The 115,343-nt window shown below is 39.7% G+C and carries 95 protein-coding genes and 3 riboswitches (2 of these 98 running past the window's edge); of the genes, 66 read left to right on the plus strand and 29 right to left on the minus strand.

The features are described 5' to 3' along the window. Positions 1–968, minus strand: the 5' portion of a protein-coding gene (locus tag CR194_RS15745; protein WP_110610781.1) for an iron-containing alcohol dehydrogenase. 205 nt of this gene lie to the left of the window's left edge; the window shows 968 of its 1,173 coding nt (coding positions 1–968); its start codon is at positions 966–968; its stop codon lies beyond the left edge, outside the window. A 145-nt stretch (positions 969–1,113) separates the two neighbouring features. On the opposite strand from CR194_RS15745, the gene CR194_RS15750 reads away from it, so the two are divergent. Further along, on the plus strand, positions 1,114–1,479 hold the full coding sequence (locus CR194_RS15750; RefSeq protein ID WP_110610783.1) for a winged helix-turn-helix transcriptional regulator: 366 nt from the start codon (positions 1,114–1,116) through the stop codon (positions 1,477–1,479). Between the two features lie 128 nt (positions 1,480–1,607). Here CR194_RS15750 and CR194_RS15755 read toward each other — a convergent pair whose 3' ends face one another. Continuing rightward, positions 1,608–2,354, minus strand: coding sequence for a VCBS repeat-containing protein (locus CR194_RS15755; RefSeq protein WP_110610785.1), 747 nt, complete (start codon positions 2,352–2,354; stop codon positions 1,608–1,610). Between the two features lie 240 nt (positions 2,355–2,594). Here CR194_RS15755 and CR194_RS15760 point away from each other — a divergent pair, with 240 nt between their 5' ends. Further along, complete coding sequence (locus CR194_RS15760; protein WP_110610787.1) at positions 2,595–3,959, plus strand: MATE family efflux transporter; 1,365 nt, start codon at positions 2,595–2,597, stop codon at positions 3,957–3,959. A 262-nt stretch (positions 3,960–4,221) separates the two neighbouring features. Here CR194_RS15760 and CR194_RS15765 read toward each other — a convergent pair whose 3' ends face one another. Next, the gene (locus CR194_RS15765; RefSeq protein WP_110610789.1) at positions 4,222–4,794 is read right to left on the minus strand and encodes a GNAT family N-acetyltransferase; all 573 of its coding nucleotides are present in this window, start codon (positions 4,792–4,794) and stop codon (positions 4,222–4,224) included. A 340-nt stretch (positions 4,795–5,134) separates the two neighbouring features. Here CR194_RS15765 and cyoE point away from each other — a divergent pair, with 340 nt between their 5' ends. From cyoE to CR194_RS15810, 10 genes are all read left to right on the plus strand, one after another. Beyond that, positions 5,135–6,079, plus strand: coding sequence for a heme o synthase (gene cyoE / locus CR194_RS15770; protein ID WP_110610791.1), 945 nt, complete (start codon positions 5,135–5,137; stop codon positions 6,077–6,079). 393 nt (positions 6,080–6,472) lie between these two features. Next, positions 6,473–6,619, plus strand: a complete 147-nt coding sequence (locus CR194_RS20325; RefSeq protein WP_158282295.1) for a hypothetical protein — start codon at positions 6,473–6,475, stop codon at positions 6,617–6,619. Between the two features lie 14 nt (positions 6,620–6,633). After that, positions 6,634–7,101, plus strand: a complete 468-nt coding sequence (locus tag CR194_RS15780; RefSeq protein WP_110610795.1) for a cytochrome c oxidase subunit II — start codon at positions 6,634–6,636, stop codon at positions 7,099–7,101. Between the two features lie 13 nt (positions 7,102–7,114). Further along, entirely contained in the window at positions 7,115–8,794 is a 1,680-nt protein-coding gene (locus tag CR194_RS15785) for a cbb3-type cytochrome c oxidase subunit I (protein ID WP_110610797.1), read from the plus strand. Positions 8,795–8,876: 82 nt separating this feature from the next. Then, positions 8,877–9,509 carry an SCO family protein gene (locus tag CR194_RS15790; protein ID WP_110610798.1) on the plus strand — a complete coding sequence of 211 codons (633 nt, stop codon included), beginning with the start codon at positions 8,877–8,879 and terminating at the stop codon, positions 9,507–9,509. Positions 9,510–9,512: 3 nt separating this feature from the next. Continuing rightward, a complete protein-coding gene (locus CR194_RS15795; RefSeq protein ID WP_110610800.1) occupies positions 9,513–10,082 on the plus strand; it encodes a hypothetical protein in 570 nt (189 codons plus the stop codon). A gap of 447 nt (positions 10,083–10,529) precedes the next feature. Next, positions 10,530–18,749, plus strand: a complete 8,220-nt coding sequence (locus CR194_RS15800) for a GH36-type glycosyl hydrolase domain-containing protein (protein WP_110610802.1) — start codon at positions 10,530–10,532, stop codon at positions 18,747–18,749. A 78-nt stretch (positions 18,750–18,827) separates the two neighbouring features. Then, the gene (locus CR194_RS20440; RefSeq protein ID WP_199228189.1) at positions 18,828–18,983 is read left to right on the plus strand and encodes a hypothetical protein; all 156 of its coding nucleotides are present in this window, start codon (positions 18,828–18,830) and stop codon (positions 18,981–18,983) included. A gap of 366 nt (positions 18,984–19,349) precedes the next feature. Beyond that, positions 19,350–19,499 carry a YrzI family small protein gene (locus CR194_RS15805; RefSeq protein WP_110610805.1) on the plus strand — a complete coding sequence of 50 codons (150 nt, stop codon included), beginning with the start codon at positions 19,350–19,352 and terminating at the stop codon, positions 19,497–19,499. Between the two features lie 569 nt (positions 19,500–20,068). Next, positions 20,069–21,148: a fatty acid desaturase family protein gene (locus CR194_RS15810; protein ID WP_110610807.1), complete on the plus strand. Its 1,080-nt coding sequence runs from the start codon at positions 20,069–20,071 to the stop codon at positions 21,146–21,148. A gap of 140 nt (positions 21,149–21,288) precedes the next feature. Here CR194_RS15810 and CR194_RS15815 read toward each other — a convergent pair whose 3' ends face one another. Then, positions 21,289–21,750: a DUF1499 domain-containing protein gene (locus CR194_RS15815; protein WP_233254396.1), complete on the minus strand. Its 462-nt coding sequence runs from the start codon at positions 21,748–21,750 to the stop codon at positions 21,289–21,291. A gap of 234 nt (positions 21,751–21,984) precedes the next feature. Here CR194_RS15815 and CR194_RS15820 point away from each other — a divergent pair, with 234 nt between their 5' ends. Together CR194_RS15820 and ppdK are read left to right on the plus strand one after the other, a co-directional pair. Then, positions 21,985–22,800, plus strand: a complete 816-nt coding sequence (locus CR194_RS15820; RefSeq protein ID WP_110610809.1) for a pyruvate, water dikinase regulatory protein — start codon at positions 21,985–21,987, stop codon at positions 22,798–22,800. A gap of 2 nt (positions 22,801–22,802) precedes the next feature. Then, complete coding sequence (gene ppdK / locus CR194_RS15825) at positions 22,803–25,457, plus strand: pyruvate, phosphate dikinase (protein ID WP_110610811.1); 2,655 nt, start codon at positions 22,803–22,805, stop codon at positions 25,455–25,457. A gap of 294 nt (positions 25,458–25,751) precedes the next feature. Here the strand turns inward: ppdK and CR194_RS15830 are convergent, their stop codons facing one another. Beyond that, entirely contained in the window at positions 25,752–25,979 is a 228-nt protein-coding gene (locus CR194_RS15830; RefSeq protein ID WP_110610813.1) for a hypothetical protein, read from the minus strand. 160 nt (positions 25,980–26,139) lie between these two features. On the opposite strand from CR194_RS15830, the gene CR194_RS15835 reads away from it, so the two are divergent. The 5 genes from CR194_RS15835 to CR194_RS15855 all read left to right on the plus strand — a co-directional run bounded on the left by CR194_RS15835 (position 26,140) and on the right by CR194_RS15855 (position 31,801). Next, positions 26,140–26,550 carry a hypothetical protein gene (locus tag CR194_RS15835; RefSeq protein WP_110610815.1) on the plus strand — a complete coding sequence of 137 codons (411 nt, stop codon included), beginning with the start codon at positions 26,140–26,142 and terminating at the stop codon, positions 26,548–26,550. Positions 26,551–26,699: 149 nt separating this feature from the next. Continuing rightward, positions 26,700–28,298, plus strand: a complete 1,599-nt coding sequence (locus CR194_RS15840; RefSeq protein WP_233254397.1) for an aspartate:alanine exchanger family transporter — start codon at positions 26,700–26,702, stop codon at positions 28,296–28,298. An 81-nt stretch (positions 28,299–28,379) separates the two neighbouring features. Further along, entirely contained in the window at positions 28,380–29,345 is a 966-nt protein-coding gene (locus CR194_RS15845; RefSeq protein ID WP_110610817.1) for a calcium/sodium antiporter, read from the plus strand. A 199-nt stretch (positions 29,346–29,544) separates the two neighbouring features. Further along, positions 29,545–31,239 (plus strand): methyl-accepting chemotaxis protein, encoded by a 1,695-nt coding sequence (locus tag CR194_RS15850; protein ID WP_110610819.1) that lies wholly within the window; start codon positions 29,545–29,547, stop codon positions 31,237–31,239. A gap of 109 nt (positions 31,240–31,348) precedes the next feature. Beyond that, on the plus strand, positions 31,349–31,801 hold the full coding sequence (locus tag CR194_RS15855; RefSeq protein ID WP_110610821.1) for a GNAT family N-acetyltransferase: 453 nt from the start codon (positions 31,349–31,351) through the stop codon (positions 31,799–31,801). Between the two features lie 187 nt (positions 31,802–31,988). On the opposite strand, the gene CR194_RS15860 is transcribed toward CR194_RS15855, so the two are convergent. The 5 genes from CR194_RS15860 to CR194_RS15880 all read right to left on the minus strand — a co-directional run bounded on the left by CR194_RS15860 (position 31,989) and on the right by CR194_RS15880 (position 36,851). Then, positions 31,989–32,720: an ABC transporter permease gene (locus CR194_RS15860; protein ID WP_110610822.1), complete on the minus strand. Its 732-nt coding sequence runs from the start codon at positions 32,718–32,720 to the stop codon at positions 31,989–31,991. 1 nt (position 32,721) lies between these two features. Beyond that, complete coding sequence (locus tag CR194_RS15865; protein WP_110610824.1) at positions 32,722–33,450, minus strand: ABC transporter permease; 729 nt, start codon at positions 33,448–33,450, stop codon at positions 32,722–32,724. Further along, the gene (locus CR194_RS15870; RefSeq protein WP_110610826.1) at positions 33,443–34,297 is read right to left on the minus strand and encodes an ABC transporter ATP-binding protein; all 855 of its coding nucleotides are present in this window, start codon (positions 34,295–34,297) and stop codon (positions 33,443–33,445) included. The genes CR194_RS15865 and CR194_RS15870 overlap by 8 nt, the downstream gene beginning before the upstream one ends. A gap of 2 nt (positions 34,298–34,299) precedes the next feature. After that, positions 34,300–34,926 carry a TetR/AcrR family transcriptional regulator gene (locus CR194_RS15875; RefSeq protein WP_110610828.1) on the minus strand — a complete coding sequence of 209 codons (627 nt, stop codon included), beginning with the start codon at positions 34,924–34,926 and terminating at the stop codon, positions 34,300–34,302. Positions 34,927–35,180: 254 nt separating this feature from the next. Beyond that, positions 35,181–36,851 carry a glycoside hydrolase family 13 protein gene (locus CR194_RS15880; RefSeq protein ID WP_110610830.1) on the minus strand — a complete coding sequence of 557 codons (1,671 nt, stop codon included), beginning with the start codon at positions 36,849–36,851 and terminating at the stop codon, positions 35,181–35,183. A 261-nt stretch (positions 36,852–37,112) separates the two neighbouring features. Continuing rightward, a riboswitch (cobalamin riboswitch) is annotated at positions 37,113–37,307 on the plus strand. 199 nt (positions 37,308–37,506) lie between these two features. Here CR194_RS15880 and CR194_RS15885 point away from each other — a divergent pair. The 13 genes from CR194_RS15885 to CR194_RS15945 all read left to right on the plus strand — a co-directional run bounded on the left by CR194_RS15885 (position 37,507) and on the right by CR194_RS15945 (position 50,377). Then, on the plus strand, positions 37,507–38,052 hold the full coding sequence (locus CR194_RS15885) for a cob(I)yrinic acid a,c-diamide adenosyltransferase (RefSeq protein WP_110610832.1): 546 nt from the start codon (positions 37,507–37,509) through the stop codon (positions 38,050–38,052). Between the two features lie 27 nt (positions 38,053–38,079). Then, entirely contained in the window at positions 38,080–39,450 is a 1,371-nt protein-coding gene (locus tag CR194_RS15890) for a cobyrinate a,c-diamide synthase (protein ID WP_110610834.1), read from the plus strand. After that, positions 39,447–40,970 (plus strand): cobyric acid synthase, encoded by a 1,524-nt coding sequence (locus CR194_RS15895; RefSeq protein ID WP_110610836.1) that lies wholly within the window; start codon positions 39,447–39,449, stop codon positions 40,968–40,970. The genes CR194_RS15890 and CR194_RS15895 overlap by 4 nt, the downstream gene beginning before the upstream one ends. A 16-nt stretch (positions 40,971–40,986) precedes the next feature. Next, positions 40,987–42,051, plus strand: a complete 1,065-nt coding sequence (cobT, locus tag CR194_RS15900) for a nicotinate-nucleotide--dimethylbenzimidazole phosphoribosyltransferase (protein WP_408640764.1) — start codon at positions 40,987–40,989, stop codon at positions 42,049–42,051. Between the two features lie 53 nt (positions 42,052–42,104). Then, positions 42,105–42,312: riboswitch (cobalamin riboswitch) on the plus strand. 183 nt (positions 42,313–42,495) lie between these two features. Continuing rightward, the gene (locus CR194_RS15905; RefSeq protein WP_233254398.1) at positions 42,496–43,530 is read left to right on the plus strand and encodes an ABC transporter substrate-binding protein; all 1,035 of its coding nucleotides are present in this window, start codon (positions 42,496–42,498) and stop codon (positions 43,528–43,530) included. Beyond that, positions 43,496–44,566, plus strand: a complete 1,071-nt coding sequence (locus tag CR194_RS15910) for a FecCD family ABC transporter permease (RefSeq protein WP_110610838.1) — start codon at positions 43,496–43,498, stop codon at positions 44,564–44,566. Before CR194_RS15905 ends, CR194_RS15910 begins: the two co-directional genes overlap by 35 nt. Beyond that, positions 44,563–46,035, plus strand: a complete 1,473-nt coding sequence (locus tag CR194_RS15915) for an adenosylcobinamide amidohydrolase (RefSeq protein ID WP_110610840.1) — start codon at positions 44,563–44,565, stop codon at positions 46,033–46,035. The genes CR194_RS15910 and CR194_RS15915 overlap by 4 nt, the downstream gene beginning before the upstream one ends. Further along, positions 46,035–47,000, plus strand: a complete 966-nt coding sequence (gene cbiB, locus CR194_RS15920) for an adenosylcobinamide-phosphate synthase CbiB (RefSeq protein WP_110610842.1) — start codon at positions 46,035–46,037, stop codon at positions 46,998–47,000. The genes CR194_RS15915 and cbiB overlap by 1 nt, the downstream gene beginning before the upstream one ends. A gap of 18 nt (positions 47,001–47,018) precedes the next feature. Beyond that, a complete protein-coding gene (gene cobD, locus CR194_RS15925; RefSeq protein WP_110610844.1) occupies positions 47,019–48,104 on the plus strand; it encodes a threonine-phosphate decarboxylase CobD in 1,086 nt (361 codons plus the stop codon). Continuing rightward, entirely contained in the window at positions 48,101–48,652 is a 552-nt protein-coding gene (locus tag CR194_RS15930; RefSeq protein ID WP_110610846.1) for a bifunctional adenosylcobinamide kinase/adenosylcobinamide-phosphate guanylyltransferase, read from the plus strand. Before cobD ends, CR194_RS15930 begins: the two co-directional genes overlap by 4 nt. Continuing rightward, a complete protein-coding gene (gene cobS / locus CR194_RS15935; protein WP_110610848.1) occupies positions 48,649–49,413 on the plus strand; it encodes an adenosylcobinamide-GDP ribazoletransferase in 765 nt (254 codons plus the stop codon). Before CR194_RS15930 ends, cobS begins: the two co-directional genes overlap by 4 nt. Continuing rightward, the gene (locus CR194_RS15940; RefSeq protein WP_110610850.1) at positions 49,365–49,997 is read left to right on the plus strand and encodes a histidine phosphatase family protein; all 633 of its coding nucleotides are present in this window, start codon (positions 49,365–49,367) and stop codon (positions 49,995–49,997) included. The genes cobS and CR194_RS15940 overlap by 49 nt, the downstream gene beginning before the upstream one ends. Then, on the plus strand, positions 49,949–50,377 hold the full coding sequence (locus CR194_RS15945; protein ID WP_110610852.1) for a bifunctional adenosylcobinamide kinase/adenosylcobinamide-phosphate guanylyltransferase: 429 nt from the start codon (positions 49,949–49,951) through the stop codon (positions 50,375–50,377). Before CR194_RS15940 ends, CR194_RS15945 begins: the two co-directional genes overlap by 49 nt. Positions 50,378–50,652: 275 nt before the next feature. On the opposite strand, the gene CR194_RS15950 is transcribed toward CR194_RS15945, so the two are convergent. Next, a complete protein-coding gene (locus tag CR194_RS15950; protein ID WP_158282296.1) occupies positions 50,653–51,573 on the minus strand; it encodes a nuclease-related domain-containing protein in 921 nt (306 codons plus the stop codon). Between the two features lie 332 nt (positions 51,574–51,905). Between CR194_RS15950 and CR194_RS15955 the strand changes: the two genes are divergently transcribed. The 6 genes from CR194_RS15955 to ade all read left to right on the plus strand — a co-directional run bounded on the left by CR194_RS15955 (position 51,906) and on the right by ade (position 61,495). Then, complete coding sequence (locus tag CR194_RS15955; protein WP_110610855.1) at positions 51,906–53,024, plus strand: CdaR family transcriptional regulator; 1,119 nt, start codon at positions 51,906–51,908, stop codon at positions 53,022–53,024. A 118-nt stretch (positions 53,025–53,142) separates the two neighbouring features. Then, a complete protein-coding gene (locus tag CR194_RS15960) occupies positions 53,143–54,408 on the plus strand; it encodes a GntP family permease (protein ID WP_110610857.1) in 1,266 nt (421 codons plus the stop codon). 25 nt (positions 54,409–54,433) lie between these two features. Beyond that, on the plus strand, positions 54,434–55,576 hold the full coding sequence (locus CR194_RS15965) for a glycerate kinase family protein (protein ID WP_110610859.1): 1,143 nt from the start codon (positions 54,434–54,436) through the stop codon (positions 55,574–55,576). A 409-nt stretch (positions 55,577–55,985) separates the two neighbouring features. Beyond that, entirely contained in the window at positions 55,986–57,728 is a 1,743-nt protein-coding gene (locus CR194_RS15970) for an ABC transporter ATP-binding protein (protein ID WP_110611124.1), read from the plus strand. Further along, positions 57,709–59,544, plus strand: a complete 1,836-nt coding sequence (locus CR194_RS15975; RefSeq protein ID WP_110610861.1) for an ABC transporter ATP-binding protein — start codon at positions 57,709–57,711, stop codon at positions 59,542–59,544. The genes CR194_RS15970 and CR194_RS15975 overlap by 20 nt, the downstream gene beginning before the upstream one ends. A gap of 226 nt (positions 59,545–59,770) precedes the next feature. Then, the gene (gene ade, locus CR194_RS15980; RefSeq protein WP_110610863.1) at positions 59,771–61,495 is read left to right on the plus strand and encodes an adenine deaminase; all 1,725 of its coding nucleotides are present in this window, start codon (positions 59,771–59,773) and stop codon (positions 61,493–61,495) included. Between the two features lie 147 nt (positions 61,496–61,642). Here the strand turns inward: ade and CR194_RS15985 are convergent, their stop codons facing one another. The 4 genes from CR194_RS15985 to thiM form a co-directional block, all read right to left on the minus strand. After that, positions 61,643–62,941: a helix-turn-helix domain-containing protein gene (locus tag CR194_RS15985; protein WP_110610865.1), complete on the minus strand. Its 1,299-nt coding sequence runs from the start codon at positions 62,939–62,941 to the stop codon at positions 61,643–61,645. Positions 62,942–63,068: 127 nt separating this feature from the next. Further along, the gene (gene thiE / locus CR194_RS15990; RefSeq protein WP_110610867.1) at positions 63,069–63,728 is read right to left on the minus strand and encodes a thiamine phosphate synthase; all 660 of its coding nucleotides are present in this window, start codon (positions 63,726–63,728) and stop codon (positions 63,069–63,071) included. Next, complete coding sequence (gene thiD, locus CR194_RS15995) at positions 63,725–64,555, minus strand: bifunctional hydroxymethylpyrimidine kinase/phosphomethylpyrimidine kinase (protein ID WP_110610868.1); 831 nt, start codon at positions 64,553–64,555, stop codon at positions 63,725–63,727. The genes thiE and thiD overlap by 4 nt, the downstream gene beginning before the upstream one ends. 16 nt (positions 64,556–64,571) lie before the next feature. Beyond that, positions 64,572–65,378 carry a hydroxyethylthiazole kinase gene (gene thiM, locus CR194_RS16000; RefSeq protein WP_110610870.1) on the minus strand — a complete coding sequence of 269 codons (807 nt, stop codon included), beginning with the start codon at positions 65,376–65,378 and terminating at the stop codon, positions 64,572–64,574. Positions 65,379–65,592: 214 nt separating this feature from the next. Further along, positions 65,593–65,694, minus strand: a riboswitch (TPP riboswitch). Between the two features lie 83 nt (positions 65,695–65,777). Between thiM and CR194_RS16005 the strand changes: the two genes are divergently transcribed. Together CR194_RS16005 and CR194_RS16010 are read left to right on the plus strand one after the other, a co-directional pair. After that, positions 65,778–66,875: a nitric oxide synthase oxygenase gene (locus tag CR194_RS16005; RefSeq protein ID WP_110610872.1), complete on the plus strand. Its 1,098-nt coding sequence runs from the start codon at positions 65,778–65,780 to the stop codon at positions 66,873–66,875. Positions 66,876–67,037: 162 nt separating this feature from the next. After that, the gene (locus CR194_RS16010) at positions 67,038–68,348 is read left to right on the plus strand and encodes an anaerobic C4-dicarboxylate transporter family protein (RefSeq protein WP_110610874.1); all 1,311 of its coding nucleotides are present in this window, start codon (positions 67,038–67,040) and stop codon (positions 68,346–68,348) included. Positions 68,349–68,517: 169 nt separating this feature from the next. On the opposite strand, the gene recQ is transcribed toward CR194_RS16010, so the two are convergent. Then, complete coding sequence (gene recQ / locus CR194_RS16015; RefSeq protein ID WP_110610875.1) at positions 68,518–70,677, minus strand: DNA helicase RecQ; 2,160 nt, start codon at positions 70,675–70,677, stop codon at positions 68,518–68,520. A 250-nt stretch (positions 70,678–70,927) separates the two neighbouring features. Between recQ and CR194_RS16020 the strand changes: the two genes are divergently transcribed. The 3 genes from CR194_RS16020 (at position 70,928) to CR194_RS16030 (ending at position 73,685) form a co-directional block, all read left to right on the plus strand. Further along, the gene (locus tag CR194_RS16020; RefSeq protein ID WP_110610877.1) at positions 70,928–71,542 is read left to right on the plus strand and encodes an alpha/beta hydrolase; all 615 of its coding nucleotides are present in this window, start codon (positions 70,928–70,930) and stop codon (positions 71,540–71,542) included. Between the two features lie 9 nt (positions 71,543–71,551). Further along, the gene (locus tag CR194_RS16025) at positions 71,552–72,157 is read left to right on the plus strand and encodes a flavin reductase family protein (protein WP_110610879.1); all 606 of its coding nucleotides are present in this window, start codon (positions 71,552–71,554) and stop codon (positions 72,155–72,157) included. A 202-nt stretch (positions 72,158–72,359) separates the two neighbouring features. Beyond that, a complete protein-coding gene (locus tag CR194_RS16030; protein ID WP_110610881.1) occupies positions 72,360–73,685 on the plus strand; it encodes a GGDEF domain-containing protein in 1,326 nt (441 codons plus the stop codon). A gap of 96 nt (positions 73,686–73,781) precedes the next feature. Here the strand turns inward: CR194_RS16030 and CR194_RS16035 are convergent, their stop codons facing one another. Beyond that, the gene (locus CR194_RS16035; protein WP_110610883.1) at positions 73,782–75,338 is read right to left on the minus strand and encodes an ABC-F family ATP-binding cassette domain-containing protein; all 1,557 of its coding nucleotides are present in this window, start codon (positions 75,336–75,338) and stop codon (positions 73,782–73,784) included. Between the two features lie 122 nt (positions 75,339–75,460). Between CR194_RS16035 and CR194_RS16040 the strand changes: the two genes are divergently transcribed. Next, positions 75,461–76,588 (plus strand): DEAD/DEAH box helicase, encoded by a 1,128-nt coding sequence (locus CR194_RS16040; RefSeq protein WP_110610885.1) that lies wholly within the window; start codon positions 75,461–75,463, stop codon positions 76,586–76,588. Positions 76,589–76,632: 44 nt separating this feature from the next. On the opposite strand, the gene CR194_RS16045 is transcribed toward CR194_RS16040, so the two are convergent. Then, on the minus strand, positions 76,633–77,877 hold the full coding sequence (locus CR194_RS16045) for a TraB/GumN family protein (protein ID WP_110610887.1): 1,245 nt from the start codon (positions 77,875–77,877) through the stop codon (positions 76,633–76,635). Positions 77,878–78,094: 217 nt separating this feature from the next. Between CR194_RS16045 and CR194_RS16050 the strand changes: the two genes are divergently transcribed. Beyond that, positions 78,095–81,052 carry a DEAD/DEAH box helicase gene (locus CR194_RS16050; RefSeq protein WP_158282297.1) on the plus strand — a complete coding sequence of 986 codons (2,958 nt, stop codon included), beginning with the start codon at positions 78,095–78,097 and terminating at the stop codon, positions 81,050–81,052. A 325-nt stretch (positions 81,053–81,377) separates the two neighbouring features. Next, positions 81,378–82,880, plus strand: a complete 1,503-nt coding sequence (locus CR194_RS16055) for a DEAD/DEAH box helicase (RefSeq protein ID WP_110610890.1) — start codon at positions 81,378–81,380, stop codon at positions 82,878–82,880. Between the two features lie 454 nt (positions 82,881–83,334). On the opposite strand, the gene CR194_RS16060 is transcribed toward CR194_RS16055, so the two are convergent. Next, the gene (locus CR194_RS16060) at positions 83,335–85,026 is read right to left on the minus strand and encodes a hypothetical protein (protein WP_110610892.1); all 1,692 of its coding nucleotides are present in this window, start codon (positions 85,024–85,026) and stop codon (positions 83,335–83,337) included. Positions 85,027–85,210: 184 nt separating this feature from the next. Here CR194_RS16060 and CR194_RS16065 point away from each other — a divergent pair, with 184 nt between their 5' ends. Further along, positions 85,211–87,121: an ABC-F family ATP-binding cassette domain-containing protein gene (locus CR194_RS16065; protein WP_110610894.1), complete on the plus strand. Its 1,911-nt coding sequence runs from the start codon at positions 85,211–85,213 to the stop codon at positions 87,119–87,121. 210 nt (positions 87,122–87,331) lie between these two features. Here CR194_RS16065 and kynU read toward each other — a convergent pair whose 3' ends face one another. Next, positions 87,332–88,609, minus strand: coding sequence for a kynureninase (gene kynU / locus CR194_RS16070; RefSeq protein ID WP_110610896.1), 1,278 nt, complete (start codon positions 88,607–88,609; stop codon positions 87,332–87,334). A 233-nt stretch (positions 88,610–88,842) separates the two neighbouring features. Between kynU and CR194_RS16075 the strand changes: the two genes are divergently transcribed. Both CR194_RS16075 and CR194_RS20445 read left to right on the plus strand, forming a co-directional pair. Beyond that, on the plus strand, positions 88,843–89,613 hold the full coding sequence (locus tag CR194_RS16075) for a TspO/MBR family protein (RefSeq protein WP_110610898.1): 771 nt from the start codon (positions 88,843–88,845) through the stop codon (positions 89,611–89,613). Between the two features lie 65 nt (positions 89,614–89,678). After that, complete coding sequence (locus CR194_RS20445) at positions 89,679–89,834, plus strand: hypothetical protein (RefSeq protein WP_199228190.1); 156 nt, start codon at positions 89,679–89,681, stop codon at positions 89,832–89,834. Positions 89,835–90,029: 195 nt separating this feature from the next. Here the strand turns inward: CR194_RS20445 and ytvI are convergent, their stop codons facing one another. Continuing rightward, on the minus strand, positions 90,030–91,181 hold the full coding sequence (gene ytvI / locus CR194_RS16080) for a sporulation integral membrane protein YtvI (protein ID WP_110610900.1): 1,152 nt from the start codon (positions 91,179–91,181) through the stop codon (positions 90,030–90,032). Positions 91,182–91,304: 123 nt separating this feature from the next. Continuing rightward, positions 91,305–92,444: a glycosyltransferase gene (locus CR194_RS16085; protein ID WP_110610902.1), complete on the minus strand. Its 1,140-nt coding sequence runs from the start codon at positions 92,442–92,444 to the stop codon at positions 91,305–91,307. A gap of 157 nt (positions 92,445–92,601) precedes the next feature. On the opposite strand from CR194_RS16085, the gene CR194_RS16090 reads away from it, so the two are divergent. The 9 genes from CR194_RS16090 to CR194_RS16130 all read left to right on the plus strand — a co-directional run bounded on the left by CR194_RS16090 (position 92,602) and on the right by CR194_RS16130 (position 99,582). Continuing rightward, entirely contained in the window at positions 92,602–93,492 is an 891-nt protein-coding gene (locus tag CR194_RS16090; RefSeq protein WP_110610904.1) for a diacylglycerol/lipid kinase family protein, read from the plus strand. A gap of 131 nt (positions 93,493–93,623) precedes the next feature. Beyond that, positions 93,624–93,935: a thioredoxin family protein gene (locus CR194_RS16095; RefSeq protein ID WP_110610906.1), complete on the plus strand. Its 312-nt coding sequence runs from the start codon at positions 93,624–93,626 to the stop codon at positions 93,933–93,935. Positions 93,936–94,056: 121 nt separating this feature from the next. Further along, positions 94,057–94,194, plus strand: a complete 138-nt coding sequence (locus tag CR194_RS16100; RefSeq protein ID WP_110610908.1) for a lmo0937 family membrane protein — start codon at positions 94,057–94,059, stop codon at positions 94,192–94,194. 243 nt (positions 94,195–94,437) lie between these two features. Continuing rightward, positions 94,438–95,007: a sulfurtransferase TusA family protein gene (locus CR194_RS16105; protein WP_110610910.1), complete on the plus strand. Its 570-nt coding sequence runs from the start codon at positions 94,438–94,440 to the stop codon at positions 95,005–95,007. Between the two features lie 118 nt (positions 95,008–95,125). After that, positions 95,126–96,256 carry an MBL fold metallo-hydrolase gene (locus tag CR194_RS16110; RefSeq protein ID WP_110610912.1) on the plus strand — a complete coding sequence of 377 codons (1,131 nt, stop codon included), beginning with the start codon at positions 95,126–95,128 and terminating at the stop codon, positions 96,254–96,256. 93 nt (positions 96,257–96,349) lie between these two features. Further along, positions 96,350–96,577: a sulfurtransferase TusA family protein gene (locus CR194_RS16115; protein WP_110610914.1), complete on the plus strand. Its 228-nt coding sequence runs from the start codon at positions 96,350–96,352 to the stop codon at positions 96,575–96,577. A 163-nt stretch (positions 96,578–96,740) separates the two neighbouring features. Then, the gene (locus CR194_RS16120; protein ID WP_110610916.1) at positions 96,741–98,405 is read left to right on the plus strand and encodes a SulP family inorganic anion transporter; all 1,665 of its coding nucleotides are present in this window, start codon (positions 96,741–96,743) and stop codon (positions 98,403–98,405) included. 10 nt (positions 98,406–98,415) lie between these two features. Beyond that, complete coding sequence (locus tag CR194_RS16125) at positions 98,416–98,970, plus strand: carbonic anhydrase (protein WP_233254399.1); 555 nt, start codon at positions 98,416–98,418, stop codon at positions 98,968–98,970. Positions 98,971–99,015: 45 nt separating this feature from the next. Next, entirely contained in the window at positions 99,016–99,582 is a 567-nt protein-coding gene (locus CR194_RS16130) for a class I SAM-dependent methyltransferase (RefSeq protein WP_110610918.1), read from the plus strand. A 77-nt stretch (positions 99,583–99,659) separates the two neighbouring features. Here CR194_RS16130 and mreBH read toward each other — a convergent pair whose 3' ends face one another. Continuing rightward, positions 99,660–100,670: a rod-share determining protein MreBH gene (gene mreBH / locus CR194_RS16135; protein ID WP_110610920.1), complete on the minus strand. Its 1,011-nt coding sequence runs from the start codon at positions 100,668–100,670 to the stop codon at positions 99,660–99,662. A 245-nt stretch (positions 100,671–100,915) separates the two neighbouring features. Here mreBH and CR194_RS16140 point away from each other — a divergent pair, with 245 nt between their 5' ends. The 3 genes from CR194_RS16140 (at position 100,916) to CR194_RS16150 (ending at position 103,448) form a co-directional block, all read left to right on the plus strand. Next, positions 100,916–102,088, plus strand: coding sequence for an acyl-CoA dehydrogenase family protein (locus tag CR194_RS16140; RefSeq protein WP_110611128.1), 1,173 nt, complete (start codon positions 100,916–100,918; stop codon positions 102,086–102,088). A 108-nt stretch (positions 102,089–102,196) separates the two neighbouring features. Beyond that, positions 102,197–102,838 carry an MOSC domain-containing protein gene (locus CR194_RS16145; protein WP_110610922.1) on the plus strand — a complete coding sequence of 214 codons (642 nt, stop codon included), beginning with the start codon at positions 102,197–102,199 and terminating at the stop codon, positions 102,836–102,838. 283 nt (positions 102,839–103,121) lie between these two features. Further along, positions 103,122–103,448, plus strand: coding sequence for a nucleoside triphosphate pyrophosphohydrolase (locus CR194_RS16150; protein ID WP_110610924.1), 327 nt, complete (start codon positions 103,122–103,124; stop codon positions 103,446–103,448). A 70-nt stretch (positions 103,449–103,518) separates the two neighbouring features. Here the strand turns inward: CR194_RS16150 and CR194_RS16155 are convergent, their stop codons facing one another. Together CR194_RS16155 and CR194_RS16160 are read right to left on the minus strand one after the other, a co-directional pair. Next, the gene (locus CR194_RS16155; protein ID WP_158282298.1) at positions 103,519–104,475 is read right to left on the minus strand and encodes a sensor domain-containing diguanylate cyclase; all 957 of its coding nucleotides are present in this window, start codon (positions 104,473–104,475) and stop codon (positions 103,519–103,521) included. Between the two features lie 162 nt (positions 104,476–104,637). Then, the gene (locus CR194_RS16160) at positions 104,638–105,204 is read right to left on the minus strand and encodes a small multi-drug export protein (RefSeq protein ID WP_199228191.1); all 567 of its coding nucleotides are present in this window, start codon (positions 105,202–105,204) and stop codon (positions 104,638–104,640) included. 272 nt (positions 105,205–105,476) lie between these two features. Here CR194_RS16160 and CR194_RS16165 point away from each other — a divergent pair, with 272 nt between their 5' ends. After that, positions 105,477–106,850, plus strand: coding sequence for an aldehyde dehydrogenase (locus CR194_RS16165; protein WP_110610930.1), 1,374 nt, complete (start codon positions 105,477–105,479; stop codon positions 106,848–106,850). A 192-nt stretch (positions 106,851–107,042) separates the two neighbouring features. Here the strand turns inward: CR194_RS16165 and CR194_RS16170 are convergent, their stop codons facing one another. Both CR194_RS16170 and CR194_RS16175 read right to left on the minus strand, forming a co-directional pair. Next, positions 107,043–108,251 carry a GNAT family N-acetyltransferase gene (locus CR194_RS16170; RefSeq protein ID WP_110610932.1) on the minus strand — a complete coding sequence of 403 codons (1,209 nt, stop codon included), beginning with the start codon at positions 108,249–108,251 and terminating at the stop codon, positions 107,043–107,045. After that, positions 108,251–109,684, minus strand: a complete 1,434-nt coding sequence (locus CR194_RS16175) for a cryptochrome/photolyase family protein (RefSeq protein WP_110610934.1) — start codon at positions 109,682–109,684, stop codon at positions 108,251–108,253. The genes CR194_RS16170 and CR194_RS16175 overlap by 1 nt, the downstream gene beginning before the upstream one ends. Positions 109,685–109,907: 223 nt before the next feature. Here CR194_RS16175 and CR194_RS16180 point away from each other — a divergent pair, with 223 nt between their 5' ends. Continuing rightward, positions 109,908–110,156: a hypothetical protein gene (locus CR194_RS16180; protein WP_110610935.1), complete on the plus strand. Its 249-nt coding sequence runs from the start codon at positions 109,908–109,910 to the stop codon at positions 110,154–110,156. 426 nt (positions 110,157–110,582) lie between these two features. Continuing rightward, positions 110,583–111,917: a lysine N(6)-hydroxylase/L-ornithine N(5)-oxygenase family protein gene (locus tag CR194_RS16185; protein ID WP_110610937.1), complete on the plus strand. Its 1,335-nt coding sequence runs from the start codon at positions 110,583–110,585 to the stop codon at positions 111,915–111,917. Between the two features lie 101 nt (positions 111,918–112,018). Here CR194_RS16185 and CR194_RS16190 read toward each other — a convergent pair whose 3' ends face one another. Together CR194_RS16190 and CR194_RS16195 are read right to left on the minus strand one after the other, a co-directional pair. After that, entirely contained in the window at positions 112,019–112,528 is a 510-nt protein-coding gene (locus CR194_RS16190; RefSeq protein WP_110610939.1) for a DoxX family protein, read from the minus strand. Positions 112,529–112,891: 363 nt separating this feature from the next. Then, the gene (locus tag CR194_RS16195) at positions 112,892–113,164 is read right to left on the minus strand and encodes an acylphosphatase (protein WP_110610941.1); all 273 of its coding nucleotides are present in this window, start codon (positions 113,162–113,164) and stop codon (positions 112,892–112,894) included. Between the two features lie 351 nt (positions 113,165–113,515). Here CR194_RS16195 and tatA point away from each other — a divergent pair, with 351 nt between their 5' ends. Then, positions 113,516–113,719: a twin-arginine translocase TatA/TatE family subunit gene (gene tatA, locus CR194_RS16200; RefSeq protein ID WP_110610943.1), complete on the plus strand. Its 204-nt coding sequence runs from the start codon at positions 113,516–113,518 to the stop codon at positions 113,717–113,719. Between the two features lie 41 nt (positions 113,720–113,760). Continuing rightward, on the plus strand, positions 113,761–115,343 hold the 5' portion of the coding sequence (locus CR194_RS16205; protein WP_110611130.1) for a molybdopterin-dependent oxidoreductase. Its footprint extends 976 nt past the window's final position; only the first 1,583 of its 2,559 coding nucleotides appear in the window; its start codon is at positions 113,761–113,763; its stop codon lies beyond the right edge, outside the window.

The raw sequence follows: 115,343 nt of genomic DNA on the forward strand, positions 1-115,343 counted from the left end.
TGGTAGATATACTCAACAAGTGCATCTGTCAATTCCGCATCTGTTTCCCCTTCAAGTTTGAGGCGACGAGCGAGATCAGCAAAGCGATCTTCAACGACCGCTCGGTTGAATTGAATGACATATGGCAAGTAAATGGCATTGGCATAACCGTGTGGAATGTCAAAGGTCGGACCGCTCTTATGGGCCAGACTATGAACGTTTCCAAGTACAGCATTCGCAAATGCCATGCCAGCCATTGCTTGAATGCTATGCATTTGCTTAGCAGCTTCTTGATCGCCTTGATAAGAAGCAAGCAAGTTGTCTTTAATAACTTCGGCACTGCCAATGGCAAGAATATTTGTGTATACGGTACGTGGCTTCGCAACGTAAGATTCGATCGTGTGTGTAAATGCATCCATACCAGTGTAAGCTGCGATGTGTTTAGGCAAATTTTCGATCATGATAGGATCGATAATCGCAATATCTGGTGTTAGCTCAAAATCAGCTAACGGGTATTTAATATTCGTTTTTTCATCAGCTACCACGGAAAGATTGGAAACTTCAGACCCACTTCCACTTGTGGTAGGGATACCAGCAAACTTCGCTTTTGTGCGAAGGCGTGGAAGTTCAAAGGGCTTCGTTGCATCCTCAAAAGACAGATCTGGGTGTTCATAAAAGAGCCAGATGGCTTTAGCCGCATCCATAGCAGAACCACCACCAATACCGATAATCCAATCAGGCTGGAACGATTCCAGATCCTTTGCACCTTTTTTAACCATTTCAGAAGTGGGCTCGGTATTGTACCCTTCCAACACCTCTGTTTCTATATTGGCAGCAGCCAAATGTTCCTGAATGCGAGTAAGGTTTCCGTTTCTTTTAACAGAACCTCCGCCAATGATAAGGGCGGCTTTTTTTCCTTCAAATGACCGAAGCACTTCAAGAGCATTCTCTTCGAAATATATATCACGTGGGATCGTAAAACGACTCATATTGTAAATCCTCCTTTAAAATCTGATAATCTGTTTCAGTTTCAATTCTAAATGTAGTAGTTGTATAATGATAGTACGCACTTTTAAAGCACGTAGTATCATAGAGGATACTATACAAAAGATCTACACGTAGGAGGATTACAAAATGACTCGAGAATCAGAGCAAAAATTTAACTGCGAAAAGGAACTCACATTATCTCTAATCGGAGGTAAATGGAAAATGATCATCCTATGGCATTTAGGCAAAGAAGGCACTAAACGATTTGGTGAATTAAAAAGGATGCTACCTAACATAACGCAAAAAATGCTCACTAAGCAGCTACGAGAATTGGAAGAAGACAAACTCATTCACAGAGAAGTCTATCCGGTCGTACCCCCAAAAGTGGAATACTCACTGACCGAGCATGGTGAAACGTTAATCCCAATATTGGAATCCATGTACCAATGGGGCCGAAAATATATGGATACCGTTGGAAAAGAGAAAGACAATGTTCAGTATTCGATTTTGTAGTTCATTCGTATGTTGTTCCCTTTAATGGTTTCAGTTGTTTTTTTACATTAGTCTTCAATTAGTTGAGAAACCCCCACTTATACTTGTTGAAAAGTGGGGGTACTTCAAAGTATGAAATTATTTAGCAATTATGGTGTGGCAGAGCTATCTCCACCAAAAATCCCGACGGTCTGAAAAAACGGCATAAACTGACGCCCGTCCCACTCTAACGACATCTGTACATACCCGAGACCATCGGCATTATACCTGCCAGCGATGCGTCGAGCGGCATATAAACCATAGACTCCGTCCCTCTGGAAGTCGACGGGGTATAAGTCTCCTAACGGATTAACCCAGCCTTCAATCGACTCTTTCAGTCTGCCATCAGGTTCATAGATTTCGGCGAGATATTCTTCTCCTTTATACGTAATGTCTATCGTATAAGTTTTTGAATCGCTACCGACAACTTTTACTTGAAAGTGATCTTTATAAGTCACGGTATACGTATAGTGCTCATTAAATGTTTCGTGATTAAATATAAGTACCGGACGATGGTTGATAAAAGCGTACATATCATAAAACGCGTAGCCACCGCTGCCACCGGATGAGGTACTTATGAGGATGTCATCGACATGATTCCCTGTAAAATCACCTAAAAAAATCGTTGGATTATACCCTGAAGCTTCTTTAGGGATTACCCTATAATAGAGGTGCGTCTGACCATCTTGAATGAAGACAGTGATATGGTCGACGAAGGGGCTTTCTGTCCCATAAGGTTTTTCTCCTACTAAGAAGACTGTATCGATGACTCCATCACCAGTGACATCTCCATATTTTGTATCAAGGACATAAATTTGTGGCGGTGCCCCTTGTCCAGCAAAGCGGAAATCATTCATGGAATCATCCCTCTCATGACCTGTTTATACACCATATGCCTAAATGGAAGAATTATTTACTTGCAGTTTAGTGCGCAGTATCAGCCTTCTTTTTGATAGAATGGTATGATGGGATGAGTTAGTCAAAATAATAGTTTTGTTAAATAGTCTTTCTATACCGATTTAATTCAACGGAGTGAGACAGCTCTCCATTTAACCCAATGACATAAAAAATTAATAATGAAACTATAGGTGAAAACGATGAAACATGTAGAAACAAGAAGAGAAAAACTGAAATTATTTTTGATGATATTATGGCCGATCATGGTGACACAGGTCAGTTTATTTGCTATGAGCTTAGTGGACACGATCATGTCCGGAAGAGTCGGAACGGATGATTTAGCCGGTGTAGCCATTGGATCCAGTTTGTGGTTGCCTGTATTTACAGGAATCAACGGCATTTTATTAGCGGTAACGACGATCGTGGCTCAGTTAGTGGGAAGTGGGAAGCGGGAAAGTATAGCGGAATCGGTGACGCAGGCTATGTACTTGTCGATGGCTCTTGCTGTCGTTGTATTGATTAGTGGATCTTTCTTATTGGAGCCAATATTGACGTTGATGAATTTAACTGATGCTGTCACGCATATTTCACATCATTATTTAATCGGATTATCGATTGGGATCATCCCGTTGTTTTTAGCCAGTGTGCTGCGGAATTTCTTCGACGGTCAAGGCTTTACCCGAATCACGATGATTATCACTGTTCTAGCCGTTCCGTTCAATGTTCTGTTAAACTACGGATTTATTTTTGGGAACTTTGGTCTACCTGCACTTGGTGGAGTAGGCGCAGGCTATGCTACGGCAGTCACTTTTTGGATCATCTTAGTATTAAGTATATGGATGACCTTTAAAATTAACGTCATCAGGCATTATCAAATTTTTGTGAAATGGTTCAAGCCTTCATGGAAAATGTGGAAAGAGCAGCTTTCGATTGGGGTCCCTATCGGTCTTTCTATTTTCTTTGAGTCGAGCATTTTTTCTGTGGTGACATTGTTGATGGGGATAATGTTTACGACGGTAACAATTGCGGCACATCAGATCGCTCTGAGTTTCACTTCATTGATCTTCATGATCCCGCTCAGTATTTCCATGGCGTTAACGATCGTCGTCGGGTTCTCAGTTGGGGGCGGAAAGATTGAGGCAGCTAAACAGTACGGTCGTTTAGGCGTGTGGGGTGGAATTGGAATTTTAGCTGTGGGAGCCGTATTTCTCTACTTTTTCAGAGAGCAAATCGCTTACCTTTACACGAATGACCGGGAAGTGGTTATCATGGCGGGACATTTCTTTATCATTGCCATCGTATATCAGTTGTCAGACGCGGCTCAATCAGGACTTCAAGGGGTGTTAAGAGGTTATAAAGATGTAAAAGTTCCGTTTATCACGGCGTTTATTTCTTACTGGATTATTGGGATTCCTGCCGGATATTCACTTGCGGCGTTCACTAGATTAGGGCCCTTTGGTCTGTGGGTGGGAATTACGCTAGGATTGACGTGTGCGGCGATCGGTTTTTATGTGAGACTTCAAATCGTTCAGCGCCGAGCTGAAATGCAACTTCAAAAGACTTAATATACCTGAAAAGCTGAAGAGAATATTTGCTTCGGCTTTATACATGTTTGCGGATAACAGATATGTTGGGAGAATTAGTTGCACGGAATAAAAGTGAAGTTGCATCATATACATCCGAATTAGTTCATATAGAAACGAAGTTAATTTGTATACAGTTGGAGTTGCATTGTATAGCTGAACTATTCGTTCGTATAACAATATTCGACGAGTTTCGCAACCAACTGTACTTGTAGCGTTATTCTTCTTGAGATGCCCCCTCGATTCATTTTTCCGCTATCTTAGCATACACACACGTATCCCGAAGCTCCTTACCATCGACGGACCGATCATCATTTTTAAGGACCCCTTCTAATGGAAAACCCAGTCTCTCGGGGACTGCTCTGCTTTTCATGTTTTTCGCATCGCAGCGTATTTCCAAACGCTTCCCATTCAATTCAGAGAAGGCAAACTTCGATAATCCTTCAACCGCTTCGGTGATGTAACCTTCTCCTGTGAAGCGAGTGTCAACCCAATATCCTATCTCAAACTTCGGAACGTCCCAATCAATGCGGTGGAGTCCCGTGCAGCCTACTAAAGTTAATGTTTTTTTATGAAAAATATGCAGTCGTAAATCTTCTCGTTTGAGAAATTTCAGGTGAGCTTCGCGTACATTTATTTCAGTATCTTCGACTGTTGGTTCCTGCTGGGCATAGGCAAAGGGAAGCCACTGCTTCAACTCATTTATTGAAGCTTTTAATGCCTCATTGACAGCGGGTCCGTCGCCTGGCTTTGGTAGTCTAATGAGTAAATGATCTGTTTCAAATTCATTAGGGAAGTCTCTTAAAATAGGATTCATCATTATCGATCCTTTCGCTTCATATTTTAAAAGAATGGGTAAGAAGTTAATCCATATTATAGAGCATTTCCCGGTCTGTGCAAGCTCGTTTAATCATTATTTCATTTATCCACTGCAATATATTTTTCATGTGACAAGCCACCATTAGTCTCTTTTATCTACGAAAGTATGATCGAAAAGTTTTGTAAACTAGTTAACTGTGACTAAAATGTGAACAATAAGTGGTAAATGGATATCATCTCCTAACCATAAAAGAGCATATTTTCACGAAAAGCCACAAATATATGATAAATTATAATTGCTTTATATTTATTTGGAGTTTTATTAGGGGGAAGTTAACATGATTGCTGAACAAGTTCCTTCATCTACAAAAGCAAGGAACGGGATTTCTTTAGATGGTCAAAAGAATACGAGCTTATTTTCTGATATAAAGGCACTTTTCAAGTTGATTGTATTAGTAGCAAATGTGCTACCGGTGTTTACCGGATTTTGGTTAGCCTTGTACTTTTCCAACTTGTCCATCGCGGACCACTGGGGTGTGTTCGCATTGACGATAGCAGGAAGTACCTTGGTTATGGGCGGGGCCCTCGTGATGAATAATTGGTACGACGTGGATATTGATCGCTTGATGGCCCGAACGCAAAAGCGTCCCACTGTGACGGGGACAATGTCTCTTAAACTAGTATTAACAATAGGGATTTCCGTTTCTGCCATCGGCTTTGTTTTACTCCTGTTCACAACGATGGAAGCGGCTATCTACGGGTTTATTGGCTGGTTTACCTATGTTGTCCTTTATACGATGTGGTCGAAACGAAGATACGCGATGAATACACTGATTGGTAGTGTATCCGGCGCAGTGACTCCTTTAATTGGCTGGTCAGCCATTGATTCGGCAGTTCATATTGTTCCAATTATGTTGTTTGTGCTCATCTTTATTTGGCAAATGCCGCACACTTTTGCTATTGCTATGAGAAAGTGTGATGAATACCGTTTAGCTAAAGTAGCTATGCTTCCAGTTGTGCGTGGGTTCAAGGTAACTAAGCAGCAAATGGTGGTTTTTATTGCACTGCTGTTGCCGCTACCCTTCTTTTTAACTGCATCTCTAGGGATGACGTTTATGATCGTCGCAACCATACTCAACGTCGCGTGGCTTGCTATGAGTATTTACGGATTTTATACAAAAAATGATATGGCTTGGTCTCGAATCATGTTTTTGTATTCAGTAAATTATTTAACCATTCTATTTGTCATGATGGTCGTTATCACCTTACCGATTTTTCATTAGTCTAGGTTGGCTATAGGTAATCTTAGATACTTGCTCCAAAGGTTTGCATTCTGATTGCAAACCTTTGGAGCTTTTTTTGTGGTCGATTTTTGAAGAGATGAGGCAGGGAGCGAGGTTGGAGACGAACAGAGAGGAAAAACGATATATTGGTCTCCAAACACCAAGATTGAAAACAACCGAATACGATCTCCACCCATCTAATTGAGAATTTGTATAACGTATCCTCCTGCTTCCCGACTTCAGAATATCGCCCGACATGAACTGACAAAGCGAACAAAACCCACAAAATAAACTATTTTGCCCAATTTTAACTTTAAGTGATATAGCTCACCTCATCGATTCTCATTCTCAATTACTCTAGAAGTAACAAGAACATAAGGAGGTTGATTTTCCATGGAGGAAAGAAAAGTTAACCAGGAAGAAGAAGTCATTGAAGAGCGAGGTGCCCAAATAGGTACATGGGTTTCCTTAGGCATTGTTGGAGCGGTTATTTTTAGTACCTTCATTTTAATGTTTGCCATTTATTTAACGAGAGTTTAAGGGGGGAGTCAGAGATGAAAATGCATCTTGATGAAAAGATATGGTTAATCATTAGTTTTGGGATGATTATGGGATTTATGTTTTTCACAGGTTATCAGACGTTTGTATTAGGAATGGGACCGCCTAGTGAGATGGAAACAATTGATCCGCAAAGGGTGGATGAAACAGCGCCATTCGATGAGCCAGGTGTTTATCAGATTGGTGAGAATGAATATGAAGTGGTCATGACGCTGGAGATTTTCAGTTTTAATCCTGGGGAAATTGAAATACCGGCAGGATCCACGGTTCATTTCACGATGACGTCTAAAGATGTTACACACGGAGTCCAAGTGGCTGGAACGAACATGAATGCCATGGTTATGCCAGGACATGTTCAAAGGATTACGCAAACGTTCCGCGAGCCTGGTGAATATTTAATGTTATGTAACGAATATTGCGGGACTGGTCATCAATTCATGGCGACCACGATTACGGTGAAATAAGGGGGGGATCGCAATGGAAACAGCAAGGAACATTTCATTTACAGAAAAAGCAAATAAGGTACTGGGCATCAGTCCTAAAGATGCGATTATTTCCAAATCTTATTTACTTGTTGCTTTTGCTGCTTTACTTATTGGAGGAGTATTAGGTTTACTGCAAGGATTAAATCGAGCGGGACTGTTCAATTTGCCCACATGGTTTAATTACTACCAAGTATTAACGGCTCACGGCTTACTGTTAGTCCTAGTCTTAACAGCTTTCTTTACGATTGGTTATTTCTACGCCGTTCTCTCACACAATTTAGGAGGGCTGTTACCTAAAGTAAGAAAGATGGCATGGATTGGTTTTGGAATGAAAATTTTCGGTTTCGTATTAGCAGTTATTCCGATTCTTTTAAATCAAGCGACCGTCATGTACACCTTTTACCCGCCAATGGCTGCATCACCTATTTTCTATATAGGGCTCGTATTCATCGTGTTAGGTGTATGGATGTGTGCGTTTGGGTGCTTTACTCAAGTGGCAAACTGGCGGAAAAATAACAAAGGACAGCACGTTCCGATCCTTTCTTATTTCGCAACCGGTGTATTCGTACTTTTGTTTTTCGGCAGTATACCGGTCGCAATCGAAGTGTTTATGATTATTCCTTGGGCGCTAGGATGGGTGGAAACCATTAATGTACTGGTCGCTCGAACACTGTTTTGGGCATTCGGACACACACTTGTTAATATTTGGTATTTAACAGCGGTATCCGCATGGTATGTTGTGGTACCGAAGCTTATCGGTGGTAGAAGATTTAGCGACATGTTAACTCGCGTCGTTATTATCATGCTCGTTGTCCTCAACATTCCTGGTGGTTTTCATCACCAGATTATTGATCCAGGGATTGCAGAATCAGTGAAATTCCTTCATGTGTTTATGAGTTTAGCGATTGGCTTCCCATCATTAATGACTGCGTATGCAATGTTCTCCGTATTTGAAAAAACAGCTAGAAAAAAAGGCGGAAAAGGAGTCTTCAGTTGGTTTAATAAATTACCATGGGGCGATGTGCGATTTTTAGCGCCAATGATTGCAATGATTGCCTTTATTCCAGGCGGTGCAGGCGGTATTGTTCAGAGCACGAACCAGTTAAATCAGGTGGTTCATAATACGATGTGGGTAGTTGGACATTTCCATTTAACAGTAGGAACGACCGTTGTTCTTACGTTCTTTGGAATTAGCTATTGGTTAGTTCCTTTCTTATCGAAACGAGTGTTAACCCCGGCAATTAATAAGTTAGGTGTGATCCAAACAATTATTTGGACGACGGGAATGATCTTCATGGCCGGAGCAATGCATTGGGTAGGTCTGTTAGGGTCGCCTCGACGAACCTCCTACACGACCTATTTTGACAATGCAACGGCATTAAGCTGGGATCCATATTTATTTTTCTTAGCTATAGGAGGCACCTTACTGATGGTCGGCATTATTCTTCAAGTATATGCAGTCGTTTATCTCATGTTTTTTGCACCAAAAGGGGAGACGGAATTTCCGATTGCTGAAGTCGAGAATCATGCGACAAAAACCCCTTATTGGACGGAAAAATGGGGACGTATTATCGTCATCATGCTGTTGTTGATTGCGATGGCTTATGTCATCCCATTAGTTGAAATGATCATTAACGCGCCACCGGGATCACCACCCTTTCAAACTTGGTAATTATGAATGGAGATAAATAGATAGCATGACTAATTCCCCTGTCTCTTTATCTCCAGTAAACCAAAATTAGGACGTGAGTAATATGATCAAAAAACAGCACACTGCTATCGCATGTTTTATAGTTATTGTCTTTGGGTTGGTGTTATTATACACGGGCACAGATGGATTTACTGCTTATACAGCAGAAACGGCCAGAGTAAATCAATTAGTAAATGAGCAACCTGAATTTCCTGACGTTACGTTTACAGACAGTCAGGAGCGAACGTATTCGATTGCTGAGTTTGAAGATAAGTATATTTTTATTACTTTTATTTACACGTCGTGTGGCGATGAGTGCCCATTGTTGGAAATGAATATGGGCATGGTTTATGATCAGATTCCCGAAAACTATCTAGGCGAAGATATTATTTTTCTAAGTATCAGCTTTGATCCAGAGCGAGATGATCCTGAGACATTGGATGTCTATAAAGACATGTTCCATGCCGATGGTGAAACGTGGCGGATGGCAACCATTACTGAGCAATCAGAGTTGGACGCTTTATTGGAAGAGTTCGGCGTCATCGTCATTCCTGATGGAAAAGGCAAGTTCGCCCACAATTCAGCGTTCTATCTTGTGGATCGACAAGGTCACCTTAAAGATATCATGGATTTTACTGATGTTGACAGTGCGACTCAACGGGTGATGACTCTATTAGAAGCAAAGGAGGGGGAATAAGAGATGAATCAATTTCTGTTTGGGTTCCTATTGCTCGTATTTTTGGCACTTCCCCCTGTCGCTAATTTGTTAGAGTCGATCATGATTGTCCATATGCATATGCAAATGCCTTTGTTAGTCATTGCCGGCTTTTTGATGGCATATTATTTCCAAAAGAAATATCCGGCGTTTTTCGAAAAATGGAATCAAAGAGGTTATCCGGGCATATTATTATTTTCTATTATCATGATTTACTGGATGCTCCCAAGGGCAATGGATGACGCACTGACTAGTCAGACAGTAGAGATCTTTAAATATATCAGCTTACCATTTTTGGCAGGAGTGCCTCTTCGGGACAGTTGGGCAAAACTCACATCTTTTCTTAAGAATATCGTCATTATTAGTTTTACAATTATGTTTATCATGATGGGATTGCTTTATATCGCTTGGCCTGAGCAACTGTGTAACAACTACCTTATGATCGAACAAATCACCCTAGGGTGGGGATTCATCACGATGGCTGCTTGTATGGTCATATATTTGGTTTACAATGTGTTGATTGACCCAATGCAATATGAAGGTCTGGCTGAATGAAAAATTAATTTGGGTCATCATCATACCGCTGATTATATCACGGGTCATGATGATGACCTTTTATTTTCACACAATTATATGGAATTAATCCCAATCAGCATAAGTTCGTCTCTTAACAGCCAAATACAGGACAAAAAAACAAATTAAACTAAATAAAGTCCTCAACTAGCCTTTATCTCCCTCACTATGACTGTTGAAGTTATATAGTAATACCGCTCTCACTTATACGAACCAAGAAACCAAAAAATGACCTTCACTGAGCAAACTACCTTTCTGATTTTTCAAATCGTAAAATGCTAATAACGACAAATTAAGATCTATCTAAAACAGCATTTTAGATGAAATCTCACTTTTTCGACCCTAAACATGAATAATTTCCCTCAAATATGAAAACCCTTCACAGAGTGACTTTCATTTTTGATATACAATATTTGGGGGATTTGACTCATGACGTTAACTATTAAACAGCTGCAAGAAAAAGCACACCATTCGGCGTTAAAGCATGATCCTTTCGTGAAAAAGAGATCATCGAGCCGTTTTTGGAAAAGAAATGAAACTCATCTTGAAGAAATACGTTCGTTTGTTGAGAAATTATATCAAACGGAACTGTCTTGTTCACAACCAGCTGAAGAGTGGCTGTTAGATAACAAAGAGTTTATTGAAGAACAGTTTCTTTCTATAAAAGAGAGTTCATCCAAGCAATATTTGAACTCCTTACCACATCTGAAAAACACAGGAGAGCTGAGAGTTCTTTCCCTTTGCTCCGATTACGTCAATCTCACTGATGGAGTCTTAACGAATCATACATTTAAAGGGTACCTCAAAGCATATCAGGAAGTGTCCATTTTGACATTGGGAGAGGTATGGTCTTTGCCTTTAATGTTGCGTGTTGCCCTTATTCGCCATCTTGCCTCTAGTATGGAAACGATTGAGGAACGACACGATATTTGCAAGCAAGTAGAGGCTATGCTTGCTGATATTGAAACAGAATCGTTAACTCCCGAAAAATTAAAAGAGGTCTTAGATAAGGAAGGTTTTGAATTGCCACTGTCAGGGCCGATGACGGTTCATTTAGTTAAGCACCTTCGTGAACGGGCCGATTACTCCGTCACGGTCGGTGAATGGCTCATGTGTAAACTTGAAAATGGGCCCGAGAGTTTAGATCATATTATGTCGTATGAATATCAACTTCAGGCAAGTTATCAATTGACGACGGGGAATTTAATTACTAGTTTGCGACAACTCATTCGCTGGGACTGGCAAGAAGAGTTTGAAGAGTTGAGTCTCGTAGAGCAAACTTTAAGTAAAGAATCTGCCGGAGTTTATTCAGACATGGATTTTGCAAGTAGAGAGACCCTGAGAAAGCGAGTTGAAACGTTGGCTCGAAGAATGGGTGTACCAGAAAACCTGATTGCAACGAAAGCCTTGGAACTCGCTAACACAAGGTTTGATCAACAGATGGACCACTCCTTACATCAATTATCTAAAGATACCTTTGTTTCGTACTATTTATTGGAGACTAAAGGTCTTGTTTTGTTAAGGAAAGCATTGAAATCATGCAGTAAACCTAAAGGGAATTTTAGAAGTGGTATGAAAAAAAAGGCGACAACATCTTTTTTCGCCCTTTACTCTGGTTTATTTATTCTTGTGTTCACCGTTCTATTCTTGTTAGTCAGTCAAAATTCATTTCTATCCCCATTGGAGTGGATCGTAATAGGTCTGGTGTTGATACTACCAGCCAGTGAATGGGCAGTCGTGTTAGGGCATTGGATGATCGAGAAGGTTACACAGCCTGTTCCATTACTGAAGTATGACTTTTCAGAGGGAGTACCTGAAGACGCAAAGACGATAGTCGTCATTCCTGTCATTTGGTCCGATCAAAACGAAGTAGAAAAATTAACTGAACGGTTAGAATTACATTATTTAGCGAACAGAACGGCCAACCTTCATTTTGCTTTATTAGGAGATTTTAAGGATTACGAGAATAAGAATGCTCCAGGGGACCGTGACATTTTACAAGCTGCTAAAGAAAAGGTGGCAAGGCTAAATGACACGTATAGTGACAGCTCCTTTTACCTTTTTCATCGATGCCGCGTATGGAATGGGTCGGAAAGTATGTGGATGGGATGGGAAAGAAAAAGAGGGAAATTGGTTGAGTTTGTCGAGTTGTTAAAAGGAAAACCAACGACTAGTTTTGATGTGATCGTTGGGGATAGAAAGAGATTGAAAGAAATTCGGTATATTCTTACATTAGATGCGGATACCGAACTTCCCCTCGAAAGTGCCCAAAGAATGGTTGGAGCGATCCATTTACCTTTTAATCGACCAAGGTTGAATCTAAGTGGCACAAGAGTCGTTGATGGATATGGTGTTCTCCAACCACGAATTGGGATGAGCCATGAAGCAGCAAGCCGTTCTCGGTTTGCCTCCATGCGAGCAGCGGATCCAGGAGTTGATCCTTATTCCTTCGCAGTGTCAGATCCATATCAAGATGGCTTAGGTGAGGGAATCTTCACAGGAAAAGGAATATTTGATGTGGATACATTTCACCAAGTACTCTGTGAACGTATTCCCGAAAACCGTTTATTGAGCCATGATTTACTCGAAGGTGGATTCTTACGGGCTGGCTTCCTTTCAGATATTGAGCTTGTAGATGATCATCCTGCTAAATTCTTCGCTCATCAGAAGCGTCTGCACCGTTGGGTTCGTGGAGACTGGCAGTTGCTTCTCTGGCTTTTACCGAAAACACGAAACAGGAGAGGCGAGGTTGTCCCTGTAGACTTATCGGTGTTAACTCGCTGGCAAATTATCGATAATTTGCGTAGAAGTTTGATGGTACCGGGATTACTACTCCTTCTCATTGGAGGTCTAACGATTTTTCCTGGAAGTCCAGCATTTTGGACTGGACTTGTTTTGGCAACGTTCTTTTTGCCTGTCATTCGCCAATTATTAACATTTCATCAAGGCGGCTGGTTTTCAAGGTCCATCTTACAAACATTCATTCAAGTAATGACGACTATCATTACTCTTCCTTTTCAGGCTGCACTTTTATTAGACGCGATAGGAAGAACACTCTACCGGTTAAGTGTTTCAAAGAGGAGACTGTTGGAGTGGACACCAGCCGCCGACGTAGACAAGTCCATTGAAGATAGAGACAGGCCTATGATCGCAGGATTGTTTGGCGGATATGTCATCACCGCTTTCCTTGTCATCGTTCTTTTCTTAACAGGAGAAATTTTTTCGCTCATCGTAGGAGTGATTTTTGCTTTTTTGTGGGTGTTGGCGCCATTCGTTATAAGGTGGCTTGATAGCCCGATTTCACAAGACCATTGGCAAATTTCTTCTAGTGAAAAAGAAGAATTGACGAAACTTTCCAAAGACATATGGTCGTTTTATAACGATTACGTTATAGAAGACGATAATTGGCTGCCACCGGATAATGTTCAAATCAACCCTGCTAAAGGGATTGCACACCGAACTTCACCTACAAACATTGGCCTCTACTTGGCAAGTGTTATAGCAGCCAAAGATTTCTCGTTTATTACCACGGAAGAAATGATAGAGCGAATTGAAAGAACGATGGACACGATCGAAAGAATGGAAAAGTGGGAAGGACACCTTTATAACTGGTACGATACGGTCACATTAGAGCCTCTTCACCCAACGTATGTCTCAACAGTGGATTCAGGAAATTTTGTTGGCTGTTTGATCGCTGTTAAAGAAGGGGTATTGGAGTGGCTAAATGCTTTCCATGAGTCTGCTCCCACACCGCCGTTTGAAAAAGAAACACTCAAGTTAGCTCTTTCAGAGGAATTGGCCCCTGTAAATATAAAGGGACTCACTGCTAAAAGAAACCAATCTAGTTGGCAATCACGCGTTGAGAGCCTAGTTACTCAAATAGATGAGACCATTCATGCCACAAATTTCCGCCCACTATACAATCATCAGGCCAAACTATTCTCGTTAGGCTATCAAGTGGACAGAAACAGTCAAGATGATGTCCTTTATGACTTAATGGCATCAGAAGCGAGACAGGCAAGCTATATCGCTATAGCCTTAGGGCAAGTATCCGTTGATCATTGGAATACGCTTGGTAGAACGATGAGCAAAGTAGAAAATACACCCGTTCTGTTGTCTTGGTCAGGAACGATGTTTGAGTATTTGATGCCAATGATCTTCATGAAGACGTATAAACATTCTCTTTGGGAAACCACATATCGAGGTGTTGTCCAAAGACAAATCGTTTATGCAAAGCAGCGCGGAGTTCCTTATGGTATTTCAGAGTCTGGTTATTACGCCTTCGACTATCAAATGAATTATCAGTATCGGGCTTTTGGCGTACCGGGCCTAGGATTCAAGCGAGGACTGGAACAAGATTTAGTCGTTTCACCCTACGGTACGATTTTGTCGTTACCATATGCTAGGCAGGAAGGCTTCAAAGCATTAAATAAAATCGAACAGTTCAACGGACGTGGAAAGTACGGTTTCTATGAAGCCATTGATTTCACTAAGGAGAGATTACCTAAAGACACTGATTACAAAGTGATTCAAAGTTACATGGCCCATCATCAAGGGATGAGTCTGCTTACGATTACAAACCTCTTGCATAGTGATGTGATGGTGGAACGATTTCATCGGAACAAGCCTTTGCGTTCCGCTGAACTTCTATTACAAGAGCGTGTACCGAAGCGTCCAAAAGTCATTGAACACCATGCCATGAATCGAAAACATAAGCATTATTTAACTCCAGTTCAAAACGTGGCAATAAAGAGAGAATTTCAATCGGTTCACACCAAAACACCTGAAGTATGTATCCTCTCAAATGGTAAATTTACGACAGTGGTGACGAATACGGGGAGCGGATACAGTCAACATAAAGGACGGGCAGTTTCGAGGTGGCGTCAGGACCCTATACAAGATTCCTGGGGCAGCTATATTTATGTTCGTGACACAACAAAGGATGAGATCAGGTCACCTTCTTTCCTGCCGTGTCGGTATGAATCCGATGAACAAACCGTTCAATTTGAACTTGGGCGAGCTACATTCATGAAGAGAAATGAAGATATGGATATGAGTATGGAAATTTCTGTATCTCCCGAGTGGGATGCTGAAATAAGAAGAGTCACTTTGTCAAATACAAGTGAAGATACAAAGATTATTGAAGTAACAACCTTTACAGAATTAGCCTTGGCTCCGTTCATCGCCGATGAAGCACATCCTGCTTTTAGTAAATTGTTTATTCGTACGTCTTTTGATACTGAATCAGGCTGTCTTGTTGCAGGAAGAAGACCGCGTGAAGTGGATGATCAAACGATTTGGGCGGCGCACACGCTTATGTTAGAAGGAGAAGCGGTTGGTTCTGTAGAGTATGAAACAGACAGAGGAACGTTTATTGGAAGAGGACATTCGTTGTCAGATCCTCAAGGAATTCGCACACGCTTAAAAGGGAAAATAGGTTCTGTGGCTGATCCTGCTTTTGTTATGAGACGAAGGATAACAGTGAAACCAGGTGAACAAGTGCAGTTGGCAGCGATTACTTCAGTCGCTGATACAAAGGAAGAAGCTGTAGATATCGTGCAAAGATTCTCTTCCTTTAAAATGATTGAACGGAATTTCCAATTGGCATGGAATCGAAGTGAAATTGAACTTCGTCATCTTCATATAACGAATAAACAGGCGCAACAATTTCAGACATTTGCAGGACAAGTGTTGTACTGTCCGCCTTTAAAGCAAGATCGGATCCAACATATTATCAAAAATAATCAAGGTCAATCAAAGTTATGGAGTTACGGAATTTCTGGGGATCTGCCGATTGTGCTTGTTAGGGTGGACAGGTTGGATAATATGAAATTCGTTGTAGACATGCTAATAGCCCATGAATATCTTCGCAGACATGGTATGCTGTATGACCTTGTGATTTTTAATGAATCAGAAGAAGGCTATCACCAACAACTTCAAGAAGCATTACAACAAACAGTGGAACACGGGATTGACCGTTTCGGACAAGGTACATCAAGTGTTCATGTGATAGAAGCGAGTCAAATTGATAACGACGACAAAACGCTGTTTCAATCAGTGGCACGACTAGTATTGCTTGCTTGGGGGCCGAGTCTACGCTCTCAACTAAACATTCATAAAGATGCTATGCGCCCTGAATTACCGAAAAAATTAATTGGAACCCAAGCGATTCCACCATCACGGGAAACTTCCAAAACGATGATGAAAGATAAGACAGCGGATTTACTATTCTACAATGGGTGGGGTGGGTTCTCTCCTGACGGAAAAAAATATCAGATGTTAATGAAGAACGACGATCATTTACCGGCACCGTGGATCAATGTTTTGGCTAACCCTCATTTCGGTTGCTTTATTTCAGAGTTAGGTACAGGCTATACATGGTGGCGAAACAGTCGGGAATGCAAGGTAACTCCGTGGTCCAATGATCCAGTGTTAGATCCTCCCGGTGAAAAACTATTTGTAAGAGATGAAGACAGTGGAGAAGTGTGGTCTGGAACGCGTTCTGAAGCAAATGAAAAAGAAGCCTATTTCATCACCCATGGCAGGGGGTTTACTGAGTTTGAGCATGAAAGACATGATATCGAGCACAAAATGACGGTGTATGTCCCGTTAGAAGATCCGATTAAGGTCATGAAAGTGACACTGAAAAATCATTCCTTTGAGCCAAGACGAATGTCTTTGACGTATTATGCGGAATGGGTGTTAGGCGTCCAGCGTCAGAGCAATGCACCTTATATTGTTACGAAATGGTCTGCCCAAGAGAACGTCTTAACAGCACGGAATCATTATCAACAAACATTCCAAGAAGCAAATGCTTTCTTAGGCATTTTTTCGGAAGAGGAATTGGCGTTATCATGGACGTCAGACCGTGAAGAATTCATTGGGAGAAACGGAGACTTAGTTCATCCCGCTGCCATGAATCGACAACAACTATCAGGTCGGGCAGGGAGCATGTATGAGACTTGCGGAGCCATTCAGGGAAAACTCACGTTGCAACCAAACAGTCAACAAACGGTCTATATTCTGCTCGGCTGTACCTCGTCTGAAGAAGAGACAATGAACTTAGTAAAGAAATACAAGGACAGTGCTGCATGTAGAGACGCTTTAGAGAATGTAGACACTTATTGGACAAAAACGCTGGATCATATTCAAGTTGAAACGCCGTCACAAGAAATGGATATATTGTTAAATGGATGGCTCGTTTATCAATCATTAGCCTGTAGAATATGGGGGCGCTCAGCCTTCTACCAATCAGGTGGGGCTTATGGGTATCGAGATCAATTGCAAGATTCCCTTTCTTTGTTGCACGTTCTTCCTGATAAGACAAGAAAGCAGATTCTTCTTCACGGAGCTCATCAGTATGAAGAAGGGGATGTGCAACATTGGTGGCACGAAGAAACAAACATGGGGATTCGAACAATGTTCTCTGATGATCTCCTTTGGCTTCCTTACGCTGTTTCTCGTTATATTGATCATACTGGAGACAGAACGATCCTTGACGAAGTCGTTCCGTATTTACGAAGTGAAGTTCTTCAAGAAGGAGAACATGAACGTTATGAACCGACGGTCGTGTCAGAAAAAACGGGAACGATTTATGACCACTGCTTACGTGCGATTGATATCGCATTAAAAAGAAAAGGTGAACACGAATTGCCGCTGATTGGTGTAGGTGATTGGAATGATGGAATGAACCTTGTGGGTGCAGAAGGTCGGGGGGAAAGTGTTTGGCTAGGCTGGTTTATCTGCGACATTTTAAAACGGTTTGAACAACTGTCTGCAGAGCAAAATGATCAGTCTAAAGAAGCGTATTTCAAACAGAACAGAGAAGAGATCACCAAAGCCCTGCATGAACACGGATGGGATGGTCAATGGTATCGTCGCGCATTTACAGACCAAGGTCATTGGCTTGGTTCAATTGAAAATGACGAATGCCGAATCGATGCGATTGCTCAATCATGGTCTGTCATCTCAGGAGCAGCACCGAAGGAACGAGCCATTCAGGCGATGACTTCTTTCAACCGGGAACTGGTCGATCGAGATCTTTCTGTGATCCGATTGCTCACCCCTCCTTTTGATAAAACAAAAGACAGCCCAGGATATATTCAAGGATACCCTCCTGGCATTCGGGAAAATGGGGCGCAGTATACTCATGGCGTCATTTGGAGTATTGTAGCATATAGTCAGCTTGGTCAGGGTGATCAGGCGATGGAGATGTTCCAACTTTTGAATCCGATAACCCATACCCGAACAGATCATGAAGTCCGACAATATAAAGGGGAGCCCTATGTGATGGCTGCAGATGTTTACACAGCAGAGCCACATAAAGGTCAAGCTGGTTGGACGTGGTATACAGGAGCGGCTGGTTGGATGTATCAGGCAGGCTTAGAATGGATTCTCGGCATTCGTAGGCAAGGAGACTATTTAGTCATTGATCCGTCGATTCCTAGTGATTGGGATGAGTTTTATGTCCGTTACACGTTCGGAGAGTCTGTTTATATGATTGAAGTTAACAATGTTAAAGGTCAGAGTAAATCAAAATTGAAGGTAGATGACGTCGAGGTCGCCATTGAGGAAAATCAACCGAGAGTTCTATTGAATGATGATGGTAAAGAACACCTAGTTCAAATTTATTTAGGAGTAAGCTCATGAAATCAAATAGTTGATTCCTCCTCACTGAAGATTACAACCTAATGATTATCAAATGGATACTTGAAAGGAGCATGAAAAATGAAGAACAAACTAAAAAAGCATAATCGCCAGTTCAAAGAAAATAAAAATGGTGGTGAGCATCGAAATGGCCGATTAAGTGAATTTAAAAATCACAGTGATCAACAGAGTGAAGAGCAAAATGAATATGTAAGTCACGATCGAGATCAGTCATGAAGAGGTAATAAAAAATATATTAAGCAACTTTCCTTATTGAGAAGGGAAGTTGCTTTTTTTATGAGCAGGTTAACGCGCATAAATATTTGTTTATCGCAGGAGAATTCATCCATCGCGCCCTCTAGCCTGAGGATCGCTCGTCGGATACTATTTATAGCGCACTTGAATGAAGATCCATAGGGCTGACCTTCAAATACGACTGGAGGAGGAGTAAAAATCGATCTTCAGGTGGCTTCTTTGGAAGTGAATTCCAATTACACTGGTTATAACAAGCAGTCTTAAATAATTCGTCCTAAATTATTAAAAGCAAACAGGATTTAATAAGTTCTAAAAAACCAATTTAACTCAATAAGGAAGGTGATGTAAATGATGTTTCATTTGTTTCAAATCACAATTACGGTAAGCAAAAGAGTCCGCGATAATTTTGAAGTTTTGAGAGAAATAAGAAGAAATGAGAAGAGGAAAATGAGTATGGAATTAAAAGCAAAGCAAGCGCAATTTACTAGAATTATCTAATGATTTATGTAAGGTGAATCAATTCGCTCACGTTAAGGGTGGATTGATTCTTTTATTGTTCTACACTTAGAAGTGCATCACAAGAATCGCAGCCATTTCATAAATGTCCTCAATGAATTGGGCGATACAAAAAACATTGATCACTGTAGGGAGCATTGTTACATAAATATAAACAGTGGGTTCGGGATCATGTTGACTCGATTTTAATTATGGATGACCAAAAAAAATACGGTAAGGAGAGGATAGGCTCATGATGGCTATCAATAGGCAAAAACAACGATTTCGCGTATAAGTTTTTGAATTCTTTCGAAAGATAAAAGACAGATGAACCCAGCCTCATATCCCCGTATCTAAGTAGACGAAAACAATAGTCAAGGCGGTCGGCACAATGTCTGCTCTTTTCTTGTGAAAGAAGCTCAGAAATGAAACTCAGTACCAACAGTTATGACCTGGTGTTAAAAATCCATTGCTTTTCCTTTCTTATGTTGGTAAGATGATCTTATCGAAATTCTATTCTGAACCATCAGAATAGAATAAAAAATCAGTTTTTAAAACGGGAGGATTTATAAATGAAAGAGCTTCACTCATTTGGATGGTATGCATCTAAAATTTCCCCTCACTTGCCAAAAAAAGCGTTTAAACCAGTCCCGGCGAGATTGTTAGGCGGATTGGCTTATCTCTTTGTCGTAGTAAGCGGTATGTTGGCCATTAGCACGTTTGATTTACCTTTAATCTTAAATTTAGCTATATCCTTAATCATAGGAACAAGTTTTGCTGCGATGGGCTTTTTAGGACATGAGATATTACATGGAACAGTTGTGCGAAAGGCTTGGTTAAGAAATTTTCTTGGTGCAGTCTTTTTCTGGCCCCTAGTAACAGGACCAAGATTGTGGAGGAAATGGCATAACATGACTCATCATGTTCATACCCAAGACGAAGAAAACGATCCTGATACATGGCTTTCAAAAGATAAAGTAGATCGTTCGCCTTTGCTTCGCTGGATTTACCGGTTGCCCTTTTCAGTTCGTGCGTTTTTTGAGTTTCTCTCTCTTTCGTTTACGTTTACACTTCATTCAACGAGAATGTTCTTTATTTATGTGAAAGAATTCAAGGTTGAAAAACGATGGGCGGTATGGATGCAGTTTGTGTTGCCTTGGGTTACGTGGATAGGTCTCATGTTTTTTGTGGGCTTGACGAATTGGCTATTTATTTTCCTAGTTCCCTTGCTAATTGCAAACGCAATTGTCATGGGCTATATCTCAACCAATCATCGATTGAACCCGCAAGTTGAAGTGAATGATCCACTAGCTAATAGTTTATCGGTAACCGTACCTAAATGGATCAATGTTCTTCACTTTAATTTTTCGTATCATACTGAACATCATCTTTTTCCAAGTATGAGTTCAAAGTATTACCCATTGGTTAAAGAGCAAATCAAAAAGAAGTGGCCGGACTTGTATCATGAAATGCCTATGACAAGTGCGTTAAAAGCCCTTTGGAATACGCCGCGTATATACTATAACGGAAATGAACTGATAGACCCTTCAAAAGATATGGTTTACGGCTCATTAGGTCATGGTTTAAATTATGAAGCGATTGAACCGAGACAACGGATGGAATCGCCAACAAACGACAAGAAAAAAGCATAATATTAAAAAGTACGGCCCATCTGAGAGATCAGACAAGCCGTGCTTTTTTGTATATATTATAGAAATGGCTCACTTCTAACCTGCATTTTGCAAGTCGCATCGTATAAATGCTAGCGGTCGAACGGCTCATTTGTCGCCTTTTAAGACGGCTTTCGTTTGAGATACGCCTCTTTTATTTCTTCATATCGCTTCTGATTCACTCCCATATCTGAATAACCCACCCGAGAAGAGGAACGGTAATCTACACGTTGGTGCTGTTCGTCAAAATAAAACTCTACGTCATCTTTGAATTTCAATGTAGGAGAGGTAAACACAACATGAAGATAGTCGTTCTTTTCATCCTTGATTTCTGCATTGTCATAATCGGCGAGGATGTATTTAATGGCAGCCATGCTCTCTTCTTTTTCCCCAATAAAAGGAAGAGGATCCACTCTTTTATCATCAATACTTGTTTGTGAAGAGACGGCATTCGGTGAAGAAGGTAACTCAGCAAGGTGCCCTTGATCTATCCCGAGGTGCTTTGGCTGAGTTTGGTTTTTTGCAACCATAAAAACGATGACGGCGGTGGAAATAGACACAATAAAAGAAACTAGTAATTTCATTTTTAGTTCTCCTCCTTAACTGGTTGAATCTAGTTAGTTACTTTCCCTTTATCATCCTTTGTTACTCTTTTGTCTTTTAATTGTTCACTTTTGTCAGAAAAAATATCAAATTTCTCTTTTATTAAAACGCTAATGTGTTATACTTTGATATAAATAGTATAACACATTAAAGAATCTGGAATCTAAGCATATGATTGCATATAGGTACCTAATATTTAGACTGTAGGTGATGTTGTGGAGAAATTGAAAAAGGTATTCATCCTTTCAGATTCTCTAGGGGAAACGGCGGAACATGTAGTGAATGCTGTAGCTAGTCAATTTTCTTCTGAAGACGTGGAGGTTCACCGTAATCCTTATGTCTACGAATTTGAAGATATTGAGCAAGTGATCCGGGAGGCTAAGGAGTATCAATCGATCATTGCATACACGATCGTGATTGATGAACTGAAAGATTATTTAGATCGCCGTTCAGTAGAGGAGAACATAAAAGCTGTCGATTTGTTACATCCGTTACTTAGTGCCTTTAGTGAGTCATTTGATAAGCAACCTGGTCATCAACCAGGAATGATGAGGCGGTTGGATGAAGAGTACTTCAGGAAAGTGGCAGCTATTGAATTCGCCGTAAAATACGATGATGCGCAAGATGTTAGTGGGATCTTGAAAGCGGACCTTGTCATTATCGGTGTATCTCGAACGTCCAAGACACCTTTATCGATGTACCTTGCACATAAACGATTCAAGGTGGCAAATATCCCTTTAGTTCCTGAAGTACCTCCACCAGAAGAACTGTTCCAGTTACCTAGAAACCGCTGTGTCGGGTTGGTAATCACTCCAGATAAATTAAATGAAATTCGCAAAGAACGCTTGAAAACGATGGGATTAACATCCGGTGCCACGTATGCTCGCTACGAACGAATATTAGAGGAATTGGACTACGCAGATAAAATCATTAAACGAATCGGGTGTCCGGTGATTAACGTATCGAACAAAGCGGTGGAAGAAACTGCACACTATATTATTGAAGTTTTGAAAATAGAGAGGGGATCATAGAGATGACTAAGTTGGTTTATATGTTTGACGAGGGAAAAAGAGACATGAAAGAAACCTTAGGTGGAAAGGGAGCTAATTTAGCTGAGATGACTCGGATTGGATTACCTGTACCTTTCGGATTTACCATTTCGACTCAAGCGTGTAATACCTACTATGATTCTAATCGGAAAATAACAGGAGAACTTAAAGAGCAAGTTCTCAGCTCTTTGAAGCAGTTGGAAGAAACAACTGGAAAAAAGTTAGGTGACCCTGGACATCCTCTTCTTGTGTCTGTTAGATCTGGCGCCGTGTTTTCCATGCCAGGAATGATGGACACCGTTCTAAACCTAGGTATGAACGACGACACAGTGGAAGCGATGGCTAAGTTAACGAATAATGCTCGATTTGCTTATGACTCTTACCGTAGATTTATTCAAATGTTTAGTGATGTGGTTCTGGAAGTAGATGTTTATTTCTTCGAACAGCATTTAGAGGAAGTAAGGGAGAGAAAGGGCTACACCTCGGACCCTGAGATGACGGCGGAAGATTGGAAAGAAGTGATTACAGGATATAAGAACATAGTCAAAAAGCATACGAAAAGGACTTTCCCGGAAGATCCTAAAGAGCAACTTTTTCTCGCCATTCAATCGGTCTTTGATTCTTGGAATAATCAACGAGCAATCATCTACCGTCGCTTAAATAAAATTCCAGGTCATTTAGGTACAGCAGTTAATATTCAAAGCATGGTATTTGGTAACATGGGTGATGATTCAGGCACAGGGGTAGCGTTTACGAGAGATCCATCTACCGGAGAGTCTATTCTGTACGGAGAGTACTTGATAAACGCCCAAGGAGAAGATGTTGTAGCGGGTATTCGCACTCCTCAGCCCATCCAAACGTTACAAAACGATATGCCGGACGTATTTCAACAGTTTATCGACACGTGTAAGCGATTGGAAAGTCACTACGGTGATATGCAAGACATTGAGTTCACTGTCGAACGAGGCAACTTGTTTATTTTACAAACGCGAAATGGGAAACGAACGGCACAAGCAGCGATTCGAATGGCCGTGGAGATGGAAAGGGAAGGAATTATCTCGAAAACGGAAGCCCTTCTTCGCGTTGACCCTGATCAATTAAATCAGCTGTTGCATCAGCGTATTGACGATTCGTATGAGTTTACTAGATTAGTCAAGGGATTGCCCGCTTCACCAGGTGCTGCCACAGGTCATGTTGTATTTGATTCTGATGATGCGGAGGCCCTCAGCCAAGAAGGAAAGAAAGTCATTCTTGTTCGCCCAGAGACGACTCCAGACGATATTCATGGGATCGTTTCAGCGGAAGCGATTGTCACCAGTCGTGGCGGAATGACCAGTCATGCGGCCGTAGTCGCCCGAGGGATGGGGAAAGCATGTATTTGTGGATGTGATGGATTAAAAATTGATTTGAAAAATAAACAGTTTCGGGTAGGCGATACGGTTGTCAATTATTTAGACAGAATAACGATCGACGGGGGAACCGGCGAAATTATGCTTGGTGATATACCAATGATTGCTCCAGAGCTTTCAGAAGAATTCCAAACATTGTTGCAGTGGGCAGATGAAAAGAGAACTTTAGGCGTTAGAACGAACGCTGATACTCCAGAAGACGCTAAAAAGGCGTTAGAATTCGGTGCTGGTGGAATTGGACTTTGCCGCACAGAGCACATGTTCATGGATGCTACTCGTATACCGATCGTGCGTGATATGATTCTAGCTGAAAATCTCGATGAGCGGATGGCAGCCTTGGAAAAATTACTACCTATGCAACAAGGCGACTTTACAGAAATATTTGAGGCGATGAACGGTCATCCAGTAACTGTCCGTCTACTTGATCCTCCCCTTCACGAATTTTTACCTGACAAAGAAGAATTGATCGTGGATGTGACAAAGCTTCAAATCACTAATCCATCGTCACATGAATTAAAGGAGAAAGAACAGTTGCTAAAGAAAGTGCGTCAACTGGATGAATTCAATCCTATGTTAGGTCATCGTGGCTGTCGTTTAGGGATGGTGTATCCGGAAATCTATATGATGCAAGCGAAGGCGATTTTCTATGCTGCGGCCGATTTATTAAACAAAGGATTGGTGATGGAACCTGAAGTAATGATTCCATTAGTCGGCCACGTCAATGAGTTAAAAGCGATGCGTCAAGTTGTTGAAGAGGCTGCTGATCAAATAGAACAAGAAACAGGTAAAAAGATAAACTATACGGTTGGCACCATGATCGAAATTCCAAGAGCAGCTCTTACTGCTGATGAAATTGCTACAGAAGCTGACTTCTTTTCATTCGGCACGAATGACTTAACGCAAACGACATTTGGGTTCAGTCGAGATGATGCAGAGAGCAAATTCTTACAGCATTACATTGAACAAAACACGCTGCCTGAAAATCCATTCATGGTGCTCGATCAAGAAGGTGTGGGAAAACTAGTGGAGACGGGGGTCAAACTAGGACGAGAAACCAAACCTTCTTTGAAAACCGGCATTTGCGGGGAACACGGCGGAGAAAAAAGCTCAATAGAGTTTTGCTTTGAAAAAGGGCTTGACTACGTTAGTTGCTCCCCATACAGAGTTCCACTAGCACGTTTGGCGGCCGCTCAGGCAACAATCCGTCATAAAGTGAAAATAACAAATTAACAATATAGGCTGAAGAGAGCTACCTTGTCTAGGTAGCTCTTTTCATTAATAAAGATGTTGCGGTGGGAAAGTGGTGTCGAAATTTGTTATATGACTCAACTGGCATTCTATACGAACGAACTTGGTTATTATACAAGCGAACTCAACTTTTATATGAACGAACTGACAATCTATATAAACGAACTCACTTTTTATATAACGAAACAGCGAGTTAGTTGATAAATGTTCACACTATAAATGAATCATCTCACCGAACACAAAAAAAGAGCAGATACTCATCTGCTCTCATAGAACTTATACCCACTCGATAAACTCTTCGTCGTTGGAATTATCGTCAATTTTAACCTTTGCCACACGGATAATATTGACGTTCGCCAAATTAATCATCGCGTTCTCTAGACGAATCCAATGACCTTTTTCACGTTCCATCCAGTCATTCACTCGAGATGAGGGGTTTTCTGTGAAGTAGGAAGTTTCTTCATTGCCATTTTCAAATTCGAAAATTATTTTATATCGTTCCATTGTAAAACTCTCCTTATAAATGTAGTCATAGAAAATTTACCCCTATTTCAAAGACCTCACACTCTAAAATGGATAATTTATGGAATTGAGACTATCATCACCTGACTTTATTCTTATAATTCCTGTATAATACATGAAAAAACACAAGGAGCATGTTGTCATGAATCCAATCCTAAAAAAGATGCAATATAAAGAGTTTAAGAAAGTAGCTGTTTTAAATCCACCGGAAGAGTTTCAAGAAACATTAAATGAGTTAAAAAAAGTAACGAATGTTCATGAAAAACCGGATCCTATTTCGAAGTATGAATTTGTCCTCATATTTGTTAAAAGTGATGAAGATTTAGATAAACAGGCAAATTTTATTAGAGATGGACTGGTTGAAGATGGGATGTTGTGGTTCGCTTACCCGAAGAAGTCTTCGAAAAAATACAAAGTAAACATTCATCGAGATAAAGGGTGGCAAGCCATTCAAGAACTAGGTTTTGAAGGTGTCAGACAGGTGGCGATTGATGATGACTGGTCCGCACTTAGGTTCAGACACGTCAACTTTATTTCTTCGAAAAGAAAATGATAACGCCATCATTGACAACTATTTGAACATTGCAAGAAAAAAGTGTGAATCCTTCTAAATCAGAAGGTGAAACACTTTTTTTTATGAGTGAAAAGTCTATAATAAACACTATCTTTGAAACTTCTTTTGTTAACATCGGAGGGAAAGCAGTGAATACTCTTATAGAATTTTTAAATGATCCCCTTGTATTAATTTTTGTTATCCTTTTTTTAGGATCGGTGTTGGGACAAGTGAAGATTAAAGGGTTAAGTTTAGGTACCTCAGGAGTTCTTCTTATCGCGATGGTCTTTGGTCACTTCGGGTTTCAAGTGTCACCTGTTGTTCAAAATCTTGGACTTAGTCTGTTTATTGTAGCTGTCGGTTTGCAAGCAGGACCCCGTTTCTTTCGCATGATGAAAACATCAGGCATTGTCTTCGGGATGATTGGTCTTATTATTGTACTCATTGCTTCTTTAACTACGGTTGTTGTTTCAAACGTGTTTGGACTATCGCCAGCACTCAGTATTGGATTAATGACAGGAGCATTAACAAGTACTCCTGGGTTAGCGGCGGCACTTCAGGCAACGAACGATCCTCTGGCTTCGGTAGGCTATGGGATTGCCTATCCATTTGGGGTTGTAGCCGTAGTGTTGTTTGTCCAGTTGTTTCCGAAATTATTGAAAATTGATCTAGAAAAAGATTTAAAACGTACTGTAGGTCCGGTGCGACATAAGGCGTCTCCAGAAGCGATGACTATTAGAGTAACAAGTGATTCTATTGATAAGAAGACATTGAAAGAATTGCGACTAGCCAAGGATAGTTCCGTCGTTATTAGCCGTGTGATTCGAGGAAACAGAAATATTATCAGCTTAAGTGACACGGTCATCTTAAAAGGAGACAGACTCGTTGCAGTTGGAATCCCCTCAGACCTCATTAAATTATGTGATGAAATCGGTGAAAAGGTCGATACCGATTTTTCAAATGTGGATCACGTGAAGTTGCGAAGAATTACTGTTGATTCAGAAGATATGATCGGAAAAAGCATTCGAGAGTTGAAATTGCGTAGTCAGTTTGGAGTCACGGTGACAAGAATGGAGCGGGGCGGTTTTGAATTCAATCAAAATCCAGGATGGCGGTTAGAACGGGGAGATATCTTAACGATCGTCAGTAGTGAAGACCGTTTGAAGGAGGTAGAAACGCTATTTAGCCGAAAAAAATTAGCCGTAACGAACATTCATATTTTTTCGTTAAGTTTGATTCTATTAATTGGTATCTTCGTTGGAATGATACCGATTTATATCCCTGGCCTAGGGACAATGACGTTAGGGGTGGCGGGAGGACCATTATTCGTAGCGCTTGTTATCGGGCATTTTGGAAAACTGGGACCGATTCGTGCGAGATTCTTTCAACCTTCCAATCAAGTCATTAGAGATATTGGTCTTGTATTATTTTTAGCAGGGGCTGGAACCACAGCAGGCGAAGGACTGGTGGAAGTCGTTATGACAGAAGGAATTGGACTCGTGTTCGGTGGTGCACTCATTACAATCTTTCCTATCTTCGCAGGCTTTCTGATCGCAAAGAAGTTGTTTCATTTAAGTATTCTTCACTCTCTTGGAGCTCTTTGCGGAGGGTTAACGAGTACGCCTGGACTTGGTGCAGTGAACCAACTGACAGAGGGGGACGAACCTGCCATTGCTTATGCAGCAGCTTACCCTTTTGCCTTAATATTTGTCGCCATTGCAGCCCAATTACTCGTATTTGTCTTATGACTGTTCGAGAGATATGAGAATAAATTCCATGATAACCATGCATAATAGAACCGTCTAAGTAGTCAGAGGACGGTGTTATGCATGGTTTATTTATTACTAATTATTGGGTTCGCGTTATTAATTAAAGGGGCAGACTGGTTTGTGACGGGCGCTTCGAAAATCGCTCATCTCCTGAGAGTTTCTCCCGTACTTGTTGGGCTTACGATTGTTGCTTTTGGCACAGGAGCGCCAGAAGCAACGGTCAGTGTGATCGCTGCCTTGGAAGGGAATCCTGGAGTGACAGTCGGGAACGTTGTTGGCAGCAATATCATCAATATCGCAGCCGTAGTAGGGGTTACTGCGGTTATTTTTCCGTTGAAAGTGGAGAGTCAAACAGTACGGAAAGAGATTCCGTTTACGTTGTTAGGAAGTATAGCCTTTATGGCATTAATTATTGATGTGGGTGTGGATTCCGAAGCAACCAATCTCCTCTCTAGGGGAGATGGCATCGTATTACTCTTGTTCTTTGCTATATTTATGTACTATGTTTTTGAATTGGCGATGAATCACCGTCAAGACGAGATTACTCCAGGCGTGAATGAGCGCTCTGATGCCGAAGGAGGATGGAAAAAGAACGGTATCATAACGGTACTAGGTTTAGCTGCGATCATCTTAGGTGGTTATTGGGTTGTAGAAAGCAGTACAGAAATTGCCGTGAGATTTGGCATGAGTGAAACATTAGTTGGCCTAACTGTTGTTTCAATTGGCTCTTCGCTACCGGAATTTGTGACTTCAATTACCGCAGCGTTAAAAAAATATAGTGATTTAGCATTAGGGAATATCGTGGGGAGTTGTATCTTTAACGTTCTCTTCGTGTTAGGTATTGCATCTGTAATTACACCTCTTCCAATAAACACAGAGTTCTTCCTTGATGTCACGTTTATGATCATTCTCACATTTGTGCTGCTAATATTCTCTCGGACAAATTGGCAAGTGGGAAAAGGGGAGGGAACGGTTCTGGTGTTATCTTATTTAATTTATTTAGTTTATATAATTATGCGTAACTGATCAAAGGAAAAAATAAAGAGCGCTGATTATCATTATAATGGTTAATTAAACCCAAATATTAAATATCATAGGTATTTTCTATTGACCTCTGAAATTTTTCACATTGATTCCATCTTTAAAGTAAAATGAGTGTAGTTATATTTACTTATATAGATGGTCGATATTTCATTAATTTATATAATAAGAGGAGGTTTTACCTATGAAGTTTACTACACTGTTTAAAATTCTGTATGCGGTTTCCTTTGTGTTGGGTGTTGTAGCTATCACATTATCATTTTTGTTTGTACAAAGTTTAAATACATTTACAGATACGAAAGATAGACAAATGGAATTTCTTGAGTTAGGGAATACATTTGCAGAGGCATCAGATTATTTGACCGAACAAGCAAGACAATATGCAGTCACGGGGCATGATTATTACTTGGAGCAGTATTGGACAGAGGTTGAAGAAACTCAAAGGCGTGAATACGTCATTGAAGAATTACAGAGATTAAATGCTCCTGACATTGAATTAGATTTGTTGTCACGAGCGGGAGAAGAATCTAATGCCTTGGTATTAATAGAGGACCAGGCGATGAGTGAGGTTGAACAAGGGAATTTAGATGAAGCTCAAAACTTAATGTTCAGTACAGAGTATCAACAAAGCAAAGAAGCGATTTTAGGACCAATCAACGAACTTCAAAATACGATGAATACACGAGCATTAAATGAAGCAAACACAGCTGAACGGGCCATGTCTTTTTTTCTGATCTTATTAATATCTATTATTCTGGTCCTTATTACTCTTCTCCTGTTCATTCTAATAAGTATGCGAAGAAGGATCATCAGAAAGCTCCCTAGTTTTGTAAAGCTTGCTGACCAAGTAGCCAAAGGTGATTTATCAGGAGACGCCATTAAAGTTAAGGGCAAAGATGAAATAGGTCAACTATCCTTGGCGATTAATAATATGAAGGGAGAGTTGACTGGGCTCATAAGTCAATCACATACTTCAACTAGTCATATCTTAAGCTCTTCAGATGAAATGGAGAGAAATGTTGAGAAAACGAATCAATCTGCTGAAAAAATGAATGAAATTTTTCATCAAGTTAAGCAAGAAAGTGGGCAACAGAGAGAAGCAGCAAGAGAAACGAGTAAAGCCATGGAGGAAATGGCTGGCGGAGTAGAAGAAGTGGCGGAATTTGCTAATAGTTTGGCTGAAAAAGCGAACTTGATGAAAAATACGTCTAGTAAAGGAAAAGTAGAAGTAGAAAATACAGAGAAACAAATCGTTAAAATGAACGAGCAAACAAAGCAAGTCAATGTTAAAATAACCAGTCTAAATGAAGATTCGAAACAAATAGGCAATATGAATAATTTAATTACGAACATCGCTGAACAAACAAATTTACTTGCTTTAAATGCAGCAATTGAAGCTTCCCGTGCAGGGGAATATGGTAAAGGATTTGCGGTTGTGGCTGATGAGATCAGAAAACTATCTGAGCAATCCAAAACCTCAGCAGCAACGATCTCTTCGCTTATTCATAACGTTCAGACAAAAGTAGATGGAGCAGTGAAAGACATTGAAATTAATGAAAAAGGCTCTGAGGAAAGTGTAGAAATGATGGCCGGGGTAAGATTCAAGTTTGAATCGATGATCACTTCTATAGAAGCATTAACCAATGAAATTGAAAATTTGTCGTCAATATCAGAAGAAATGTCCGCTGGAACAGAACAAGTTTTGTCTTCATCGCAAGAGATGGCTAGTATTTCAGAGAACACGGCAAGTAATGTTGAAACAGCATCGGAAATGGCCGAAGAGCAACTTGGTTTTTCAAGTAAGATTAGCGAATCAACAAACGATTTAAAAAGGTTAGCTAATGAATTAAGAGAGAACATTAATCGATTTAACATATAACGTTACCCAGTACCTGTTCCGATAGGTGCTGTTTTGTAAGACATTCGCACAGCCTTTTGGTAAAATGAATGAAGCGTTGATAAGCACAGATAAGGGAGGTATGGTTACCTTGAATTGGCATATAAAGAAGTTTAATGAATTAACAACAGACGAGCTGTACAGCATTCTGCGAGAAAGGGTCAATGTGTTCGTCGTTGAACAAAATTGTCCGTACCCTGAAATCGATGGAAAGGATAGCCAGTCTTATCATCTATTCGTGAGAGAAAAGGGTAAAATTATTGCCTATACTAGACTTCTTCCAGCTGGTATCAGTTATTCTCAAGCCTCGATAGGGCGTGTCCTCGTCATAGAAGAATATAGAAATACAGGACTTGGAAAAAAAATTATGAAAAGATCGATTGATTACCTTCATCAAGAACTGAAAGAAAATGAGATTAAGATTCAAGCACAAGAATATGCCCTTCAGTTTTATGAGTCATTCGGATTCAAACCAGTCTCCAAGGTCTATTTAGAAGATGATATCCCTCACGTGGATATGGTATGGACAGAGACTTCAAGATAAATAAGTTAAGTCCTTTTAAAACTGATCTGTTAGGATCAGTTTTTTTGAATGTGGAAATTTTCAAGTTTACTGTTATTAGCGATGAACGTGGGGAGAAACAAGAGTACCACAACGATAGTTAGTCTCGAACAAGAGGAATAGAGGACAAAATTAAGTCAGTACAACCAATTTTCTCCTCTATCTTTCCTTACTTCAAGCCTTTTCTCATAAATACTTGATAAACGGCTAGGAAACACCCAACCAGATAAACCAACCCAATCCAGTAGTACCCATGAAATCCCATGTTCAGTGAACCTTCGGCTAGTATTAGGCTGCTCATTGCCTTAGCAGGCCAAAAGCCAGGAACGAAGGCAAAAAACCATTCTACAGCATCATGAAAGAATAAACTGGCCACTGTAAAAATCATTAACACGCCAACGACCGCTTTCATCATCGCAAACCCTTCAATTTTATTTTTCGCTAATGAATTAATAAGTAACGTGACAATTGGAGCGATGAGCGCCGACAGGAATGAAAGGAGTAGAACATATCCAATTCCAATGCTTACTAAGTTGGAAAAGAGAATAATAAAAATACTAGCTGAAAAAGCAAGAACGAAACCCATCATTAATCGAAACGATAAAAATTGAAACAGAGGTAGAGGTGTTACCATAATAGAGGTGAAAATATGATCTTCCCGGTCATCAATAATCGAAAAAGCAATGAGCGCTCCGTATATGTGTGGTGCTACAAGTGTTATGCCAGCGAGAATAATGTAGTAAAACGGCTCCAAGTTCATGTCGGCTGACCGTTCGATCCAGGGGACCACCCAACGCCCGACCACTCCGAACAGAAGTGGATAAAAAATCATAAATGCAGTTAAGGAATCACGTGTCCATTTTTTTGTTTCAGTTTTGATAAAACCTCGATATACACTCATATTATTGTCCTCCTTCTTTTTGCGAGAACTCGTCAAATTTCTTTAAAGTCACGAAAAAGATCACGATGATCAATCCGATTAGAAAGATCGTCGACCACCATAGTTCACTTGTCTCAACAGGTAAACCTGCAGAGGCATTTAACACATTCATGGAGGCTTGCGTTGGAACAATATAGAGAATGTATTGGAACCAATCGTGCTGAATCACTTGAAGTTGCACGAGGATGACAGGTAGAACAAAGATAAGCATATAACCTGTTGAACGCATGATTAAACTAGTGAAATCTTTAGCGTAGAAACTCATCCAAAAACCTAGAATGGCATGAAAGAGTCCAACGAGACAAACGGCACCGACGAAGGCGAGCAAGTTCATTTCAATATTTTTCACATAATAAGCGAAAGCGAAAAGAATCAAGACTGTGATCAAATTAGAAACGACGATGGCAAAAGCTTTTGATAAAATATAGTCACTTTTTCTAATCGGCGTGACCATAAAGGTTCGAAATGTCCCTTCATGTTTTTCGAAAAACATGATCGCTCCAACGAGGATAATGGACATAATTGAAGCGTCGACGAAGATGAGCATCGCAAACAGTTGATTAATAAAAAGCGCATCGACAAAATATAGAAAGGCAATCCAAAATGCTACGACAAATAGAGAGGAGGGAAGGATCTGGTATTTGTTCATTCGCTGAAGTTCCCCGACAGTTAGTGTCAAGAAGTTATTCATCGATTTTCACTCCTGTCATTTCAATAAAGATATCCTCTAGTGTTGTCTCTTTGCTATGAATTGTTAAAACGGTGTAGTCCTTGATTATAGATAAAAATGTCTCATCGCTTCCGATACGGTCGAGATTAAATGTGTTGGTTTGGGCTGAATCGCCTTTTAGATATTCAACGGTAACGGTTCGTTCGCTTCCTTTTAATTTCAGGTTTTTAGGAGTGTCGATCTCTGCAATCGCTCCATTGGCCATGAAAGCCACGCGATCACACAATTCATCCACATCGTTCATGAGGTGGGTTGTAAGGAGCACGGTGCCACCTTGATCTCGGAACTCTTTAATCATATTTTTGATGATTCGAGCGTTGACTGGGTCGAGACCATTGGTTGGTTCATCTAGGAATAACATCGTTGGCTGATTGATCATGGCCCTGACGAAGTTCAGACGAGCCTTCATTCCTTTTGAAAAGGAGCTCACTTTCTTGTTTCGGTCGTCGTACAAACCAACTCGTTTAAGTAATTCGTCCGTATCTGCAGGGTTCTTGTATAGTTTTTTGAAAAACGAGACGTTTTCTTCCGCAGTCAATTTGGAAAAATGAACGGGCATTTCAAAACCTACACCGATATCTTGAAAATAATCTTTCCCGTAACTGGATAAGTCTTTCCCTTTATATTTAACAGTGCCTCCATACCCTTTAATTAGCTTTGTGAGAACTTTTTGGGTCGTGCTTTTTCCGACTCCACTAGGGCCTAAAAGTCCGAAGATCTCACCTTCTTGAATATGGAAGTTTACTTCTCTCAGTGTCTCTTCTTGCTCATTTGGATAACGATAGGTTAAATTGTGTATCTGAAACATGTTCAATCCCCCTTTTTAACTTCGATTCCTTGTCTAAAGATCTTAATCATCTCCTCGACGGCCTTCATGTATTCATCTGGATGCTCAAACCAAGTCGTTCCAGTCAAATAATAATCACTAATGGATAAATTCATTTGATAAAACAAGAATGCAGCAGTATTAATGTCAATATCTGAACGAACTTCCCCTTTTTCCTGACCTGACCTCAAGAGATCAACGAAGAAAGCTTTTGTTTGTTTTTCTTGGTCACCGAATATCTTCTTTCGAAACATAGGATCGCCTTTAAACAAAATGTTACCGATAGAGGCGAACTTCGGATGCTCTTTGGCGAAAGTAAGCCCTGCAGAGTAAAGTCCAAACAGTTTGTCAAAAAATTTAGCCTCCTTATTATGCAAATACTGTTGCAAGTACTGCATCTTGGCTTGGCCGATGAGTTGGGTGACATGCCGGTATAAATCTTCGAGGTTTTCAAAGTATTGATAAAAGCTGCCACGTGAGATCTCTGCTCGTTTAATTAATTTATTAATACTCACTTCATAAAAATGAGTAGTAGAAAACTCGTCAATAGCGATGTCAATGATCCGTTGCTTTTTTTTCTCTGGTAAATTATAAAACGTTGATGTTGGCACGAAAACTCTCCTTTCTAGACGTAATGAATGGTATGTGACAGGGTTGTCATGTTGTTACTATTATATTATGACAACATTGTCACAATGTCAAATATATTTTGCTGTTAGATGTTCAAAAGGGTGAACTGAATGCTTACTTTAAGTGGAGAAAGTAAAGGTAAGCCAGCAGCAAGAAAGGAAGTTCTGAAGACCATGACACCACACAAAAAAAGCTTGGAGCTGATATCAAACACAGCTTCCAAGCTATCTAAAAGTTATTTCAAAAAATATACTCTCGTCTCAAAAGGCTTCAAAGAAATAGCCTTTGATTCTTCGTGTGAATCAACTTGATAATTTGCTAACACGAGTTGATCGCTTGATACGGTTAAAGATTCTTCTTCTGCTGTCCACTCTGCAACTTCGGCTGTTAAGTTTGCAATGACGACTGCCACTTCACCATTTAGTTCGCGTTTGTATGAGAAGATTTGCTTATCGTCTGCTAGAAGTAAGTCATATCCACCATATGTGAAAATGTCATGATTTTTTTTCAGTTGAATCATGTTTTTATAGAAATGGAGAATGGATTGTTTATCTTCAAGCTGGGTTTCCACATTCACTTCTTTATAGTTTGAGTTAACCTTCAACCACGGCTTTCCAGTTGTGAATCCCGCATTTGGGTCACTTGACCATTGCATCGGCGTGCGGCTGTTGTCCCGTGAAGTATGGGCAAGACCTTCAATGATCTTCTCAGGAGAAACTCCTTCTGCCGTTTTTTCTGCGTACATATTTAATGCGGCCACATCATTGTAGTCTTCGATTGAATCGAAATAGATGTTCGTCATGCCGATTTCTTGGCCTTGGTAAATATAAGGCGTTCCTTTCATCAAGAAATACATAGCGCCAAGTGATGTTGCACTTTCTCGCCAATATTCCTTGTCATTCCCCCAAGTAGATACCACACGGGCTTTATCATGATTCTCAATAAATAATGCGTTCCAACCGTCATGCTCCAACCCTTTTTGCCAGCGAGTCAGCACTTTTTTCAATTGAACCACGTCCAGGCCGCCGCCTACTTCATAATCCCATAAGTCTAAATGTTCGAATTGGAATACCATATCCATTTTCCCTTGTTCACCAACCCACATGTGAGCTTCATCCACACTCACACCATTGGCCTCACCAACGGTCATTGTGTCAGGATAGTTGGCATAAGTTTCTTCTTTATATTCTTGCAAAAATTCGTGAATTCCTTCTTGGTTCATATGCATATCAAAGGAAGGAACGAAATTTTTCCCTTCGTCATTTGGAAGGTCTGGAAAGCCTGGACATTTTTTAATATGGCTGATAGCATCAATGCGGAAGCCATCGACACCTTTTTCCAACCACCAGTTGACCATATCATACAGCGCTGATCGTACGTCTTTATTTTCCCAGTTCAAGTCTGGTTGTCTGCGGGAAAAAACGTGAAGGAAATATTGATCTGTTTTTTCATCATACTCCCAAGCTGAACCGCCAAAGATACTTTCCCAGTTGTTCGGTTCGGCACCATTTTTTCCATCCCGCCAGATGTACCAGTCTCTTTTCGGGTTATCTTTACTAGAACGCGACTCCACAAACCAAGGGTGTTCATCACTTGTATGATTTAATACCAAGTCGATAATCAGTCTCATCCCACGCTTATGAACTTCTCTTAAAAGTTCGTCAAAGTCAGCCATTGTCCCAAAGTCTTCTAGAATATCTTGATAATCAGAAATATCATAGCCGTTATCATCCAAAGGTGATTTATACATCGGACAAATCCAGATGAAGTCTACACCTAATTCTTTTAAATAGTCTAAGCGCTGTATCATGCCTTGAAGATCACCAAATCCGTCTCCATTACTATCTTGAAAACTTCGAGGATATACTTGATATCCAATTGCTTCTTTCCACCATGTTCTTTCCATTTCGTCCACCTCTTCATTTTACAAAACTTATTTGTATTTTAATGCATCTCTATTTGTGCAAACGATTTTCCAACTACTTTGATAATCATACCGATTTTGAGCAATAAATTCAATTGTCATTCGACAATTTATTTGAAAGTTCTTATTTATATTACGTACTTGAAAAAAGCATAAACATTCTTACATGAAGTTTTCCCATGGATGATGAGAATTTAGTTGCTTAAATTCCTAATCTTCATTACACTTATGGGTGAAAACAACTGAATAACCATACAAATAGGTTCCTTAATAGTCGCTGTTATTAAGGTTAAAAGGGAAGCTGGTTAGAATCCAGCACGGTCCCGCCACTGTAAACGTTTAGGTGAGCTGTTCGTATCCACTATGCTAGGCATGGGAAGGAGGCAGCTGTTCCGATGAGACGTAAGTCAGGAGACCTGCCTGTTTGTCGCTTCAACACCTTCGAGGAAAAGGATGTGAACCTGCTTATACTAGACGTCTCTTCCATATATTTGTTCTCAATTATATGGAAGGACCTGCATGGATCGCTCTCCTTAATGGGGGAGCGTTTTTTATTTTTCAATAACTTTTAGTCATTAGGTAGCTAGCTGAAAAGTCTCGAATAAGCATTTCTATTAAATTTATAGGAGGAATACAAATGAACAAAAATCAACAAAGAGGAATGACACTGGTGTATACAGGTAACGGAAAAGGGAAAACCACTTCAGCTGTAGGATTGGCTGTACGTGCCGCGGGACATGATTTCAATGTGAAAATATATCAATTCATTAAATCGCCGGATAGGACCTATGGAGAACAACGAGGTCTGAAGAAGTTAGGCATTGATATGGTTCAGTTAGGGATCGGATTTACTTGGACGAAAACGCCTGAAGAGCATAGAGATGCACTGAAAAAAGGATGGCCCGAAGCAAAGGAAGCTATCATGAGTGGAGAATATGATGTGATTATTCTAGATGAAATCAATAATGCTTTAGCCATTGACAGTTTTCCTGTGGACGATGTATTACCACTTGAAGATGTAATTAAGACAATAAAAGAGCGACCAGTTCATGTTCACCTTGTGTTGACCGGCCGTGATGCTCACCCAAAAATAAAAGAACAAGCTGACCTCGTTTCGGTTGTTGAACCTGAGAAGCATTATTATGACGAAGGAATTCCTGCTATTAAAGGAATAGAATTTTAAAAGACTACTCTATTGGAGGTGAAATGAATGTCTACTAAACGTCTCGTCATTGCAGGAACACACAGTGGAGTCGGAAAAACGACGTTAACTATTGGAATAATGGAAGCAATGAAACGGAATGGACTGACCGTTCAAGGATTCAAATGCGGTCCGGACTACATAGATCCTTCTTATCAAACAGCAGTTTCAGGGCGCGTGGCCCGAAATCTGGATAGCTGGATGTTCGATGAACCCACATTAAAAGAAGTTCTCCTAAAAGGGAGTCAGGGGGCAGACATCTCAATTATTGAAGGAGTGATGGGATTCTATGATGGTAAAGACCCGACCTCAGACGAAGGAAGTACCGCTCATATTAGTATGGTGACTGAGAGCCCCGTTATTCTTGTTGTAGATTGTGGAGCTATGGCTCGCAGTTCCGCCGCTATTATCAAAGGTTTTCAAACGTTTAATAAGAATGTCAGAATCGTTGGAGTTATCGCTAATCGAGTGGGAAGTATCGGTCATTATGAACTGATCAAACAAGCTGTGGAACAAGAGTGTGGGATTCCAGTCGTCGGCTATTTACCTAAACAAGCGGAACTTGCTATGCCTGAACGTCATTTAGGATTGATTCCATCGATTGAACAAGGGGATTTAACACCTTTTTTTCAACAGTTGGGGAAGGTTATTGGAGAATCGGTTGAGATCGATCAGCTTTACGAGTTAGCTGAAGCAAAAACGTTTCCCAGGGAACAGTCTGATTTATTCGCAAAGAAAAGGGAACCTGTTGTTAAAATAGCAGTGGCTAGAGATGCAGCTTTTAACTTTTATTATGAGGAGAACTTAGAATTATTAAGGGCAAGAGGGGCTGAACTGGTCTTCTTCTCTCCTTTAACAGGAGAAAAGCTTCCGGAAAGTGTGGACGGGCTTTATATCGGTGGAGGTTTTCCTGAAGAATACGCAGAAACACTTTCAACTTACATAGACCTCAAGCAGTCGTTGAAGTCGGAAATAGAGAAGGGTCTCCCAACCTTTGCTGAATGCGGAGGGTTTATGTTTTTATGCGACTCCATCATGACCAGCGATAAGGTAGAGTTTGACATGGTAGGAGTAATCCCTGGAAAAGTCACCATGACTCAACGTTTAGCTGCTATTGGTTACCGAGAAACGACGGGCCTTGAAGGAAATTTCTTATTAAATGTTGGTGAGAAAGTCAAAGGACATGAATTTCATTATTCAACCTTCACATCCAATGAATCATTGAACGAGGCATTTGAATCTACTGGACGTAAAGGAACTTTATTAGAAGGAGTTCAAATGATCAACCTTGTAGCAGGATATACTCACCTTCACTTCGCATCTAATCTTGTAATCGTAGATAATTGGATTAATAAATGTCTAGAGTGGAAAAGCCGATGACAACAGGCTTACCGATTATGATTCAAGGCACTCATTCTGATGCAGGAAAAAGTATACTTGCGACTGCTTTATGCAGGATTTTCGCTCGAAAAGGTTTTAAGACAGCCCCATTTAAATCGCAAAATATGGCGTTAAACTCATATATTACGATAGATGGAAAAGAGATCGGTCGCGCACAAGGGGTGCAAGCGGAGGCGGCAAAAACAATAGCTACGACGGATATGAATCCTGTGTTGATCAAACCAACTGGGGTTTATCAATCGCAAATCGTTGTCCACGGCGAACCTTATCAGAACATGAAAGCGGGAGAATATCGACAAGATTTTTATGAAAAAGGAAAAGAATTAATCCATCATAGTTTCAACTATCTGAGTGAACATTACGAGCGAATTGTCATTGAAGGGGCAGGAAGTCCAGCTGAAATAAATTTAAATGACCGAGAGCTTGTGAACATGAGCGTTGCTAGAATCGCTCAAGCCCCGGTTATTTTAGTAGGAGATATTGATAAAGGCGGTGTCTTTGCTAGTTTAGTAGGGACGCTGCAACTCTTGGATCCGATAGATCGAGAGCGAGTAATTGGGGTCGTTATTAATAAATTCCGTGGAGACATTGATTTATTGAGACCTGGTTTAGCGTGGTTTGAAGAGTACACCGGTTTACCGGTACTTGGTGTCATTCCATTTATCGACCATTTAGATATTGAAGCTGAAGATTCGCTCGCATTAGAGCTATATCCGACTAGGAAAAATGATGATAAAGATCTGGATATTGCGTTTATTTGTTACCCGAGAATTTCTAATTTTACAGATATGGATCCACTTGAAAAAGAGCCCGACTGTCATGTTCGTTCAGTGCGCTCAGTAGAAGAATTAGGAGAGCCGGATTTAATCATCCTTCCTGGGAGCAAAAACACATTGGAAGACTTATCTAGTATTGTTGATAATGGATTAGGTGATGCCATCATCTCGTTAGTTAAACAACAGGGCGTGCGGGTGATCGGTATTTGCGGAGGATATCAAATGCTTGGGAAAACTCTAGAAGATCCAAAAGGAATGGAATCTTCTATAGAAACATTGAGGGGACTAAGCCTTATTGAATCATTGACCACAATTCTTACTGAGAAAAAGCGAACCATTTTGTCGTTTGGCATAGCTAATTATGGTACAGAAACTCTTAGTGTTTCAGGCTATGAAATCCATATGGGTTTGTCTAAATATAACTTTGAAACAGATAATGAGTTTATACAGTTAGAAGATGGTGGGAGCGATGGATATATTAGTTCAGACCGGAAAATCATCGGTACATATTTTCACGGACTGTTTGAAAATGATCACTTTCGAGAAGTCTTGTTAAATGACCTTCGTGAATCCAAAGGTCTTGAGCCATGTCATTTTAGAGCCTCTTTCAAAGAAGCAAGGGAGAATGGGTATGAGCATGTAGCTAATGTTGTGGAAAACCATTTGAATTTAGTGCTGGTAGAGGAAAAAATGATCATCTTTCAACAGAACAGAACGTGTTAGGGAGGAGGACTAATAGGTGGAAAAAACGATCAGCCAAATCACCATAACAAACAAGGAAATAGGAAGACAGACATTAGCTCACTTGAATAACTTAACAAAACCAATCGGAAGTTTAGGCAGGTTAGAGGAGTTAGCTGTTCAAATAGCCGAAATAACAGATGAACCTTTTCCAAACGTATCCCCACCTGTTTCTATTGTGTTTGCAGCTGATCACGGGATAGCTTTAGAAGGGGTCTCGGCTTATCCTCAAGAAGTGACTGCTCAGATGGCAGCTAATTTTCTCAGTGGTGGAGCTGGAATTAACGTGTTAACGAACCAAATAAAGGGACAATTTGTTCTTGTAGATATAGGCATAGCTTCCGAACTAAAAGGATCAGGATATATTAACGAAAAAATCCGCTATGGGACTGCGAACTTTGCAAAGGAATCTGCGATGACAAAAGGACAAGCTGTAAAAGCCATTGAAGCAGGAATTAAAGTGACAACTAACGCGATATCAAACGGGGCAAACTCCGTGATTTTAGGGGAAATGGGTATCGGGAATACGACAAGTAGCAGCGCGATCTTAGCTATATTGAGCGGTGAAGCTGTGGAGAACGTGGTGGGACCCGGTACAGGAATTTCTGAAGAGAAGCTTCTAAATAAACAACAGGTGATTAAGAAGGCTCTGATGGATCGGAACCCTGATCCAAATGATGTACTTGATATTTTATCTAAAGTAGGAGGGTTAGAGATTGCTGGAATGACGGGAGCAATCTTAGGGGCAGCCTCTAAAAAGACTCCGTTGATTATAGATGGATTTATCAGCACGGTATCCGCGGTCTTGGCAATAAGACTGGCTCCGAACGTAAGAAACTATCTGATATTTAGTCATCAGTCACAAGAGGCAGGGCATGGCATTGCGCTAAAAATGTTAGAGGCGAAACCGCTCCTTGATTTAGAGTTACGCCTAGGTGAAGGGACTGGAGCGGCATTAGCTTTTCCTTTAGTTCAATCATCGGTCCACGTCTTAAAGGAGATGGCTACTTTTACAGGGGCAGGAATTTCAATAACGGAGAAAAGTGAAGATCTTGAAAATTAAATTTACATGTACTGAAAACTCATTTATACTGAATCTATAAACAAAAAGACGAATTTCATATTATGCAAACAGGTTCTTTAAACCATAGTCTAACCAGACTGTTTAAAGTTAAAAGGGAAGTCGGTGAAAAACCGACACGGTCCCGCCACTGTATGCGTTTAGGATGACTGCGAAAATTCCACTGTGCTTTAAGGGCATGGGAAGGGGCAGTTGATCTGTTGAGACGCGAGTCAGGAGACCTGCCTGTTTTGTTTTAAACACCTTCGAGGAAAAGGGATGTTTAATGTTCGTAGGATGCTCGGTCGTTATAAATAACGAGCGAGCGTGAGACAGTTTCTCTACATACTTGTCGTCTATGTAACTTATACATTCAACGCTCTTCCTAAAGGAATAGCGTTTTTTTGTTTGGTTGAAAAAAATCGATCTACACCCAGGGGGAAAAAGATGAAAAGTATGTTGATGAAGTGGAGCCGAGTAAGTGCAATTTTAGCGTTGGTGGTGGTGATGTTTACCGCTTGTGGAACGAATGAGGAAAACAATAATAATGTCACTAACCAGTCGAATGAAAATGAAGAGGATGCGGCCAATAACGAGGCTGTGGAAAACTCAAACGAAGCGCAAGAAGAGGAAACCGGTGAGTTTCCCGTCACAGTCACAGATAGCTCAGGCAACGAAGTAACCATCGAAGAAGAACCAGAAACCATTGTTTCTTTATTACCTAGTAATACAGAGATTGTCTTTGAGCTTGGTGCAGGAGACCGAATGATCGGCGTGTCAGAATTCTGCAACTACCCAGAAGAAACAGCAGATATTGACACGGTTGGGGGTCAAGACATAGATGCAGAACTGATTTTATCCATGGAGCCAGATTTAGCTCTTGTTCAAGGGTATCATGAGCAAAATAACTCAGATATGTTAGATCAATTTGAAGATGCAGGTATTGATGTTCTTGTTATCGAAGGTGGAAATTCTTTTGAAGAAGTATATGACACGATTCATTTAATTGGTGAGGCTACTGGTACAACGGAGCGAGCAGAAGAGATCGTCGTTGATATGGAGGACCGTCTTGAAGACGTTCAAGAACAAGCGAGCTCGATCTCAGAAGAAGAGAAATTGAAAGTTTGGGTTGAAGTTGCGCCTGCACCGGACATTTTCACAACAGGTAGTGGGACATTTATGCAAGAAATGTTAGACGCCATTCAAGCTACTAATGCAGCAGAGGAAGAAGAAGGTTGGGTCAATTTAACTGAAGAAGAAATCGTTACACTGAACCCCGACGTGATCATCACGACATACGGATATTATGTAGAGGATCCTCAACAAGAAGTGGTGTCTCGAGACGGTTGGTCTGATGTACCGGCTGTTCAGAATGATCGTATTCATGATGTGCATAATGATACGGTAACAAGACCGGGGCCGCGATTGATTGAAGGAGTGGAAACTCTTGCCGAACTCATTTATCCGGAGGTCTTTGAGTAACCGAATCTTTTGGGTGTACTTATTCAGCGGAGGATTCGTGCTCGGCACGGTTCTCCTTGGATTATTTATGAGCAGCGTTACGATTCCTGTTCCACATATTTTTTATATTATTACCGACCAAGTTTTCGGACTTCAACTGGCTGAGAACGTTCCGGAAAATGAACAGAGAATTATCTGGAACATTCGACTTCCAAGAGTACTGCTGGCGCTTTGCGTCGGTGCATCATTAGCTATAGCGGGTGCAGCCTTTCAAGGTCTTCTTAGGAATCCATTGGCAGATCCTTATACGATCGGTGTATCATCAGGGGCAGCACTTGGAGCAGTCATAGTCATTTTCTTTCAATTGACCATTCTCGGTTTAGGAGGCTTTACCTTACCGGTTGTTTCAATTATCGGTGGGTTCATTGCCCTTATGCTCGTATTTGGGCTTGTTCGAATTGCAAGCAGAAGCATGGCCATTGAAACCATCATTTTAGCAGGAATTATTATGAGTTCGTTTATCGGAGCGATCATTTCGTTAATCATCGCCCTGGGTGACCAAGATGCGATGACGCAAATCATCTATTGGCTCTACGGAAGTGTAGGGATGAGAGGGTGGAGCCATGTGCAACTGATTGTTCCATTCATGCTCATAGGTGTGTTCATTTTATTAATCCATTTTCGAGAATTAAACGCTATGGCTCTTGGTGAAGAGGCGGCAGAGCATATCGGTGTGAATGTTAAGAGAGGTAAAAATTTTATTTTAGTTGGGGCATCCTTGCTCACCGGTGCATCAGTGGCCGTTTCCGGAACGATTGGATTTGTCGGATTGGTGATTCCTCACTTAGTGAGGCTCATCACCGGACCGAACCATCGGCATGTGTTGCCTTTATCCTTTCTTATTGGCGGTGGCTTCCTGATTTTAGCTGATGTAGTTTCACGGACGATCATCGCACCGAAAGAACTTCCCATCGGCGTGATTACGGCGCTAATAGGAGCACCGGTCTTTGCCTTGTTACTCATTAGAAATCGGCTTGGAAAGGGGAAATCGATATGATCCAAGTCAAAAATCTCGTAGGCGGTTATTCAGATCAACCGATTATTCAAGGTGTTGATCTGACCATTCATAAGGGAGAATTCTTTGGGCTTTTAGGTCCTAACGGTAGTGGGAAAACGACTTTGTTTAAATTGATCACCGGAGGTCTTCCAAAGAAGCATGGGGAAATAACGATTGACGGAAAACCCATTTCCAAGCTTTCTAATTTAGAGAAAGCGAGACAAATGGCGGTGTTGACTCAAGAAGCACACGTTTCATTCGACTTTACCGTTGAAGAAATTGTTAGTCTCGGCCGCTATGCCTTCCAAAAAGGAGTCCTGAAAAGTTTATCCAAATCAGATCGCGCCGTGATCGAAGAAGTCATGGAGCTAGCAGATGTCACTCGTTATCGACATAAGCAATTCCGGACGATAAGTGGCGGAGAAAAGCAACGGGTATTGTTAGCTAAAGCATTGGCACAAGAGCCGCAACTATTGCTTTTAGATGAACCAACGAATCATCTTGATGTGAAACATTCTTTCTATATGCTTGATTTATTGAAAAACTGGCAGCGAAAACATGGACTTACGATTTTTGCTATTCTACACGACTTGAATGTAGCCTCTCTTTATGCCGACAGGGTAGCTCTATTAGATGAAGGTAGGTTTCAAAAAGTCGGAAGTGTGGACGTTCTAAGGAATGAAAAACAGCTCCAAGACGTTTATGAAGTTGAGGTGAAAGCACAGTCCCACCCAATTGTTCCAAAGCCGCAGTTACTCATGACTCCTCATAATGAAGGAGTAGCTCAGTCAGTAGATCTAAAAAACAGCTTCCATATCGACCAGAATGAAGGGGTTATTCATATTGCATTTGATCAACCGTTGCGGACCCTTTCTAATAGCGTAGTAGGTGAAGGAATTCAATGGTTAAAGCACTTTTGTAATTTTCATGTCCAAAAGAATTATGATGGGGGAGACCCTGTTGATGATATTCAGAGTTGGTTGCGTCACTCGGGAATCTCTCTTGAACAGACGGCAGGAATGATGACAGCCGTGAAGCTTGACGACATGGTTTTACTTGAGAGAGAGTATGAAGGAATCCAGCTAGTAGTCATGGTAACCGCAGGTGTCGGAAACGCTGTCGATATTACAAATGAACAAAGGGACGAAAATATGAGCAAGATTGGCACAATCAATACAATGCTTTTTGTTGATGCTCATTTCACCGATGGCGCACTTGTCAATGCCAGCATATCGGCTACTGAAGCTAAAACGAAAGCACTGCATGATTTAAAAGTGAAAGACAGTTATTCAAATACGCCAGCAACCGGAACCTCAACGGACAGCTTATTAATTGGAGCAACGCAAATAGGTGAGAAAACCCCTTACGCAGGTTCAGGAACTGTTGTTGGGAAAGCGATTGGCAGGACTGTATATGAAGCAACAGTGGAAGCAATCCGTAAATATAGAGTAAGACAGGAACTTTCCTAATGGAAGCTTTGTTAAATGTGACAGTACTCATTATATTGGCAGCCATTCTTCTAGATCTTCTTATAGGTGATCCAAAGTGGCTGCCTCATCCTGTTGTGGGATATGGAAAAGGGATATCTTTTTTAGATAAAAAGCTCAATCACGGTTCCGGTCGGAGAAGAAAGATATACGGAATTCTCATGGCCGTGATGGTGGTAACCGTCGTTTACAGTTTATCCTTTTCATTGATTTATCTCGCCTTCCGCATTCATCTACTTGCAGGTCTCATCCTGGAAGTTTATTTTATTTCCACTACGATTGCGATCAGAGGATTGAGAGAGGCGGCCCTTAAGGTTGCCATCCCGTTAGCTAAAGGTGACTTTACAGAGGCACGTTTTCAATTAGGAATGATCGTCGGTCGAGATACAGATAAACTCAGTGAGAGCGAGATTGTTCGAGGAACTGTTGAGACGGTTGCTGAGAATACAGTGGACGGGATAACGGCTCCGTTGTTCTGGGCTTTCATTGGCGGGGGACCTCTAGCTATGGCTTATCGGGCGATCAACACACTTGATTCCATGGTTGGCTATAAAAATGAGAAGTACAGTGATTTCGGCTGGTTCTCGGCAAGGTTGGATGACGTAGCGAACTGGTTACCTGCTCGAATGACTTCTTTTACGATTTGGTTAGCATCATTTTGTGTGCTTGGATCAAGAAAGAAACACGCTATTCATGTGACGTGGAAAGATGCAACCAAACACCCTAGTCCAAACAGTGGATGGTCCGAGGCGATGGTCGCAGGACTTATAGGAGTTCAGTTAGGTGGACGTAATGAATACAAAGGAGTAGTGTCTAACCGAGCCAAGATGGGTGTGCCTCTAGAAACACTAACATGTGATCATATAAATAAATCACTCATCTATATGCACGGAGGATGGATCCTCTTTTTCATCTTCTTTTCACTGATTTGGATCTCACTATCATAAATTGAGAGGAGAATAGAAATGAAATGGCCGAATCATGGCGGACAACCAGCCGCAATCAAAAGACAATTTCATCTCCTTGAAGATGAAGTAGTAGTAGATTTTAGTGCGAACATCCATCCTTTAGGACCCCCTGTGTGGGTGAAGGATCATCTTAAGAAGAGTTTTGACTTGATTAGCCAATATCCCGATCCGACTTACTGGGACGCCAGAACTCAGATAGCTGCCTTTGAGGGGGTGACAGCGGATCATGTACTTGTTACGAATGGAGGAGCAGAAGCGATATTTTTGACGGCTAAATTTTTTGAGGGGAAAAGAGCGCTGATCATTGAGCCTACTTTCTCTGAATATGAGCAAGCGTGCAGACATTATCATTTGGACGTTGATCATGTCTACTCTGATGCGGAAGAAGATTTTGCCTTCCCTCTAAACAAAACTATTGAACATGCAGCGGAAGTGGAGGTCGTATTTATATGTCGCCCAAACAACCCTACCGGAACGGTTGTAAGCGTAAGTGATATTCGCTCCCTATTGGAAAAAACCAAGGAAAAAAATACATACGTCGTAGTAGATGAAGCTTTTGTTGATTTCTTGCCAAATGAAACTGACAAATTGACCCCTTTATTAAAGGAATTCTCGCATCTTATCTTATTGCGCTCGCTGACGAAAATGTATGCCATTCCTGGCATTCGAGTAGGGTTTATGATGGCTCATGAACAAGTGATTGGCCAAGTGCAAAATTGGCAGACCCCTTGGAGTGTCAACGTTTTTGCGTCAACCATGATTCAACCTCTTTTGAAAGATTATGCCTTTGTTTCTCGTTCAAGGGATTATTTTAAAGAGGAATTGTTAAGGATCAGACGACGATTGCATGAGATGGATTATTATATGTCATCATCCGCTGTAAATTTTTATCTGTTAAGGGATGAAAAGCATCCAAATTGTACAATAGAATTATTTCAGTTTCTTTTGAAAAAGGGCATTCTCCCAAGACATACAGATAATTTCAAAGGGTTAGATGGTAACTATCTGAGGTTTGCTATCCGGTCAAAAGCGGAAAATGATCAGTTACTGGATACATTGAAAGCTTGGAGAGAAGAACGATGATTATGTTTGTATCAGGCGGAGCAAGATCAGGAAAAAGTCGATTTGCAGAAGATATGGCTTTGACTCATTATCACAGGGGACGAACATCGAAGCAACTTATTTATGTGGCAACAGCCCTGCGAACAGATAAAGAAATGGAAGATCGCATTTCCACTCATCGAGTCGATCGTTCTTCCATTTGGGAGACGGTGGAGGAGCCTTTTCATATAGTCAAAGTCTGTAAAGAAAGTGGTTTTGGAGATGTCATTTTAGTTGACTGTTTGACAATTTGGTTAAGTAATATGATGTATGGAAAACTCGAATATTCGCTCCCGCAATTAATAGAAATGATTGATTCTTGCATTCTAATTGCTGAAGAAAAACGGCAAACGTTGATTTTTGTATCCAATGATGTAAATGAAGGAGAAATTGCTTCTGGGGGGCATTCGGCCGTTCTGGATTATATATATGCCTTAGAAAGGATCCATCAGCATGTGGTTACGCGCGTAGACGAAGCGGTGCAAGTCATCGCAGGAATCCCTGTTTATTGGAAAGGGGGGGGATCATGATGCAGGCAGTATATGGTTTTTTGTTAGCTGTACAATTTCTCACCAGACTGCCGGTACCTATAGAGTGCCCTTGGAATGAAAAGACGAGTCGCTGGGCGATACGGTTTTACCCCTTCATCGGCATGCTTCTAGGGGCCATTTTATTTGGAGTAGGATGGTTCTTAGCTCCTTTCATATCACCGTTGTTGCTGTCTATGGTACTTATCTCTCTATGGGTATGGCTTACGGGTGGACTTCATCTAGACGGGCTAATGGATGTGGCCGATGCTGTGGGCTCTAACGCCCCTCTAGAGAAGAAATGGGAGATTATGAAAGACCCTCATGTGGGTAGCTTCGGAATCATCGCATTGTTTTTCCTGTTAATTTGGAAAAGTGTCCTGCTATATTCGATCGTCGAAGAGGGGCCATTTATGGAGCTCTTCTCGCTATTAGTAGTATTGGGAGCGGCACGATTTGCTGCGGTAGCGTTGCTGGTTCTAGTACCCGCAGCGAAAAAACAAGGGTTAGCATGGGATTGGAAAAAGAATTTGCGGAAAGTTGAAGTTGTTTATGCAGCGATACCTTTAGTCTTATTATTGTTGTTTCAACCGGGATATTTAATGATTTTACCCGTTTTATTAATACCCATTTTACTATACGGTTTATGGGTGATGCGTACATTTCGAGGAATTAACGGAGATCTGATTGGAACCGCAATCGAAGGAGGGGAACTATGGGGACTAGTCATCATTTGGATCTTTATCTCCTTCGTCACGGTTTAACAAGATGGAATGTTGAAAATCGCTATTTAGGACACACAGACGAACCGGTGATGGAGATAGAAGAATTAGCTGAGTTGAAAAAGGAGTTGGAAGTGGTCGAATTCGATGAAGTGTTTTCTAGTGACCTTCTTCGCTGTAAGGAAACAATTGAATACCTTCGGCCAGATCAGCCTTATGTTTCGGACGAAGGACTAAGAGAATTTCACTTCGGGGATTGGGAAGGAAGAAAGTACGAGGAGCTAAAAGATATTCCGTTGTATCGACAATGGATAGATAACTGGGAGCAGTATCGAGTACCGGGAGGAGAATCTGGCGAGGAGTTTAGTGATAGGATCACAGGATGGCTCAGTGAATTTTTAGGAAAAACACTTGTTGCCGAAGGGCCGGCCAGTCACAAAGTCCTCATCGTTACCCATGGTGGTGTGATTCGATTACTTCTATCTATTTTAGTTGAGGCAGGATCATTTTGGAGTTGGCGTATTAGTCATGGTGAGGGACTTCATTTAACGCTGGAGTATAGAGAGGAGAGGTGGACATGCAGCTCATTATCGGTGGTGCCTTCTCAGGGAAACGGAAGATCGTAAAAAACTTGAGCGGAAATGTAAGTTGGATTTCAAGTTATGAACAGCAGTCATTAAGCAATTGGGAGAAAGTCTGGGAGATAGATAGCAACCTCGTTTTAGAAGGATGGGAAAACTGGCTACGAACTGAAATCCAATCAGGACGATCGATTGCAGCGATTCGTCAGCAGATGAATACGCTGTTCGCTGAACTCAAGGCCGAAGAAAAACGTCGAGACCAACAAGTCATCTTAATCATGCTCGAAATGGGCCGCGGCATCGTCCCACTTGAGGAAGAAAATCGCCAGCTCCGCGACTTGACAGGGTGGATCCAGCAAGACGCAGCCGAAATTTCAGAAAAAGTAATATATGTCTGGCACGGGTTGACGCGGGTGATGAAGTGAATAATTACTAATTAAATCTTAGAATTCAAGAGTAGGAGATTGGCGACAAAAAGTGAGCCTTTTTGTGAATTAAGGGCAAAGGTTGGGGAAACAGGTAAAGGTAGTCTCGAATAGAGTGTTTGAGGGACAAACTTTGGAGCAACGAACCAAGTTAGTCTCGCATAGAGCATTTGAGGGACAAACTTTGACGCCATGAGCCAAGTTAGTCTCGAATAGAGCGTTTGAGGGACAAACTCCGGAGCCAACTTGCAGATTTCTAAAAGCGAAATTTTATTTCAATTAGATTTGACATAATGTATACTCCTCGATTTTCCTTCCTGAACATATTCGCTGAGAAGTACTCTTTGAATTGATTTACGGCTTATTGCTTTTTCACACCATTCATAAATATTATTAGTTGAAATCGCGCGATGTGGAAAGAGTAGATTGTACTCTTTGATATTTCGAAGGAGCCCCTCTTGCTTAGACTCGAAATAATTGCATTCACTGCATGATAAACTATTTTTCGACTTGATGATTTCGAGCTTATGACAATTCGGACAGAAAACCCCTTTCAGTAGTTGATCATAATGATATTCAGGAATCCTTGAATATGGAGTGGGATCAGCTTGATTTTCTAATAATGATTGGCAAATATTAAATGGTTTATCAGACAGCTTTCCTGAACTCCTATTAATTTTTTTCAAAAAAGAAGGAATTTGGGTAGGTAAGATAATCGGTACATTTCTTGGGGCGTTATATAAGGTGAATTCAGGGTTTGGAAAGACGACATAGCCTTTCACGTCAACACGAGGCAAACGAAGTTGTTGGAATAACTTACGAAAAGTCGTTTCAATTCGTTGAAGCTGAGCGAGAGGGTTATTTACTTCTAAACCAGAGGGGCCATACCATCTGCTGTCTTCAATAAAATAATCACCTTCAAAATTTTTCACTTCGAATAAATAAGGAGAACTTGGTGTAAAGAGAAGGGTGTCAACCTGAATGAGAGATTGGTTCACTTCGAAATACGTATCAGGCAAAATAAGCAAATCAATGGTTAATTGGTTCGAGAGCATCGTTTCGAAATTCTGTTCACCAATGTAGCCTTTATTCAAATTAGTAAAGTGGGTTCGAAGACTGTTGCTGAACTCCATTCGGGGCGTTAAACTGTGCAAAATCTGAAGCTCATAAGACTTTGTGCGAGGTTTCAAGAACATTGGCATCCTCCTGTTGAAAGTTTCGCTCTGTCACAGTGGAGAAGGTAAAATTAAATGAGGAAATAATAAAGTTCGAGGTTTAGAAAAAGCTTTAGATGACAGAGCGTCCTTCTATTTTTATCATAGGAGAACTTGCTAAAATAAACAAGGCGAACAAATAAATATTTATTAGAACGTACGTTCTGATTATTAACCACTTCTTTCCTATACATTACACATTACTTACTAGTAGTGGCACCGTTAGAATCTTGCTCTTGCTAGTCCTTCCTATATATAATAAATCAAAGATCGGCTTTCCTAAATAACCATAGTCAAAAAGGCGAGGTGTTCCTGTGTTATCTAGAGAAGTTGCACAAAATATTGTGAGTCGAACAATGGAAATCTTAAATTATAATATTAACGTCATGGACAATAATGGGGTAATTATTGGGTCGGGGGACAAGCATAGAATAGGAACGATCCATGAAGTTGCCAAACAAATTCAAATAAAACGAGATAGTATCGAAATTTCAATAGAAGATGAACAAGAATGGAATGGAGTAAAACAAGGCATTAATTTGCCTATTTATTTTCACGGTGAAGTCATGGGGACTGTGGGAATTACTGGAGAACCTTCAGAGGTGAGAAGATACGGTGAGTTAGTAAAAATGACAGCAGAAATGATTATAGAGCAATCCTTTTTACTAAAACAAATTCAATATGATGAAAGGATTAAACGTGAATTTGTATATCAGTGGATTACGGGAAAAGGTCTATCAGATAGTATGTTTTTAGAAAAAGCTAAAACCTTAGAAATTGATTTACTACTAAAAAGAGGTGTCGTTTTAATTAATGAGCGCATAAAAGATAATGACCATCCTGTAAAATCATTAGACAAGTTAGAAAAGGCTTTGAGCCCTTTGTTACATAAAGAAGATGTGATGAGTATTATAAATGAATATATTGTGATTATTAAGCATGCAGACTCAAAGAAGAATTTAACCAATGTAGTTGAACAATGGGCAAGTTATTTTGATAGAAAAGATCTTATTTTTACGTCTGGTTATCTTTATGAAGACTATATGGCTATTACTTATTCATATGAGCAAGCGATGAATACCTTAGAAGTTAGTAAAAAATTAGAATTGATTGAACAGGTTTTAAAATATGAAGACAGAACGATTGAAGTTTTACTAAACAGGTTATTAAAAGATGACACTACAAAAATGGCTTTCCCTATTGAGAATCCCCTCCCCGATACTAAAGGAAATAGAGATCTCTTAAACACGCTCGATGTCTATATAACGAATAATTGCCAAGTAAATAAAACTGCTAAAGAACTGTTTGTTCACCGAAACACGCTCACATACAGGTTAGATAAAATTCGCACGATTACGGGGAAAGACCCTCGGAAAATGATAGATTTATTTTATTTATATTGTATGTGTCAGTTAAAAAACAAATTACAATAGACCTTTACGCACAACAAAAACAAAAGTAATCCGCTTACATTTGTGCATTGGCATAATGAATTTCATATTTTAAGCGCTTACAATTAAGTTATCAATTTATAGATAACTTAAGGAGTGTATGTGTATGCCAGTTAGTGCTTTAGGAGCGGTAATTGCATTAGTAATTTCAATTGTTTTAATTTTACGGAAAGTACCACCAGTGTATGCTCTTGTTGCCGGCGCGTTGGCAGGTGGCCTAATAGGTGGAGCGGGTCTTACAACGACGGTCGATTTAATGATAGAAGGTGCGGAAGGGATTATCCCTGCAGTACTCCGGATTTTAGCGGCGGGTGTTTTAGCAGGTGTCCTTATTGAATCAGGTGCAGCCTCTTCAATAGCCAATGGTGTTGTTAGAAAGCTGGGAGAAAAGAAAGCGTTATTGGCATTAGTGCTAGCTACTATGTTATTGACAGCTGTTGGTGTATTTGTTGATGTGGCCGTCATTACAGTAGCACCTATTGCTTTAGCGATAGCGAATCGTGCGGGGCTCTCGAGAACAGCGATCTTACTTGCTATGGTTGGTGGCGGTAAAGCTGGAAATATCATGTCGCCTAATCCTAACACCATAGCCGTTGCAGAATCTTTTAATGTTCCGTTAACTTCAGTGATGGCTGCAGGGATTATTCCCGCTATTTTTGGAGTATTTGTTACTTATATTTTAGCTAAAAGACTTTCACAAAAAGGAACGATGGTGCCAAATGAAGACATTGAAGATTCTTCGGATCAAAGCGCCCCATCGATATTTACATCTATTATAGCGCCTTTAGTTGCTATCATTTTATTAGTACTAAGGCCGGTCTTTGGTATAGAAGTCGATCCCATGTTGGCGTTACCAGCAGGTGGGATTATCGGAGCCCTTGCAATGGGGAAAATCAAAGGCATTAATACGTTTATCATTTCCGGTTTGAGTAAGATGTCGGCCGTGGCCGTTCTTTTATTAGGAACTGGTACACTTGCCGGAATCATTTCAAATTCCGGGTTACAGTATGTTCTGATTGACAGTATTGAATTTCTCGGTTTACCAAGTTATGCCTTAGCACCAGCATCAGGAATCTTTATGTCTGGGGCTACAGCTTCAACAACAGCAGGTGCAGTTGTTGCAAGTGAAGTGTTCAGCGGAACATTGTTAGAGTTGGGTGTTGCAGGGCTTGCCGGAGCAGCTATGATTCATGCCGGTGCAACGGTTATTGACCATATGCCACACGGAAGTTTTTTCCATGCAACAGCAGGAAGTGTATTAATGGGAATTCAAGAAAGATTAAAACTTATCCCATATGAATCTCTTGTAGGGTTAACGCTGGCAACCATTTCAACGCTTCTATTTGGAGTTTTTCAATTATTCTAGTTTAAAAGAAAAGGAGAGACTGCTCATGAAAATAGTTGTCGCCCCAGATTCGTTTAAAGAAAGCTTAACAGCAATGGAAGTAGCTAATTCGATTAAAACCGGATTGAAAAAAGTTTGGCCAAAAGCGGAAATAATCACCTGTCCGATGGCAGATGGCGGAGAAGGGACGGTTCAGTCCTTAGTAGATGCGACAGGTGGACATCTAGAAACTAGAAAAGTACATGGTCCTTTAGATAATGAAGTTGAGGCATTTTTTGGTGTATTAGGCGATCATCAGACGGCAGTTATTGAAATGGCCGCCGCATCGGGTATTCATCTCGTGCCTAAACATTTAAGAAATCCTAAGATCACAACAACTTATGGAACAGGGGAACTTATAAAAGAGGCCTTGGATCTGGGAGTCAAAAAATTCATCATTGGTATTGGCGGAAGTTCGACGAATGATGGGGGGGCGGGTATGTTTCAAGCCCTTGGGGGAAGTTTGCTGGATCAATCGGGAAAAGAGATCGCAAAAGGGGGTCTTGCTCTCCGAGACTTGAAAACAATTGATGCATCTACTTTAGACCCTCGTTTACAAGACGTGAAAATCCAAGTAGCGTGTGACGTGGACAACCCTCTAACTGGAGATAAAGGGGCATCAGCTATTTATGGACCGCAAAAAGGCGCTACTAAACAAGATATTCATGTGTTAGATGAAGCATTAGCTCACTATGCTTATTTGATTAAAACCCAGCTAGGTAAAGATGTAGAGAGTGTGCCAGGAGCTGGAGCAGCTGGAGGACTCGGAGCAGGATTTTTAGCATTTATGCCTGCTACTCTTGAGTCTGGAGGGAAAATTGTCACTGATGTTACAGGCTTAGAAAGTTTCATCCAACAATCAGACCTAGTTATTACTGGGGAAGGTGGCATGAATCATCAGACGATTTACGGAAAAACACCTGTTTATGTAGCGGAGATTGCGAAGAAGTATAACGTACCTGTGATTGCAGTCTGTGGAAGTGTATCTAAAGGTTACGAGTCAGTCTATGAGGCAGGGATTGATGCAGTTTTTAGTTCCCTATCTGAAGTCGTGAAGTTTGAAGAGCTAGCGGAAGTTTCTGAGAGGCATATTGAACAAACTGCTGAAAACATTGCCCGAATTATGAACCTAAAAAAAATCGCGAACTAAACAGGAGATATTCGCAACTTTGGTTAAAACTAAAATATCGAAGTAGATGTAAGATAATTATAAATTAAAACGTGTGGGATTGAGCGGTTATCCGTTCTTTGCCACACGTTATTTTTTTACGAGAAAAGAATAGATTTAGATTAGGTATTCATTGTAATAAATGAGATAGTTTTAACATTTCTTGTGGAATGTATTTATCCATTACCCCTCCTCTTTTGCAACCATATATAGATCATTTCAGACATATGAATGTCCTTTTATAATAGTGTAAAAATAATTCTCTTAAATCATTTGAATGAAATAAAGAAAAAAGGTATCATTAGATTGTTTCGTAAATCGAATGAATGTTAAGATTTCTCTATCTATATATACAATTTGAATCATCCATAAGAAGAAGGATGCGATGTCAGTGAAAACAGTAGTCTCGTTTCTCGGACCTTACCGGTTCGCTGTATTTATAGCTTTAACGTTAACGTTAGTAGAATTAACAGTTGAATTAGTTCAGCCTTTACTCATGGCTAAAATTATTGATGACGGAATCATGCAAGAAGATTTGTCTGTCGTCATGTTATGGGGAAGTGTCATGGTTGGATTTTCTCTTATTGCATTTGCTGCAGGAATTACCAATTCATTTTATGCTGCCCATGTGAGCCAAAACACAGGTTATGACTTAAGGAGCAAGCTATTTGGTAAAGTGCAATCATTCGCTTTCTCTAATTTCAGTCAATTTCCAACTTCTTCATTAATGACGCGAATGACCAATGATGTGAACCAAATTCAAAATACGATTTTTATGAGTTTAAGAATCATGCTCAGAGCCCCTTTATTAGTCATTGGTTCTGTGGTTATGGCGCTATTTGTTAATGTACAACTGGCACTGATTCTCGTCCTCACTATTCCGATTCTCGTTGTTTTTTTATTATGGTTGATGAGAAAAGCGGGAAAGCTGTTTAAGGCGGTACAGGCGCGAGTCGATCGTGTCAATAACGTCGTTCAAGAGAATTTAACCGCTATTCGTCTTATAAAATCTTTTATTCGAAGAAACCATGAGTCACGCCGTTTTACGTCGGCCTCTAATGATTTAAGAGTCAAAACGGTTAAGGCTCTTAGGCTTATTGAAACGACGATGCCAGTCATCTTATTAGTTATGAATGGCTCAATTATGGCTGTTTTATGGTTTGGAAGTATTGGGGTCAATACAGGAGGCGCCAGTGTAGGGGAAGTCGTTGCGATTATTAATTACGTCACCCGTATGACCGGAGCTTTGTCGATTTTCTCTATGATTATCATTATTTTTTCAAGGGCGAGGGCTTCGTCTGAACGGATTGCAGATGTCTTGGAGGCAGATGTAAACTTGAAAGATGCCGATGATCAACAAACTCCACCCTTGATTACTGATGGAGATATCCAGTTTGATGACGTTTCATTCCGTTATCCAGGTACAACAAGAAATGTGCTCGAAGGCTTGTCCTTTCGTGCAAAACCTGGAGAAAGAGTAGCAGTGTTAGGAGCTACAGGTTCAGGGAAAACATCGATGTTCCAGTTAATACCTCGATTATACGACATCGATCATGGAACGATTAGGATCGACGGACAAGACGTGCGAAAGATTAAATTAAAGTATTTACGACGAATGATCGGCTATGTACCTCAAGAAGCCATGTTATTTACAGGTTCTATTGAAGAGAATATGCTGTGGGGAAAAGAGGACGCATCTAAAGATGAAATAGAACAGGCTCTGACAGATGCTCAAATCCACGATACGATCGTTGAGCTACCGAAAGGGTCTGATACGGTCATCGGTCAACGGGGCGTGAATTTGTCTGGCGGTCAGAAGCAGCGACTGTCGATCGCAAGAGCCTTAATCAGAAAGCCAAAAATCTTGCTGTTTGATGACAGTACGAGTGCCTTAGATGTGAAAACAGAAAAGAAACTGCTAGACGCATTGAAAAGTTATTCATGCACAACAATCATGATTACACAAAAAATGAGTACAACGATGAATGCAGATCAAATTCTGTTAATGGAAGAAGGCAAGATTGTCGCAAGAGGAACGCATGATGAACTATTGAAGACTTCCGCTCTCTACCAAAAAATATTTGAATCGCAATTTGGAAAGGAGGGGATGGTCCATGTTAAAAAAATTCACTGAACCGTTTAAACATGAAAAAATAAACCTGCAAGAAAGGGATCTGAAAGGTAAAGAAGGACAGACAACAAAACGAGCAGAAGACTGGAAAGGGACGTTAAAGCGGATTTGGCGTTATCTTGCAGAAAGCAAAGTTAGGCTCATTTTAGTCCTCATCATGATATTTTTGAGCTCCTTCTTTGCCTTGCTAGGACCGTTTATCGTGGGTATTTCCATTGACGAATTCATTGTAGATCAAGATACAGAGTTGCTCACATATGCATTAATGGGATTAGCAGTGATTTATTTACTCCATTCAACAGCGGTCTTTCTTCAACATTTCTGGATGGTACGTATTGCACAGAAAACAGTGTTTACGATGCGCACTAAACTGTTTGAACACCTTCATAAACTTCCTATACCATTTTTTGATAAACGAAAACACGGGGAATTAATGAGTCGATTGACAAATGATATGGAAAACGTCAGCAATACGTTGAATAGCTCGGTGATCCAGATTTTTGCTAGTGTGTTAACTCTTATTGGAACGATCTCTGTAATGCTTTATTTGAGTCCGTTATTAACGTTAATTACGTTAATGATCGTTCCGGCGATGGTCTTCGGAATGAAGTGGATAACGAAGAGAACTGGGAAATTGTTTAAGGCCCAGCAGAAGAATCTTGGAGAATTAAATGGCTACATTCAAGAAACGATGTCTGGTCAACGCATAATTAAGACGTTTTCTCAAGAAGATAAAGTGATTGAGGGATTTGAACAACGGAATACTGAACTTCGAAAAGCAGGATTCTGGGCACAGACTATTTCGGGCTTCATTCCAAAACTGATGAATATGTTGAATAATCTTAGTTTTGCTATTATTGCCGGAGTGGGTGGGATCTTTGCATTGTATGACATGATTACGATTGGAGTCATTGTCATTTTTGCTGAATATGCACGACAGTTCACACGCCCATTAAATGATTTAGCTAACCAATTCAACGTCCTCCTTTCAGCAATCGCCGGCGCTGAGCGAGTATTCTCGATCATGGATGAACCGGATGAAATCAGTGACGAGGACAATCAAATCGATTTAGTTAATGTGAAGGGGGACGTAACGTTTGAACACGTGTCTTTCTCATATGAGAAAGAAGGGAATACAGTGAAAGACATTTCCTTTACGGCGGCGGTAGGTGAAACGTTGGCGTTTGTTGGGCCTACAGGGGCAGGTAAAACGACGATGATCAGTCTTCTCTCAAGGTTCTATGATCCAGACAAAGGAACAATTACCGTAGATGGAGTCGATATTTCCAAGGTTAAAAGAGAATCGTTAAGAAAACATATGGCTTTTGTGTTACAAGACTCTTTTCTTTTTCAAGGGACGATTAGAGAAAATATTCGATATGGTCGTTTGAATGCGACAGACGAGGAAGTAGAAGAGGCAGCCAAACTTGCTAATGCCCATTCATTTATTAGTCATATGGCCGATGGATATGACTCGAAAATTGATTCGGAAGGTGAGGGGATCAGCCAAGGGCAAAAGCAGTTATTGTCCATAGCTCGCGCTTTATTAGCGGATCCGTCGATTCTTGTATTAGACGAAGCGACAAGTAGCATCGATACGGTTACAGAACTGAAAATACAAGAAGCGTTACAGCGGTTAATGAAGGGAAGAACGAGCTTTGTGATTGCGCATAGATTAAATACGATTCAACAAGCAGATCAAATTTTAGTTTTACAAGAAGGGGAAGTAATTGAGAAAGGATCCCATGATGAATTACTAGAAGATCAGGGCTTTTATGCAGATCTTTATTTCAGTCAATTAAAACGAGAAGTTGGATAAACTAAGGTAGATTACGTGACAATTCCCCAAGTATCAATAGACGTCTGACAACTGAAACGATATAATAATCATTAGATATTCATGGATGAATCTCCGGGTTGCTTCGAACCTGGAGCTTTTTTACACTTAAAAAAACGTATCTTTCTAAAAGCGATGAAGGAAGACAAAATAAACGAGCTAATCAATTCCATGGAATCGAACGACTAAAGAAAGAAGGGTGAGCGAAATGGGTTTAACGGAAAGAATTCATGTTGCTAATAAACAAAAGCCAGCTGATGTAGTTATTAAAAATGGGAAAATTGTCAATGTCTTCTCTTTGGAAATTGAAACAGGGGATGTAGCCATCTCGGAAGGAAAGATTGTAGGCATAGGGCAGTACGAAGGAAAAGAAGAAGTAGATGCTGATGGAAAATACATCGTACCTGGTTTAATTGATGGTCATGTGCACATCGAATCATCGATGGTTTCACCAAGCCACTTCGCTAATGTCGTCGTTCCTCATGGAGTGACAACGGTAGTCACCGATCCTCATGAAATTGCCAACGTGACCGGAGACAAGGGAATTGAATTCATGCTCCAGGATTCAGAAGGTATTCCTCTAGATGCATTATTCATGCTCCCCTCATGTGTTCCAGCTACCCCTTTTGAAAATTCTGGTGCAGTTCTTACGGCAGAGGATTTAACTCCATTTTATCACCACGAACGTGTCTTAGGTTTAGCAGAAGTGATGGATTTCCCTTCCACCGCCAGTGCGGAAAAAGGGATGATTAATAAAATCACCGATGCTAGAACACGAGGAAAGTTTATTGATGGACACGGAGCGGGACTTGGTGAGCATGCGATGAACATTTACGGAACAGCAGGAATCACAACGGATCACGAGTGTACAACTGTCGAAGAAGCCCGAGACCGTTTGAAAAAAGGACTTTATGTTCTGATTAGAGAGGGTTCGGGAGCCAAAGACTTAGAAGCACTCATCCCCCTTGTAACTGAAAAGAACGCACGACGGTTCTTGTTCTGTACAGATGATAAACATTTAGACGAATTAATTGAAAAGGGAAGCATAGATGACAACGTAAGGTTAGCAATTAAGAATGGCTTGGATCCGATGCTAGCCATCCAACTGGCAACTCTTAATGCTGCGGAGTGTTATGGCCTAAAGACAAAAGGAGCGATTGCGCCAGGATACGAAGGGGATCTACTTCTTGTAGATGATCTCCATTCGTTCTCCATTACAGAAGTTTATAAAAACGGGAAGCAAGTGGCTAAAGACGGCCGAATGATATCCGCGAAAGAAAGTAACGGAAGAAAAGATGATTCGTTATTAAACACAGTTCACCTTCCAAACGTAACAAAAGAGAGTTTGAACATTTCTGTTTCAAATAGTCGCAAAGCTCATGCCATTAAATTAATCCCGAATAGCCTTGTAACCGAAAAAATTGTTGTGGAACCTGATGTTCAAGAAGGGGCCTTTATTGCAAGTGTGGATAAAAATCTAATGAAAATGGCAGTGATTGAACGTCATCACCATACAGGGAATATCGGTCTTGGGTTCATCCAAGGTCTAGGTTTCCAATCTGGATCTATTGCTCTTACGGTCGCTCATGATTCTCACAACTTAGTGACAGCGGGGACGAATGATGAGGATATGTTAAAAGCTATTAAAGAGGTGAAGAGCATGAAAGGAGGCCTGGTCCTTGTTAAGGACGGGGAAGTAGTCACCAGTCTCTCCTTAACCATTGCCGGTCTCATGTCTAATAGGACTGTAGAGGAGGCTTATCAAGGTCTTAAACAGTTAGATGAAGGGCTAGAAAAACTTGGATTCACAGGGGATTTTAATCCATTCTCTGCTTTATCATTTATGTGTCTACCAGTCATCCCAGAGCTGAAATTAACAGATTTAGGATACTTTGATGGAAATGAAGGAAAACATATTTCGATTCAAGCATAAAGGATTATTTTCTCTAGTCAAATATATTGGAATAGGGGGAGTAAACTGACAATCGGTTTTTAAAGTGAATAAAGTTTTAAGCTGAACAGATCAACGAGAAAGAGTGCCTTTAAGCACTCCTTCTTGTTTTTAGTAACCCTTTCTCACTTAGAGTAACCTCTCTTTATACAGTTTTTTCAACACCTCTAATTCAATAGATAAATACTCGTTAGCCTTTTTATACTTTCTCTTACTAGATAAATAGTCGCTGAAGTGATTTCCAATGTTTTCTAATTGATCCCATAGAGAGTGTTGATAAAAATAGTCAATCGCTTCCTCCATTTTTGTTTCATAGACTTGGTCGTTGCCAAGTTCATATTCCATTTGAGCTTCAATTACCTGAACTTTAAACCGTTGAATTTCGTCTATACAATACTTGTCGGCTTGTTTAATCAACTGTCTCAAAGTGTCAAAGTGTTGATTAAGTAAGTGGGCAGTCAATAAACCGAAATACGAGGAATATAAACTGTTTAGATCATAGAGGTCTTCTTTATCGTAATGAGCCCATTTTTTGTCTAAACTCTTTGAGAAGTGTTCGATACTTTGATCATAATTCCCTTTTTTTTGTTCCAGTGTACCGAGGTTGTTTAAAATCTTAGTCTGTTCTTCAATAAACTCTTCTTTCAGAGCCAAATCATAGCCTTTCGTTAACATTGTTTTAGCAGTAGGATAGTCTTGCAATTCTATATGGATGTTTCCGATTAATATATAAGCATTAACAGTACTATTCAAATGCTTCAGATCGATATAAAGCTCTTTTGCCTCTTTAACATAGGATAACGATCGATAGTAATCTTTAATTTTAAAGAATACAAGCCCTATATTGAATAAACAGACGGCTTGATCTTCTTGGCGATAAACGTTATCAAGTGCAAGTTGAAAATGGTGATAACTAGAAGAGTAATCTCTCTTAAAGAAGTCGTACAAGGCAGATACATAGTGGTATTTATATCTAACTTCTTGAGAGAGGCTTTTAAGATTATATTCAGCTAGGTAAAGGGATATTTGATCATAAGGCTTTTCCACCTTTGAAAGGTCCCCTTTCCTTAAGTAATGGCTGCAGTAGATGATTAAGTAAGATAATTCCTGAGTAATGGATGGGATGTAAGTCAGACGTTGTTGATATTTTTTTATAAACTGGTCAGATTCTTTTATGCCTGTCCGGAAAGCTTGCTCATACATATCTAAATATCTATTTATTTCTTCTGAATCGCTTTGAGAAAGAACTAGGTAATCATTAGGAACTTGAAGTCTTTCGGCTAATAAGAATAAGATGTCCTTGGACGCTTCGTAACGTCCACTTTCAATATTGCTGAAATGGGAAGAAGAAACAATGCCTTCACAAACATCAAGTTGTGACAATTTCTTTTCTTTTCTAAGATATTTGATTCTCTTTCCTATATGCAAAGGTCTCCCCCCTTGTTTCTAAATAAATTTCATAAATATGAGATTAGTAGGGCGTTGATTTTAAGACAAGACACTAGAGCTCATTTAGTACAGTTGCTTAATGTGGCCTGTTTTCTGTCATCCATTGTCAGTCCTTCATGATTTCTTTGAACTGATTAGCAGCATAGCTAGGTGAAGGGGCAGAAGCAATGGCAGAAATGATAGAAACTCCATCGGCCCCAGCTCTTTTTATTTCTGGAGTCTTTTCTACTGTGATTCCTCCGATAGCTACTATTGGGAGGTTAATCCCGCTCTTTCTCATATCCATAATCCTCTCCGGTCCACACACTTCTTCAGCATCTTGTTTGGAATTTGTTTGGAATATCGGTCCAACCCCAAGGTAATCTGCCCCATCAGCGACAGCTTGTTTCGCCTCTTCGATAGTATGAACTGACACTCCGAGAATCATATTTTCACCAATCATTTTTCTTGTAATTGAGGCTCCGGCATCTTTTTGACCAATGTGAATTCCATCAGCATTCATTGCTATGGCTAGTTCCACGTCGTCGTTTATAATAAACCCAATTTGGTGATCTTTACAAACTTGAAAAAGTTTTTCAGCCATATCACGTTTGGCTTTGTTCGTAAGACATCCGCTTCCTTTTTCCCGAAATTGAAAGAGGGTGATACCGCCAGAAATGGCTTCCGTTAACACGTTCGGTAATGGGCGATTAACATTCGTTGTACCACTAATAAAATATACGCTTAGTGCCTGTTTCAGAGTGTCATTATCTATGTGTTTACTCATTCTGTATCCACCTTCAGCTCCAAGAAAGAGTCAGAATAAAACCGATGAGCAGAGTGATTAGTTGGGCCAGGTCCTTCACCTAATGAAAACCCGTGGACGATGGCTAAATGAATGAATGATTTTGCCTCATGGATTGCTTTGGTTAAGGGAAGGCCTTTAGCTAAGTTTGCCGTAATAGCAGCGGCATAAGTACATCCTGTTCCATGAGTGTGTATTGTATTGATTTTTGGTACGGTAAAATAATAAAAGGTCTCTCCATCAAAGAGAATGTCTACGATATGATCTGAGTTCTCTTCATGTCCACCTTTTAAGAGGACAGCTTGAGGGCCAAGCTTGTGCAATTCTTTCACGGCACTTTTTCGATCTTCAAATGTTGACAAGTTCATCCCCGTAATGACTTTAGCTTCAGGAATATTTGGGGTAATGATGGTCGCTTTCGGAATAAGTTTATGAATCAGAGCATCCATCGCTTCTTCATGAAGAAGTTTAGAACCTGATGTTGAAATCATAACAGGATCAACAACGAGATAGGGCCACCGGTAATGGTCTGCTTTTTCACTTACAATTTCGATAATATCTCTATTAAGCAACATGCCTGTTTTCACCGCATCAGTCCCAATGTCATCCATAACTGAGGTTATTTGCTGTTCTACTCCCTTTAGGTCCACTGGAAACACACCTTGAACGCCAATGGTATTTTGTGCGGTGATGGCTGTAATAGCACTCATTCCGAAGACGTTTAATTCTTGGAACGTTTTTAGATCTGCTTGAATTCCAGCACCGCCTCCACTGTCAGAACCTGCAATTGTTAAAGCTTTTGGCAACATGAACAGTCCTCCTTGTTTATAATTTAACGTCGACGATCTCGTTAATTTGAGATGGAGTCACTTGATGTAAGCTGTCTAGAAAATGCATTTGAAAGTGTCCGGGGCCCATATTTATATCTTTTGATGCCGCAACTTGAGCTGATATGCCGTAAAAGGCTACTGCTGAGGCAACAGCTTCCAAGAGATTGTCCTCATCCACTGCAGCGAAAGCTCCTACAACGGAACTCAGTAAGCACCCTGCTCCTGTAATTTTCGTTAGAAGGGGATGTCCATTATTTATTGAATATACCTTTGTACCGTCAGTAATTATATCTTTAGCACCTGTTAAGGCTACGATTGTATTCCAAGTCTTGGCTACTTCTTGTGCGGTCTCTAAAGAATCATCCATTTTCGCTGTAGAATCGACTCCGCGCATTTCCACTGCTTGACCGGTCAGATTAGCAATTTCACCTGCATTTCCGCGGATCACCGAAATATCCAGTTCTTCTAGCAATCTTCTAGCACTTTCCGTTCGAAAGGAAGTGGCTCCCACACCCACTGGGTCAAAAATAATCGGAACCCCCTTTTTGTTCGCTGATTTCCCTGCAATTAACATAGCGTCAATCTCTTGTTTAGTGAGCGTACCGATGTTTAATATTAAAGCTTGTGCAATCGAAGCCATCTCTTCTACTTCTTCCTCTGCATAAGCCATAACAGGACTAGCGCCTAGGGCATAAAGACCATTAGCAGTGAAATTTGTTACAACAACATTTGTCATATTGTGAATAAGAGGTGAGGTTTCTTGAATTTTACTTCTCAAACTCTGGATCGGTAACATGAACATCTTCCTTTCTAATAAAAATTAAGAGATTCAAATAATGGATAACTTATTAGAAACGTTTAAGGACGGTGAAAAAATCTTGTCAACCGACTGTATCGAAAAAGAGTAAACATTTTGTGACCAAAGGGAAACAATTCAATGCTAAGGAAATGTATTAAAAAAAGCCGTTCTCTATGGAACGGCGTCAAGTGAAATATAGAAAATGGATCGAAGTTCGTCTTGTCGCGTTCCACTTTCCTACGCTGGTATCACCCAGATCAGGTTCAAAGGGATCAAGCAATGTCTTGTCTCAGCCATAACGGCACCCCTAGTGGAAAAATATTTACTTTTTTCTTAATGTTATATTATCATAAGATGAGCCGTTGAAACAAAAATGTTTTGAAGAAAATGGGTGAATAGAATATGAATGAGCTTTATTTACAAGCCGAAGAATTTATTAATAAAACTTATAAAGAATTAAATAAAGAAGAACTCATTCCTAAAAGGTTGAAAGAAATTGAACATGAGATAGAGACGTCAAATCATTATAACCATACTTTCGAAGAACTAGAACATGGCGCAAAGATGGCATGGAGAAATGCGAATAAATGTATCGGTAGACTGTTCTGGAATACATTATCTATTAAGGATGCAAGAGAAATCAGAGAAGATGACCATGTATTTGAAGCATTGGAGAGTCATGTACGTTATGCAACGAATAAAGGGAAAATAAGGCCTACAATGACGATCTTTGCTCCTAGAAGAAAGGGGCATACTCCTGTTAGAATTATAAATCATCAGATCATCAGATATGCAGGCTACAATTTTAATAATGAAATCATTGGTGACCCTGATTCGATTCCTTTCACAAAACTTTGTCAATCATTAGGTTGGCAGGGGGAAGGATCTCACTTTGATCTACTTCCTCTCGTCATTCAGCTAAATGATGGAGAATTAGTATGGCGATCACTTCAAGAAAAAGATGTTCTTCAAGTTGATATCAGTCATCCAGAACTACCTGACATGAATGACTTAGGCCTTAAATGGTATGCAGTGCCGATTATTTCTGACATGTTACTGGAAATTGGTGGGATTCGTTATCCGGCAGCTCCTTTCAACGGATGGTATATGGGAACTGAAATTGGCGCTAGGAACTTCGCTGATGAATCCCGCTATAACTGTTTACTGGCAGTGGCTGAAACGATGGAATTAGACACATCAAAAGCGTCTACATTATGGAAAGATCGAGCTCTCGTTGAACTGAACCGTGCTGTTCTTTACTCTTTTCAAAAAGTAGGTGTGAGCATCGTAGATCATCATACGGCAGCTGAACAGTTCAAAAAATTCGAGAAAAATGAACAAGTAGCAAACAGAGAGCTCACAGGGACATGGAGTTGGCTCATCCCACCTGTATCACCTGCAGTGACGCATATTTTCCATAAGGAGTATAATGATCAATTCGTATCCCCAAATTTCCATTATCAAAATCGAATATATAATAACAATGGGGATGTTGAGTGAATCGTGTTGCACGTGTTGAGAAAAACATAGGAGAATCGTAGTCACTTTTAGAGTATTAAGAATTGGAATTTTATGTGAAGTGTTGAGCAAAAAAGTTTATATCGTATCGTTTATGAATTTAATAATAGGTTTTTAAAAAAACAGGAAAAGAAGGTGAACCATTTGTTCTGGTTACAATTTGCAGTCGTAATTATCGCTATATTTATTGGAGCAAGAATTGGAGGCATTGGACTTGGTGTTATGGGGGGCGTAGGTCTCGCTCTATTAACGTTTGGATTTGGACTTCAGCCCACAGCCCCTCCTATAGATGTCATGCTTATGATTGTCGCTGTTGTTACAGCAGCAGGAGCCCTGCAAGCTGCAGGAGGAATGAATTATTTAGTCACAATAGCCGAGAAAGTGCTCCGGAAAAATCCAGAAAGAATTACGTTTATGGCACCGATAGTGACATATTTCTTCACTTTTTTTGCTGGAACCGGTCACGTAGCCTACACGTTACTTCCAGTGATTTCAGAGGTAGCCCAGGAATCCAAGGTTCGCCCAGAGCGTCCAATGTCGATTGCCGTCATTGCCTCTCAACAAGCAATCACGGCAAGTCCAATTTCTGCAGCGACCGTGGCGCTATTAGCGTTACTTGCTCCATACGATGTTACGTTACTCCAAATTTTAGGAGTGACCCTCCCTGCGACATTTATTGGTATTATGCTAGCAGCCTTTACGATTCGGAAAAAGGGCGCCGAACTAGAAGATGATCCTGTCTATAATGAGCGATTAGAAAAAGGAATGGAACCGATCGGAGAAGGTAAAGAAAACATGGTGGTGACAGGGTTGTCTAAGTTTTCAGTTGGATTATTCCTATTCGCAGCCGTATTAATAGTTTTATTAGGTAGTTTCCCCGAACTTCGTCCATCATGGAACGAAGCAGGTGAAATAGTCGAGCTCTCTATGCCAAACGCCATTCAAATCATCATGCTTACTACTGCTGCCCTGATCATTTTGGTTTGTAAAGCAGACGTACAAAAGATTGCAGCAGGAAGCGTATTCCGAGCGGGAATTGTCGCCGTTGTCGCCATTTTTGGTATCGCATGGATGGGAGATACGTTTTTCCAAGCGAACATGGATACAATTGAGCCAGCCGTTCAAGGAATGGTTACGACCGCTCCTTGGATTTTTGCCCTAGCTCTATTTATCATGTCCATTCTGCTAAATAGTCAGGCTGCTACAGTGAGTGCATTAATGCCACTTGGATTGAGTCTTGGAGTTAACCCACTCTTTTTAATCGCCATGTTCCCTGCCGTAAATGGATATTTCTTTATCCCTAACTACGGTCCTATCATTGCAGCAATTAGCTTTGATCGGACAGGAACAACGAAAATCGGGAAGTATGTTCTAAATCACAGCTTTATGCTCCCCGGACTTGTAACAAGTATCATTGCTGTTGCATTAGGATTTCTATTTGTCATGTTTTTATAAAAGAAGCGCCCCCATGCTGATGCATGGGGGTTATTGCTATATTTATAAGGTTGCAGGATGGGTCATGCTAGTCAGGTGTTACCGGTGTAGCACTTCGCAGCACGCCCAACCGCCACCAACCATAAAAAACCGCCCCACTACTTGGGGCGGTTAATCAAAATTAGTTATTCTATTTTTTAACTAAATAGTCATTTACGAACACTTTGATCGTAAAGTAATCCACTTCCTCTGGGAGAGCTTCCTTAAGCGGTTTTAAACCACCTTCCAGCCCTAATTTCTTGACTGCTTCTTCTACTAAAGACAACTGCTCGCTGTCGACTAGACGGTCAAAGTTTACGTCGTAGCCTTCATCTGCAGCCTGAAGCAGGTGACTTTGGATGGTTCTGTCTTTTACATTTCTGAGTTCGCAAATATCCTCTACTGAATGACCCTCTTTAAATAATTCATAAGTTCTTAAGAAGCTTGGAGTTTGGTCTTTCTTTTTTCCTAAACCGTCTATGGTTGATGGATCTTGGTTATGCGTTGAGGAGGAAACCTCATGAGTTTTTCTCTCTTCAGGATTTTCTTCTACATACGTTAAAATTGCTTCTAGAAACTGTTCTCCATACGAATCTACTTTCATTTGGCCGATCCCTTTGACTTCAAGGAGTTGTTCTTCGGTCTCTGGTAGTTTCGCGCATAAGTCATTTAGCGTCTGATCGGAAAATACCATGTACGGTGCTACCGCATGTTGTTTAGCTAGATGCGAACGCAGTTCTCGAAGTGTTTCGAATAATGGATGCTTTTTGGACAGAACTGTCGGTTGTTTCGCTTGTTTCTTTTCAACCTTCGTTTCCCCCTTCAAGACAGGTACGACGTTCTCTGTAAGTTGCAAGACAGGGTAAGTACCACCGCTCATTTTCAAGAACTGAGAAGCAACGAGGTAATCAATAAATTGGCTTACTTCTTTTTGTGTCCTATCTTTTAATAGTCCGTAAGTAGTCAAGCGATCGAACGAGAAATCTTTTATCTTTTTATTACCTGAACCAACGAGAACCTGAGCGACCATCGTTTTGCCGAAACGTTCGTCCATGCGCTTAATGCATGAGAAAACCATTTGAGCTTCTTTCGTCACGTCCACGGTGATCCGGTCATCGATACATTCGGAACAGCGACCGCATTGAAAGAGATCTATGTCGCCAAAATAATGAATAATATAAGCTTGCAGGCAATTCTCTGTGTGACAATAGTTAACCATTGCCTGAAGTTTGCCGTATTCTTGTTCTTTTCGTCCGTCTGACATATTGGATTGGTCAATGAGAAATTGTTGAATCCGAATATCTTGGGGAGTGAAAAGAAGAATACATTCACTATCCTCACCATCACGACCCGCACGACCGGCTTCTTGATAATAACTTTCAATATTCCTCGGCATTTGTGCATGGATCACAAACCGGACGTTCGATTTATTAATTCCCATTCCAAAGGCGTTGGTCGCAATCATTACCTGTGTTTCATCATAAACGAAAGATTCTTGCATGTGTCTTCGTTGATCGGGACTTAATCCACCGTGATATTTCCCGACAGAAACCCCCATTTTCGTCAGTTTATCGTGTAATCGTTCCACTTCTTTTCGTGTAGCTGCATAAATAATTCCGGAGTAGCTGCTGTTTCGCTTTAAATAATCCTTGATGTAGTTGTCGCGGTCCATTCCTTTTACAACATGGAATGATAGATTTTTTCTGGCAAAACCTGTTTGGACGACGTTATCTGATTGAATCGACAAGGCTTCGCAAATATCTTCTGTTACTTCTGGTGTAGCTGTTGCTGTGAGCGCCAAAACTGCCGGTTTTCCGGGAAGTTGCTGAATGAGTTCAGGGATCTTCAAGTAACTTGGTCTGAAGTCATGTCCCCATTGAGATAGACAATGCGCTTCATCAACGGCCAATAGAGAAATAGGCAAAGTCTGTAACATCGTTAAAAATCCTGTTGACTCTAATCTCTCTGGTGCTACGTACACAAGAGGATATAGACCGTCTTGGATTCCTTGAATCCGTTGTCGAACCTCCTCATAACTGAGAGAACTATTAATGAATGTCGCCTCGATGCCTACTTCTTGAAGTTCATCTACTTGGTCTTTCATCAATGAAATGAGGGGGGAGACGACAAGAGTAACACCGGTAAATAGGAGTGAGGGGATTTGGTAGCATATCGATTTTCCGCCACCTGTTGGCATCACTCCCATTGTATTTTGTTTGTTAAATACTTTTTCGAGAATTTCTTTTTGGCCTCGACGGAAGTCATCATAACCGTAATGTTTTTTTAATTTCTCTTCTGCTTGAATTAGCATGGTTCTCCTCCAAAACGTTCAGTTCATTATTCTGTATTAAGTGTACAGGATGAATGACTGTGAATACTAGAGTGGATTGATGAAAATAATACGATCGCTGTGAAAAGATAAAAACGTATGTTTTGAAAAGTAAGAGGAAAGGTATTATAATTATGTTACTTACTTTTTGAAAGTGGTGACGGGAGGTAATAACAAACGTTATCCTTCCACCACAATATTTAGTTGCATTAGAAAAGGAGAGTGGATAGAAGTGAAACATATTTTTAAACAAGGAAAACAAGGGAATGGTCATACATTATTACTACTTCACGGAACAGGTGGAGATGAACAAGATTTACTTCCTATAGCAGACATGATTGATCCTGGGGCGTCTGTGCTGAGTGTGCGGGGAAACGTGGATGAAAATGGTATGAACCGCTTTTTCCGTCGCCTTCAAGAAGGTGTTTTTGATGAAGAAGATTTGATTTTTCGAACAAAGGAGCTGTACCAGTTCTTAGATGAGGCAGCTGAAGAGCAAGGGTTTGATCGGCACAAGGTGACCGCTGTCGGATATTCGAATGGAGCGAATATTGCTGGAAGTTTGTTGTATCATTATGAGAAGCCGTTAAATGGAGCTGTCCTCCTCCATCCAATGGTACCGAGAAGAGGGATCGAGCTTCCGCAAATGGCTGATCTCCCTGTCTTTATCGGAGCAGGTTCCAATGACCCGATATGTTCACCTGAAGAGACCGAACAACTGGAGAAAGATTTGCAAGGGGCAGGTGCTTCTGTTGAGGTGTATTGGGCAAATCAGGGTCATCAATTGACGAGAGAAGAAGTTGACCACGCAAAAACTTGGTATGAGAGCTATATAAAAGGAGAGTGACCGGAACACATGACCAACATTCATCCAAACCAATTATCAAAAAAAGAAACGTATCGTTTGCTCACGTCAGCTGTGGCACCGAGACCGATCGCATTTGTTACATCCATTTCAGAGGATGGAGTCCTAAATGCAGCTCCATTCAGTTATTTTAACTTGATTTCTGCAGAGCCACCATTGTTATCCATCTCCATAGGCAGAAAACAAGGACATCAAAAAGATACAGCTAGAAATATTTTGCAAGTTGGAGAATTTGTTGTACATGTGACAGATGAAGATAATGTGAAAGCTGTGAACGAAACGTCGATGAATTTACCTTCTGACCAAAGTGAAGTGGAGAAAGTTGGTTTGTCTCCCACTGTGAGTGATGTGGTTGGGGTGCCATCGTTGAAAGAAAGTAAAGTAAGGTTTGAGTGTACACTGGAGAAACACCTTGTCTTTGAAGAAAGGGATTCGGCAACAGACTTTATTATCGGTCGTATCGTCAACTGTTATGTCGATGATAACCTTTATAAAGATGGTGTCGTCCGAACTGATAAATTAAAACCTGTAGCGAGGTTAGGTGGAAAAGAATACGCCTCTTTAGGTAAAATTTTCGAATTAGAACGACCTGAATAACGCTTTGACTGAGGGAGACGCATCTAAATGCGGTCTCCTTCTTTGATTATAGTCAAGAATCGATTAAGTAAATAAGAATAGTAGCGGATATTGTATTAAATGATATCATTTTGGGGAATAGGACTTTATAATTAATAATATATACCTGATTACAAGTCGTTTAACTGGATGATTTGCTATATAAGGGAGAAGGGGGGACTAAATGATTAATAAAATAGATACTTCAGTGCTGTTTGAACAAGCTTTCCGTTTTTCATCTATTGGCATTGCTCTCGTTTCATTGAAAGGGAAATTTGTCGTTACAAACCCTATGCTAACTAACATGTTGGGCTATTCCGAATTGGAATTGAAGAATAAGACTTTTCGAGACCTGACCTATTCAGCCGACTTGGAAGATAGTGTACTAAAAGTTGATGAGCTCATTGAAGGAGAAGTGAGTTATTATCAGGTGGAAAAACGGTACATCCACAAAGAAGGAAAAATCATATGGTGCTTGTTGAATGTTTCTGTAGTAAAAGATGATGAAGGGACCCCTTTATATTTTATTTCTCAATTTCAAGATATTACGGAGCGGAAATCTTACGAACGTCAATTAAATGAAAGCCAGGAAAGGTTAACAAAAATACTGGAAACGGTCCCTAACGGTGTAACAATTATTGATTTACAAGGGAACATTACTTTTGCTAATGAGATGGCAGAGGAAATATTAGGATTAAAGAAAGAAGACATTGTTTCCCGTCAATATGACACGCCCGACTGGAAAATAAAGACGGTTGATGGTGCAGCTATTCCTAGTGAGGATTTACCTTTCGGTAGAGTGGTGCAAACACAACAAATAGTTAGAGACTACGTTCACGTGATTGAATCAGGTTCAGGTGATCGGAAAATTTTATCTATAAACGCCTCGCCTCTTTATGATCATAAAGGTAGATTTATATCGGTGTTAAACTCGATTGTAGATATTACAAATAAAAAAAATACTGAGCAAGAATTGATGGAAGCGAATAAATTGTTGAAGAAATTAGCTGAGAGAGACGGACTCACGGGTGTGGCAAACAGAAGGTATTTCGATGATCAGTTAGACACTATATGGGACCGTTGCAACGTCGACAACACCTCTTTGTCTCTTATCATGCTCGATATCGACTGTTTCAAAAAATACAATGATTACTACGGCCATCAAGCAGGGGATGACTGTTTAAAGAAAGTGACCGAAGTGATAGATAAAAAGCTAGAAGGATTAAATACAGTCTTTGCCCGGTATGGTGGGGAAGAATTCGCTGTAATTTTAATAGGGTTTTGCGATAACAAGGCATATCTTTTGGCAGAAGAACTTCAAAAAGCTGTTGAAGGTTTGAAGATTCCTCACGCAACGTCTACAATATCAGATTATGTGACGATTAGCAGTGGTATAGGAAGCATGTCCCCCCATCAAAAAAATAACCGAGCTGAACTGGTTAAGCAAGCAGATCAGGCCCTCTATCTCGCTAAGGAAAAAGGGCGAAACCGTGTAGCTAAGTTCATTTAGCAAAGGCACCGAATTTTTACACAAGGTATTTTTAAAGAAGGTGCGCTCTAAACCACGGTTTTAGAGCGCACCTTCTTTTAGTTTGTTTGAATATAATTAAAATACTTTCGTAGTCCACGACTCTCCGTTCCACACATCAGTTACAATGTCTTCATAGAATTCAGGTTCGTGACTGATCAGAAGAATACTTCCTTTATATTCTTTTAGTGCTCGTTTCAATTCCGCTTTTGCGTCTACATCCAAATGATTTGTAGGCTCATCTAATACTAATACATTTGATTCAATGTTAATTAATTTGCAAAGGCGCACTTTTGACTTTTCGCCCCCACTTAATACGGACACCTTGCTTTCAATATGCTTCGTCATTAATCCGCACTTTGCTAAAGCAGATCGGACTTCATATTGGGAATAGTGAGGAAATGCGTCCCAGACTTCATCAATACAAGAGTTATTATTCTGAGTCTTGATCTCTTGCTCGAAATAACCAAGGTGCAAATTTTCTCCCCGTTCTACAGAACCTTCGAGAGGACGGATTTCACCGAGCAAACTTTTAAGCAAGGTCGTTTTCCCTATTCCGTTAGCTCCTGTTAGAGCTAGTTTTTGTCCTCGTTCCATACGTAAATTCAGTGGTCTGGATAGAGGCTCATCATATCCAATGACTAAATCATTAGCCTCGAAGATTAACTTACTTGGTGTCCGGGCCATTTTAAAGTTGAACTCAGGTTTTGGCTTTTCTGAGGCTAATTCAATCATATCCATTTTGTCTAATTTCTTTTGTCGTGACATGGCCATATTTCTTGTGGCTACTCTCGCTTTATTACGAGCAACAAAGTCTTTTAAGCCGGCTATCTCTTTTTGCTGTTTTTTATAAGCGGATTCAAGCTGTTGCTTTTTCACTTCATATACGTGCATGAAATGGTCGTAATCGCCTACATACCGGTTTAGTTCTTGATTTTCCATATGGTAAATGAGATTAATGACTGAATTAAGAAACGGAATGTCATGAGAAATTAGAATGAATGCATTTTCGTACTCTTGTAAATATCTTTTTAGCCATTCGATGTGCTGCTCGTCTAAATAGTTTGTTGGCTCGTCCAACAAGAGAATATCTGGCTTTTCAAGTAAAAGCTTTGCTAATAAAACTTTCGTCCTCTGACCACCACTGAGGTCGTTTACATCTTGATCCAATCCAATCTCATCAAGCCCAAGCCCGCGAGCTATTTCTTCTACTTTCGCATCTATAGTATAAAAATCGTTATTTGTCAGCATATCCTGAATGACCCCAACTTCCGCAAGAAGGGTTTCCATTTCCTCCGGTGTAACGTCTCCCATTTTTTCGTACATCCCATTCATGTCGGTTTCTAAATCGTATAAATACTGGAATGCGCTTTGTAAAACGTCTCTCATCGTCAATCCTTTTTCCAGAACGGTGTGCTGATCTAGAAACCCAACTCGTACATTTTTCGCCCATTGCACTTTCCCTTCATCGGGATCCAATTGATGAGTGATGATATTCATAAACGTCGATTTCCCTTCACCATTGGCTCCAACCAAGCCGATATGTTCCCCTTTTAATAAACGAAAGGAAACATCATGGAATATTTCACGGTCACCGAACCCGTGACTTAAATTTTGAACAGTTAAAATACTCATATTATGGACACCTCTATTAAAAATTTGGTTTCTTTGCTTGAAATACGTTAAAATCGGATTAGCACATAGAAATAAACGAAACGGTGAGAGATACATGATCCTCTCTCGAAAAGGAGATACCAATGAGCAATCCAACGTCTATCATACCTACTTTACCGTCCTTCTTACAAGAGGCATGGGAAAAATCAGGATTCACACAATTAACCGAAATCCAATCAGAGATGATTCCGCAAGCCTTACAAGGGAAAAATATTATAGCCGAAGCGCCAACCGGTTCAGGTAAAACAATGGCGTATTTACTACCAGCACTTGAGAAGATTGACATGAATGTAAAACAAGCCCAAGTAGTGATCGTGGCATCTTCTAGGGAACTGGTGATGCAAATCCTGGACGAGGTCCAAACATGGGCCCAAGGGAGCGGTATTACAGGAGCCGCATTGATTGGCGGCGCGAATGTGAAACGGCAACAGGAAAAGTTGAAGAAAAAGCCACAAGTGATTATCGGTACACCTGGGAGATTAATGGAATTAACCAAAACAAAAAAATTAAAACTTCATGAAGTGAAGACGCTAGTTTTTGATGAAGCCGATCAATTATTTGCGAAAGAGCATATTAAAGAAGTGGATGACCTTATGAAAGCAGTTGTGAAGGATTGTCAGCGTCTTATTTGCTCAGCGACGATTCCAAAACATGTTGAAAAGCAAGCAAAGGAACGACTCGATGCTCCTCACGTTATCCGCATTGAAATGAACCGAGATCATCTAGAGCGGGTAGATCACACTTATCTAGTTGCGGAACGAAGAGATAAAGTGAAATTGCTGCGTAGACTAGTTAACATGGAAGGGTTATATGGCTTGGCATTCTCTAATGACATCCGTGAATTAGAGACGTTCGCTGAGCGACTTGAATTTCGTGGGAAACATGTCGGTGTCCTCCATGGAACAACAACGAAGCAAGCACGTGAAAAAGCGATCAATCAGTTTCGAAGCGGAGAAGTACCAATCTTGATGGCCACAGACGTTGCATCGCGTGGTCTAGATATTGAAGGTCTGACCCATGTCATTCAGTTGGATTTAGCCAACGACATTCAGCAATACGTTCATCGTTCTGGTCGAACGGGACGCGCTGGAAAGTCCGGTACGGTTGTCTCCATCGTTACAGAGGGAGAGAAAGAAAGACTTTTGCAAATTGGAGATAAACTAGGTTTGAAAATGGAAGAGAAAACACTATCTCATGGAAAGTTAGTCTAATACAAGGGCAAAAGCACGGGACAGTCCCGTGCTTTTGTTGCATTCTAAAAATCATCTACCGATTCAACGGTATATCCTCTATCATCCAACAAATCAACGATGCTGCCTTCACCGGCTAAATGAAGCGCACCTACGACTACGAAGTATGTTCCGCCATCATCCTCTGACAAAAATCCTTCTATTTTCTCTGTCATGGCTAAGTCTCTCTCGTCCATATCCAATTGCTCAATGTCAGAATCCATTTCTCGAAGTTGAGCAAATACGTCAACGTTGCCGCTTTGCCATAAGCGAATCAATTGCGTGAGTTCCTCTTCATAAATGTCCAGTGAGTTCACCATATCTTCAAGTGCTTCCACCTGATTTTCTTCCGGAGCTGAACTCATAGACTCTATCTGACTTTCAAGTGATTCTAAACTGATAATCGGCAAATCTTTTTTAGCGGCACGATCTAGGAAATGCAAATCAATTCCATCATCCCCTGTGTACTCAGTATTTGCTAGGGCGACTTCTGAAAGCATCATGGAGACAAACCAAGGTTTGAATTGGTCGACCATCATTTCATTTACACCCATGCCTGAGAGTTGGTTGACGGTTTCTTGAAATACATCTTCTTCAATAACATCTGACAAAGATGTTCCGTCGGTATACATGGCCTGTTGCATCATGATTTGTTGGGCCTCCATTTCATCTATTTCATTTATATCTACCTCTACAGCTAAATAATCTGCTTGTTGAAATGCTTCATCAATCTCTTCTTGTAAAGGATATAGTCCTTCGTCACCTACATGAACAGAGCCAAACAAATATATGGTTTGATCTCCTTCTTGAACGCGGTAGAAGACCCCTTCTGAGGGCCCCTCATGTTCATCAAAGGATAGGCGAGTGCGAGCATGAATTTCTATTCCCTCGTCCTCAAGTTCTTCTAATGCCTTCCACTGATTAGGCTCCATGTCCTCTGTGAAGTAAAGATCGCCTACATTTATTTCAGATAATTGTTCTAATGATTGGAGAGGTGAATAATCATCAATATCGTTGCCAGAAAGATTTACTTGTTCTAAAGATGATAAAGATTCTATACCATTAATAGTTTTAATCTCGGCACCACTTGCGTCCAATGTTTCAATTCTAGCTAAATCTTCTTCTGTTATTTCCTCTGAATCTTTTCCTAATTCTTCATTGACAATTCTTTCTAGTTCTTCACCTTGAAAATAACCTTCATCATGGCTAACTTTAGCTGAACATGCAGTAAAAATAAGTAATGAGCCTAATATGATCGTTTTTCTAAGCAATGACGTCAACTTCTTTCTTTAAATATTATTGTCTCTAAACGTTTGGGATAAGATTTATGCGTCTGAATAAACTTACGATTAGACTAGCAAAAAAGTTCCTCGAATTTCGCATTTTAGATTTAATATGAAAAGTTTGATAAAATAAAAAGATTGAATATAAATCATTTGATCGAACGACTTCTCGTTCCGTAAAAAATAGAAAAGCAGGTGGATGAACGTGGACCTGAATAATAACACTAGCCAAGTTCCCTTCAATGAAAGGGAAAGAACAAATAAATTATTGAAATCTTTTGAACAACTTTATGTAAAAAAACAAGAAACGTATCATGAGCGGGAGCCTCTAAAAGTTCAATATTCATTGAAAATCTCTTCAACCTTTAGCGAACGAATGCGTGGGTCTGTGGAAGTAGAAATGAAAGTTGGTCGTAAAAGGCTATATGTCGTAAAGAATGTATCGGAATTACTTCATGCCGTTGAACAAGAACAAGCTCTGAAGTTTTCTAAATTATTTACGTATCATCCATCAGACTACTATTTCGAAGAAGAAGATTTACACATTTTCCGATTGATGAATCGTGTGTTGGATGTGAAATATGCAGAAAATTTCTCTTTCTCATATTCATATTTACGCCGTTCGAAAGATGACGATCGGAGTTTTGACATACCACCTGCATATGTTCACGAGTTCTTATCACTATTACAGGTTCGGGATGTTATTGTAGATGATCATACGAACGAGTATGAAGGGTTTGAATTAAAGACCGGGAAAGCCCCGTTGTCGTTTCATATTGAGGATTCGGTAACTGAATCTGGAGTTTACCGATTAACGTGGGAAAATGCCATGTATGCTACGTATTTCGGAAAGAAATATGGATTATTGTTTCTCCAAGGCGTTTTCTATATTTTAAAAGGTGATCAGTTAGAAGCTTTCGATTCTCTTTTCTTTCAAATTGCTATGGAAGATCCTTCAGAAATGTTGTTGGAAGAGCATCAGCTTGAATCCTTTGCCTCAGTTGTTCTTCCTCAACTCAATGAGATTGGAGAAGTGGAGTTGAGCCGCTCGATTCGTGAAAATATTCAAATGTCACCACTCGTTCCATTGCTACATGTTGATTACCAAGGAGATCGTGTGACAGCCGAAGTTATTTTTCAATACGGTGATGTGAAATTGTCTCCTTTTAAACAAGCAGCGACTGAAGGAAGCCAGCTGATTGTTCGCGATATGGAGAAGGAGTACTACTTACTGTCTTTTATTGAAGACATTCCTTTCAAATTCAACGGAACTGAACTGTATTTAGAAGAAATGGAAGATATTCTTGATTTTGTATCAGAAGACGTTCCTAAGCTTTCTGAACTGTTTCACCTTTATGCTACGTCTGCTTTACGGAACATCGTTCATCAACCCGTTGAGAGCCCGTCAATGAAAGTGGAGACGAACGAAAAATTGAACTTGTTGGACGTAGCCTTTGAAGTAGATGGGATTTCCGAAGAAGAATTATCAGAAGTACTGAAAAGCTTATTAGACAACAAGAAATATTATCGACTAGCCTCAGGTCAATACATTCACTTGAAAAACGACGAGTTCAAGGGGATGAAAGAAATGATGGAGGATCTTGACATGTCCTCTGGTGAAATGAAGCAGCATTCGAGTCTCCCTCTTTACAGAGCGTTTCAGCTAAACGAATCAACGGAAGTCCAAGTGAAGAAGGACAAAGCATTCAAGAAACTCGTGGAACGTTTACTGGAACCAGAAGAGATGGATTTCTCTATTCCAGATCATTTAGAGGGCGTGTTGAGAGATTATCAAAAAAGGGGATTTCAATGGCTCATGTCCCTCTCTTATTATGGTTTTGGTGGAATCTTGGCTGATGATATGGGGCTTGGAAAAACATTGCAGACGATCACTTATTTACAGGCGATTAAAACTTCCTATCCAGAACAGCAGCCAGCTTTAATTATTTGTCCTTCCAGCGTTGTTTATAATTGGGAGAAAGAGATAGAGAGGTTTGCACCTCATTTAACCACTGCAGTAATTTCAGGACCGGTTTCTGAAAGAAAAGAGATGATTGAAGAAGCAGAGAACTGTGATATTTGGATCACATCTTATCCATTGATTCGTCGGGATATTATCCATTACCAAGAAAGAAAATTCTCTACGATGGTTTTAGATGAAGCACAATATGTCAAGAATGAAGGAACACTCACGGCGAAAGCGGTAAGAATGATTTCTGCTACAAGAAGCTTTGCCTTAAGTGGAACGCCTATTGAAAATTCATTAGAAGAACTTTACTCTATTTTTTCACTTGTACAGCCAGGCATGTTTAAAAATAAGCAAGTGTACAAAAATATGCCAGAGGAAAAGATCGCGAAACGGGTGAAACCATTCGTACTGAGAAGAATGAAACAGGATGTTCTTACGGAACTGCCAGATAAGATTGAGTCTGTGGAGTATACACCGCTAACGGAGAAACAGAAAGCGGTCTATCTAGGGCAGCTGCAGTTACTGCAACAAGAAGCGAATACAGCGATTCAAACAGACACCCTTCAACAAAATAGGATCAAAATTCTTGCTGGTATCACAAGACTAAGACAAATATGCTGTCACCCAGGCATGTTTATGAAAGAATATGATGGCGGATCAGGGAAATTAGAGAGGCTTATGGAGTATTTAGAAGAAGCCCGAGCTTCAGGAAAGCGAATTGTGTTGTTTAGTCAGTTTACACAAATGTTGTCAATTATGAAGGAACGACTATATGAAGGGAAATGGGATTACCATTACTTAGATGGATCCACACCAGGAAGAGACCGAGTCGATATGGCCGAACGATTCAATGCAGGAGAGAAAAATCTTTTCCTTGTCTCATTAAAAGCCGGTGGAACCGGTTTAAATTTAACAGGTGGAGATACAGTTATCCTATTCGACTCATGGTGGAACCCAGCCGTTGAAGAACAAGCAGCGGACCGTGTGTATCGGTTTGGACAAAAGAGGGTAGTCCAAGTAACGAAGATGATTACCACTGGTACCATCGAGGAGAAAATTCATAAACTTCAGGAGAAAAAGAGAGATTTACTTGACCGAGTTATTCAGCCGGGAGAGACGGCGATCTCATCATTAGGAAAAGATGACATCGAAGAATTGTTGGATTTAAAAGGGACAAAGCTGTTGAAAAAATAGATTATACTGGTCAAACTACGCCATCTATGTTAAGGTAGAAAAGTTGATTAAAAATCAAACAACATACATGAGATTCATTCTTTTCGTGTAAGATAAAGAGGAAGCCCTTCTGAACAAGGATCACATAAACAGCTTGTTCCGGCATCACAGGAATGGGCTGTTTTCTTTTACTATCAGGGACCATTTCCTAAGATAGAAGAAGAAGATCTATAGCTTGTGTCATCATTAAGAGACGCTAAGCACAGTTTTCTTTATAAATAATTTGATCGTTTGAGCATGTGGCTCGCGTAAATAGGAAAGTTTGAACTAAAAGGAGATAGGAAATTTGGCACTATTTAAAGATTTAAACATTGAGGAATCCATTTTAAAGTCAATCGAAAAGATGGGATTCACTGAAGCAACACCGATTCAAGAGCAAGTAATCCCAGTTGCAAAAAATGGTCAAGACGTTATTGGTCAAGCGCAAACTGGTACAGGTAAAACCGTTGCATTCGGTATTCCATTGTTGGAGTCTGTCGATGCAGATGCTCGTCATCCGCAAGGCTTAGTATTAGCCCCAACACGTGAATTAGCAATGCAGGTTTCTGAGGAATTAACTAAATTAGGTCGTGAAAAAGGAATTACTTCCCTTGCTATCTATGGTGGACAGGACATTTCAAAACAAATTCGCGGCTTGAAAAAACGTCCTCAAATTATCGTCGGAACACCAGGACGATTTATGGACCATATGCGTCGTAAAACAATTCGCCCTGAATATATGAACACAGTAGTATTGGATGAAGCGGATGAAATGCTAAGCATGGGCTTTATTGAAGATATTGAAACGATTTTAAAGGAAGTTCCTGAAGATCGTAGAACAATGCTCTTCTCAGCTACAATGCCTAAACGCTTGAAAAACGTTGTTTCATCATTTATGCAAGACCCTGTTACAGTAGCGATTAAGTCGAAAGAAATGACTGTTGAGAATATTGAACAACGTTATATCGAAGTTCACGAAAAGCAAAAGTTTGATGCTTTATGCCATATGCTTGATATCGATCCACCAGAATTGGCAATTGTCTTCGGTCGTACGAAGCGTCGTGTAGATGAAGTAACGGAATCACTAGGAATTCGTGGCTTTGCTGCAGAAGGTTTGCATGGTGACATGAAGCAAGAACGTCGTGATGCAGTTATCCGTAAGTTTAAACGGGGAGCGATTGATATTCTTGTTGCGACAGATGTTGCAGCGCGTGGGTTAGACGTAAACAACGTGTCTCATGTGTACAACTTTGACTTACCACAAGATTCTGAGAGCTATGTACACCGTATTGGACGAACGGGTCGCGCTGGAAAAAGCGGAATTGCATTCAGCTTTGTAACACCTAAAGAGCGAGATCATTTGAAAATTATTGAAAAAGCAACGAAGAAGCCGATGAAACAACAATCTGTTCCAACGTATCAAGAAGCGTTAGCAGGACGTCAAGATCGTTCTGTAAACCATTTGCAAGAGTCATTAAGAAAAGGTGATTTCGAGCATCTTATGGGCGCTGCAAAATCAATGCTTGAAGAGCACGATGCTGAAACATTAGTTGCAGCAGCTCTAAGAACAATGACAAAAGAGCCAGACCAGACTCCAGTTCGTCTTACAGGCGAAGCACCTGTCCACTCGAAACGCCGAGGAGGCGGTGGCGGATTTGGTGGAGGTGGTAAGAAGGGATCTTACAACCGAAACTCTTCTTCTGCACGTAAACGCACTGACCGTGGAGATCGCGGCGGGCGCGGTGGCCAAGACCGTGGACGAGGCGGTAAGCCCCAAGCTAAAGTGAAATCACTAGGCTTCAAAAAATAAATATTTTCAAGTATAGATTAAGGCTGATTCCTGGGAACCCGGGAATCAGCTTTTTTTGTATTGATCATTGATTAGGTAGACAAGGGAGGGATGAGGCTAGGGGATACCTCCACAATAGACGGTCTGGTCTGGGGGAGGAGTTATTTGTAGAAAATTGCGAGAGTAGTTGAGAAAAAGAGACGATAAAAGGATTTATCGGTAAAAAAATCGATTGAGGAGCGAGAAAAAGAGTCGATAAAAGGGTTTATCGGTAGAAAATCTTTAGATGAGCAAGCAAAAGAGTCGATAAATCCTTTTATCGGAAAAAATAATGAAAGAAGCTAACAATACTGCCGATAAACCCTACTTTATATAAATAATCTATTTTTTCGAAACTCCAGATCAACCATAAATACTCTTTTCCAGAACAAACAAAAAGACCGCCTCAAATCCAAGGCGGCCATTGATCTATGCTTTAATAATCTAATTCTTCAATTGCCTGAACATCTTCACCTGTATCCATAAACGAAATGGTAATCTCATCACCAGGTTCAATGAAGACTGCCCGAGGATAAGAAGAGGCGTTAATCGTGAAAATCCGGTCATACTCTTCAATTAAAATTCTGATGGTTACATTTTCTTCCCGGTCCCATTTATATACACGCTCTACGGTTGCTGTGATTTCGACCATATCTGTGTATTCGCCAGGAACAACGTCATCATCGGTTCTTGACGAAAGCTCAAGCTGGTAAGCGCCGAAAGCTTCACGTTTTGTTTCACCATAGCCATAAATGTTTTCGTCGCGGGCACTGATTAACATGATTTGTCGTAAAACGGAATTTCGATCCATTAATGGGACGACCCAAGTGTACTGACCGTAAATATTATACAGCGACGGAGTTCCGGCAACGTAATCGTCACGTCGGAATGTACGTTCAGCCAAATCCATAGCGGTTCGACCATTCAAAGAGCCACTGGCATCTCTGAAATAATTCAATTCGCCTGTTCGAGCATCAAAGAGGGTGAAACCAACCATTGATCTGGAGGCCTCCTGACCTTCACTTTGCAGACGCATATGATCAGTAAACCAGCTAAGTTGCAAGTCTTGGTTGACGACACCAGTGACAGAGTCTGTTTCTCCCCACCCCGTAGGTTCGGTCAACCCTTCACGGCCGAAAAAGCGGTTAATGAGTCCTTGCTTGTAAATACCAAACCAATTGTTTCGTTCCTCTGCAATATGGGGAGGATAGATTCTATTCACCCATTCAGGGGCAGCTTCTTTTTCAAATTTCTCTGTTTCACCTGAGTCTGGATCGACGATAATCACACCATCTACTTCAGCTACTCTTCGAAATTCAGTGAAATGACCGTAGCTGACAATGTAGAATGGATTTCCTTCTCCATCTATTTCAAAAGTTGTATCGAGCATCACAACATTAGGGTGCTGTGACCGAACATGACGCTCTAAGTTTTCATGGAAAAATGCTGAAGGCACGTAATTCATTTCAGTTAAAACGAGCTCAGGATCTTCTCGAGGATTTTCTGCGCTAACCATAATATATCCAGGAGCGTGATCACTTCTGAACCAACGAAAGATCCCATCGTATTCGATTGGAGTAATCCAGTAAAGTGACTCGTTAACACGTTGAATGCGTGTATTACCTAAATTATAAAAAGCGGGATTATCCAATTGTCCCATTAAAATATCAGAGCGATATTCTGCGTAGCTTCTTGGAACGACGGGAATATGTTCTTCGTTTACAGGATTTAAATCCTCAACAGTAACTTCTTCACCATCTGAAATATCGAATTTTACATCCGCTAGAAATAAAGGCTGAAGCATCCAAAAGACTGTAAATCCAATTAAAATAACCACACCGATTCCGGCACCGGTTGTCGCTTGCTTCTTTCGGAATGTTTTCATAAACATGAAAATCAAAGTATTATCTACAATTAATCCAATTCCAATAATAGGTAAATAAGCTGCGATGACGGCGGTCAAGCTTTGATCTAATAAGCCTATGTAAAATAACAAAAGTCCGTAAATAAATCCAATGACATATCTAACAGGAATCCATTTACGAAACATGGCCATTTTCCACCAACTTAGTTGAAGAGGAAGGAATAATAAAGCCAAGAGTGCACTAGCTAAAATCATTTGAATCATGTTTTCACCTCGTTCATTATAATAGAAGCATGAATTACTAAAATAGTTTACGTTGTCTGGATCTATAAAGTTTCAACGCATACCATCATTATCTTATCACAATCAAACATGGATCGAACCTATACCTGTGCGTTTTTTTCAGATACAATAAGGAATTAGAGTAATCAGTGAAGGATGATGAAAAATGAGCATGTTTCGAGTGGAACAATTACATAAAACTTTTGGAGAAAAGACGTTATTTAATCATATTTCCTTTTCTATTGAAAAGAAGCAACGAATAGGACTTATTGGAGTGAACGGAACAGGAAAATCAACACTGTTAAAAGTTCTGGCAGGCATTGAAGGGAAAGAAGAAGGACAATTGATTCATGCTAACGACTTTACTATTGAGTATTTACCTCAAGATCCGGAGCTAGAGGAGGGTTTAACCGTATTAGAGCAAGTATATTATGGTGACTCACCAGTGATGAGGACGTTGAGAGGTTATGAAGAAGCTTTAATGAACTTGGAAAAGGATCCGATGAATGAAGGGACTCAGAAAAAATTAGCTTCTATGCAGCAAAAAATGGACGAACTGGATGCGTGGGAAGCAAGTACAATGGCGAAAACGATCCTGACGAAGTTAGGCGTTTCGCAATTCACTAAGAAAGTCGACCATTTATCCGGCGGACAGCGAAAACGAGTTTCTATAGCCAAATCTTTAATTCAGCCTGTGGATCTGCTTTTACTAGACGAGCCGACAAACCATTTAGATAACATAACGATTGAATGGCTAGAAGGTTTCTTAGCACAATATCCCGGTGCCATTATGCTGATCACCCATGACCGCTATTTCCTAAACAGAGTGACTAAAAGAATTTTTGAATTGGATCATGGAGAGCTTTATCAATATGAGGGGAATTACGAGTTATTTTTAGAAAAAAAGGCTGAACGGGAAATAGATCAAGAGAATCAAGAAAATAAAAGACAGAACCTACTGCGTCGAGAGCTTGCATGGTTAAAACGCGGGGCAAAGGCTCGTACGACGAAACAAAAAGCGAGAAAACAGCGAGTAGAAGCGATTCAAGAGGATACTCCACTAACGAAGCAAGGGGATGTGGATTTTGCTATCGGCTCTACTCGATTGGGTAAAAAGGTAATTGTATTAGATCAAATATCTAAATCGTATGATGAAGAAACTCTCATTGACCAGTTTAGTTATCTCATCATCCCTGGGGACAGATTAGGAATTATTGGACCGAACGGAATTGGAAAAACGACTCTCTTGAACATGATGGCCCAACGGATAAAGCCCGACTCTGGAACAATTGAAACTGGAGAAACGGTGAAGATAGGTTATTATACGCAAAACCATGAAGAACTAGATGGGAACTTACGAATGATCGAGTATATTAAACAAACAGCCGAAGTGGTGCATACGGCTGATGGACAGGTCGTAACTGCTGAGCAAATGTTGGAAAGGTTTTTATTTTCCCGGGCGATGCAATGGACCCACATCCGACGCTTATCAGGTGGAGAAAGGCGTCGATTGTATTTGTTAAAGACTTTAATGGAAGAACCTAACGTGCTTTTTTTAGACGAGCCAACAAACGATTTGGATACACAAACCCTTTCTGTACTGGAAGATTACCTTGATCAGTTTCCAGGCGTGGTAATTACTGTTTCCCATGATCGGTATTTCCTTGACAGAGTGGTCGATAAGTTAATTGTTTTCAAAGGGCAGGGGCAGATTGATCGCTATTTCGGTTCCTATTCTGAATGGTTAGCTGAAGAGAAGGAGAAGGAAGTTTCACAGCCGGTAGTGAGCCAATCGAATGTAAAACCTTCTAATCAGCCTAATAAGAAAGCAAAACCTAAAAAGCTTTCTTATAAAGACCAGCAGGAATGGAACTCAATTGAAGATACCATTGCTCAGTTAGAAGAAAAGTTAGAATCTATTGGAAAAGAGATCGAAGAAACAGGTAGTGATTTTGATAAGGCAAGAGACCTATTTGAGGCGCAAAAGCTGACAGAAGAAGAATTGGAAAAAGCTATGGAACGATGGACGGAATTATCGATGATCGTTGAGGAATTAGAAGAGGATAAACAGAAGTAGAAAAGAATTCTGTTCGTAAGAATAGTTAGTTGTGAAATGTAGTTCTTGCAGTAAGAAAAAAGCTCCACATACCTGTGTTTGAAGGTGTGTGGAGCTTTAATATATTCTAGGTAAAATCATAACGGTGATAGTCATAAGAATCTAATAAGTTTAATTTACAAGATAGATATACCTTAAAAGAAACTTTTCTACGTGTATGGATCATACTGACTAGGCAATAACATTTCGCTCGTTTGAAAAACGTTCATAAGACTTGCTTTCAAGAATACTCTTTAATACTTGATATGTTTCCCAAACATCTGTAAAAGAAGTGTACAGAGGAGCAGGGGCGAAACGAATGAAATGAGGTGCTCGAAAGTCAGGTATGACCCCACGTGTTTTCAAGTCTTTGCAGATTCTGGCTGCATCAGGATGAGACAAGGCTAGGTGGCCACCACGACGATGGTCTTCTTCAGGTGTAATAAATTCGATTCTATCATCTAATAATTTAAGCTCGCTAAATAATTTTCTCATGAAAGCAGTCATACGAAGAGATTTTTCTCTAATAGTTGCTATTCCAGCCTCTTGAAACATTTCAAGTGATCCTTGGAGAGGAGCACAGTTTAATATATGAGGTGTGCCTAATTGAAAAGCGCTAGCATCATCTGCAGGAGTGAACGTGTGGGACATATCAAATTGCTTTGATTTATCTGACCCGAACCAGCCTGTGAGACCAGGTTCTGTTCCATGATGCTTTTCATGGAGAAATAATCCTCCTACACCACCTGGGCCACTGTTTAAATATTTATAGGTACACCAGACAGCAAAATCACAGCCAGTTTCATGTAATTGATGAGGCACTACCCCAATGGAGTGTGCCAGATCAAATCCAATGATGATGTTTCTCTCGTGTGCAGCTTTAGTTAATTTGTTTAGATCTAACAATTGCCCACTTCGATAGAGGACAGATGGAAGTAAAATTAAACAAATGTCTTCTGTCATTTTTTCGATGATCCTGTCTTCATTTAATGTTTGACCATCGGAACTGACCACTTTCATGAGGTTATCTGCAGGGTTAACCCCTTTCAGCTTCATTTGGCTTTCAAGAACATAAATATCTGTAGGGAAAGCTAAGTTATCTGTTAATATCTTTGTTTTAGTACCTTCAGGCTGATATAACGTAGAGATTAGTTGATGAAGATTCGAAGTGATTGAGCCCGCTGTTGCTATTTCCTTCGGTGAGGCACCGATAAGTGGTGCCTTTAAACCAGATAGTTTTTCGCCATAATAAAACCATGGATTTTCTCCATTCGTCCAGCCGTCAATGGCATACCTCTTCCAATCTTCAAGACTTGCTAGTAAAGAAGCTTCTGCCCGCTTAGATAATAACCCTAAAGAATTTCCATCTAAGTAAATTGGGGAATCTTCAGGGAAATAAAACTCATCTCGAAAAATCGAGAGTTTGTCTTGTTTATCCAAATCTAACGCTAGCTTATGTAATAAAGTCATCGTTACGCTCCAATTAACTGAGTTATTTAAAATAAAAGCTTTGTTTTCACTCCAAGTTGATTCTGAAAAATCAACTTAGGATAAAAGAAGTATGAATAAGGATAGACTCGGCTCAATATCTATAACCTCTAGTTTATCATGTATAGAATCATGTTAGGATAGATATGGCTTTTGATTAGAATAGCAATATTTAGGGAAAAAGAAAAAGACTTTCGAAAAAGGAGACTTTAGCTATGCCTTTGAAAAATAAACATCCTTATCTATGGATAAACGCTTTAGCATTAATAGTCGTGATTACTGTAAATGCTCTGTCCAACATTCTTCCCTTTAATAACCTCTCTACGGGGGAAATATCAGATCAATTAAATGTGTTATTCACCCCAGCGGGTTATGTGTTCAGTATTTGGAGTGTTATCTATTTATTTTTAGTAGTGTGGGCTATACGACCATTTATAGTTTCACATAAGCAAGACCTCCTTGCTTACGAAAAAATCGGTCCAGCTTTTGTTGTTAACGCAGTGCTTAACAGTATGTGGCTAGTTTTGTTTCACTACGAATTTTTTATTCTTACTCTATTTGTCATGGTGTCTCTCCTGATTAATTTAATTGTTATTTATAAAAGAATTAGATCTGTTAATGAGACAAGTATATGGATGAAATTACCATTTTCTATCTATTTAGGGTGGATCTCTGTAGCAACTATTGTTAATGTAGGAATCTTTTTTAACACACTAGGCTTTGAGGAAGGATTGTGGTTATCCGCTGAAGGTTGGACGATGACCTTATTAGGTATAGCCGTTTTATTAGGGATTTGGTTCACTTCTTATAATAGAGACGCCGTTTATCCACTTGTATTTGTTTGGGCGTTTATAGGAATTGGTGTCGAAAGAAGCCATGAATTTCCTGTCCTTTCAACCTCGGCATATATTGCTGCTGGCGTCTTAGCGATTTATGTACTATCACAAATCTATTTGTTGAAAGGTTTCTATAAAAATAATGGTTGAAAATGTAACATAGTGGGTAAACCTATAATAGAATCAGAAATCCGCAGTAGAAGGAGGGTTCATCCATGAATATCACAAAACAAGATGTCCTTCGAAAAATAGATGATCTATCAGAAACAGAATTAAGAATCGTCTATACTTTTATTGAAGAATTCCGAATAGCAGAAGCAGAACGTTCTTCCCAATTATATTTTGATAAAGATAGAATCCCACACGAATAATAGATACAGCATATTTAAATACGATAAACGCATTTTCCTCTATTAAAGAGTTCAATGCGTTTTTTCATTTGTGAAATTTCTTATGGAAGGAAGACTTTTAAGGTGTTTACACTTTATATTGTTGAAGCGCTATCATCATAACTCTTAAAGTTTGATGAATAATTTTTTTAGCTGAAAAGAAGCAGCACCAAGGCGCTACTTCTTATAATAGATTTTATTAGAAGGTATGTCTTCTTTGAAACCATCCCTAATGAATGTTAACAGGTCATGGGCAACACCAATATCTTTGAAGATGACAAGCACCACGAGAATCAGCGGCCCCAAAAAGACCCCTACAACCCCAAAGATTTGAAAACCTACAAAGAGTGAAATTAATACGGCTAGGGCATTTAGATTCATGCTAGATGAAAGAATTTTCGGTTCAATAGATTGTCTTATCCCCACGGTTACGGCATAAACAATAGCTAAGCCGATCCCCATACTGATGTTCCCCGTGAAAAACATGTATAGAAACCAAGGGATTAAAATCGTACCTGACCCTAAGTAAGGCAAAATTTCGGCGATCCCCACAATCATGGCGATTGTTAAAGCATACTCCACCTGTAAGATGGCTAACCCTATGAGCACGACGACGGAAGCAATCATCATCAGAATTAATTGTGCTTGAATGAATCCTATGACACGAAACTGGAACATAGTTTTAAAGGCTTTCGCTTTTTTCATAACCGGGGCAGGGGTGGCCAAATAAATACCCCGAAAAAGTCTCTCCCAATCTTTCCCTATAAAATAAAAAGCAATGAATACAAATAAAAAGACAATTAAAAAGGTAGGAACGATAATAAGAACTTGAGTTAATCCATCTACAATTCCTTGACCAAGACCGGCAAGAGTTTCAGCTAATCTGTTTCCTAAAGTAGTAATCCCATCTTGTAAAGTCGCTTGTTGTTCGGGAGTAAGGGAATCCATCGCTCCGGTGACTTTTTGCCAAATAGGAAAGATCGATTCATTGAAAAAAGTCTGCATTTGAATGGAAGTTGTTTGAATCCACTGTGGAACAAAATCAGAAATTCTTCTTACACCAAATATGATTAAGAAGACGAGACCGGTAATCGCTCCGATTAAAGTGCTTAAACCAAGCAACAAGGCAACAAGAACAGCTAAAGCATTAGGAAGGTGGACTTTCTTCTTTAAAAAACGAATTAAAGGATAGAACATCCAGACGAGCAAGGCGGCAAACCAAAATGGATAGGAGATGGTAAATAGCCAGCCTATTAGCCATAATAAAGATAGAACAACAATTGAAACAATTAATAGACGGGCAAAAAACCAAGCATGATTTTTATTCATGGCCAATTCTCCATTCTTTCTTCTGACATAGGACGTTTTTTGGGTAGTGGTATGTTTCAGAATAATCATATCATAGCAGATTATTCCAATGAAAAACATTTTTCACCAAGAATTTAATGGAAGTTATATGCGTTTTTTCCCTCGAAGTTCTTTTAACGAATAGTGTGTACCTCGCCACTCAATATGCCCATTTTTAATCGTTTTATAAGCGGAGCGGCAAAGGCAATAGATAAACAACAAGCCATTGAAAGGCATCCATAAGACGAACCACGGTGAATCTTTCGTAAAACGACGATTTACCAAATACATCGCTATATAGAGAAACAGGGTGGCAAGAAATAAGCCGCGAGTGTATAGATTGGAAGAGAAAACCCCAATAAAAGGCAATACATGAAACAGAAACAATACAAATGAGAAAGTGATCACGAGTAACGTGTTATAACGCATAAAAGCGAAAAGGTTCTTTTCTAATCCAGTTATGACTTGGCGTATATTTTCGTACCATTGAATATGCAATATGTTTTTTCCGAAGGCTAATTGTTGCTTAAAGCCGGCCTCAACGACTTTCTTACCCAGTTTTAAATCATCATCGGGCGATAAGGATAATGCTTGGTGGGTACCAATTTGCTGATAGACACGGGTATTAATGAGATTAAATGCTCCTACACCTGCATGTTTAAGTTGAATAAAATTCCATACACCTAGAATACTCCAATAGCTATGGAAGGCTCTGTAAGGCAATGTTCCCCCTATATTTTCGGGTATGACCGTTAGATGATCAAGTTGTTTTGATTGGATGCAGTGGACGGCCTTGGCAAGGGCAGTTTTGGAAAAGATCACATCACCATCAGCAAACAAATAATAATCCCCTTTGGCATATTTGGTTCCTTGATACAACGCATGATTCTTTCCTAACCAGCCTTTAGGAAGAGAAGTGATCGTTATAATCTTTAACTTCTTACGATATCTATGCGTTTTTTTTATATTTTCAAGAAAAGAAAGGGTTTGGTCTGTAGAACGATCGTTAACAACAATCACTTCAAAGTTGCTATAATTAAGGTTTAATAATGATTGTACACTGCGGAAGATAGCTTGTTCTTCATTTTTTGCAGCGACGATGATACTAATGAATGGTTTACTAGAAGTGGAAGCTTGAGAGGAATAACGGTCTAACACAGTAATTTTACGTACGCCATGGTACCATTGAGAAGCAATGTATAATGCACCGGTAAAAATGACGATAGATAATATGAATAAGACCATAATAGTGGTTCCTCCATCTATAATTGATTGAACTTATTTTACCATTAACAGTAAGAAGTTGGCGAAGGCAAAGGTTTAATAAAATTAAATCCCATTGAATTAGGTCCGTTTATTCAGGGTATAGACCTAAACAGTCACATTGATAGGAGTGGAGCAGATGTATCAAAAAGGATTTCTTTTATATAACGATAAAGCAGGACAAGATGACGGGCAGAAAAATGTTGGTATAGCAGCTGGTATACTATCTAAAAAAGTGGAAGAATTAACGATTCTTAAAGGGAAAGCACCAGGTGATTTAGAGAAAATTTGTAAAGAACAAGGAGAAAGAGCAGACATCTTATTTATTATGGGAGGCGATGGTACGGTCCATGAGTGTGTAAATGGACTGGTTGATTTAAATAATCCTCCTATCATTTCCATTCTTCCAGGAGGTACCTGTAATGATTTCGCAAGGTCACTGAATGTACCAATGACCATTGCTGAAGCATCAGTCTTTGCAGTAAATGGAAAACAAAAGAAAATAGATATAGGATACATGAATGACCGGAGTTTCTCTAATTTTGTAGGTATAGGTCTCATCACAGAAGCATCAGAGAATATTGATCAAGAAGCAAAAGAAAGAACAGGTACACTTAGCTATTTTATGAGTGCAATGAGATCGATGAAAGAAACAACACCGTTTAAATATAAAATCAACTTGAATGACGGCGAATACGAAGGAGATGCGGTTATGATCGTAGCTATGAATGGCGCTTTTATTGGAACGAGAGCGCTACCCTTTGAAGATATTTCCTTGGAGGATGGGAAATTGAACCTATTCATTGTTAAAGAGGGAGGCATTGCCATATTTAGAGAGTGGTTTCAACGCAAAGGACTTTTCGGACAAGAAAACGTGAGCGAAAATGTCACTGTAATGAAAGGAGATCAGATTCTCATGGAAACAGAGCAACCCATGAAGGCTGATTCCGATGGGGAAATATATTTAGAGACGCCATTGAAAATAGGGGTTAAAGCTCAACATCTTTCGTTCATTGCAGATCTTCAATAATATGATCTAAGCGAAAAAGAGAAAATAATTGGAACACTAGGAAATCTAATTTAGGTTTTCTTGTAAAAAAATGCCTTTACGTCTAGGCGTTTTTTTGTGTGATAATGAATTCTATTTGGGGGGGAAATGCATTGGAAACAATAAACAACTTGGAATTAATAAAAGAACGCATAGCACATCAACAAGCAGTAGCGTTACTGATTAAATCAAAAGGATGCTCTGTATGTGTTGCTGTTGAGGAGCAATTGAAACAAGGGGCCATTAAACACAATGAGGTTCATGTTTTACAAGTTAGTCTAGAACAGGTGCCTGAAATTTCAGGTGAATATTTGGTTCTAACAGCTCCCACACTTATTTTGTTTATCGGAGGAAAAGAACAGTGGAGAGGTTCCCGATTTATTGCTTATAATGAATTAAATCAAATGATCCAACGCTTTTTTTAGTTATTAATGCGCTTACTTGGTGAAATTTAATGTTTATAATCCGACAAATTAGGAAATATTTTAACTAAGCTCTTATAATAGTAATCATTACTTCATTGAGCAATTGAAGGAGGAAATATTCATGATTTGGACGATTATATCGATATTACTTTTATTTTGGATCGTTGGTTTAGTTCTAGATCTAGCTGGTGGATTAATTCACATAGTGCTAGTTGTAGCTTTAATCGTATTTATTGTAAATCGAATTAGAGGGAAGTAACTAATAGAACTTCAAAGATGGTTTTAACCCTTTGAAGTTCTTTTTTTATGGCGGAATTCAAGTGACTAGCGTTTTTTCTAAGATGTACTTGACATTATCGAGAAAGTTTATTAATATACCTGTAGGGGTAATTATTTAAGAGAAATAAATCGAGCATAAAAGCTCATATATTTTTTTACTCTTTTTAATACCCGTATAGGTATATGTAATTTAGATTATTTACTATATAAGGAGGATTCACTCATGACGATTAAGGTTGATAAAGTTCTAGATGCAAAAGGATTGGCATGTCCTATGCCTGTAGTGAAAACAAAGAAAATGATGGATCAGATCGAACCGGGACAGGTATTACTTGTAGAAGCAACAGACAGAGGATCTCTTACTGATATGAAAGGATGGGCTAAAAATACAGGAAATCAGTATTTAGGATCCAGAGAAGAAGGTCAGGTGCTTTATCACTATTTGCGGAAGTCAGATCCCAGTGAAACAAAAGAAGTAGAAGAGTATCCTAACGTGGTTGGTAACGACGATTTAAAAGAAAAGATAAACATTACCGAGACAACTATTTTGGATGTTCGTGAGCCAGCGGAATACGTTTTTTCTCACATTCCAGGGGCGATCTCGATTCCTTTAGGTGAACTGGACGAGAGAATAGATGAAATTAGCAAAGACAATGAAATTTATGTTGTCTGCAGAACAGGAAATCGAAGTAATATGGCAGCACAACTGCTTGACCAAAAAGGATTTAAAAAGGTATTCAACGTTAAGCCAGGCATGACAGAATGGGACGGACCGACAGAAAAGGAATCTTAAGTAATAATAGAAGGCTTTGGTAAAGTCACTTGATAAAAGGTAAAAGTGTTGATTGGAGCTTAAAGGCGCGGAAACCAACATTTAATTATTACAAAGATAAACAAGGAGGCAGTTACAAATGGGAATTAAAGCAATGAAAGCTGGAGAAGTAGCTAAAAAAGTTATCAATAAACAAAAGCTATTTATCATAGATGTGAGAAATAATGATGCTTATGCTGATTGGAAAATAGAAGGTGAAGGCATTACTTCTATTAATCGTCCTTATTTTGACTTATTAGATGGAGTTGAAGAATTGGTGAAAGAACTTCCGGAAGACAAGGAGGTCCTTGTTGTCTGTGCTAAGGAAGGTTCATCCAAGTTTGTTGCTGAAGAATTATCTGAAGCTACAGGAAAAGATTACTATTATCTCGAAGGTGGCATGAAGACTTGGAGTGAACATCTTGAACCTATAAAGTTGGGAGATTTAGAAAATGGCGGTTCTGTCTATCAGTTCGTGAGACTGGGTAAAGGGTGTCTCTCGTATATGATTGTGTCCGGAGATGAAGGTGCGATGGTTGATCCTCTTCGCTTGACCGATCAATATGAAGCATTTGCTAAAGAGCTTGGCATAAAAGTATTACACATGTTTGATACTCATTTGCACGCTGATCACATTTCAGGCGGACGACGACTGGCTGAGAAAACTGGGGGAACGTATTACTTGCCACCTAAAGACGCCGGCGAGGTAACGTTCAAGTATGAACCATTAGAAGATGGAAAAGAAGTTATTTTTGGAGATGATCAGGTGAAAGTAAAAGCTGTTTATACACCTGGTCATACGATTGGAAGTACGTCACTTATTGTAAACGATACGTATTTATTTACAGGAGATATCTTGTTCTTAGACTCCATTGGACGACCAGATTTAGCTGGGCTTGCTGAAGACTGGGTTGGTGACCTAAGAGAATCATTGTATGTGAGATATAAAAATATGAATCAAGATTTACTTGTATTACCTGCTCATTTCGCAAAGCTAAAAGAATTAGATGAAACAGGTCGAGTAGTCGCGCGTTTAGGTGATTTATACAAAGAAAATAACGGTTTACAAGTAGAAGATGAAGGTGAATTTCGCCAAATGGTTACAGAGAATCTGCCTCCGCAACCGAACTCGTACAAAGAGATCAGACAAACGAACATGGGTAAAGTGACACCAGATTCTGAAGAAGAAACAGAAATGGAAATCGGTCCAAACCGCTGTGCCGTATCGTAGAATCTAGATATACCGCAAATCGTAAATGAAAAAAGTGTGAATGCTAAAGCGTAATAAAATAAAACTACTAAAATTGAAAAGGGGTATATGATTATGGAAAGTACTAAAGTGTTAGACGCAAAAGGGCTCGCTTGTCCGATGCCAGTTGTAAAGGTGAAAAAGGAAATGGATCAGCTTCAAAGTGGAGATATCTTAGAAGTTCTAGCGACAGATAAGGGTGCGAAATCGGATATCCCTGCTTGGGCAAAATCAAGCGGGAACGAAATTGTAAAAGAGGATCAAGAAGACCAAGTCTTGAAGTTTTGGATTAAAAAAGCATAAGAAAGTAAAGATAATAATAGCCTGCCCCTCCACAGGTGGCAGGCTATTATTATCTTTTAGGTAATATTAAAGATTGTAGTTTGTATTAAGAAGATTTGCTAAATTTCTTCAACTATTTGAATAATTAATTAAAAACATGCTTTAGAAAGGAGGGGACGGATTTATGAATCAGTGGTTCCCTTTTCTTGATTGGATGAAGAAATATGACTTAAAAGAAGATTTTAAAGGTGATATGATCGCAGGATTAATTGTTGCCATCATGTTAATTCCCCAAGGAATGGCCTATGCTATGCTAGCAGGCTTACCTCCAGTGATGGGACTTTATGCTTCGACCGTACCGTTGATTTTATATGCACTATTTGGAACGTCACGACAATTGTCAGTTGGACCGGTAGCGATGGTTTCTTTATTGATATTTACAGGTGTTTCTGGATTGGCTGAACCTGGGAGTGACCAGTACATCTCACTAGTGTTTTTATTAGCTTTCATGGTTGGTGTTATTCAATTATTAATGGGGATATTTAAACTGGGAGCAATTAGTAAATTTATTTCTCATGCGGTAATAAGCGGTTTTACTTCAGCTGCGGCGATCATTATTGGAATGAGTCAGTTAAAGCATTTAATTGGAGTAGAGATTGAAGCATCAAATAATGTGTTTTTAATCATTGCAGAAGTATTTACAAGACTTAACGAGATTCATCTGCCTACCCTCTTGATAGGTTTAGGGAGTATTTTTATTCTTGTACTCTTCAAGAAAAAAATAAAAAAAATCCCTGGAGCATTGGTTGTTGTTGTCACCATGATTGCCATAGTAGGTTTCTTACAGTTAAATGAAATTGGTGTAGGAATCGTAGGAAATGTCCCAGATGGATTACCTAGCCTATCTATACCTTCTTTAAATATACCTGCCATTAATACCTTGTTACCTATTGCATTCACTATTGTCATCATTGGTTTTGTAGAGTCTTATGCGATGGCGAAGGTCATTGCTACGAAAGAAAGGTACACGATTCATGCAAACAAAGAATTGAACGGTCTTGGGATTGCTAATATTGGAACTAGTTTCTTTTCAGGTTTTCCAGTGACAGGCGGTTTTTCTCGATCAGCTGTGAACTATGATGCAGGTGCTCGAACAGGCTTAGCTTCAATTATTACAGGTGCTATTATTCTTCTTACATTACTTTTTTTCACGTCTTGGTTTTATTATTTACCTCAGGCAGTTCTTGCGGCAATCATTATTGTGGCTGTTTACGGTTTAATTGATGTGAAAGAAGTATTCCATTTATGGAATATCAAGAGAATTGATGCTATTTCTTTACTTGTAACCTTTTCTGCTACGTTAGTGATAGGCATTGAAGCAGGTATTGCAACTGGAGTAGTATTTTCGATACTAAATTTTGTTTACCGAAGTTCAAAACCTCATATGGCAGAACTTGGATATATTGAAGAGAATCAAACGTATAGAAATGTGAACCGTTATCCAATGGCGAAGACAAAGGATGATGTGTTGATTGTTCGAATTGATGCAGCGATCTACTTTGCTAATATATCATATATCGAAGAGCGGTTATCTGACTTTATTAACAATAAACAGGATCTAAAGGCAATTATTCTCGATTTTTCAGGTGTAAATGATATGGATGCTGTAGCTATCGATGATTTAGGTAAATGGATCGACCAAATAAGAGAAGAGAATGTGAAGATATCACTTGCACAAGTTAAAGGACCTGTGAGAGACTTATTAAAAAAGGCAGGTTGGACAAAGAAGTATGGTGACGTCATTCAACATCCGACGATTGAAACCGCTTTGTTGAAACTTGGAAAATGAGGTGTCTATTGTGAGAATTGAAGAACTTGAATCATCCCATAGTGAATTTCTAGAAAACATGACTAAAAAAGATCCACAGTTTTTCAGTAAATTGGGAGAAGGACAAACACCTTCTTTCTTTGTAGTATCATGCTGTGATTCTAGGACTTGCCCATCTACAATAACGGGGATGCCCTTAGGAGAAATGTTTACACACAGAAATATAGCTAATCAAGTGATAGAAGAAGATGAGAGTTTCAGAGCTAGCTTACATTACGCACTAGATGTATTGAAAGTTAATTATGTTATTGTGCTAGGTCACACGAGATGTGGTGGAGTGCTGGCAGCTAGTACAGGTGTTCAGCATGAATCGATGGATGGCTGGCTAAAACACGTGAGAGCTAGCCTAGAAACCTTTGACCAATCGAAGAAGGATCCTGAAGCTATTGAATTGGAAGAGCATAATGTTAGACAACAAGTGCAGAATGTGAAAAATCACCCTGTCTATCAAAGAAAAGGTCAAGACGTTCCAGTCATTGGTTTATTATTCCATTTGGAATCTGGAGAGCTTAAGTGGCTAGATTAAGAGAATGGGTAGAAACGTCTGAATTAGAAAGGGTGGGCATTCAGTATGGTTGGACATCGTTTCAATCCTGCAAAGGCTGATAAGTTAATAGACCCTAAACGGAAATCATTAATCGATTCTGAATGGGTAGCTAAAAAACTAGAATTCTCTGAGAATGCCAACCTTATGGACTTAGGTGCTGGGAATGGCTACTTTACTCTGCCACTGGCGGAATTAACAAGTGGAGATGTATATGCAGTGGATATTGAACCTGAAATGCTTGGACTTCTAGGTGTCCGTGCCCAGGAGAAAAATGCTGACAATATCGGGCTGATTGAAGCAGATCTCGAAGATATTCCTTTAGGTGACCATACAGTAGATGCTTCCGTAGCGGCTTTTGTTATTCATGAAGTGGAAGATCGGGTAAAAGCATTCCGAGAAATCAACCGGATCATGAAACCATCTTCTCAAGGTGTAATTATTGAGTGGGCCCAAGTAAAAGGTGAGTCAGGACCACCATTGCATGAGCGATTAAATCCTAATACTCTTATTCAAGAAATGAAAAATACAGGTCTGAATCTAGTCGAACGAATAGATAATAACGATGTATATATGATCTTCTTTAAAACTTGAAAAAAGGCACCCAAAAATTTTTTGGGTGCCTTTTTGTGCAAGTAGTTAAAGAGTAGTGTCCTATTCCTAACAGAAAATTAACTACTTCGTGTGTTTTGAATTTTTTGCATCATGGCTAAGGATCGTCCCGTTCCTATGGCTACAGACTCCAAGGGACTTGGTGCAAGGTGCACAGGTACAACAATTTCATTAGATAACCACTCTTCAATACCATTGAGTAATGCGCCACCGCCGGTCAAGATCACACCTCTATCTACAATATCACCACTTAATTCAGGAGGACAATCTTCTAAAGTAGCCCGTATCGCTTCTAAAATGGATAACAAAGACTCGCGAATAGCCCCTTGAATTTCATAGGAAGACACTTGAATTGTATGAGGTAAACCGCTCACTAAATCGCGTCCCCTTATATCCATGTGCAGTTCTTCGTGCTCCGTTAGAGCGTATCCGACTTCCATTTTAATGTTTTCGGCCGTACGATATCCAATCATTAAATTGTACTTTTTTCGGACGAATTGGGTAATATCCTCATCCATCTGATCGCCACCAACTCTGATTGAGTGACAAGAAACAACTCCACCAAATGAAATTATGGCTACTTCCGTAGTCCCACCTCCGATATCTACGATGACATTAGCAATAGGTTCTTCCACAGGTAAGTCTGCCCCGATGGCTGCAGCTACAGGTTCTTCTATTAATTGAACATCTTTAGCCCCGCATTGTTTGACAGCATCTGATATGGCTCTTCGTTCAACAGAAGTAGATCCAGAGGGGGTGCATACAACGACACTAGGCTTTCTTAAGGGAGTTCCCAGTTTTTTAGATGCCTTTTTCATAATGTGTTTTAGCATATCAGTTGTTACTTGATAATCAGCTATAACTCCATCTTTTAAAGGACGTATAGCCACAATGTTTTCAGGGGTTTTGCCTACCATCATTTTTGCTTCTTCACCAACAGCCAGTACTTGATTCGTGTTGATATCAATGGCTACGACAGACGGCTCATTTATAATCATTCCTTTATTTTTAGTGTAAACTAGTAAATTTGCGGTTCCTAAGTCAATCCCGATTTGAATAGTTGAAAACATAATAATTCCTCCAGTTTCACATATGGTGTCACATTATCACCATTCTCTAGGAAACTCTGATTTATAGGGGTATTTTAAAAGAGAAATAATGAAAAAATGTGTAAAGAAATTATTTCCCGGGAAAATATGTTGAACAATGCGAAATATTGCCTAGATCTGTCGCTAAAAGTCAGGAATTCTTTCATCTTTAATATTTTTTAGATACTATAAAGAAATACAATATCTACTAAAGGAGATAACATATGATGAGTGGTAACGAGCTAAATCTTTTCGTTAAAAATGAAAACCAGCAAAATTTATATGACAATGCAGCTTCCTTCATTGAAAGCTTTAAACAAAGAGCAGCTGATTATGACCGCAAAGCTATGTTTCCGATTGAAAATATGAATGAATTAAAAGCGAAGGGTATGACAACTTTAACGATCCCGAAGAAATATGGTGGAAATGAAATATCTTTATATGATTTTTTGTTAGTTCAAGAAACATTGGCACAAGGGGATGCTGCTACGGCGTTGTCTTTAGGATGGCATAATGGAACAATGATGCAACTACGAGATACAAAAAAGTGGCCAGAGTCAATTTTTGAACAAGTTAGCCATGAGACAGTGAGGAACCATTTATTAATTAACAGTGCAGCTACTGAACCTGCAACAGGAAGTCCGGCTAGAGGTGGTAAACCTGAAACGACAGCTACTAAAAGCAGTAATTCATGGGTTATCAATGGAAAAAAAACGTTTACTTCGTTGGCACCAATGTTGGATTACATCATTGTTACTGCCACAATCACTGATCAAGATCAAATAGGAGAATTTCTTCTACCGCGAAATGCAAATGGAATCACATTTGAAGAAACTTGGGACACTATGGGGATGAGAGCTACAAGAAGCGATGATCTAATTTTAAATGAGGTAACTGTGGATGAAAGTGCTCTTGTTTCTCTAAAAGATCCAGGTCACGGGACAAGTCCTCAAGGTTGGCTGTTGCACATCCCTGCTTGTTATTTAGGTATAGCTATAACTGCTAGAAACGATGCTGTATCCTTTGCTAAAGAATATCAGCCTAATAGTTTAAATCATCCTATTAGTGAAGTACCAGAAGTTCGCAGAAAGATAGCTGAAATGGATCTCGAATTAATGAAGGCACGACATTTCATGTATCATGTGGCAGAAATCTGGGATACATCTCCGGAATTACGGAGCAAATTAGGCGGGGAATTAGCTGCGGTTAAGACGGTTTGCACTAATGCTGCTGTGAAAGTAGTGGATTTAACGATGAGACTGGTTGGAGGACAGAGTCTCCACCGCTCAAAGCCGTTTGAAAGATATTATCGTGATGTAAGAGCTGGTCTACATAATCCTCCTTCTGATGATCTTACTTTCATGGCTCTTGGGAATCGAGCGATAGATCCCAAAAACTAACTTAAGTAATGAAATGGAAAGTGTAGACAGTCGTATACCATTATGATAAATATTAATCATCAGTAGTTTCTGAATTAAATGCTCCACATAATTTGAGGAGGATGACTTATGAATCGACTTAAAGCAAACATCATTTCACTGAATGTAGGGAAACCAAGAACGTTGAATGGATTAAATCAGACCATTGTGACTGCTATTGAAAAAAAATCAATCGATCAACAGATATTCTTAGCAAAAGAGCAATTAGATGGAGACGAACAAGCTGATAAAGTGCATCACGGGGGGCCCGATAAAGCGGTGTGTGTTTATTCATTTAATCATTACCCTTACTGGGAAGAGAAATTAAGTAAAAAGTTAAGTCCGGGAGCATTTGGAGAGAATTTGACGGTAAAAGGGTTATTAGAAGACGAGGTTCATATTGGAGACTTATTCCGATGGGGAGAAGCTCAAGTTCAAATTTCCCAGCCTCGAAAGCCATGTCATAAGTTAGCCAAGCGATTCGAGATACCAACACTAGTTAAACAAGTATCGGATAGTGGGTACACAGGGTTTTATTTTAGAGTGATAAAAGAAGGGATGGTTTCAGCCGATACACCATTGCAATTTATCAAAAGGTTCAGTGATGTATCATTAGCAGAAGTGAATGAAACATTTTATCATAAACATTCTGACGAAGCATCTGTAAGTCGAATCGCCTCTATACCTGAATTAGCTGATTCTTGGAGTGAAATGATGGAAAATCAGCTCTAAATCAGGTCGGAAGGGAGTTTATCGGTAAAAGCCGAGAGAACAAGAGTAAAAAAATTCGAAAAAAGACTTTATCTAAAATTGTTATACTACTCCCCTTTAAGCCTTTAGATTTTAGCAACGTTGCAACGTCATACTCAATATATTTAGCCGATTAAGTAAGCCATTCATGAGGTTTACTTAATCGGATTTCTTTTTTTCTTGGGAGGAGCAGGATTTTCTATCTTTTCTAATGAATCTTTAATGAATAAAGTTTTTAGGATTTATTTCGGAGAGGAGAATGAACATGCCCAGCTACAATAAACTAGTTCGGGACAGGATTCCTGAAATTATTGAAATGAACGGACAAACATTTGAATATCGCAGAATAAAAGGAGAAGAGTTTATTAAAGAAGCTAAGAAGAAATTAAATGAGGAAATGAAAGAATACCTCGAAGCGCAAAATTCCGAACAAGCAATAGAAGAACTAGCTGATCTCGTAGAATTGATTTATTGTTTAGCTGAACGCCACGGATATTCTAAAACAGAACTAGAAGCGATAAGAAGAGAAAAATCTGAACGAAGGGGAGCTTTTCATGAAGGTTGGTTTTTAGAAACGGTTGGTGAAAGCTAGTTAGAAATGGAATGTAACAAAGATATGTGAAAGGTTGATAGATGACACAATGCTAGAAATCCCCGATTCGTCACTTTAAAGTCGGGGATTTTTTATGAACTTTTTTGTTGTTATACATAGACTTGTCTGCCATTTTAAAAAGCTCATCCATTTTCCCTTTTGAGGAGGTTGCGTAGGCGTTTCCTACAGATATATTTACAGCGTTTTGTTTTAATGAATTGGTGATCTGAGCACAGAAATTGGTAAAATCAGTTTCGGAAATGTCAGTGGTAATAATGACAAATTCATCTCCACCAATACGATAAACATGCTGATTCTCTTCATTGAGTTGAGTGATGAGGTATTCGGCTGTATGTTGAATGGACTGGTCACCTGCAACATGTCCATGAGTATCGTTTATATTTTTCAAGTTATTCATATCACACACCAAAAGCCCTACTGAAGAATCAGATAAGTTATTCAAATAACTCACACGGTCACGAAAAGCATATCGGTTAGATAGGCCCGTTAGTTCGTCGTGCAAAGATTGATATTCTAATTTTTTCTGCAATGCTATTTTTTCAGTGATATTTCGAAGGATTCCTTGGACGCCAATGAATACACCATTTTCATAAACAGGTCTTGCAGTTTCTTCAAACCAAATGTAATGCCCTTTTATATGTTTCCACCTTTGCAACAAAGGACGACTGAAATCAACTTTTCCATGAATTTTGTTCAATAAAGTAGGATAATCTTCTGGATGAATAAAAGCAAAGATTTCTTCTGGGTTTTCATAATGTTTGACTATATCCCAACCAAGAACTTTGTTTACGGAAGGGCTTAAGTACAAATATTCATATTCAGGTTCCGATCGGAAGTAGTAAATGATGTCTTTGGAATGTTCAACTAAATCGATAATTTCATCCTTTGAACGCTCTGCTTGTTGAATTTCTTCATTTTTTTTATGTATTTCTCTCTTTTTATAAAGGGATATGACAATCGTACCAGAAGCGAACCCTATCAGAAGAAAAAAGATATATATATACACCTGAATGCCCTCCTTAAGTCATTAATTAGGAAATTTTATCCTTACTATTGTACCATATTAATAATGAGTTGGGCGAAAATGGTTCATTTAAATAAGGTTACCGTGAAATACGTCAGAGGAAGCTCCTAGTAAGAGATCTTCCTCTGACGAACTTAGACAATATTATGAGAATATGTTGACGATCCAGTCTAGGCTGTAATAACTAGCAATAGTTAGAAATACAGTCCATGCAGCTAGACTTCCAGCCATCCACCATGTAGTCGTATGTTTATCTGCTTTAAGAGACAAGGCAATCAAAGCTGCTAAATGAATCCCTGTTATTGCAGGTCCAAGTAAAGCTAATCCAGGCAATCCATACTTATGAAAAATATCGGCTGCCCGGTCTTTTTTGGTCTTCTTCGGAGCCTTGTTCTGCTTGTAATTATGCGCTGATAGAGAAGGTTCCACTTCTGAATCAGTTGATGTTTGAATTGGTTTCTCTGAATTTTTTAATGATTTTCGCAAAGATCGTTTTTGTTTCCATTTTTTATAAATGTTTGTTTTTTGGAACCATGTTAATGAGTAAACAATGATTATAATAGGCAGGAAGTTTCCCACAAAGGATATGATTCCAACCCAAAAGGGGTTTAAGCCCATCCCAATGCCAATGGGAATGACAATTAAGATTTCTAACCACGGGGTTGCTGCCATAAAGAATATTAATAAATATTGCCAGATAAGGTCGAACATAATAAAGCACTGCTCCTAACTTTCACCAATAGGTAATCGAGACTACTGTGGATAAATTTCAGTCTGTTTCTCTCTCTGCAATGATAAAACAATTTCACCTAAAAGAAAAATAAATTGGTAGAATGAACGATGGAAGTTGAAAAAAGGTTGCAAGAATAGAGGGTATAGCGGCAATCAAAAAGACCAATAAAAGAAAAGACAAGTAATCATTGCTTACGAGTTATAAAAAACGGGAATAGCTCATGAAAGAGAAATTAAAAGGGGGAAAAACAATGAAAGATGCCATTCAATCACTTGTACAGAAACAGAAACAGTATTTTTATAGCGGTGAATCGAAAGATATAGCTTTCAGGAAAGAACAACTGCAAAAATTAAAGAATGCGATCAAAGATAGGGAACGAGATATCTTAGATGCTGTCAAGAAGGATTTGAATAAAAGCGAGCACGAGGCCTTCTTAACTGAGATTGGTTTTTTATATAACGAAATTAAAGATATGGTTAAGAATATTGATTACTGGGCAACGCCCCGAAAGGAAAAAACACCAATCACTCATTTTGGTGGGAAAAGTTACGTTTATAAAGAACCTTATGGTGTAACTCTCATAATCTCACCATGGAACTATCCGTTTCAGTTAGCGGTAGCTCCCTTGATTGGAGCAATTGGTGCAGGGAACACAGCAATTATAAAACCATCTGAGTTTACACCAAACACAAGCATGGTGATTCGCGATCTCATCGCTTCTACTTTTCCGGAGAAATACATTGCCGTTGTAGAGGGCGATGCAGAAGTGTCGAAATCGTTACTGGACGAAAACGTAGATTATATCTTTTTCACTGGAAGCACTCAAGTCGGAAAAAAAGTAATGGAAGCAGCATCAAAGCATTTAACCCCAGTTACGTTGGAATTGGGTGGGAAAAGCCCCGCAATTATTATGGACGATGCAAATTTAAAAATCGCCGCAAAACGAATTGTGTGGGGGAAATTCATCAATGCTGGTCAGACTTGCGTAGCTCCTGATTATATTTTGGTTCATGAGAAAAGACGCAGGAAGTTTTTGAAATTACTCATGCATTACACGAAAAAGTGGTTTGGTGAGGAAGCGAGAAAAAATAGGATTTATCCAAAAATTGTCCATGAGAAACATGTTGATCGTCTCGTATCCATGATTGATCAAGATAAAGTCTTTTATGGAGGCGGCTTTGATCGGGAAAAACGTTATGTTGAACCAACGATTATGATGGATGTGAATATGAATGATGATGTGATGGCTGAAGAAATTTTCGGACCCATTTTACCGATTATGTTTTATAAAGATGATTACGAAATTATAGATATTGTTAGACAACGCCCCAATCCATTAGCATTGTATTTATTTACTGAGAACAAGGAAAGTGAAAAGTTTATTCTTAGCAGCCTATCCTTCGGTGGAGGTTGTGTGAACGATACAATCATGCATTTAGCGACACCTTATTTACCGTTCGGTGGAGTTGGTGAGAGCGGTATGGGAGCTTATCATGGGAAATCAAGCTTTGACACGTTCACTCATGAGAAAAGTGTGCTTAAGCAACCTACATCCTTTGATCTCCCAATACGTTACGGACAATCTGATGCCTCTTTAAAGACGCTAAGAAGAATGTGGGATTAAATAACAAAGCAGCACTGGCAAACTCGCCGGTGCTGCTTTGTTATGTTGGCTCAGTTTCATGTGCATATTAAGAGAGATCATTCTTTTTTTAAGGAAGCTTGGTAGCTTATCCTCTGAAAGGGAATGATGATCTTTCTCCTTACAAGATGTCATAACAAGCTAGAAATGCTTACTCTAAGAATTGTCCATGAATTAAAAGAAATCATATAAGAATGGTTTTAATGCAGGGGTACTTTTGTTTAGTAATTTAAGCGTTTCATGATCACCAACGATCCACTCTTCTTCATGCAAGACATCAGCCGGCTGATAGTTGAATAAGACAGCAGTTAAGGATTGCACTGAAAGCCTCAACCCTTTTTTGGGAGGATGCTGGCAAGATGCGCCTATTTCCTTCTCTGAATCTTTTTGAGTTTGGAAAAAGCGCACATCTATTTGTCCATCTTTCTTTACTATTATATATGTTCCATCATTCCAGGGACAAAATTCATCAGTGATATGGAGAATGATAGGAGGAGTATTGTTCTCTATCGTAAACGGATAAATGGATAAAAACTCTTTTACATTCACGATCCGTGCCATGAAATAAGATGAAACTTCCCGTTTCACTTTCGGATCGGTTAGAAGGAAAGGAAGGCGGTCATGAGCAACGGTTTTAATCGTTGCCGTATCAATCATGGAGTCATGATTGGTAATAAAGCTCCATAAACCATGACGAGCGTCTCCATCTAACCAGATCATTTCATGAACGGTCATTTTTCGACCTTTCACCTCATAAATCATATATCCTGTTACGGTTAATTCTTCATTATAATAAGCAGCTAACGTGCCCTTCTTTCGCTTAAATACAGATTGATCCCACCATTTTTCGTCACGGACGATCGCACCGGAATAACGTTTTGCCCAAGTGTGATAAACATCTTCAATCATCGTGTAATCTTTATCAATTCTCTTTACTATCCCCTTGTGCTGTTTACGAGGAGGAAGTTGATCTCTCGTGAGTGTGATTGATTCATTATCGGCGAACAGTTCCCAACCAAATTTTCTGTAAAATGGGATGGAGAAAGGGAATAAGAAAGATAACAGCTGTCCGTCTTCTTTCATCTGTTTTAATGCATGCTTTAGTAACTGAGAAACGAGTCCATTCCTTCGGTGTTCTGGCCACGTCACCACGCCAGACACGCCGCCCATGGAAACCGGCCGACCGTCTACATATACGTGAAAAGGGATCACGGCAGTTTTAGAGATGATCTGTCCTTCTTCTTCTATGACCCATGTTTCGTTAGGGTCTGTCAGTTTTATTCGTTCCTTTCGCTCCTCCTCTGTCATTTCATATTGGAAGGCAAACTCTGACATGCGTATACTTGATTCTACTTCTGAAGGTCTTAACTTCCGTATAGACATTATTCGTTCTCTCCTTTGAATAGAGCAATGGCTCTTTTTCTTTGAAGGCCGTGGTCCACAGTTGGTTCAGGGTAATCTTCGCCTATACTACATTGGGAATCTGCCTGGACATTCTTTGGCATTTTCATCGGCTCATGAATGTATTTTTCTGGTACATGTGCAAGTTCACGTACATATTTTTTTATGAAACGCCCATCTTTGTCAAATCTTTCAGATTGTCTTGTGGGGTTAAATACTCGGAAGTAAGGAACAGCATCGGTGCCAACGGAAGCGGCCCACTGCCATCCGCCGATATTCGAAGCTTCATCATAATCAATCAGCTTCTCTGAGAAATATTTCTCTCCCTCTCGCCAGTCGATCTGGTAATCCTTCGTTAAAAAAGAGGCGGTAATCATACGCAATCGGTTATGCATCCAGCCAATTGATTGCAATTGTCTCATTCCTGCATCTACAATAGGGAAACCTGTCTCTCCTTTTTTCCATTTTTCAAGTAGCTCAGCGTCAGTATTCCACGAGATAGATCGGTATTTTTCTTGGTATTCTTGGTCTTTTGTCTGAGGATAAAATGAATAAATCATTGCATAAAAATCGCGCCAAGCTAACTCTTTTAAATATGTTTCTGCGCCTTTCCCGGCAGATTCAATCCGATCATGGACCGTGTGGAAAATTGTTCGAACAGAGAGTGTACCAGTTTTAATATAAGGAGATAGACGACTAGTTCCTTTGCAATCCGGACGGTCTCTCCATTCCTCGTAGTTTATAAGTCCTTCATCTAAAAATGTTTCAAGCCTTTCACGTGCAAAGCTTTCCCCCAATGCGTTCCAATTCATGGTACACCGTTTAAGAACGTCATTTTCAAAGTGTTTCTCACCTTGACCATCGATCGCTTTAACGTCTTCTTGTCTGGAAATAAGCTCTTTAATGTTTGTTTCAACTACCGATGGTTTCGTCTGCTTTGCCCACTGTCGGTAATAAGGAGTGAATACTTGATAAGGGCTTCCATCGTCTTTTAATACTTCTTCAGGATGATGAATGTGACTTCCTCTTAAGGCAACCGTTTCGATTCCTTTGCTATGGAGAAAAATTGAAACTTCTTCGTCTCTGTCACGTCCAAATGGAGTGAAGTCTTCTAAATGAAAGACGGCCTCTAAAGATGGAATCTCCTTTGTTAAAGTAGTGAATGCCTCTTCGTTCTCACCGTATATAATGTGTACACGGATCGAATCTTCTTGGCAGTCTTTCCGAAATCTTTCAAGAGTTTGAAAAAAATAATCGTGATGTAAATGTATCTTTTTTAGAAAGTACGGATGTAAATGAAAAAACACAATTATTGTTCCATCATTAGTCCGTGCAGCCTCAATGGCCTTTTGAATAACAGGCTGGTCCTGTAATCGGAAATTATTTCGTAACCATATTCCATAAACCGGTTTCATCTAATTCACCTCAAGTTTATAGAGGACATTTATAAATCCTCACTAAATAAATACGCTTTTCCTATATCATACAGAAAAGAATTGTACATTTCATAGGAAACAACTTTAGAAGGTAATATTTAATGAAACCGCTTTAAAAACAGTCACTATATGTTCAATATTTCACAAACTTTCCATGAGGTGGCGTGGTAAAATAAAACTATCGAAAGGGGTTGTGATCAACATGAAAACAGTAACTAGAAAATTGTTCTGTGAGTGGTGTACGTTTACAACGGACACAGAAACGTACACTCAGGAAACATTTGAAGATTTAGTAGGCGATGAATTCGAAGCAATGATGTTTGAAAATGAGGACCAAGCAATTCCCTCATATATTTGGACAACAAATTTTGTCTGTATTATCAAAAGAAGTACTAGAATGTATAACGATATTTCAGTAACTAAAATTCCCCGTAACCCGGCTTGCGAATAAAAATTTTCGGTAAATATGCTCAATATTTCACAAAATATGTCTAACGTTGTTAGCTATACATTTTTTCCTCTTTAATAAGAGGTGCAATTTTACTTTTAATACCTCCCTGTATAAGAAAAGGTCGCTAACCTTTTCTTTTTTTTGCCTTCTTTTGTTTATGAAAAGTTTGAAAAAGGAACTATACTATAAATAAGGCTCTGGTAAATCATTTTGGCGATTTCTGTCATTGATCTTTATGATAGTATTTATTTCGTTACCGCTTGTATTTTACGGAGATAGTCGGAATTACCTATACTTTTCCCTCTGCTCGTCTCGCTCTTTAGATAAAGAGTCTATAGGGCTCTATGAATCGTACTCTCTGTGTCATCAACAACGTTTAACTGAGCTTTAAATAATAGATAGAATCGAGAAGTGAGGAGTTAACATATGAAAAAAATAGATATTTTCGACGTGATTGGCATAGGTATCGGGCCATTTAATTTAGGTATGGCTGCATTATTAGAGGACAAAAAGGAGATTGAAGCTGTATTTTTTGATGAAACTCCTTCGTTTAATTGGCATCCAGGTATGCTGATAGAGGGAGCAGATTTACAAGTGCCCTTTCTAGCAGACTTAGTCACCTTTGCAGACCCGACCAGTCGATTTAGTTTTATCAATTATTTACATAAGCACAATCGACTTTTTGCTTTTTATTTTTTTAACCGGTTTGATATCCCTCGCAGAGAATACAATGACTATGCTCAATGGGTGGCAGGACTGCTTACAAATTGCCGCTTTGGAAAGAAAGTGGTTGATGTACTGGATCACGATGAGGGGGATAACTCTTACTACGAGGTTGTCGTACAAGACAGAGAGTCAAATCAATTGGATCATTTTTTCACAAGAAATGTGATCGTAGCAACAGGTAGTAAACCGATGATTCCAGGTGATTTTGATAGGTTTCCTTCTGAAGATATTCTACACACTAGTCAGTACCAATATTTTGAAGAGGCGTTAAGTGAGGCGGATTCTATCTTGATCACTGGTTCTGGCCAAAGTGCAGCGGAAGTGTTTCTTGACCAGTTACAAAAGCAACAAAGAGGAACACCCCACCTTCATTGGATTACTCGGTCTTCAGGATTTTTTCAACTAGAGGCAGGAAAGTTAGGTCAGGAAGTTTTTTCAGCTGATTACATTGATTATTTTCATAAGCTTCCTTTTGAGAAACGTAAGAATGAATTGCCAAACCTTGCTCAGCTTCGTAATGGGGTTGAGGAATCGACGCTACATGAAATATACGATTTACTTTATCACCGATCCGTTCACACTAATGAACCGAATGTAAACATACAAGCGAATACAGAAATAAAAGAAATTGAGAAAGGTAGCAAAGGTTATATTGTTCACTGTCACCAGTGGCAACAAGAGGAATCGTTCACCTTGACTGTGGATAAAGTAGTATTAGCTACAGGATATCAGCCAAGCACACCAAAATGGATGCAGAAATTTGACAAACTGATCAAATGGGATGCGGATGGACGGTATGCCGTTACAAGAGATTATCGTTTAGTATTTAAGAAGGAGCGGCCTCATCAAATATTCACTTTGACAAATCTAGAGCACTCTCACGGGCCAGGGGCAACGAACTTAGCCTTATCTGTTCAACGGAATATAACGATCATCAATCAATTAACAGGTAAAGAAGTATACCCAGAGCAGCGGAATTCTGTGTTTCAAAACTTTGGAGTAGATCAGCTGAACCAGAAGAACCAGTGGTCTTAATGGGCTAACTTAATTAAAAAAATATGCGCAACAAAAAGGCAGATCCAAGTTCCCCCTAGGATCTGCCTTTAAAATGATGATTTCTTATTACCGCATTATAGCTATGCGGTTTGGCTAAGGGGCGTCTGTTGTTTTGTTTTGAACAGTTTAGCACGAAGGTAAGGAATCACGTAGTAATCTCCCCCAAATTTACCGGCGTTGTGACCAGCTACTAGAATAAAGATTGTTAACAAGACTAAGAATGGATTTGAAGAAACCGTTCCTGCAAACATAAAGGCAAAGTTCATAACAATTCCAAAGAATGCAGCAGCTGTTGTTAACACTCCAAGAATTAATCCAAGCCCTACAAGAAATTCTCCCCAAGCGACCATAAAGCTAAATACTCCTGCATTTGGCAAAGCAAAGCTTTCAATAAAAGCATGATAGGTTGGATACGTTTCGATAACAGCTTCGTTATTTACAGCACCTGTCAAATACCCACTAGCATCAAAAGTTTCTCCACCTGTGATTTTCCCCCAACCAGAAGTCAACCACTGCCACCCAATGTATATACGGAGAAAAGTCAACACGCTAGCAGCAATTTTGTTGTTTCGAATGAAATCCATAAACATATAAATCCCTCTTTTCAATAAGAATAATAATTTCAGTTTTGTCTAAGTGCCGGTCATCAGTTTTTAGATGTGTTAGTGATCACTAACTAAGTTGGTTCAAGTATATAATAGGTTGCCAGCGTATGAATGTCATAAAAGTGACCATTTAGTAGCAAACTGATGTCTAATTTGTGAAATAATACACATATTATTTTTATAACTATAAATATGGTGGAAATGAAACTCACAAAAAAAGAAAGAGGATACCCAAAACCTTTTGGGTATCCTGTCATTTAACAATTTTTTCCTAATAATTCCTCTAGTTTTCGTCCTAATCTTTAGGGTCATTCTACGTATCTCAAGCGCGAGAACCGTCCTCCCTGGTTACGAACAAATTGAAAACGATTCTTCATTATTTTTGGTTTCTATTTCTTTTGTTATTACTTTTTCTACTTTCGCAGGAAATCTTGCATTTTCAAGCGACGATAACAATGAATTTATTTGATCTGTATTACCTTGGACTTCTAATTCTACCGCCCCGTCCGTTTTATTCCGAACCCATCCAGTGAGATTCCGCTCACTTGCACTTAACTGTGTATGATATCGAAAACCAACACCTTGAACACGTCCATCTACAATTACGTGATATCGTTTCATTTTATCCACCTCCAAGTAGACTTCCTCTGAATTTATTCCCATTCCAGATCAAACTTACACTTTTTAAAAATTAAATATTTAAGTGTTATTACTATCAATAAACAGTTTTGTTCATTTTTTCACAAATATGACACTAGATCTTTTCTGTTTGTTCACAAGTGACTCCACTGTAAGTTTTTATAGAAATATATAATGAAACTGTAGTAAGTGATATAAATCACAATTGAGAAAGTGTCTCAAGTGAACTTCAAGGAATAAAGCACTTTATAATCTATAACAACGTTTAGCCAAGACCACCAAGTTTATCGTATCGATTGCTTCATAATGAAATGAAAAAAGGGGGGAGAGAACATGCCAGCTAATATCGGAATACCAGGCTTGATATTGATTTTAATTATCGCACTAATTATTTTCGGACCGAAGAAATTACCGCAGATGGGAAAAGCACTCGGGGATACATTAAAAGAGTTTAAAAAATCAACGAGAGAGTTAACCGAAGATGCTAATGATGAACCTACTCATTCGACTTCAGTAGATGAAAAGTCAAGCTCTTAAATCTATCAAACTTAGAGGGAAATTAATTGGAGGTGGAAGTTGTGAAATTGAACAGAAGAAATTTTCTTAAAGCGTCAGCTCTAACAGGGTTGTTTGCAGCTGGTGCAACTCAGACGAAACCAGTCTTGAATGCATTTTCAACGAAGGCACAAGCAAGTGAAGAAAACAAGCCACAAGGAGAATGGATCGCCAGTGTTTGCCAGGGCTGTACCGCTTGGTGTGCCGTACAAATCTATCGCATTGATGGAAGGGCGACAAAAGTGAGAGGTAATCCTAATGCAAAAGCAAATCACGGTCACTCTTGTGTAAGATCACATATCGGATTGCAGCAAGTCTACGATCCTGACCGTGTGAAACAACCAATGAAACGAACGAATCCAAAAAAAGGAAGAGACGAAGATCCGAAATTTGTGCCAATTTCTTGGGAAGAAGCAATGGATACAATTGCTGACAAAATTATCGAACTTAGAGAAAATAACGAAACACATAAATTCTCTGTCTGGAGAGGACGCTATACCGCATTGAATGGAATCCTCTATGGGGCTATGCCTAAAATCATCGGTTCACCAAATAATGTATCTCATAGTTCCATCTGTGCAGAATCAGAGAAGTTTGGACGTTATTATACTGAAAGGTATTGGGGGTATGCTGATTATGATCACGAAAATACCTATTATGAAATTTTCTGGGGAGGCGACCCTATTTCATCCAATCGGCAAGTCCCTCACACGGCCAGCATTTGGGGAGATTTAAAAAGTCGTGCAAAATTAGCTTGTATTGACCCAAGATTTTCAACAACCGCTGCAAAGTCAGATGAATGGCTCCCTGTTATTCCAGGTGAAGACGGAGCATTAGCGACAGCGATAGCTCATGTATTACTAACAGAAGAATTATGGTATAAGCCATTTGTTGGAGATTTTAAAGACGGTGTGAATCGATTTGAGGTAGGAAAAACGGTCAATGAAGATGATTTTGAAGAAATTCAAACCCATGGTGTGGTGAAATGGTGGAACTTGGCCCTAAAAGACGCAACACCTGAATGGGCATCAGAAAGAGCTGGTATTCCAGCTGAACAAATTTATAGAGTAGCAAGAGACTTTGGTCGAGCAGCACCAAAATGCATATCTTTCTCCTCACCGGGATCAAGCATGGTTGTTCGAGGTGGTTATACAGCTATGGCTCAAGCAGCATTAAATGGATTAGTAGGATCTGCTGATAACGAAGGCGGGGTTATCTGCGGAGGGGAAAGTTGTCCTGTTAACGATTTTCCTGAGTTTGAGAGTTATATAGATTCTATTGCAGAACAAGGAAATAGCATGGAACGGATTGACCATGGTGGAAGATTAGAGTTTCCAGCTTTGAAAGATAGTAAATCTGGTGGGGTAAAGTTAACAAATACAGTAGCAGACGCGATCTTAAATCAAGACCCGTATGACTTAAAAGTAGTCTTGAGCTACTGGACTAATTTTAATTTCAGTAATCAGGGGACTGAACGATGGGATGAAGCTTTAGCAAAGATACCGTTTATGGTCCATATGACTGTGAACCCTGCTGAACAAACACATTTTGCAGATATTGTCTTACCAGTTCCACACTCTATGTTTGAGAGATTGAGTCCTGTCCG

This window comes from Salipaludibacillus keqinensis (assembly GCF_003226325.1).
Lineage (GTDB): Bacteria > Bacillota > Bacilli > Bacillales > Salisediminibacteriaceae > Salipaludibacillus > Salipaludibacillus keqinensis.

Bases quoted from the DNA above. Each gene is read 5' to 3' on its own strand.
- recQ (WP_110610875.1), bottom strand. From the start codon at position 70,677: ATGCTAATTCAAGCAGAAGAGAAATTAAAAAAACATTACGGTTATGAT.
- CR194_RS16110 (WP_110610912.1), top strand. From the start codon at position 95,126: ATGGGAATTAAAGCAATGAAAGCTGGAGAAGTAGCTAAAAAAGTTATC.
- CR194_RS16005 (WP_110610872.1), top strand. From the start codon at position 65,778: ATGAATGAGCTTTATTTACAAGCCGAAGAATTTATTAATAAAACTTAT.
- CR194_RS20325 (WP_158282295.1), top strand. From the start codon at position 6,473: ATGGAGGAAAGAAAAGTTAACCAGGAAGAAGAAGTCATTGAAGAGCGA.
- CR194_RS16140 (WP_110611128.1), top strand. From the start codon at position 100,916: ATGAGTGGTAACGAGCTAAATCTTTTCGTTAAAAATGAAAACCAGCAA.
- CR194_RS15790 (WP_110610798.1), top strand. From the start codon at position 8,877: ATGATCAAAAAACAGCACACTGCTATCGCATGTTTTATAGTTATTGTC.
- CR194_RS16130 (WP_110610918.1), top strand. From the start codon at position 99,016: ATGGTTGGACATCGTTTCAATCCTGCAAAGGCTGATAAGTTAATAGAC.
- CR194_RS15975 (WP_110610861.1), top strand. From the start codon at position 57,709: ATGTTAAAAAAATTCACTGAACCGTTTAAACATGAAAAAATAAACCTG.
- CR194_RS15750 (WP_110610783.1), top strand. From the start codon at position 1,114: ATGACTCGAGAATCAGAGCAAAAATTTAACTGCGAAAAGGAACTCACA.
- thiE (WP_110610867.1), bottom strand. From the start codon at position 63,728: ATGAGTAAACACATAGATAATGACACTCTGAAACAGGCACTAAGCGTA.
- mreBH (WP_110610920.1), bottom strand. From the start codon at position 100,670: ATGTTTTCAACTATTCAAATCGGGATTGACTTAGGAACCGCAAATTTA.
- CR194_RS15905 (WP_233254398.1), top strand. From the start codon at position 42,496: ATGAAAAGTATGTTGATGAAGTGGAGCCGAGTAAGTGCAATTTTAGCG.
- CR194_RS15785 (WP_110610797.1), top strand. From the start codon at position 7,115: ATGGAAACAGCAAGGAACATTTCATTTACAGAAAAAGCAAATAAGGTA.
- CR194_RS16180 (WP_110610935.1), top strand. From the start codon at position 109,908: ATGAAAACAGTAACTAGAAAATTGTTCTGTGAGTGGTGTACGTTTACA.
- thiD (WP_110610868.1), bottom strand. From the start codon at position 64,555: ATGTTGCCAAAAGCTTTAACAATTGCAGGTTCTGACAGTGGAGGCGGT.
- CR194_RS16075 (WP_110610898.1), top strand. From the start codon at position 88,843: ATGCCTTTGAAAAATAAACATCCTTATCTATGGATAAACGCTTTAGCA.
- thiM (WP_110610870.1), bottom strand. From the start codon at position 65,378: ATGTTCATGTTACCGATCCAGAGTTTGAGAAGTAAAATTCAAGAAACC.
- CR194_RS16115 (WP_110610914.1), top strand. From the start codon at position 96,350: ATGGAAAGTACTAAAGTGTTAGACGCAAAAGGGCTCGCTTGTCCGATG.
- CR194_RS16060 (WP_110610892.1), bottom strand. From the start codon at position 85,026: ATGATTCAAATGATTTTAGCTAGTGCACTCTTGGCTTTATTATTCCTT.
- CR194_RS15800 (WP_110610802.1), top strand. From the start codon at position 10,530: ATGACGTTAACTATTAAACAGCTGCAAGAAAAAGCACACCATTCGGCG.
- CR194_RS16160 (WP_199228191.1), bottom strand. From the start codon at position 105,204: ATGTTCGACCTTATCTGGCAATATTTATTAATATTCTTTATGGCAGCA.
- CR194_RS15950 (WP_158282296.1), bottom strand. From the start codon at position 51,573: ATGTTCTTGAAACCTCGCACAAAGTCTTATGAGCTTCAGATTTTGCAC.
- CR194_RS15915 (WP_110610840.1), top strand. From the start codon at position 44,563: ATGATCCAAGTCAAAAATCTCGTAGGCGGTTATTCAGATCAACCGATT.
- CR194_RS15945 (WP_110610852.1), top strand. From the start codon at position 49,949: ATGCAGCTCATTATCGGTGGTGCCTTCTCAGGGAAACGGAAGATCGTA.
- CR194_RS15850 (WP_110610819.1), top strand. From the start codon at position 29,545: ATGAAGTTTACTACACTGTTTAAAATTCTGTATGCGGTTTCCTTTGTG.
- CR194_RS16035 (WP_110610883.1), bottom strand. From the start codon at position 75,338: ATGAGTATTTTAACTGTTCAAAATTTAAGTCACGGGTTCGGTGACCGT.
- CR194_RS15930 (WP_110610846.1), top strand. From the start codon at position 48,101: ATGATTATGTTTGTATCAGGCGGAGCAAGATCAGGAAAAAGTCGATTT.
- cobS (WP_110610848.1), top strand. From the start codon at position 48,649: ATGATGCAGGCAGTATATGGTTTTTTGTTAGCTGTACAATTTCTCACC.
- CR194_RS16100 (WP_110610908.1), top strand. From the start codon at position 94,057: ATGATTTGGACGATTATATCGATATTACTTTTATTTTGGATCGTTGGT.
- CR194_RS15860 (WP_110610822.1), bottom strand. From the start codon at position 32,720: ATGAGTGTATATCGAGGTTTTATCAAAACTGAAACAAAAAAATGGACA.
- CR194_RS16150 (WP_110610924.1), top strand. From the start codon at position 103,122: ATGCCCAGCTACAATAAACTAGTTCGGGACAGGATTCCTGAAATTATT.
- cyoE (WP_110610791.1), top strand. From the start codon at position 5,135: ATGATTGCTGAACAAGTTCCTTCATCTACAAAAGCAAGGAACGGGATT.
- CR194_RS15795 (WP_110610800.1), top strand. From the start codon at position 9,513: ATGAATCAATTTCTGTTTGGGTTCCTATTGCTCGTATTTTTGGCACTT.
- CR194_RS16120 (WP_110610916.1), top strand. From the start codon at position 96,741: ATGAATCAGTGGTTCCCTTTTCTTGATTGGATGAAGAAATATGACTTA.
- CR194_RS15965 (WP_110610859.1), top strand. From the start codon at position 54,434: ATGAAAATAGTTGTCGCCCCAGATTCGTTTAAAGAAAGCTTAACAGCA.
- CR194_RS15960 (WP_110610857.1), top strand. From the start codon at position 53,143: ATGTGTATGCCAGTTAGTGCTTTAGGAGCGGTAATTGCATTAGTAATT.
- cobD (WP_110610844.1), top strand. From the start codon at position 47,019: ATGAAATGGCCGAATCATGGCGGACAACCAGCCGCAATCAAAAGACAA.
- ppdK (WP_110610811.1), top strand. From the start codon at position 22,803: ATGACTAAGTTGGTTTATATGTTTGACGAGGGAAAAAGAGACATGAAA.
- CR194_RS15940 (WP_110610850.1), top strand. From the start codon at position 49,365: ATGGGGACTAGTCATCATTTGGATCTTTATCTCCTTCGTCACGGTTTA.
- CR194_RS20440 (WP_199228189.1), top strand. From the start codon at position 18,828: ATGAAGAACAAACTAAAAAAGCATAATCGCCAGTTCAAAGAAAATAAA.
- CR194_RS15835 (WP_110610815.1), top strand. From the start codon at position 26,140: ATGAATCCAATCCTAAAAAAGATGCAATATAAAGAGTTTAAGAAAGTA.
- CR194_RS15765 (WP_110610789.1), bottom strand. From the start codon at position 4,794: ATGAATCCTATTTTAAGAGACTTCCCTAATGAATTTGAAACAGATCAT.
- CR194_RS16145 (WP_110610922.1), top strand. From the start codon at position 102,197: ATGAATCGACTTAAAGCAAACATCATTTCACTGAATGTAGGGAAACCA.
- CR194_RS16195 (WP_110610941.1), bottom strand. From the start codon at position 113,164: ATGAAACGATATCACGTAATTGTAGATGGACGTGTTCAAGGTGTTGGT.
- CR194_RS15880 (WP_110610830.1), bottom strand. From the start codon at position 36,851: ATGGAAAGAACATGGTGGAAAGAAGCAATTGGATATCAAGTATATCCT.
- CR194_RS15815 (WP_233254396.1), bottom strand. From the start codon at position 21,750: ATGAAATTACTAGTTTCTTTTATTGTGTCTATTTCCACCGCCGTCATC.
- kynU (WP_110610896.1), bottom strand. From the start codon at position 88,609: ATGACTTTATTACATAAGCTAGCGTTAGATTTGGATAAACAAGACAAA.
- ytvI (WP_110610900.1), bottom strand. From the start codon at position 91,181: ATGAATAAAAATCATGCTTGGTTTTTTGCCCGTCTATTAATTGTTTCA.
- CR194_RS15890 (WP_110610834.1), top strand. From the start codon at position 38,080: ATGTCTACTAAACGTCTCGTCATTGCAGGAACACACAGTGGAGTCGGA.
- CR194_RS16025 (WP_110610879.1), top strand. From the start codon at position 71,552: ATGACCAACATTCATCCAAACCAATTATCAAAAAAAGAAACGTATCGT.
- CR194_RS16170 (WP_110610932.1), bottom strand. From the start codon at position 108,251: ATGTCTATACGGAAGTTAAGACCTTCAGAAGTAGAATCAAGTATACGC.
- CR194_RS16040 (WP_110610885.1), top strand. From the start codon at position 75,461: ATGAGCAATCCAACGTCTATCATACCTACTTTACCGTCCTTCTTACAA.
- CR194_RS15805 (WP_110610805.1), top strand. From the start codon at position 19,350: ATGATGTTTCATTTGTTTCAAATCACAATTACGGTAAGCAAAAGAGTC.
- tatA (WP_110610943.1), top strand. From the start codon at position 113,516: ATGCCAGCTAATATCGGAATACCAGGCTTGATATTGATTTTAATTATC.
- CR194_RS16105 (WP_110610910.1), top strand. From the start codon at position 94,438: ATGACGATTAAGGTTGATAAAGTTCTAGATGCAAAAGGATTGGCATGT.
- CR194_RS16090 (WP_110610904.1), top strand. From the start codon at position 92,602: ATGTATCAAAAAGGATTTCTTTTATATAACGATAAAGCAGGACAAGAT.
- CR194_RS15830 (WP_110610813.1), bottom strand. From the start codon at position 25,979: ATGGAACGATATAAAATAATTTTCGAATTTGAAAATGGCAATGAAGAA.
- CR194_RS15865 (WP_110610824.1), bottom strand. From the start codon at position 33,450: ATGAATAACTTCTTGACACTAACTGTCGGGGAACTTCAGCGAATGAAC.
- CR194_RS16165 (WP_110610930.1), top strand. From the start codon at position 105,477: ATGAAAGATGCCATTCAATCACTTGTACAGAAACAGAAACAGTATTTT.
- CR194_RS16085 (WP_110610902.1), bottom strand. From the start codon at position 92,444: ATGGTCTTATTCATATTATCTATCGTCATTTTTACCGGTGCATTATAC.
- CR194_RS15810 (WP_110610807.1), top strand. From the start codon at position 20,069: ATGAAAGAGCTTCACTCATTTGGATGGTATGCATCTAAAATTTCCCCT.
- CR194_RS16175 (WP_110610934.1), bottom strand. From the start codon at position 109,684: ATGAAACCGGTTTATGGAATATGGTTACGAAATAATTTCCGATTACAG.
- CR194_RS16065 (WP_110610894.1), top strand. From the start codon at position 85,211: ATGAGCATGTTTCGAGTGGAACAATTACATAAAACTTTTGGAGAAAAG.
- CR194_RS16030 (WP_110610881.1), top strand. From the start codon at position 72,360: ATGATTAATAAAATAGATACTTCAGTGCTGTTTGAACAAGCTTTCCGT.
- cbiB (WP_110610842.1), top strand. From the start codon at position 46,035: ATGGAAGCTTTGTTAAATGTGACAGTACTCATTATATTGGCAGCCATT.
- CR194_RS15755 (WP_110610785.1), bottom strand. From the start codon at position 2,354: ATGAATGATTTCCGCTTTGCTGGACAAGGGGCACCGCCACAAATTTAT.
- CR194_RS16190 (WP_110610939.1), bottom strand. From the start codon at position 112,528: ATGTTTATGGATTTCATTCGAAACAACAAAATTGCTGCTAGCGTGTTG.
- CR194_RS20445 (WP_199228190.1), top strand. From the start codon at position 89,679: ATGAATATCACAAAACAAGATGTCCTTCGAAAAATAGATGATCTATCA.
- CR194_RS15895 (WP_110610836.1), top strand. From the start codon at position 39,447: ATGACAACAGGCTTACCGATTATGATTCAAGGCACTCATTCTGATGCA.
- CR194_RS15870 (WP_110610826.1), bottom strand. From the start codon at position 34,297: ATGTTTCAGATACACAATTTAACCTATCGTTATCCAAATGAGCAAGAA.
- ade (WP_110610863.1), top strand. From the start codon at position 59,771: ATGGGTTTAACGGAAAGAATTCATGTTGCTAATAAACAAAAGCCAGCT.
- CR194_RS15885 (WP_110610832.1), top strand. From the start codon at position 37,507: ATGAACAAAAATCAACAAAGAGGAATGACACTGGTGTATACAGGTAAC.
- CR194_RS16185 (WP_110610937.1), top strand. From the start codon at position 110,583: ATGAAAAAAATAGATATTTTCGACGTGATTGGCATAGGTATCGGGCCA.
- CR194_RS15760 (WP_110610787.1), top strand. From the start codon at position 2,595: ATGAAACATGTAGAAACAAGAAGAGAAAAACTGAAATTATTTTTGATG.
- CR194_RS15845 (WP_110610817.1), top strand. From the start codon at position 28,380: ATGGTTTATTTATTACTAATTATTGGGTTCGCGTTATTAATTAAAGGG.
- CR194_RS15780 (WP_110610795.1), top strand. From the start codon at position 6,634: ATGAAAATGCATCTTGATGAAAAGATATGGTTAATCATTAGTTTTGGG.